The organism is Rhodococcus sp. NPDC055024 (assembly GCF_053608585.1).
This window is the reverse complement of record NZ_JBSGVT010000002.1, coordinates 322,684-437,136: the sequence shown is the minus strand read 5'-3', so window position 1 is coordinate 437,136 and position 114,453 is coordinate 322,684. Positions and strand designations below refer to the sequence as shown.

Sequence of the window (114,453 nt, the reverse complement as noted above, 5' to 3'; positions counted from 1 at the left end):
TACGGCATGTCAGACCTCCAGTTTCGGGCTGATCGTGTCCATCAGGGCATTGACGACGGGTGCGGGTATCCGCTCGTAGCCCAGTAACACCGCGCCGGACGCCGCGGTGCGTGCGGCGAGCTCACGCTGATAGACCAGCTCGAGCGCGACCAGCAGCGCTGCAGCGCCGGTGGGAATGGCTGCCGCGAGTTCGGTGATGTCCTCATGCCCGAGCAGACCGGACGCGCCGAGCATCTCGACGTTGATCTCGAAGCCGTTCGGCAACTCCTCGACTTCGATGAGGGTGAGTTCACCGTCCTCGGACTTGGAGATGACGATCAGATCGAGCAGCCGCACCAGGCCGGTATCCGTAAGGTCGGTGAGCGCGGAGAGCGCGGCCGGGTCGAGGTCCTGCCCAGGCAGACCGAGAAGATAGAAATCGACAGGGCCGAAACGCGCGGAACTCACGAGAGGACCTTCAGCTTCAGTGCGGCGAACTCGTCCTCGCTGATCGCTCCGGCTTCGAGCAGTGCTGCGGCTGCGGCGATCTCCTCGCTGGGGCTCTTCCCCGCGACCTCGCGGATATACGATTCGGCGGCCTTCTCGGCGTCGCGTGCGGCCTTGTTGCTGCGTTCCGTCATCCCTTCGCCGCGGGCGACGAGATAGACGAGCGCGGTGAGGATGGGCAGGAAGAGTAGGAAGAACACCCAGACGGCCTTCAACCAACCGCTGAGCTTGTGGTCGCGGAACAGGTCGGCGATGATCGCGAACAGCGCGAAGAGATATCCGATGAAGACGGTTGCCCACAGCATCCAGCCGAGGCTTTCCCAGAAGCTCATGTGTCGTATCCGTTTCGTGTCAGGCCTGCGCACCGGGATTCCGCCGACTAGCGCATTTCGGTTGATTCCGGCAATTCTCACTGGTTTCCGCAGGCTTCGATCGCGGTCTCATCCGAACCGGATGAGACCGGATCTCCACGGACACCGAACGTCTCGAGTATCTTCGACACATGATCGAAGCCGTGCGTGACGCACTCGCATCTGGTGAGGCGGAGCAGGCTCGACGCGTCCTGCGGAAAAACTGGCTTCGTTTGATTCTCGAATCTCACACCAGGGAACTCGAGCAACTCTGCCTTGCGCATCCCGATCCGCACGATCCGCACATCCTGCTGATACGGGCGTGCTGCCGCGATCTCAGCGGCGATCCGTACGGCGCGGAGTTTCTCCGCGGACAGGGTCTGCGGGTCGCGTCCGACGATTTTGTCGTCTGCTTCACCGACCTGCTGCTCGCTCCGGACACCTCGACCAAGGCCGTCATCGCCGATCGCGCTCGCCACGCGCTCGCCCAGTGTGAGCCCGAGGACGATTACCCGTCCGCGCTTTTCCTCCTCGGGTGGACCGAGATCAGGCTTCGTCGTGACCTTCCTCGTGCCATCGCGCTACTTCGCTCGGCAAGCGACGAGGCGCAGTTGCAGTCGCGCGCGGAGACGTTGCGTCTCGCACAATCCAACTTGGCTTTTGCGCTCACTCACGCAGGAGTATTCACCGAAGCCGAACAGATCCTCGACGGCCTGCATGCCCGAGAAGTCGCGTCCGACTGGGAACGCTTCGAAGGCGGTCTCCCACAGTCGAATCGAGGGTGCATCGCCTACTGGCGTGGTGACTTCGACGAGGCAATCGCTCAGTTCGACTCGATCATCGTGGAGGGCAGTCCCGGAACCAATTTCGAGGCGCTCGCCCGTCTGTACTTGGTGATGAGCCTGATCGCTCTGAACCGGGAAGACCGGTACCACAACGCCGCTCGTCTGCTGCGCGGCGTGAGCACTGCGGACAAGCACGGCATTCCTTGGGATACGCTGCGGCGCGTCACCACGGCCTGGCTCGCCCACGCTCAAGGACAGGACGAGCAAGCTCGCCGCATCGCAAGGCCCACGCTGACCAGAACAGGAGCTGCGGTCGCTCACGCGCTTCTCGCGGAGCTCTATCGAGTCATGGGGGACCCGGAACCGTCTGCGCAGGCGGTTCGGTTGGCAACCTCGGCCGCGCTGCCCCGATATGCGCTGGTGAGCACACTTGTCACGTCTGCCGCCCTGAGCTCCGTCTCCGGGCGTGGACCGCAGGCGCACGAGCAGTTGGATCGTGCGCTGGGGGAGGCAATCCCCGAGCGGATTCTCGCACCATTCCTCAGCGGCGATCCGGTAATCGTCGATCTCTTGAACGCGCACGCAACGCAGGGGTCGAGACATCACGAGTTCCTGCGCACGATTCTGGAAAAACGAAACCAACTTTCGTCCCAACTCACGGGGGTCCTGACGGAACGAGAGAAAGAGATTCTCACCTTTCTGCGGACCACGATGACTGCAGACGAGATCGCTGCGCACCTCGGCATCGCCTATCCCACTGTGAAGACTCACATTCGCTCGATCTACCGAAAATTAGGTGTGACCAAACGGCGTGCCGCTGTACAAGCAGCCGACAACCTAGACCGCGGGATCGGGCGCGATTCCGCGGCGCAGGCTGCGAACCGTCAGGTCCAAGGCCTGTAGTCGCGTCCCGGAACCGCGGTTCACGTAGTCCATCGACGTGTAGAGCAGTGACCACAGCAGGTTCTGCACCCAGTCCGAACCCATGTCGGGGTCGATGGAACCGTCGGAGTGTCCGCGCTCGATGGCGTCGGTGACTTCGTCGTCGTTCGAGGCGGACTCGGTAAACGAATCTTCTTGATACACGCCGGGAGTGAAGAACAGAACCGTCAAAAGGTCGGCCAGCTCGAAGTATTCATGGCACAGGCGAACCAGAGCCTCGGCTCCGGTACCCTCGCCGAGTCGAGCTGCTGCTGCGGCCTCTCCGACGGCGCGGGTGGCCTCGGCTGCGACGGCGTCGACCAGGTCTGACCGTTCGGGAAAGTAACGGTGCAAGGTGGTCCGGCCGACCTTCGCGGCTGCAGCGATCTCGCTGAGCGTCGCGGCAGGCTTGGATGCGAACACCGAAACAGCGGCATCGAGGATGGCCTTCCGTGTGCGTTCGCGGGTCGCGCTTTGTTCAGATGCGCTGTGGATCGTTGTCACGGATTCGAAGCGTAGTCCGCCCCCGTTTCGGTATCCAGTGTTTCCGTATCGGAATTCTCTTGCCCTTTATGGAACATTCGTGTTCCATAAATTCATGCTTGAATCGGATGCTCCCCAGCCTGCGCCGAAATGGAGCAATCTCCGCGTCCTCTCGGAGTTCGCTCGCCCGCACCTGCCGTCGCTTCTCCTCGGATTGGTACTGGCTCTGTGCGGTTCTGCGGCGACGCTGGCAACACCCATGGTCACCAAGTGGGTCCTCGACACCCTCGATACCGGCGCTTCGCTGCAAGGGCCGATCCTTACTCTGGTCGTCCTTTTGGTCGTCGGTGCGGTGCTCGGCTGCGCTCAGTGGATCGTCCTCGGAACTGCCGCCGAAAAGGTTGTCTTCGACGCCAGGTCTTCGCTGGTGAGACGATTCCTGGCAGCAACAGTGCCTTCGCTGCAATCGCGGTCGGTCGGTGAATTGGTCACCCGGGTCACCTCGGACACCTTGCTGCTGAGGGAGGCGGCGTCGTCGGCCGCGGTGAATATTCTGAACGCAGCCGCGTTGACCATCGGAACGATTGTTCTGATGGGCGTTCTGGATCTGCCGTTGTTGGGCGTGACCATGGTGGCAATCGTGTTCGCCTCCATACTCTTTGCCGTTCTGATGCCTCGGATTTCCGCAGCCGAAGCGCGGACCCAGGAATCGCTCGGTCAGCTCGGCGGCGTTCTCGAGGGTGGCTTGCGTGCGATCCGGACGGTCAAGGTTTCCCTCGCCGAGGATCGCGTCGGCGCTCTGGTGACGAACAATGCGTCCGATGCGAAAAAGCATGCGATCACCGCGGTGCGAGTATCGGCAACTGCCTGGACTGTCGCGTGGACCGCCATTCAAGGCTCGATCATCGCCATCTTGGGCTTTGGTGCCTGGCGAGTCGCCGACGGCGAAATGGCCGTCTCGACGCTCATCGCGTTTCTGCTTTACGCCTTCACCCTGATGGGGCCGGTGTCGGAGCTTGCGCAGAACGTGACCTCCGTTCAGTCGGGAATTGCGGCGGCTATCCGAATCCGCGAGATGCAGTCGTTGCCCACCGAGAAGTACGACGAGGTCGTGAACGTCGTCGAGAACACGAATGCTGCCGCGCCGCTCATCGAGTTGCGCGATGTCACTGTGAGCTACCACGGCTCGAACCAGCCGGCGTTGCGTGATGTCTCACTCGTCATTCCGGAGCGCGGGCACATGGCCATCGTCGGTCCGTCGGGTGCGGGTAAGACGACGTTGCTCTCGACGGTGTTGCGATTCGTCGAACCGAGATCGGGGGGGTTCTTCTGCGCGGAGTCGGTTACGACGCGCTCGATCACCGCGCTGTGCGCGAGAGTCTCGCGTACGTGGAGCAGGAGACACCGGTGGTACCCGGAACGATTCGGGAGAACGTCGTCTTCAGTCATCCCGACGCAACGGACGAAGAAGTGCAGGCTGTGTTGCGTTTGCTCCGGCTCGACGACGCGATCGAGGCCCTGCCAAACGGACTCGACACCGCTCTGACGGCCACCTCGCTGTCCGGCGGCCAACGTCAGCGAATCGCGATGGCGCGCGCAGTTCTGCGGCCGAGTGCGTTGCTTCTGCTCGACGAAGCCACTGCCCAGGTCGACACGCTCACCGAAGCCGCCATAGTCGACGCGATCAACGAACGTGCGCGCACCGGGACCGTGGTGACCATCGCTCACCGGCTCTCGACTGTGCGCGACGCTGACTGGATCGTGGTGATGGAGGACGGTCGGATCCGGAACATCGGCAACCATGACGAGCTCATGGACAAGGACGATCTGTACCGCGACATGGTGGTTGCCGGACGGCTCGATCAGGGCGAGGCAATGCTCGAAGATTGTTGACCCGACGCGTCGGCGTGTGCGAGAGTGCTCGTACCGAGCGATCGCTCGGTCGGGATGTTCTTTCGGAGGTGGCTGGTGGCAATCGATCTGACGTACGCGCCCGAGGTGGTGGCGCTGATCGAGAAGACGCGCGACTTCACGCGCAACGTAATGCTCCCCATCGAAGATGAACACGCCGGCGACATCGCCGTCGCGGGTGGCGATGCCATCCGTATCGAGATGCAGGCTGCGGCAAAAGAAGCCGGTGTCTTCGCGCCGCATGCGCCAATCGAGTACGGCGGACACGGGCTCAACATGAGTGATCGCGCACCGGTCTTCGAAGAAGCCGGCTACTCGCTCTTCGGGCCGACGGCGCTCAACATCGCTGCGCCGGACGAGGGCAATGTTCACATGCTTGCCCACGTCGCAAACGAAGCGCAGAAGCAGCAGTTCCTCGCGCCGCTCGCCAGCGGGGACATTCGGTCGGCATTCGCCATGACCGAACCCGCGCCAGGAGCCGGATCCGATCCCTCGGCCTTGAACACCCGCGCGGAGAAGGTTCCCGGCGGCTGGAAGATCAACGGCAAGAAATGGTTCATCACCGGCGCCGACGGTGCCGGATTCTTCATCATCATGGCGCGCACCTCCGGCGAGCCGGGGCAGCGCGGCGGCGCGACCATGTTCCTGGCGCCGACGGACACTGCAGGCCTTCACGTGGGTCGACACATCGACACCCTCGACAAGGCCATGATCGGCGGGCACTGCGAGGTCACGTTCGAGGATCTCTTCGTTCCCGACGGGGCAGTTCTCGGCGAGGTCGATCAGGGTTTCGCCTACGCGCAGGTTCGCCTAGGCCCCGCCCGCATGACGCACGTGATGCGCTGGCTCGGTGCGGCGCGCCGCGGTCACGACGTAGCCGTGGCCAGGGTTGCCGAACGCGAAGGCTTCGGCTCGAAACTCGGTGATCTCGGAATGATCCAGAAGATGGTCGCCGACAACGAGATCGACATCGCAGCCAGCCGCGCACTTCTTGTGCAGGCCTGCTTCGAACTCGATCAGGGCGGGCACGCAAGCAACGCGACGTCCATCGCCAAGACCTATGCGGCCGAGGCGATCTTCCGGATCGTCGACCGCTCCATCCAGATGTGTGGCGGGATGGGCGTGTCCGGCGATCTGCCGCTGGCGCGGTTGTCCCGCGAAGTGCGTCCCTTCCGCGTCTACGACGGCCCGTCCGAGGTTCATCGCTGGGCCATTGCGAAACGTGTTGTCGGAGCTGCGAAGCGGGCTGCGCGGGAGGAATCGAAGTGACGGACTTTCCAGGACTCGATCTGGCGGCGCTGCACAAATACCTGCAAGCCTCCGACGTCACTGTCAGCGGTGAGTTGCGAGCCGAACTGATCTCGGGCGGCAAGTCCAACCTCACCTACGGAATCTTCGACGACAACTCGAAGTGGATTCTGCGTCGTCCACCCACTGCCGGCCTCACTCCGTCGGCGCATGACGTCGCGCGCGAGTTCCGAATCACCTCGGCGTTACAGAACACTGCCGTACCCGTCGCTCCGACCGTCGTGCTGTGCGAGGACGCCTCGGTGATGGGTGCGTCGTTCACGGTGGTCGAATTCGTCACCGGCCAAGTGATCCGGACCAAAACCGAACTGGAAGCGGTTCCGGCGGAACAGGTCACGCAGTGCACTGACGAGTTGGTGCGCGTTCTGGCCGCCCTGCACGACGTCGACTACAACGCCGTGGGTCTCGGCGAACTCGGCCGACCTGATGGTTACGTAACCCGTCAGGTGAAGCTGTGGGCCGGTCAATGGTCACGCGTCAAGACCAAGGACTCGGCAGACGTGGACAGGTTGGCGTCGAGCCTCGCGGACATGATTCCGGCAGAATCCGCTTCGTCGATCGTGCACGGTGACTACCGAATCGACAACACGATTCTCGAAGCGAACGACGTCACCAAGGTTGCCGCAGTGGTGGACTGGGAACTGTCGACGCTGGGAGACCCGCTGGCCGACATCGCGATGATGTGCGTCTACCGGCACCCCGCGCTGGATCTGGTTCTGGGTGAGCCTGCTGCATGGACCAGTCCGTCGCTACCCTCCGTTGTCGATCTGGCGCAAAGGTATTCGACCGTGTCAGGTCGAGAACTGGCGCACTGGAACTTCTACATGGCGCTCGGGTTCTTCAAACTCGCCGTCGTGGCGCAAGGTATCGATCACCGATTCCGGGCAGGCGCCACCGTCGGCGGGGGTTTCGACAAGGCTGGATCTTCTGTGCCGGAACTGATCTCGGCCGGCCTCAACGCACTCCAAGGGAAATTCGAATGAGTCGATCAGCACTGGTCACCGGTGCCTCCAAGGGAATCGGGCTCGGCATCGCAACCCGACTGGCCTCGCAAGGGTACGGGCTGACCATCACCGCACGCGACGCCGAACGACTCGCCGTGGTCGCCGAAGAACTTACGCGTGCCGGGTCGCCGGACGTCGTAGTCTCGGCCGGCGACATGGCGGACGAGAACTTCGCCGCGGCACTCGTTGCCACACACGGCGAGCGATTCGGCTCCATGCGGGCACTCGTCCTCAACGCCGGAGTGGGAACCAGTGGGCGAGTAGCCGACTACCCCATGCGACGTTTCGACAAGACCGTCGCCGTCAATCTCCGGACGCCGTTCGCGCTCCTGCAAGCATCGCTGCCGCTCCTGCGCAATGCGGCAGACGCGGACCTCGCCGGCGGATCAAAGGTGATCGCCCTCGCCTCGATGGCCGGCGTGTATGCCGAGAGCGGTCTGGCGGTGTACGGAGCCACCAAAGCTGCACTGATTTCGATGGTGGAGGCTCTCAACGCCGAGGAATCCGGAAACGGCGTCAGTGCGACGGCCATCGCTCCCGGCTACGTCGACACGGACATGTCGGCGTGGACGCACGATCGGATCACACCCGACAAAATGATCAAGGTCGACGACATCGTCGAGTTGGTGGACGGTCTGCTCAAACTCTCGTCTCGAGCAGTAGTTCCGAAGGTAGTCATGACGCGGGCCGGAACCAACGGCTACTCGGCCTGAAAAATCAATCCAGCTTGGCTTCGCCTCGCTTGCGGAAGAAGTGAAAGCCGGGAACTCCGACAATCGCCTGCCGCAGGTCCTTGACTACTCCCAGGAGTTCGTGGATCTCGGGCGAGACGGAGTCCAGGGTTCCGAGGATGGGCAGCACCGCGGCCACCCGGTCGGTGAGCTCCGGCAGTTGGTCGATCAGCTTGATTGCGGCACTGACCTCCGCCTCGGAAAGGTCGTCGGCGAACCTTGCGGCCAGCGGCGCGAGCTGCAGGGCAATGGGCTCGTAGATCTCGAGGAGCTGTCCCGCGATGTCCGAGGTCTGCTCGACTGCTTCGACCAACGTCTCCGCTCGAACGGTCACGGCGGCGGCCCCGATGACGACGCGGTCGGCGTTGTCAGCGATCTGGTTGATGCGTGCCACCAACCTCTCGACGGAGAAGAGGAGCGCCTCGAGTCGAGTGGGCAGGGTGACCGCAAAAGCGACCGTGGACAGGGACCAGTGCACCACGTCGCCGACGGAGCGGACGACGGTGGAGCTTCCGGGCAAAACTAGAGCCATCCCTCGATACTGCCTGATGTGACGTCAAAGTACAGGTAAATCTCACATTCACGAGGCGCGCGGCGTCTTCGAGGTGTCGGTGCAAGCGCGGACAATCAATTCACCCGCTGCCTGCTGGACCGCGCAACCTGGAAGGATCGAGACATGACGGCAATCCGGACGCATACCGTGATCGACTCGCCGATCGGGGCGTTGACGCTGGTAGCGGCAGGTGAGAACCTCTGCGGGCTGTACATGGCGGAGCATCGTCACAAGCCGGACGAGTCCACATTCGGTGATCGTTCCCCGGCGGTCTTCGGTGAAGTCGAATCGCAGCTCACGGAGTACTTCGAGGGTGATCGCACGGAGTTCTCCGTGCCGCTGGCGCCCGTGGGTACAGAGTTTCAGAAGCGAGTGTGGGACGTCTTGCGAACGATCCCGTACGGCGAAACCTGGACCTACATGGAGCTCGCGCAAACTTTGGGTAACCCACTTGCCATCCGCGCTGCCGCTGCGGCAAACGGTAAGAATCCGATCAGCATCATCGTTCCCTGCCATCGCGTGGTCGGAAGCGACGGAAGCCTGACCGGTTTTGCCGGCGGCCTCGAACGCAAGCGCTTCCTCCTCGATCGAGAGCACGGCGGCGAATCGGATGTCCTCTTCTGATGCGCTCGACTCACAATTCGGTGATCGGGAACGTCTACCGATCGTGACACTGAAACCGTTCGAAGACGTCGTGACCGAATACGGTGCTGTGGTCCTTCGGGTCTGCCGTGCGGTCGTCGGTCCCGTCGACGCCGAGGACGCGTGGTCCGAGACGTTCATCGCAGCGATGCGGGCCTATCCGGATCTGAACCCGGACGCGAACATCGAAGCCTGGCTGGTGACCATCGCGCACCGCAAGGCTATCGACATCACCCGAGTGCGTGCCCGCGTGGCCGTTCCGACAGACGACGTTCCGGAATTGCCGACGCGAATCGGCGTACCGGGCACATGGGATCACGAACTGTGGGACGCACTCGAACAACTACCACTCAAACAACGTGCGGCAGTTGCCTATCACTTTCTGGGTGGGCTGCCGTACGCCGAGATCGCGGACATCCTCGGTAATACTCCGGCAGCCGCCAGACGTGCGGGTGCCGACGGTATCGCCACCTTACGAAGAACCTACTTGTCCGCCGCCGCTGCGGAAGGGAGTCACTCATGAATACCGACGCCGAAGTGTTCGAGGCACTTCCAGCCGTTGACGCCGACGCTCTGACCCGGCTTCGCGCGCGCCTGGCCACGGAGGCCTCCGAAGCCGAATTGATCGACGTGGCGTACCGAACCGTCGATTCACCTGTTGGAAAGCTACTGCTGGCGGCGACCGACGTGGGTTTGGTGCGGGTTGCTTTTGCCGTCGAAGGGCACGATCGGGTTTTGGAACGATTGTCCGACACTGTCAGCCCCCGAGTGCTTCATTATCCGCGGAGGCTCGACAACGTCGCTCGGGAGCTGGACGAGTACTTTGCCGGTGCGCGTAGGGAATTCGATCTGAACTTGGATTTTCAACTCGCGAAGGGGTTCCGACGCGAAGTGTTGCGCCATCTCCCCGAAATCGAATACGGCCACACCGCAAGCTATTCGGTGGTCGCAGCAGCGTCGGGTAGTCCACGTGCCGTGCGTGCCGTAGGGACGGCGTGTGCCAAGAATCCGTTGCCGTTGGTGGTCCCGTGCCACCGGGTGGTGCGCAGCGACGGCAGCCTCGGGCAGTACGCGGGTGGCCCCGAATTGAAAGCGATTCTGCTGGATCTGGAATCGAGCCGGTGAGCGAGGTGAAGCTGTACTTTCAGAAACCGTATGCGGTCGAACCGCTCACTGGCGCATTGCGGGCTCACTGTATCGCCGGCTTGGAGCGTCACGACGACGGTGTTCACACCAGGGTCATACCGTTGCCTTCCGGCCCGGCAGTCGTGTCGGTGTCGTGGAGTGATGACTACGTGGTGGTGGATGCTGCTGCACCGGAATCGGATTCCGAGGTACTCGAGGCGACCGTGCGTCGTTGGCTCGACCTCGACGCCGATCACACCGCTGTGGAGGCAGCGTTCGGCAGTGACGAGTTGTTGGCCCCACTCGTGGCGGCCCGTCCGGGATTGCGGGTACTCGGCTCGGTGGACGGGTTCGAGACCGCGGTGCTCACTGTTCTGGGACAACAAGTTTCGCTCGGCGCGGCGAGGACGTTCGGTGGACGCTTTGTCGGCGCATTCGGGGAGTCGGTTGGAGGTGAGTTTCTTGCCTTCCCTGATCCGGGCGCGGTTGCAGCGCAATCGCCGGAGAACATTCAGAAAGCCGTCGGATTGACCACGGCGCGCGCAAAAACGGTGCACACGTTGGCAACTGCCGCAGCGGACGGCCTCGACCTCACCTGGGATGCGGATCCCGTCCAATTTCGACAAGAGTTGTTGGCGCTACCGGGAATCGGACCGTGGACCGCTGACTATCTCACCGTTCGAATTCTTGGTGATCGCGACGCATTTGTACCCGACGATCTGGTATTGAAACGTGCGCTGGGGGTTTCGTCGGGCAAAGAGGCCGCAGCGTTGTCGGAGCGCTGGCGGCCCTGGCGTGCCTACGCACTCTTTCACCTGTGGACAAAAGAAGCGTTTCTGTAGTCGATCAGTCTTTTGCGCGGGCCAGTTCGGACGGCCACCAGATGCGTTTCCCGATGTCGTGCGAGAGCGCCGGAACCAGGACGCTGCGCACGATGATCGTATCGAGCAGCACGCCGAAGGCCACGGCAAATCCGATCTCGGCGAGGAAGACCAGTGGCAGGATTCCCAGTACGGCAAATGTTGCGGCCAAGACGATTCCGGCTGACGTGATCACACCGCCCGTCACGGCAAGTCCGCGCAGAACACCTGAGCGGGTGCCGAATTCTCCCGTCTCCTCCCGCACTCGGGTCATCAGGAAGATGTTGTAGTCGATACCCAGAGCGACCAGGAACACGAAGGCGAACAGCGGGAACGATTGATCCGCCCCGGCGAACCCGAATACGTGGGTGAAGAAGAATCCGCTCACGCCGAGTGTCGCCGCGAAGGAAAGCACCACGGTGACAATGAGAATCACCGGGATCAGCAGAGCGCGAAGCAAAGCGGCCAGGACCAGGAAGATCACCACCAGCACGATCGGGATGATCAGGTTTCTGTCGCGGACCGAGGCGGCCTGGACGTCGAGGGTGGTGGCCGTGCTGCCGCCGACAAGTGCGTCGGCGCCGGGCACGTCGTGCACCGCCGTCCGCAGTCGCTTGACGGTGTCGAGTGCCTGCGGTGAATCGTAGGAGTCGGCGAGGGTTGCGTTGATCATGCTTCGGCCGTCGATCGGTGCAACGGTGAAAGCTGCAGGGGCGCAACCCGCAGCAGCGGCTTGTGCGACGGCAGCGGGGTTGGTCTTGATCAGCTCGCTGACCTTCGCGACGTCCACCTGCGTGCAGACGGCGCCCGGATCCTGCGAGATACCTTCGACTCCGCTGGCTGCCTTGATGACGGCGTCGGCCTGGTCGGCGTTTGTGGTGATCACAGCCGGTGCGCCGGCTCCGGGATCGAACTTCGAGTCGTAGAGTTCTTGTCCGACAACGGCGTCGGGGCGGTTGGTGAAGCTTTCGGTGGATGTCAGGCCGTCGGTTTTGAGACTGCCGATCCCGGCTGCGAACAGGATGATCAACAAGACAGTGGCGCCGATCCACAGTGGACGGTCCTTGCTGCCGACGGCCTCGGCGATCTTGCCCCACATCCCGTGCGTCGTAAGGTCTGCGGCGTGATCGACCTTGGGCTTGCGCGGCCAGAAGACCCACCGTCCGGTGGCGGCCAGAGCGACAGGCATGAACGTCATCATCACCAGGTAGGTGCAGGCGATGCCGATGGCGGCGACGGGTCCGAGGCTCTTGTTGGAGTTGAGTTGAGAGAACGTCAGACACAGCAGACCGAGAATTACGGTGACAGCCGAAGCGGTGATGGCCGGCGCAGACTCGCGCCAGGCCTTGATCATCGCGTCGAAGCGGTTGGGATACGTGTGCAGTTCTTCGCGATAGCGAGAAATCAAGAGTAGGGCGTAGTCGGTACCGGCACCGATCACCAGGACAAAGAGGATGCCTTGGGATTGACCGGTCAACGTGAGTACTTCGGCCTTCGCGAGGAAGTAGATCACCATCGAGGACAAGCCGATTGCGAGAAGTGCGGAGAACAGCGGAAAGAACCACAGGACAGGCGACCGGTACACGACAAGCAGGATGAGGATCACGACCAGAAGTGCCGCACCCAGCAGCGCTCCGTCCAGACCGGCGAAGGCGTCGATGAAGGCAACGAGTAGCCCACCTGGTCCGGCGGGCAGTACCTCGACATCCCCGGCAGCCTGCTTCGCGGCGTCGATGACGTTCTGTTCGGTGGTCGCCAGAACATCTCCTGCCACGGCGGTGTCGCCTTCCTTGGCGACGAGTGGCACGAAGATCGACGCAGTTGTGCCGTCGGCGGAGTACTGGGTGGGCTGCATACCGTCGGCATCTACTCCGGAGACGCCGGAAATGGCGTCGTACGCCGAGTTGATTGCAGACTTGTCTGCCTCGGTGAGGGCCGAATCTCGATGGAACAGAACAAAACCAGGGATTGTCTCGACGGCAAGGAAGTTCGCGGATTGGTTGCTGACGATCGTCGATTCGGCGGAACTCGGGAGGTAGGAGGCGTTGTCGTTCTTTTGTATCTCGGCGAGTTTGCCTTGGAACGAACCACCGAAACCGCCTGCGACGAAGGCGAAGATCGCAAGGGCGATCACGGTGAAGATCGGCAGGCGACGGCGTTTTACCGCTCCGTGCTCGTTCCGTTCTGCGTCAGTTGTATCCAGCTTGGTCATGGTTCTCCTCGAACGCAGTCGACCAGCACCAACAAAGCAACGTTTTCCAGTAGAACACGCAATACGGGCGCGGTGGAACCACTTGGAGTGGAATTGACGACGCTACGAAGTGCCTTTGCCGTATGTCTCGCGGGCTGCGACGTCCATGGGGAAACGGACCACTGTGTCGCCGAACAGCAATCGAGTTGCCGAAGCAGCTGCGGCCAGCACGTGCGCGGTACCGGTTTCGGGGTTGCGGGTATGCACGACCACTTCGTCGTGCTGGAAGAAGACCAATTCGCCGTCCGGATCTTCGGCGAGGCGTCGCCTGAGGTCGGCCAGGAGGCACAGCGCCCACTCGGACGCGGTGGCCTGCACGACGAAGTTCCGCGTGAAACGACCGCGGGCATGAGCGTCGCCGTGGGAGTAGAAGTCGGGAGACGGTGGGGGACAAGCCCGGCCGAGCAGTGACCGAACCACCTCGCCGCGCTCGCCTGCCTTCGCAGCTTGCTCGACGTACTCGACGGCGACCGGGAATCGCTTCCGCAACAAGATGAGTAGTGCTTTGGCTTCACCCGCCGTCGCCCCGTACAGGACTCCGAGGATTGCGACCTTGGCTTTTGCGCGATCACCGCCGAAGGCTTCGGCACCGACAAGTGCGTACAGGTCGTCGTCCCCGGCGGCGGCCATCATGCGGCGGTCGCCGGACATGGCAGCCAGAATTCGGGGCTCGAGCTGACCGGCGTCGGCGACGACGAACAGGTGGCCCGGATCGGCGACGACGCTCGAGCGCATGGTCTTCGGAATCTGGAGGGCCCCGCCGCCTCGGCTCGCCCACCTGCCGGACACGACACCACCGGGAACGTAGATCGGACGGAATCGATCTCCCCGCACCCAACTGTCCATCCACTGCCAACCGTTGGTGCTGTACAGCTTGGCGAGTTCGCGGTGACGAAGGAGTAGCGGCACAGCCGGATGATCGATTTCCTGCAGAAACCACTTGCGCGTCGACGGCAGTTCGATGCCCTGACGCCCGAACGCCTCGGTGATCTCCACCGACGACGAAGGATTGACGGTGCGCCCGAATACCTCACTGATCTGGGCGGCAAGTTCCTGCATACGGGCGGGGAGGTCGTATCCGGTCGGGCGCGGCCCCAGCCGTTCTTCGAGGAGTTCGCGATGCTTCTGCGTCGAGAACGGAAGGCCCGTGTGCGTCATTTCGGCGGCGCTGAGAGCGCCGGCCGATTCTGCTGCGATCAACAAGTCCAGTCGAGCGTCCGCGCCGACGGTTGCGCGCTGCTCGGCGAATTCGGTGGCGACGGCGAGGGGATCGAGAACGGGGGCGGTGTCGAAGAGACCGAGGCGGTCGTCGTCGAACTCGTCGGCAGGTGGTGACGGTTTGCCGACGCGCATTCCGAGGATCGCGCGAGTCAGGGAGATGTCGTGGCACCGCTGAACCCGTACGCCTGCCCGCAGTAGCGGTGGGTACACGGTCGCCGTACTCGGCCACACCCACCGCGGGTGCTCGGCTTCCTCGATGGTGCGCACCGCTGCGATCAGGTCGGGGTATTCGACGGGATCGGCGAGCGGCGTTCCACCGGGATCGGTCCGTAGGACAGTCGCCGTCACAGCTCCCGTGGACGTCGTACTACCGGGGACCAGGACAACTCGCACAGCATCAGTGTGACGGCAAGGTCCGACACGAGAACGCTCGGCGCTGCTCAGGCGCCGACGAACCGGATGTACTGACCCGGGCGGGCTTGGCCGAGCCGGTCGATATCTGCGTCCGCGACCACTCCGACCACCGGATAACCGCCGGTGATGGGGTGGTCGGCGAGGAACACGACAGGTTGGCCGCTGGGTGGGACCTGGATCGATCCGAGTGCCACGCCTTCGGTGGGCAGTTCGGTGTCATCGGTGCGTCGAAGCAGTTCGTCGGCGCCGACGCGATCGAGGCGTGCCCCGATTCGGTCAGAGTCGGTCGAAACCGCCCATCGGCCCTGGACGAGTGTTTCGGGGTTGGTGAATCGATCTGCACGCGGACCGAATAGGACTCGAATGTCGAGAGTCTCGTTTGTCATCGGCGGCACCGGTGCGAGGTCGACGAGTGAGAACGCGGTCGGCGAAGGCCCGATCGGGAGAACAACGCCAGGCTCGAGAGGAGCCGGACCGATCCCGGACATCGTGTCGGTGCTGCGCGATCCCAGGATCTCGGGAACCACAATGCCGCCTCGGACGGTCAGATACGTCCGCAGCCCGCTCGGTGCGTAGTCCAGGCGGACGGTCTGACCAGCCCGCAGAGAGATCACGCTCGAATGCCCGACCGGAATGCCGTCGCGGTAGGCCTGTGCCGGCGCTCCGGTGAACGCGATCGTTGTCGCTTGGCGCGCCCGCATGCTCAGCCCACCCAGGAGGACCTCGATACCGGCCGCGCTCTCGTCGTTGCCGACGAGTCGATTGCCGAGTTTGAGCGATCGCCTGTCTGCCGCTCCGGAAACCCCGACACCCGAGCGAAGGTGCCCGATCCGTCCGAGGTCCTGGATCAGGCTCAGCGGCCCGATTTCGAGTATCTCCAGACCATTCATCGTTGATTCTCGTCCACGAAGCGCACGCGTCTTCCGGGCTGAACGGTAGCCGGTGGTGTGGCGTTCAGGTCCCACATCACGGCGTCGGTGCTTCCGATGATCTGCCAGCCACCGGGTGATGCCCGCGGGTAGACCGCGCTGTATCCAGCGGCCAGGGCGACGGAACCGGCAGGCACAGCGGTTCGTGATTGAATTCGACGCGGTACGTCGAGCCGAGTGTCGCCTGAAGTCAGGTAGGCGAAGCCGGGTGCGAATCCGATGAAGGCGCAACGCCACATCGCGCCGGTATGAGCCGTAACCACCTCGGATCGGGTCATTCCGAGTGACCGTGCGACGTCGTCGAGGTCGGGCCCGTCGTACCTGACGGAGATGGTGAGAAGGTCGGTCTCGGAATGCGCGTCCGCGATCGCAGCGGACTTGGACTGCTCCAGATAGTTCAAGCACTGCCGGACGTATGTGAGATCTGCCGTCGGGCTACAGGTGACCAGAACGGTGCGCGCTGCGGGGAGGAAGTCTTCGACCCCGACCGGGGTGCTTCGCGTCAGAGCTTCGGTGAACGTGAGCACGTCGGCTTCGGAATCGAGGTCGACTAGAAACGCACGTTCTCCGGCAGGAAGTATGCAAGTCACCGGGAGGGCTCCCTATCGATGCGAGCCCGCTCCACATCCGCTCGCATCGCCACGATGAAACTCGCGATGGTGGCTCGCTCGGTGGCCGTGTAATTGCCGATGGTGCTCACTGCCCGTGAAATGAGTGGGCCGAAGAAGCTCTCGCCGAGTGTGACCGCCGCTGGTGTGACCTGCAAGATCACTCGCCGTCGGTCCGCCGAATCGCGTTCCCGAGCTACGTGGCCCGCTTTGACCATCCGGTCGACGAGCGCGGTCACCGACGCCGAGTTGATGCCCAGTTGCGCGCCGAGCCAGCCTGGCGTCGCCGGTGTGTTCGAGCGCTCGGCGTCGAGAAGGCAGATCAGCGCGCGCACGTCGGTGGAGTGCATCGTGTTTTTGGACGCAAATCCGGAAACCGCCACGTTCAAGTCGACGGTCAGCGCGCGAAGCGAGTGCACGATCGCCATCGCTTCGTCTTCTGTGTCGCCGACGCTCATGGATATCTCCCAGCCCTGGTGTGTCGTCTCTCGATTGTCTACTATCTCGATAATCGAGAGAAATGGGGGTGGGGATGAACTTCAATCGCGCATACGACGCCGTACTGACCAAATGGCCGCAGAAACCGCTGGGTGTGGATCTCGCGGGGCGGTTCGGCAGCACACATGTGAACGTCTGTGGACGTGAAGACTCGCGGCCGTTGATCCTTCTGTCCGGGGGAGGCGCCACCTCGACGGTGTGGTTCGACAACGTTGGGGCGCTGTCGAAATCCCGGCGTGTTCTTGCCGTCGACACCCTGGGTGATGCCGGACTCAGCATTCCGAATGGTGATCGAATGAAGTCCGTCGACGATCTGATCGAGTGGATGGACTCGATAGTCGATTGCACCGGCGCTGACACCGTCGATGTGATCGGACATTCCTACGGCGCGACGATTGCGTTGTCCTTTGCGATGCATCGACCGAATCGTGTCGGGAAACTTGTTCTGCTCGACCCCAATTCGAGTTTCTCCGGCATGAAGGCGGGCTACCTTCTGCGTGCACTTCCGTTGTTGCTCAAGCCCTCGCGAGCACGCCGACGGCGACTGTTGGAGTGGGAGACAGGCGAGCTGAGCATCGACTCCGACTGGCTCTCACTTGCGGAATTGGGCACTTCGGATCTACCACGACCCAATCTGGTAGTGCCTCAACGTCCTTCGGAGCAGGACACGAGCGCTCTGGATGTCGAGTTGTTGGTGGTCCTCGCGCGGGACGGGCGCGTGCATGATGCGGCAACAGTGGCCAAGGTAGTACGTGAGCGTGTTCCCGCAGCGCGCGTCGAGGTGTTGGAAGATGCTTCACACCACAGCATTCCGATGGTTCCCGCCGATGAACTGAACCGGGTGCTCGTCGACTTCTTGGAGAGCTGACGGACGGTGGTTCAGGGCGCGACGATGCACCCCGGCCCGATCGGGGTGGCCGGATTGACGTTGACCGTTGCGACCGGCCCGCCCGCGGATGTCTGGTAGGCCATCAGAGAGTGCTCACCGGGCGCCGTCGGAGTCCACAGTGTGACGGCGTGGCCGAGCGCAACCGGCAAGGTGAAGTAGGGATTGACGGTGTCCCAGATCAATTCCTGCGGGAACATGGTCGACGCCCGGTTCATGTCGACTATCGAAACGTTCGGCTCGACCAACTCCGCTGTCCTGGCTACCACCAGATACGTGCAGCCGGCTCCGTACGGCGTTGTCGGGCCGCTGCTGAGGCCGGGAACGATCGTGACGTCGACGACCTCCGCGAACGCTGACGTCGCGGAACAGACAGCGGCGCTCGCGCAGAGGGCGGCGGCGATCGCGGTAGTGCGAGCAATTCGTGAAAGTGTCATACCAGCAGGTCGGTTTCATCTGGGTGGGCGTTACAGGCACACTGATCCGATGCGTGCACTTCATGTTCTTCTGGCCGGCTTCGGTTTCGTATCGGGGTTCCTGATTGTTGTTGTCTCCGTTCTGGTCGAGTGGGCGACCCTCGCCTACCGGACCGATTTCGCCTTTGTCGGAGGCTCCACCGTGTCGGTCGGTGTTTCCTACGAGGCGATCTACACCGCCGTCGCCACTCCGTTCGCGGGTGCCTTGTTGGGCTGGCTCGTGGCTCTCGTTGCGTCTCGGTTCGGTTGGAGTCTCTCTCGTCAGACCGCCACTCGGGCAAGCAAGTGATCAGGCAGCGGACCCTCACGCTGGTCCGTGGGTTATGAGGAAAGGCCCCGACCTCCATCGAGGTCAGGGCCTTCCTTCGCGTCGAACTACTTCTGCGCCGAGTTACTTCTTCGAGACGCGGATCAGCTTCTTGTTGACGAACTCGTCCATTCCCCACGGGCCGAGTTCGCGGCCAACTCCGGAGCGCTTGACTCCACCGAAGGGCAGGCCGGGCAACGTCGTACCGTGCTCGTTGACAAACGCCATCCCCACGTCGAGATCGGCAGCGACCGACCGCGCGGAATCAAGATCGCTGCTCCATACGGATCCGCTCAGTCCGTAGACCGACGAATTGGCAAGTTCCACAGCCTCGGTGGCCGACTTGACCTTGTAGACGACGCCGGCAGGTCCGAACAGTTCTTCGCTGTACGCCCGCATGTCCGGTGTCACGTCTGCGAGCAATGTCGGTTGAACGTAGGCGCCCGGGCCGTCGATCTTCTTTCCCCCGGTCAGCAGTGTGGCGCCCTTGGATACCGCGTCGTCGATCTGCTCGATCAGAGTGTCTGCCGCGCTCTGCGAAGAGAGCGGACCCAAGACTGTGGATTCGTCCAACGGGTCACCGGCAGTGACGGATTCGAAGGAGGTCGCCAACTTGCGGGTGAAGTCGTCGTAGAAATCTTCGGTGACGATGAAACGCTTGGCCGCATTGCACGCCTGGCCGGCATTGGACAGCCGCGCCTTGGTTGCTGACTTGACTGTGGCATCCAAGTCGTCGGAATCGAGGACGATGAACACGTCGGATCCGCCGAGTTCGAGAACTACCTTCTTGAGATTGCGTCCGGCAGTTTCCGCGACGCTGGTGCCTGCGCGTTCGCTGCCAGTCAGTGACACACCCTGAACGCGCGGATCGGCGATCATGTCCGCGATCTGCTCGTTGGTCGCGAAGACGTTGACATAGGCGTCGTCCGGCAATCCGGCTTGTCGCAGAATCTCTTCCATCAGCAACGCCGACTGCGGACAGTTCGATGCGTGCTTGAGAATGATCGTGTTGCCGAGCATCAGATTCGGTGCCGCGAACCGGGCGACCTGGTAGTACGGGAAGTTCCACGGCATGACGCCGATGAGAGCGCCGATCGGTCGCCGGTACACAACCGACTCCTCGGCCCCGGGAACGTCGAGTCGTTCTTCCTCGAGCAGTGCGGGACCGTGATCTGCGTACCACTGATAGATCGCGGCCGAGAGCTGCACTTCGCCCTTGGCCTCGCGGACCGGCTTACCCATCTCCAACGAGATCATTCGAGCCAGTTCGTCTGCGCGCTCTGTGTACAGTTCGGCGGTCTTGCTCAGGACTGCCGCACGCTGCTGAGGCGCACTGTTGCGCCAGGTCAAGTAGCCGCGATGCGTGTTCGCAAGTGCGGCTTCAACTCCGGCGTCATCCAAAGTATCGAATTCCCTGACGGTTTCACCTGTCGCGGGATTGACTGTTTTGTAATTAGCCATAGTTGTACAACGTGCGGAGGGGGCTCGAAGATTCCCGAAACGCGCAATCGAAATGAATCGGCTCAATAGGTTTCGATCAAATACCTGCTGGGTACCATGTCACGCCACCTTGGGGCGATGGGTGCGTTCGTAGCCCTTGCGGTCGTAGAAACGGGTGGTCACGATGCCGAGTACGACGCCGATCAGGAGACCCACCAACGTCATCCAGATGGCATGCAGCAGGCCGGCCTCACCGCGCGCACCGAAGAACAGGATCGACCGTGTGCCCATGTAAATCTGGTGCATCGGCTCGAACTGGGCCAGCCAGGCATACAACCTGGGGCTGGCTTCGAGGGGGATGGTGCCGCCGGACGAGGGCAGCGCGAGAATGACGAAGACGAACAGGTTGATCAACATGCCCAACGAGCCGAACGCGGCCATCACCGACATTGCCGTGATGCCGACCGCTGTGATGACCAACGCCCCGTACTCCCACAACGCAAGCCCGTGAGTGACCGGCATACCGAGGGCGCGACTGATCCATTGGAACAACGCGGAGACTATCCCGGACAGCACGATCATGAACGCCCATTTCACTAGCAGCGTCCGAAACCTGTTGATACCCACCACATCGTTCTGAACGAAGAGTGGACCGAATTCCGTGGGCGCATAACCGAGCATGCCGTCCACCAAGGAATTGACGACGGTTGCTCCGGTGAACCCGGCAAGTACCAACAGCAGCGCGAAATAGAATGCAACCAAACCGAATCCGGTGCCGTCGGGAAGCGGATCGTGAGCCACGGTGAGTACATTCACCGGATTCTCGAGCAGCAGGCGGCTCGCTCCGGAGATCTGGGTTCCGGTGCCTCCCGTCTCCAACTGCGCGGTGACAAGCGCGGTGAGCTGCTCGCCCATGTTCTTGTTGACCGATGCGAGCGCTGTAGTACCGATCGATTGGACCAGAGATGCGGAGACGGAACCGGCTCGAGGATTGGTGTAGATCGTGATGATCGGTTGTTCTACATCACCGGCGACGACGCTCGCCTCCGCCAGGATGATCGTCCTTTTCGTGAAATCACTGGGAATCACGATCGCCCCGTACAGCGTGCCGGAGTTCAGCCGTGATTGTGCTTCGGCGATGCCGATCTGTTGCAGGTCGATCTTCTGGTGGTCGATTCCGCTTTCGAGGCCGGCGACTATGTCGTTTCCGAAATTCTTGCGATCGGTGGGATCACCGCCCGGGAGGGTGTCACCTTCGTCTTGGTTGACCAGGGCGATCGGGAACTGGTCCAGATGTTTCTTGGGGTCGAGTATCCCGCCCATGTACAGCGCTGCCAGCGCGGACATCAAGAGGGTGACCACTATCAATGGTGTCAACCAGAATCGTGGTGTGTGCATGACGGTGCGGGCAGACGGCTCCGTGTTCTTGCTCATCGTCAGTCGACCGGCTTTCTTTCGCGCGGAGTTCCTCGGGCTGAGCGTAAACGCAAAGGTGCGCCGGGGCAGATCTTTCGGACGCCGACAGATGTTGCGCCAACAGAGATCGCCCCAATGGAGGACGCCCCCAACCCTCTGGAATTGGGGGCATCGCCAGCCGGTTCATCCTCAGTAGTTCGACGAACCGGTGACGACGGTACGGACCTGTTTCTGAAGAAACGCTGAACGTGACGTTCCTCGCTTCGGGGAAGAGACTTCGCCTAGATTTCAAACGGGCGCGGAGGTCCGTCCCGAAATCAAGATCGGAGCACAATATGAAAGCAGCCCGTTTCAGCAGGTTCGGAGGGCCCGAAGTCCTCGAGCTTGTCGACCTACCCGACCCGCACGCGGGGCCAGGCCAGATTCGGATCGCCGTCCGAGCGGCAGGTGTGAATGCCAGTGACTGGAAGAAGCGCCAGGGGCTGATGGATCAGGAGCTGCCGCAAACCCTGGGGTACGAAGCGGCGGGCGTCGTCGACGAGATCGGTGAGGGCGTCACAGATGTGAACCTCGGTGATCGTGTTTTCGGCTTCTGCACTGACGGTGCGGCACAGGCTGAACTTGCAGTGCTTGCGTATTTTGCGCCTATCCCGTTGTTTCACAACTTTATCGACGTCGCCGCGCTGCCCGCGGCGGTCGAGACGGCGACACGCGCGCTCGACCAACTCGGGGTGCAAAATGGCAGCACTCTGCTCGTGAACGGTGCCTCCGGCAACGTCGGTAGCGCTGCAGTCCAATTGGCTGTGATTCGCGGCGCCCGGGTGATCGGTACCGCAAGTCCATCCAATCACGAGTACCTACGGTCGCTCGGCGCCGAGCCGGTCACATATGGAGAGGGCCTCAGCGAGCGAGTTCGTGCACTCGTGCCAGACGGCGTCGATCTGGCGCTCGACGTGGCCGGAACCGGTGCGCTGCCGGTGCTCATCGAGTTGGCAGGCGACACAGATCATGTGGTTACGATCGCCGATTTCGACGGCGCACAGATGTACGGCGTGAGGTTCAGCCGCGGCGACAGCGGGCGGGCGATCCACGCTCTCGGTGATATCGGCGCGCTGATCGAATCCGGGCGCTTCAGCCTCCCCCCGACGAGAGCCTTTCCGCTCGACGAGATCGCGGAGGCACACCGAGTCGGAGAGAAAGGACATGTGCAGGGAAAGCTCGTCTTGGAAGTCGGCTGAATCGACCGAGTAGCTTGAATCGAGACTCTCGGCTACGACGGAGGTACGGATGACTGTTCGGATCGAGGAGCACACAGCGGGAGTTCGGTTGCTCACGATGGATCGCCAGGAGAGGCGCAACGCGCTCGACGCGAAGACGTACCGCGAACTCACGAACGCGATCCGGGATTCGGACGGCGACGATGCAGTGCGGGTTTCGGTGCTGACGGGTTCCGGTGGTGTGTTCACCAGTGGTAACGACATCGGAAGTTTTCAGGACACTGCCGGCGAGGACGGCGGTGAGGCCAAGGATCTGTTGATCGCACTTGTCACCGCACGTAAACCGATTGTCGCAGCGGTCGAAGGATTTGCAGTCGGGATCGGCACCACGATGTTGTTGCACTGCGACCTGGCGTTTGCCGGACGAGGTACGCGGTTCCGCTTGCCGTTCGTTCCGCTCGGACTCTCGCCCGAGGGTGGATCGAGCTATTTGTTGCCACAGATCGCGGGCCTCAAACGCGCGACCGAGCTGTTGATGCTCGGAGATATGTTCGACGCCGACGAGGCTGCCGAAGCCGGTCTGGTCAATCGCGTCGTGGAGGCCGGCGCAGCACTCGACGTGGCGCTGGACCGTGCAGTTCGCATTGCAGACTCCCCGGCTGAATCGGTAGCGCTCACGAAGATGCTGCTCCGTCGACCGCATCTCGACTCCCTGCTGGAAACCATCGACGTGGAGTCGGATCATTTCGCGAGACGGCGACGATCCGATGAAGCGCAAGAAGCATTCGCAGCTTTCATGAAGAAGAGGTGACCGATATGAATGGTGCACAGTCACTTATCCAGAGTCTGGTCGACTCGGGTGTCGAGGTGTGCTTCGGCAATCCCGGAACGTCCGAGATGCATTTTGTTGCCGCACTCGATTCCGTTCCCCGGATGCGCGCCGTACTCGGCCTGTTCGAGGGCGCTGTGACCGGTACCGCGGACGGCTACGCACGGATCGCCGGAAAGCCTGCCGCGACGCTGCTCCATCTCGGCCCCGGTATGGCGAACGGACTGGCGAACCTTCACAACGCGCGCCGCGCCCACACACCGATCGTGAACATCGTCGGGGACCACGCGACATATCATCACGGTTTCGACGCTCCTCTCGAATCGAACATCGACGCGCTGACCGAATGGCTGGAGGGGTGGAGTCGACGTTCCGAATCCACTGCGACCGTCGGTAGCGATGCGGCTGACGCCGTTGCCGCGTCAATGGATTCGCCCGGAAGGATCGCGACACTGGTCCTACCCGCTGACGTCTCGTGGGGCGAAGGTGGAGTGCTTGCGGAGCCTCGGGACATACCGGCGCGAGCGGAAGCTTCTGCATCACAGATCGACTCGGTGGTAGGCGCGCTCAATGCCGAGGGCCGCGCGACGCTACTGCTGGGCGGCGCAGCGTGTTCCGAAGCCGGACTGCGCGCCGCTTCCCGGATCGCCGTCGCGACGGGGGCGCAGATTCTGGTCGAGACCTTCCCAGCGAGGCTTCAACGGGGCGCCGGGCTACCGTCATTCGAGCGCTTGGGGTACTTCGCCGAGCACGCCACCGAACAACTTCGCGGAACAACTCAGCTGGTTCTGGCCGGCGCGGTTTCGCCGGTCTCGTTCTTTGCGTATCCCGGAAAACCGAGCGATCTGGCACCGGAGGGCGCTGCGGTGACAACGCTGGCGAGCGTCGGCGACGATGTTGCCGGTGCTCTGGAAGCAGTGGCAGAACTCGTGGCACCGGGAGTCGAACCTGTTCTGCAGGAAGCGAATCGGCCAGCACTGCCGAGCGGGCCTCTGGACGTTCGAAATTGGGCAGACGTTATCGGTGCCCTGCTGCCAGGCGATGCCATCATCTCCGACGAGGCTGCCACTTCCGGTTGGGCGATTCCGATCGCCCTCGCCGGAGCGCCGCGCCACGACGTGCTCACGCTCACCGGAGGGGCCATCGGCCAGGGAATTCCGGTTGCGACGGGCGCCGCGGTGGCAGCGCCGGAGCGACCGGTGATCAATCTCGAAGCCGACGGAAGCGCGATGTACACGATCACGGCGTTGTGGACGCAGGCGCGAGAGCAGTTGAACGTCACGACGATTCTGCTCAACAATCGCGCTTACGCCATTCTGCGTGGCGAGTTGCAACGCGTCGGCGCAGAAGGCGCCGGCGTCGTCGCACAGTCGATGTTGGATCTGTCGTCTCCGAACATGGATTACGTCAAGATCTCCGAGGGCCTGGGTGTGCCGGCGTCACGGGCGAGCACGGCGGAGGAGTTGGCGGAGCAGTTTGCCGCAGCGCTGGCGGAGCCCGGTCCGCATCTCATCGAGGTCATGCTGCCACCCCCGTCATGATTTCGCGTCGGTCATCGATCGTGCATTCAACTGGAGGTTTTCGGTGCTAGCCGCGATCGGTCTGTCTCTGCCTCTTGCCCTCGGTCTGCTTTTCGTCTCGATGCCCATGGCGGTGATCGTGCTCGTGATGGTTACCGCCGGAGCACATCGCGGGGCGGCATCTTTTCTCCTCGGGTGGGTGCTCGGTATATCGGCGGTCGTTGCAGCGACCATCGTGATCGCGGACTACTCGTTCGCGGAGTCGGAGTCGTCGCAGACTTCGGTGTGGTCGAGCGTCGTACGAATCGTGTTGGGCCTTGTTCTGTTCGGATTGGCGTACAAGCAGTGGCGAGCGCGACCGAGAGACGGAAGTGATCCGACAGTTCCGAAGTGGATGAAGAGCATCGACGGATTGACGCCGCGCAAGGCTTTCGCGTTGGCGTTCTTGTCCGCGGCGGTCAATCCCAAGAATGCTGCGCTGGCGGTATCCGGTGCGGCCACTATCGCGGTCGCCACGAATGTTGTTGCTCAACAGATTGTTGCGGCGGTCGTCTTCACGGTGATCGCCAGCGTCGGCATCGCGTCGCCGATCCTGGTGAAGGTGTTCTCCGGCAAACGAGCCGACGAGATCCTCGCATCCGCGAAGGCATGGATGACCGCCAACAACGCAGTGATGATGGCGGTCATCCTGGCGATCCTCGGTGCGACCGTGCTGGGCGAGGGGCTCAGTGGACTGCAATAAGTCGCCTACCATTGGCGGGTGACTGATTTCGACGACGACGCTGCTGGTTCCATTGCCTCCGCTGCTGTGGCTGTTCTGCGCGAGCAAGGCCCGCTGAGTCTCGAAGAGTGGGCGACCCATCTCGAGGAGTACGGAACTGCGACCGAGTTGGCCGATGTACTCGAGTACCTGTCCGAACCGATGCTCGGGTACCTGCCCAACGGAAAGTACTTCGCCCTCGACGCGGCCCTCGAAGGGCTCGTGTTCACTCACCGGCTCAGTGAGCTCGAGATTGCGTCCGACATCCTTGACGCGAGCCCCGACCTGGAACCGATCTTGGCATTCGGCGGTGGTCAGGACGGGGCGATCCGGGTGGCCCCGGCGGAAGAAGCAGCCCTGGAACGCGGAGCTGCTCCCTTCCGGAGTCGACGAGTTGTGGTTCTTCCGGTCGGAACCCTCGGCGAGTGTGCCGACGGCGATCTCGTCGGTCTTGCCGTCGAAGACGGAAGACTTGCTTTTCGCCTGGTGGAGATCGAGGACGAGCCCGATCTTGCTCCCGCCCTGGACGAGCTTTTCGAGGACGACGGAGTCGAGGCACTCGATTCCGTGTGCTGGCAACTCCTCCTCGCGGATCCGTCACTCTTCACGGTTCCCATTGCGCCGCTGGGCGAGTTCTTCGAGGCGGCAGGCTACGAACATGAGCGAGAATTGCTGGCGCGTCGGGGATTCGACTTCGACGCTTACGATCTGCAGATTCGGACAGCCTTGGTCGCCAGTACCTACGATCTGACCCACGACGAGGCAGTCTCTGCCGTCGCGTTTGTCGATCTGGCGGACCGCGGATACACCGACGCGGTCATCGCCGACTTCGATATCGCGGACTGGGCCCACCGTCATGTGAGCGCTGCCCCGGATTCTTTTGTCTCACTCGCAGATCCGGGTGCAGCGGTAGCAGTGTTCGATCTCGGATTTCGGAATCAGGATCCGGTGACCGATGCGATTCTCGAAGCGCTTGCGGCCGAACTGGCCGAGCGAGGGCCGAGGTCGGTGCGGGCGGCGGCTCATTGGCTGGCCGGTAAGGCCGTCGATCGGCTGGGACGCGTCCTCGAAGCGGAAGCGCACTACGAGAAGGCGCTACTTGCCGAATCTGGTTGGGGTCCTGCTTTGTTCGAACTGGCCCAGTTCGCGTCGGACCGCGGCGACGCGATCCGGGCACTGTCACTGCTCGGGCGGATCGACGGCGGAAGTGAAGAGAATCTCTACGCCGTACTGCAGGACTTCGTCCCAACCGATCACCCGGAACTCGGGCGAAACGACAAGTGCTGGTGTGGTTCCGGCCGCAAGTACAAGGTTTGCCACCTCGGAAAGGCGGATGAATCCGTCAAGGCGGACGGTCGGTGGTTGTACAAGAAGGCCTGTCTGTTTGCCTTTGCCTCCGAGTTCGTCGACACCGTGACCGGGCTCGACGATCTCGAAAACGAGAATCTCTCCGAGGACGAACTGCTCGCCACCACGATCTTCGACGGCTCGGCACTGGATGTGGCTCTGTTCGAGGGTGGGATCTTTGCCGACTTCCTGGCCAGACGCAGTGAACTCCTCCCGGAGGCGGAAGTAGTGACAGCTGCGCAGTGGCTCGGAACCAGGAGGTCGGTGTACGAGGTGGTCGAATCTTCCGACACCGGTGTCGTGCTGCTCGATCGTGGGTCCAAGGAGACCGTCACGGTTGCTCACTCGGTCGAAGGCAAGCCCGGTGATGTGATCAGTGCTCGGGTCCTGACGGCCCCCACTGGCGCGCTTGCGGTGGGCGTGGTGGTCATGGCTTCGCAATCGCAGGCCGCGAGGGTTCTCGAGGTTCTTGCTTCCGAGGATCTCGACGCCGACGAACTGGTGCGTGAGTCGCGTGGAGGCGCCGATCACTCGACCGATGACCGGTGACGATGTATCGAGTCGACCCCGTTAAAGTTGGATAGGTGAACGAACCGATGGATGCCAATGACTTGATCGCCGAAGCCGCGATGGAGTTGTTGCGTGAGCACGGCCCGCAGACAGTGGCGGACTGGGGCACCCTGTTGGCTGACGCCGGGCACGGTACAGCCGAGGACATGGCCGAATTCGTCGAGTACGTCGAGGACCCACTGCTCGGATACTTGAGTGAGGAGCGGTACGCCGCACTCGACACGTTGTTCGAGCATCGAGTGTTGACCCATCGCCTCACCGAAGCGGAGATCAAGTCCGGCGTTCTCGACGCCAATCCCGATCTGATGATGCTGCGAGTTTTCCTCGATCGTGACGACGACGAGATCCACGGCATCAGCGTCGTGCATCGCGGGATCGACGACGATCTGTTGGCTGATCGTGGGATCGAAGACCCGGAGTTCCCGCACGACGAAGGTTTTCTGCTCGACACCGACACCCTTGCCGAGTGCTCGGCAGGTGACTTGATCGGATTGTTCGTCGCTGACCGCGAGTTGACGCTCTGCACCATCCCCGAGGTACTGGATCCCGCACCCGGATTCGGCGAGAACCTGGCGACGGTCCTTGCCGACATCGGTGCGGACACCCTCGATGCCATTGTCTGGCAGTTGATGCTCGACGAGCCGTCGCTGTTCCGTCAGCCGACCGCCCCGCTGGGCGAGATGCTCGAGGCGGCAGGTTACGTTCGCGACGGTGATTACGTTGCGGTGGACGGTTTCGATTTCGAGGCATACCACCTGGCGAACCGGGCCAGGATGCTCGAGATTCGAGAGAACCTGCACTCTGAAGAAGCCGCGTCGGTGATCGCCTTCGTCGATGTGGTCATGGCCGCGAAAGCCGAAGGTGTCGAGGATGTCTCGGACTGGGCGCGCAAGCAGATCAAGGAGGATCCGCAGACCTTCGTCGGCATCGCCGAGCCGCCCGCGGCTGCGGCAGCATTGGAACTGTTGTCCGAACTCGATGACCATGATTCCGCATTGCATTCTGTTGCAACTGCTCTCGCGGAGAAGGGGCCGCGCCGAGTCAAGCCGGCAGCGCACTGGCTGGCGGGCAAAGCTTCGGACCGTCTCGGCAAGATCCTGGCCGCTGAGGCGTCGTACGAATCAGCGCACGATCTTGATCCCGACTGGACTCCGGCGATCTTCGATCTGGCGCTACTGGCGGCCGATCGCAGCGATGTGACGCGAGCGCTGGCTTTGCTGGGCCGGATCGAGGGTGGCGAGTCCGAAGTTCTGCATGAGGTTCTTCAGCGCTATGCGCCGGCCGAGCACCCCGAGCTCGGTCGAAATGACAAGTGCTGGTGCGGTTCCGGTCGAAAGTTCAAGGTTTGTCATCTCGGTAAGTCCGAAGTGACATTCGACGATCGGGCCAGCTGGCTCTACGTCAAGGCTCAGTTGTTCTCGCGCACACCGGAGTACTTCGACGCCGTATTCGATCTCGCGCTCATTCGTGCCGAGCAGTTCAACAGCGAAGAGGCACTGACGCTGGCCGTCGAAGGTGGTTTGGCCGTCGATGCTGCCTTGTTCGACGTCGGCATCTTCGAGGCGTTTGTCGAGCGCCGCGGAGAACTGCTGCCCTCCGACGAGCGGGAACTGGCCGACGAGTGGTTGAAAATTGCGCGCTCGGTGTACAAGGTTGCCTCGACGGAGCCGGGACAGTTGGTGACCCTCAGCGACGTCCGCAACGGTCATCTGGTGAAGGTCACGGACGAGTGGGGCTCGCTGAACCTCGAGCCAGGCACACTCGTGTGTGCTCGTGTTCTTCCGGCCGGGTCCACGATGCGCACCTTCGGTGGCATCGAACCGCTTGCGGTAGAAGACAAGAAAGAGCTGATCCAACTGATCGAGTCGCAGGACACCGAGCCGGGTCAGTTGGTGGAGTTCCTCAGCCGCGGCCTTGCCGGTGCGCCTTTCCGGTAGCGCGAACTACCAAAAAGGCGCACGGGGCCGGAGGCCCTAGGGCGTCACCTGAGCCAACATCATCTGCTCGAAACCCTCACCGTAAGGCGGGAGCATTCCCCACTCGCCGCGCGGATCATGCTGCGCTGCTTCGAATACCGTTCGCGCGTGACTGAACTCGAGGAAACCCTCGCGCCCGTGGTAGTGCCCGATACCCGAAGCCCCGACGCCGCCGAAGGGTGCGTCGCTCAGTCCGGGGTGAGACATCGCGTCGTTGATGGTGACGCCACCCGAGACGGTGCGTTCGAGTACGGACTCCTTCTCGTCCAGATCGGTTCCGAAGTAGTACAGCGCCAACGGCTTCGGACGTGAATTGATGTCCGCGACAACGCTGTCGAGTTCGTCGTACGGCAGGATCACGACGGCCGGCCCGAAGATCTCCTCCTTCATGATCAGTGCGTCGGTCGGAGGGTCGACCACAATTCGCAGTGGGCGACGACGAGTGTCAGCGGAGAGTTCTTCGTCGGGAACGGTGATGATTCGTGCTCCACGTTCTTCGGCGTCCTCGATGTACCCCTCGATGCGTGCAAGGTGACGATCGCTGACTATCGAGACCATGTTCTTGTTGTCGGCGATGGTGGGGAACAGTCCCGTGAACTGATCGGTGAATGCGCCGATGAACGCTTCCGTGTTCTCGCGTGGGACGTAGATCAGATCGGGAGAGACGCAGAGTTGACCGGCGTTGGTCGACTTCGCGATAGCCAAACGCGAAGCAGCAGAGGTGATATCGGCACTGCGGCTCAAGACGCTCGGTGACTTGCCGCCGAGTTCGAGGGTGACCGGAACCAGGTTCTTCGCAGCATTGGCCATGACCAGCTTGCCGACGGTCGTGCTGCCGGTGAAGACGAGGTGGTCGAAAGGCAGGGACGTCAGCAGATCAGCGACTTCCGGGCCGCCGGTCACCACCGCGACCTCCACAGGGTCGAGCGTTCGACGCGCCGCCTCGGCCAGGACGGCCGCAGTGTTGGGCACGATCTCCGACGGTTTGAGAACCGCGCGATTTCCCGCTCCCAGAGTGCACGCGAGGGGGCTCAGGAGAGTGAAGAGTGGTGCGTTCCAGGTTCCGATGATGCCGATCGAGCCCTTGGGTTGGTACGACACGTACGCCGTGGCACCGAGTTGGTCCTGCATCGCTCCGGTCGCTCTCGGTGAGCGAATCATCCACTCTTCGAGAGAATCACGAACGTGCTTGAGTGAAACCATCGATCCCAGAACGTCATTCATCACCGAGTAGGCCGGAATTCGACCGCCGAAGTCTTCGTTGATCGCTTCGGTCAAATCCTTGTGGTTTGCGACCAGGAGTTCGACGACGCGTTGGATGCGCTCGCGTCGTGTCTGCGCGGACGGAAGCCCGGCGGCGCGAGTTGCTTCCTGCTGGGCGCGCAGTATCTGTTCGAGATCGGTGGTGACGGCGACATCGGTGCTCATGGGCACTCCTCGTAGTGGCGAAGTATTGACCGGACCGTATCGACGCGGCGCGAGCGGATGCCCTTTTCGTCTCGTTGACCGGGACGGATTCGATTGGTAGAGAGAACACATGTCGCAGACACAGGTAGAAAACACTGCAGTGAAGATTTCCGTCGAGGAATCGGTGGGACTCGGTTTCCTGACGCTCGATCGGCCGGCGCGCCGCAATCCGCTCTCGGCGGAGACCATGCGCGAGGTGACGGCTGCCCTTCTCGAGTTGGCTGCGGACGAGCGCGTACGGGTTGTCGTCGTGCGCGCTGAAGGCCCGGTGTTCTCCGCGGGCCACGATCTGACGGAGATGATCGGGAGAACCCTCGAGGACGAGCGGGCGATCTTCGACGGCTGTACCGAGATGATGGAGACCGTGCAGCGGATTCCGCAGCCGGTGATTGCCGCAGTCCAGGGCCCGGCTATCGCGGCGGGCTGCCAGTTGGCCGCGTCGTGTGATCTGGTCGTTGCAGCGTCGAACGCTGTTTTCGGTACTCCCGGCGTCAAGATCGGACTGTTCTGCTCGACGCCGATGGTTGCTCTGAGCAGGGCGGTAGGGCGCAAGCGGTCGATGCAGATGTTGCTGACCGGTCAGACGATCGACGCCGAGACCGCTGCGGATTGGGGTCTGGTGAACTTTGTCGTCCCGCCCGAAGACCTTGACCGGGAGGTGCGCGAACTGGCCGCCAAGATCACGACGGCCAGCCCCTTGACGGTGAAGATCGGCAAGCAGGCGTTCTATCACCAGATCGATCTGCCGCAAGCGCAGGCGTACGAGGCGATGGCGGAAACGATGGCAACCAACGCCGTGACCTGCGACGCTCAAGAAGGTATGCAAGCCTTCGTGGACAAGCGAAAGCCCGAATGGCGCAATAAGTAACGATCGCTCTTCCGGTTTAGTTGGACGTCCTATAACCTGGGGCGCATGAGCCTGGATCCACGCACCAACACCGTCGACGGAGTGCTTCGGCGCTCGGCAGCCAAGTACCCCGACCGCGTAGCCGTCGTCTTCGAGGATCGCACCCGCACGTACCGCGAACTCGACGACGCGGTCACCCGGGTCGCGGCCTATCTGCTCGGTCTGGGTCTCGAACACGGCGACCGCGTCGCGGCATACGGAACCAATTCCGACGCCTATGCAATCGGATTCCTTGCTTGTGCGCGAGCAGGTTTGGTGCATGTTCCGGTCAATTACGCACTCAAGGGGGACGAACTCCGGTACCTCGTGGCGCAGTCGGGCGCCCGCGCGGTGTTGGTGGATCCGGCATTGGCGCCGACGCTCGACTCGGTCCGCTCCGACCTTGATCTCGACCACGTGATCGCGCTGCGGGATGCAGAACTGTCGGTCGTCACGATCGGTGAGGCAGGCGAGGTACCGGTCTTCGAACCGCGTGCGACGTCGACGGTTCTGGCGCAGCTGCTCTATACCTCGGGTACCACCTCGAAGCCCAAGGGCGCCATGATGTCTCACGGTGCGCTGGTTCACGAGTACGTGTCCTCGGTGATCGCGCTGGGGCTCGACAAGAGTGACAACCCGTTGATCTGCATGCCGATGTACCACTCCGCGGGCATGCACGTCTTCATGCTGCCGTACCTGTCCGTGGGCGCAACGGTCAGTCTGATGCAGGCGCCGGACATCCCGGAAATCCTGCGCCGTGTCGAAGCCGAAAAGATCGGATCGCTGTTCCTGGCTCCGACCGTGTGGGTACCGCTGGCCAACCATCCTGACCTCGAGACCCGCGATCTGTCCTCGCTGAAGAAGGCGCAGTACGGCGCCTCGATCATGCCGGTCACCGTGCTCAATCGCCTGCGTGAGCGTTACCCGGACATCGGCTTCTACAACTGCTTCGGCCAGTCCGAAATCGGTCCACTGGCAACAGTTCTCCAGCCCAGCGAGCATGCCGATCGTCCGTCTTCCTGCGGTCGCGCGGTGTTCTTCGTCGAAACCCGCGTGGTCGACGCCGACGGAAATGACGTCGCCGACGGTGAGTCCGGTGAGGTTCTCTACCGCTCGCCGCAGCTGTGCAACGGCTACTGGGAGAACCCGGAAGCCACCGCCGAGGCCTTCCGTGACGGCTGGTTCCATTCGGGCGATCTGGTCGTGCGGGACGACGAAGGTTTCATCACGGTCGTCGACCGGATCAAGGACGTCATCAACACCGGCGGCATCCTGGTGGCGTCGCGCGAGGTCGAAGATGCGGTGTACACGCACCCCGCAGTGGCAGAAGTTGCCGTGATCGGTACGCCCGACGAGAAGTGGATCGAGGCCGTCACCGCGATCGTCGTGCTCAAGGCCGGCAACGACGAGTTGACGCCCGAGGCGTTGATTGCCCACGTCAAGGAACGGATCGCTCCGTTCAAGGTGCCCAAGCACGTCCGTTTCGTGGCCGAACTCCCGCGCAATCAGAGCGGCAAGCTACTGAAGCGGGAACTGCGCACCGTCTGAGACTTGCTATAGGTTCTGCCTTACCTTCGGTTCGTTTTCAGGTCTTTGACTCCGATTGCCTCACGGTATTGACTTCGGAGGACGGCATGGACTTCGGAAACAGCAAGGTGAGTGGTGGGAATGCAGGTCGATGCAGATGACTTCGCAGATATCTTGGCGACTGCGCGGGAGTTCATCCGAAAGGAAGTCGTTCCGCGTGAGCAGGAGATAGCCGACACCGACGCCATTCCTGAGGACATACGCAAGAAAGCCGCAGCCATCGGGCTCTTCGGCTACGCGATCCCTCAGGAATGGGGTGGGCTCGGACTCGACCTCACCCAAGACGTCGAATTGGCAATGGAATTCGGCTACACGTCCCTGGCGCTGCGCTCGATGTTCGGTACCAACAACGGAATTGCCGGGCAGGTATTGGTCGGCTTCGGTACCGACGAGCAGAAGGCTCAGTGGCTCGAGCGCATCGCCTCCGGTGACGTCGTGGCTTCGTTCGCTCTGACCGAACCGGGCGCGGGCTCCAACCCGGCCGGCCTTCGGACCAAGGCAGTTCTGGACGGATCCGACTGGGTCATCGACGGCAACAAGCGGTTCATCACCAATGCTCCACTGGCGCAGCTGTTCGTGGTGTTCGCACGCACCCGCCCGGCGGATTCCGATGGTCCGGGAATCGCAGTGTTCCTGGTTCCGGCCGACACGCCGGGCGTCACGGTCGGCCCCAAGGACAAGAAGATGGGTCAGGAAGGTGCTTGGACCTCCGAGGTCACCTTCGACAACGTCCGGGTTCCCGAGTCGGCCCTCGTCGGTGGCGACCAGGACACCGGATACCGCGCTGCGATGACGTCTCTCGCACGTGGACGAGTCCATATCGCGGCGCTCTCGGTAGGAGCAGCACAGCGAGCGCTCGACGAATCTGTCGCGTTCTCCGTGGTCACGGAACAGGGCGGTACCGCTATCGGCGACTTCCAACTGGTTCAAGCGATGCTGGCCGACCAGCAGGCCGGTGTCATGGCCGGGCGTGCGATGGTGCGTGAGGTAGCCGCGCGTTACGTGAGCGGTGAGGATCGACGTCTCGGCCCCTCGGCGGCAAAGCTTTTCTGCACCGAGATGGTGGGCAAGGTCGCGGATCTCGCCGTGCAGATCCACGGTGGCAACGGGTACATGCGCGGTGTGCCGGTCGAACGCATCTACCGTGAAGTTCGCCTGTTGCGCCTGTACGAGGGAACCAGCGAAATCCAGCGACTGATTCTCGGCGGTGGGCTCGTGGCGCAAGCGAAAAAGCAAAACCAGCGCTGACACCTTTTTACCTGACGAGCTTTTAACCTCACGAACGGAGTGGACATGGGATTGTTGGACGGCAAGGTCGCAGTGGTGACGGGCGGAGCACAGGGGATCGGGCTCGAAATTGCGCGCACCTTCATCAAGGAAGGCGCGACCGTCGTCATCGGCGACATCAACGAAGGCGTGGGAACGGCTGCGGTCGCCGAACTCGGCGGAGAGTCGGTCGCCCGTTTCGCTTCCTGCGACGTTCGGGACTCGGGACAGGTCGAGGCAATGCTCGATCTGGCTGAAAGCGCTTTCGGCCCAGTCGATGTCATGGTCAACAACGCCGGCATGACTCGCGATGCCACGATGCGGAAGATGACCGAGCAGGACTTCGACGACGTGATCGCCGTTCACCTCAAGGGAGCGTGGAACGGGACACGCGCTGCCGCCGCCCGCATGCGTGAGCGCGAAACCGGCGCAATCGTGAACATCTCGTCGATCTCCGGCAAGGTCGGCATGCTCGGGCAGACCAACTACTCCGCCGCCAAGGCCGGCATCGTCGGTCTGACGAAGGCCGCGGCAAAAGAGGTCGCGTTCAAGAACGTTCGCGTCAACGCCGTTCAGCCCGGACTGGTCCGCACGGCAATGACCGAGGCGATGCCCGAACGGATCTGGAACGAGAAGCTGGCCGAGATTCCGATGGGGCGCGCAGCCGAGCCTTTGGAAGTTGCTTCGGTTGTACTGTTCCTCGCGAGCGACCTCTCGAGCTACATGACGGGTACGGTTCTCGAGATCACCGGCGGCCGCCACATCTGATCCGTCCTGTTCGAGTGCAAGAATTCAGAGTGCAAAACTTCTGGGTGTAAAACTTCTGGGGTGACTACTGACATGGGACAGCCGAACTCGGACCTTCCGCTCGACGGAATCACCGTAGTTGCACTCGAACAGGCGGTGGCGGCACCGCTCGCCACCCGACATCTCGCGGACATGGGTGCGCGGGTGATCAAGATAGAACGCGTTGGCGAGGGTGACTTTGCGCGTCACTACGACCAAGCGGTTCACGGTCAGGCATCACACTTCGTGTGGCTCAACCGTTCCAAGGAATCCATCGCCGTCGACGTGAAATCGGAATCCGGCCGGCAGATCGTTCTCGACCTTGTCGCGCGAGCCGACGTGTTCCTGCAGAACCTGGCTCCTGACGCTGCCGCGAGACTGGGGTTCGGCGCGGAAGAACTGCGCGAGAAATTCCCACGGCTCATCGTGATCGACATGTCCGGCTACGGCAGCGCCGGCCCACGGCGCGAGCGCAAGGCCTACGACATGTTGGTCCAAGCCGAGACCGGAATGATCTCCGTGACAGGCACGCCGGAAACGGCCACCAAGACCGGCATCCCGGTCTCGGACATCGCGGCAGGAATGTACGCGCTGACTTCGATTCTGAGCGCCCTGTTCCGTAGAGAGCGAACGGGCAAGGGAGCGCTCGTCGAGGTCTCGATGTTCGATTCGACCGTCGAGTGGCTGGGTCATCCGATGTACATGAAAATGTATGCGGACAAGCAGATTCCGCGCGTCGGTCTCGGCCACGCGGCCATCGTTCCCTACGATTCGTATCCGACTGCCGACGGCGAGATCCTGATCGGCGTCCAGAACGATCGTGGATGGCGGGCACTGATGGTGGACGTGTTCGAGCGCGAGGATCTGGTCGATCATCCGCGGTACCGCACCAATATCGTGCGCGTCGAAAACCGCGGTGAGGTAGACGAATTGGTGGGTTCTCTGACTCATCTGTACTCGACGGCAGATCTGGATCAGCGCCTGGCCGCCGCTGGTGTTCCGGCTGCGGCACTCAACGACATGGCCGGTCTGCTGGAACATCCGCAGCTGGAGAAGCGCGCCAGGTGGCGGTCCGTGGGCACCGAACACGGTCCGATCGATGCCGTGTTGCCTCCGATGACGTACTCGGATGTCGAAATGCGCATGGGTGATGTTCCAGCTCTCGGCCAGCAGACGGATTCTCTGATGGCCGAGTTGGGGCGTACCGACGATCAGATCACGAATCTCCGACGAGACGGATCGATCGGTTGACGCTCCCTAGCGTCGAAGGTTCTCGAACACCGCTGCAATCCCTTGTCCGCCGCCGATGCACATGGTCTCGATCCCGTACCGTCCCTGGCGCCGGTCGAGTTCGCGCAGCAGATTTGCAAGGATCCGCCCACCGGTTGCGCCGACAGGATGTCCGAGCGAGATGCCGGAACCGTTGACGTTGAACCGTTCCTCGATGTCCTGGGCGCTCAATCCCCAGGCCTTGGCGCACGCGAGAACCTGGGCCGCGAAGGCCTCGTTGACTTCGATGAGGTCGATGTCGTCGAGTGACAGGTCGACCCGGGAGAGTGCCTTCGCCACGGCAGGAACCGGGCCGATGCCCATCCGGTTCGGCTCCACACCGGCCACACCCCAGCTGACCAGTTTCGCGAACGGTCGCAGGCCCAGCCGTTCGGCGTTGGCAGCAGTAGTGACGATGGCGGCTGCGCCGGCGTCGTTCTGGCCGCACGCATTACCGGCGGTGACCGTGGCTTCGGGATCGACGCGACCTCGAATGGGGCGCAGTGCAGCGAGATCGGCCAACTGAATCCCTCGGCGCGGATGCTCGTCGCGAGTGACCACCGTCTGCTCACCACGGCGTCCGGGCACCGAAACGGGAATGGTCTCGTCGTCGAAATACCCGCTGTCCTGGGCATGAACTGCCCGCTCGTGTGATCGGACCGCGTAACGGTCCTGCTCGTCGCGAGTGATCGAGTACTCCCGACGCAAGTTCTCGGCGGTCTCGATCATTCCGCCCTCGACCGGGAAGTTGACTCCGCCGGAGTTCGTGCGCGGTTTGGCCAGTCGGTCGTGGAACTCGACGGAAGGGCGCTTTGTGCCCCAACGCATGTCGGTGGAGTAGAACTCGGTTCCGCTCATGCTCTCGGCGCCGCCGGCGATGACCAGGTCGCTCATCCCGGTCTGTACTTGCATCGCGGCGTAGATGATCGCTTGCAAACCTGAACCGCAACGGCGATCGAGTTGTATTCCGGGAACGGACACGTCGAGACCGGCGTCGAGTGCCGCGATTCGCCCGATGGCCGCAGCCTCTCCGTTGGCGTAACCCTGACCGAAGATGACGTCGTCGACATCTGTGGACGCAATGCCGGTTCGTTCGACGAGGCCACGCACAACAGTGCCGGCGAGAGTGGTGACGGGAACGTCCTTGAATACTCCGCCGAATCCGCCTACCGGGGTGCGAACGGGTTCACAGATGACTGCGTCGTGCATGGAATGCGCCTGTCTCGAGGAGAGGTGGGGAATGCGTCGCGTGAAGGGACCGATCGAAGGGCCACCGCGACCTGGCCACTCGAATATCCAGCACGCGCGGCGGGATTGTCAACAGTGGGAACGACCTGTTCGGACATAGTTTCCGCCATACGGTTCGTATGTGAAATCGACTTTGACACATATACCGTTCAAGGATTGAATGGACGCACGACCTCTGCTGAGCACGGCTCGCCGCTGGTTGAAAGTTCCTGTAGTCGAATCTGTTTCGTCGACAGGAGAGTGCGAAGTACCGACTGACAGGTGGAACAGTGACTCGTTTGGCGCAGACGGCGGGATTGACCGAAACCCAGACCGACATCGTCGGGGCGGTACGAGAGTTCGTCGATCGCGTCGTCATCCCCGCGGCGCAGGAACTCGAACACTCGGATACGTATCCGACCGACATCGTCAAGCAGATGAAGGACATGGGTCTGTTCGGACTGACCATCGACCCCGAGTACGGGGGAATCGGCGAATCACTGCTTACCTATGCGCTGTGCGTCGAAGAGTTGGCCCGCGGATGGATGAGCGTGTCCGGTGTCATCAACACGCATTTCATCGTGGCTCACATGATTTCCGCGCACGGGACGCCGGAACAGAAGGCGAAGTACCTGCCGCGTCTGGCGTCCGGAGAGCTCACCGGCGCATTCTCCATGTCCGAACCTGCATTGGGTTCGGACGTTGCCGCGATCACCACCAGGGCGCGGCGCACCGAATCGGGCGACTACGTCGTCAACGGCCAGAAGATGTGGCTGACCAACGGTGGTTCGTCGACGCTGGTTGCAGTCCTGGTCAAGACGGACGAGGGCGCGGAGAAGCCGCACAACAATCTGACGACGATATTGATCGAGAAGCCCGCAGGTTTCGGTGAGGTACTCCCGGGCCTGACCATTCCGGGCAAGCTCGAGAAGATGGGCTACAAGGGAATCGACACCACGGAGATGATCTTCGACGGTTTCGAGATCGCAGCCGAAGAGGTTCTCGGTGGCACCCCCGGTTTGGGATTTCGGCACATGATGGACGGCGTCGAGATCGGCCGGGTCAACGTCGCCGCTCGCGCTTGCGGAATCGCCCAGCGCGCTTTCGAACTGGCTGTCACCTACGCCAAGCAACGCGAGACTTTCGGCAAGCCGATCGCCGAGCATCAGGCCATCGCGTTCCGGATCGCCGAGATGGGCACCAAAGTCGAAGCGGCCCATCTGATGATGGTCAACGCTGCCAGGCTCAAGGACTCGGGTGAGCGCAACGACGTCGCCGCAGGCATGGCGAAGTACCTGGCGAGTGAATTCTGCTCGGAGGTCACGCAGGACAGCTTCCGTATCCACGGTGGGTACGGCTACTCCAAGGAATACGAGATCGAGCGGTTGATGCGCGAGGCGCCGTTCCTTCTGATCGGTGAAGGCACCAGCGACATCCAGAAGCAGATCATCAGCAAGGGCCTGCTTCGCACGTACAACTGAGCCGAGAAGCGGCACCGCGAATATGCGCGGTGCCGCTTTGTCGTGTCGGGTCAGCGGTTGAAGGCCAGGGTTGTCACCGGTGACCGGTTGCCGTATGCGTCAACGGCTTCGACGCGGGCTTCGTATGCGGTGCCCGCTGCGGCATCGGGAATCGGAATGTCGAGGCTGTTCGGCCGCGGCATGAAGTAGAAGTCCGAGAGCACCTTCGACGAGACCACCTTCGCTCCGGTGGCCGTGTCCGTGACCTCGACGGCGTAGTGGTGCACCATCTGATCGTCCTTGGCCTGCGCGATCCTCAATGCGGTCGCACCGTTTTCGCCGGTCGTCACCGAGAGCGGGGTGGTCGTGGTGAATTCCGGTGCGTGCGTGTTCCGTGCGCCCGAGGTGTAGCGGAAGTTGTCCTTGATCTGCTGGTTGGTCGAACCGTCGAGCTCGACCGTCCACCCCGAACCGCTCAGAGTGCCGGCGCTCGAGTACGGCGGCTGCCAACTCGCCGACCATGCGCCGCCGGCGTAGATGTCGTGCTTGTCTGCCGCCATGTTGATGCGGTTGATCTCCGTGCGGTCTTGGTAGACCTCGACGAAGAGTGCTTGGGCCGTAGGTGATTCGAATCGGTTGGCGAGACCGGATTCGGTCACCATCTGATAGCCGTGATCGATTTCGATGTACGACATCGAACCGTCGTTGACCGACGTGAAGTCACGCTGATGGATCGACCGATCGTCGTTGTTGTTCAGATGCGAGTGTCCGGAGAAGAAGATTGCCTGTGGGAAGGCGCTCAAGTCCTCTGTCAGTCGTGGATTCGACGCTTGCTGGCCGTCCATGGCCGTGTTGCTGGCAGGTCGGTGGCCCTGTACGAGAATCGGTTTGGTCAGGTTCGCCGAGTCCGAGGTGATTTCGGTCAGGCGGGACTTCAGCCAATTGCGTTGTGCTGAATCATTGTTGTATGTCTCGGTGTTCACTGTGAAGAGATGGACACCGCTGACGTCGGATTCGTAGTATCCGCCACCGGAATCCGGGAACCACTCTGTCGGGTATCCCGCTCTGATCGCCGCGAGACTTGCATCGTGGTTGCCGTTGGAGATCAGCAGTTGGGTGTCGTTCATACCCTTCCTGGCGAGGTTTGCCTGGAAGATTTCTGCGACGATCTTGTGATCGGGGCCCTTGCCGTCTCCGTTGTCGTTGATCATGTCGCCGTTGGACAGGATTGCGTCTGGTTTCGGGAAGATGGAACCGATTGTGTCGAAGAAGCTTTCGTACTTCTTGTCGTTGTTCGCGTGATCGCCGACGTGGACGTCGGACATCACGACGACCTGAGCCAGCGGCTTTTCCGAGGTCTTGATCAGGTAGCCGAACGAGACCGCCGCGCTCGCGTGATCGCCGCGGAAAGCGGCGACAGTGACGTTGGTGTCCTGTGCGATCTGCAACGGATGTCCCGGCGTGGCAGCTTGGCTGTCGGTGGTGGGTGTCGTTCCGTCCACGGTGTAGCGGACGGTGGCGCCGCGCTCGGCGGTGAAGGTCAGGTCGACGGGGTGCTCGTACCGTCCGCCGGGGACGCTGACGCCGGGCGCTGCGGGCGGCGTGTTGTTCTCACCCGAAGAGCTGCCCCATTCGAAGGACGAACTGCCCCAGCCGGGTTCGGCTTGGGGTTCGGCGGGGGCGATGCCGGGAACGGCGAGAGCCGCGGTCACGGCTGCTATCGCGATGGTCGTACGTCTCACGAGGATTCCTTGTCTTCGACGCGGTGGTTCAGACCTATCCGTAATTGGTCTGGACCAATTACGGTAGGTGGTGCCGGGTAGAAGAAGGTGTGTCCTGAATGTCCGATTAATGAAGCGTGTGTGAACACCCTGCAGTGCTTGCTACCGGTATACCTGGCTTCGTTTATGGCAAAGTCGACGGCGTGGACCTACGTCAGATCGAGTACTTCCTTGCCGTTGCCGGTGGGGAGTCTCTGTCGACGGCAGCGCAGAATCTGTCGGTCACCAAGCCGTCGCTGTCGCAGGGGATTCGTGGTCTCGAGCGCGAACTCGGAGTCGAACTGTTCCACCGTGTCGGTCGCGGTTTGGTTCTGACGGCAGCAGGTCGGGCGTTGGTAGGGCCGGCCAGGCAGATGATGCGCAGTAGTGCGGCCGCGTTCAATGTCGCGATCGGTACGGCCGACGAGCCTCGTGGGCGCCTCGACATCTTTTCCGCGGCACATGGTCTCGAAGGCCCGATCGCACGCATCGTGGCGAACTTTCGTAAGCAGTGGCCTGGTGTCACCGTACGTGTCGGTGAACTACCGCAGCGTGCGACAACCGAACAGGTCCTGGCAGACGGCGCGTGCGAGGTGGTCTTCAGCTATTGGCCCCCGGACATGTCGGCGCTGTCGACAAAAGTGATCGGGGTGAACGAGTACTGGCTGGCAGTGCCGTCGGGGGTACACCCGGATGTGTGGCCCAACGGAGTGAAACCCGCTGTAGGAGAGCCGGTGTCATTGACGGAACTGCCCGATCTTCCGGTGGTGGGCGTGCTCAAACACTCGCGGGCGCGGCTCGCCATCGAGTCGTCCCTGCAGGCTGCCGGTGCCACGACTCGAATGTCGACGGAGCTGGCGCAGCGGGAGACCGTCGGCGCGTTCGTCTTTGCGGGTTTGGGTATGGCGTTCATGGAGCGTTCGCTGGCTGAGAGATCGGTCGCGTCCGGCGCGGAGATATTTCCGGTGGAGCCGGCGATCTCGCTGAATTACGGCGTCGAATTCGATCCGGAGACGCTCTCCCCGTTGGGCAGGCTGTTCGTAGACGGCTTGTGACGTGTCGAGAGTTTCTCGATGTACGCGGACCCGGCCGGCGAGAGCGGCCCGTCGCGGTAGACCAAGATCGTCTGCCGGGTGATCGGTGGGAACAGCGAGCGAACCTCAGCTGCCGGGGAGTCTTGTTCGGCGATCGATCTGGGAAGCAGTGCGGCGCCTACGCCTTGGCCGACCATCTCCCGGACGGCAAGGCGATCAGGTACTTCCACCACGACGTTGGTGAGTTCCAGGTCGTCGTCGACCGAATGCCCGCGCCTGGCTGCAGAGGCCTCGACCACCATCGGCAAGCGCGCAACCACAGCGCGTGGAACCGGGTCGGGTAGTTCTGTGGCCAGGTGAACGGGGACAGACAAGACCGTTTCCTGGGTACTCACGGAGATTTCTCGAAGCCCGTCGGAGACACCGGCACCCGGGTGGGCTTCGAGAAACCCGAGTTCACACGCGCCTGCTCTGACCAGTGCTCGCACGTCCTGTGCGTTCGCGACGGCGTTCGTGGAGAACCGAATTCCGGGTGCCGTCAGATGGAGGCGTCCGGCGACCTCGGCCACCGGGTCGATGGCCAGATCGGACTGGACAGCTAGGGCGAGTTCCCCGGCACGCAAGGTGGTTACCGCAGCCACCGCGGCTTCGGCCCGGGCAACGTCGGACAGCAACGCACGTGCAGACTCGGCGACTGCCAGTCCGACTGTGGTGGGAGTCAAACCGCGAGTGGTGCGCTCGAAGAGTGTGGCTCCGAGTGCTCGTTCGAGGTTGCGTACGGCCTGCGACAGTGACGGTTGCGAGATACGCAGGACGTCCGCGGCCGCAGTGACGCTGCCGTGGTCGACGACGGCGACGAGATACTGCGCGCTGCGTATGTCCATCCCGGGTGCCTGCATCTGACGAATTCTCCCAGATGACGGTGCCCTGGCTGCGGTGACTTGCTGCGACCTGCAGACATAGGTCTGAGCTATGGCTCTGTGCGCCTTCTCGTCTTTGTGGCGCAGGCCATAGCGATGGTCGACTGTTCCAGTACCACTGACCGCGGTTCGCGCTCGGTGAGTACCTGGAACACAGGAGCGTGATGTGTGCGAGCTTCACCTACCCAACCGGATACGCCACTCGGCGTCGACACGGCCGTTCGATCCGGCGATCACGTGCGGCGACCGAGCTTTGACGTGGGCCGAGCTGGACGGCGAGACCAGTGCCTTGGCGAGTGCGTTGGCAGAAGTAACCGCGACGGGCGCTCGTGTCGGCGCGCTACTGCGGATGGGTCTCGAAGGCGCGGAAACCTTCATCGCGTGTGCGAAGGCAGGCGCTGTGTTCATTCCGTTGAACTGGCGGCTCAACCCACGCGAACTCGTCGACATCGCCGAGGACGCAGAACTCGACGTCTTGATCGTCGACGACGAGTTCGCAGTGGGCGCGGCAGCGATTTCCACAGCGTTGCCGCACATCGCGGTCATCACCGTGGGAGCCGCAGGGGGTCTGCCGGATTCGCGAACCTGGGCGGAGTTCGTGGCGTCCGGGACGGGCGTCGACCCCGGACTTGGGCACGAGCCAGACGCAGCGGTTCTGCAGCTGTACACGTCCGGGACCACCGGCCGGCCCAAGGGAGTCGTGGCCACGCATCGGAATCTGTACAACGAACCCGCGGGGTTCGACGTGTACGAATTCGGTTCGAATGCAGTGGCACTCGACGCGCTGCCCCTCTTTCACATCGCCGGTGCAGGCTGGATGAGTACGTGCCTGTCCGCCGGAGTGCCTTTGGTGCTGCTCGGAGACATGGCGCCGGCTCGGGTCGCTGATGCCATCGCGACTCACCACGTCACCCACGCATTTCTGGTGCCTGCGGTCATTCAGACGCTGGTAGATCTGCCTACCCTCGACAGGTTTGATCTCTCCAGCTTGCAGGTGGTCGCGTACGGGGCGTCGCCGATCACGCCGGCACTCCTCGCCCACGCGATGAACGTGTTGAACTGCAAATTCGTTCAGCGATACGGGATGACCGAGACAACGGGTTCGGTATCCGTCCTTCGCGCCTACGACCATCATGTGAGTGGGCCGCGATCGGACTTGCTCCGCTCTGCAGGAAAACCGATGATCGGCGTCGAGATCTCCATTCGAGACGTCACGACTGGAGCAGAATTGCCGCCCAACAAATCCGGTGAGATCGTCGCGCGCAGTAGAAACAACACTCGCGGGTACTGGCGACGTGAACGTGAGACCGCCGAATTGTTCACCCACGACGGTTTTCTCCGAACGGGCGATGCCGGTCATCTGGACGACGAGGGCTATCTGTTCGTCACCGATCGTCTCAAGGACATGATCATCACCGGCGGCGAGAACGTTTATCCGATCGAGGTGGAATCCATTCTGGCCGAGCACCCTTCGGTTGCCGAGGTCGCGGTTGTCGGGGTTCCCGACACGCGCTGGGGTGAATCCGTGACCGCAGTCGTCAAACTGGTCGACGGTGCCGCGGTGCCCAGCGTCGAGGAGTTGATTGCTTTCAGCACAGCGAAGTTGGCGTCGTACAAGAAGCCTCGCCAGATCCATTTCGTGGACTCTCTACCTCGCAATGCGAGCGGAAAACTGCTCAAGTCGAGCCTGCGGACCATGCTGAACGCGAGCGGAGAAGCATCATGATCGTGACCGAAGACGTCGGCGTCGCACAACGTGAGGCGTGGGCGAACAAAGTCCTTCCACCGGTGGAGCAGGTACGGGACGGATTGTGGTCGATCCCTGTTCCCATGCCGGACAACCCTTTGCGCTACGTGCTCGTCTACGCGCTCGCCCTCGACGACGGACTAGCCCTCATCGACGTCGGTTGGGATCACGAACAGTCGTGGCAGGCTCTGGTCGACGGCATAGGGTCGATCGGATACCACGTTTCCGAAGTGCGGTATGCGGCAATCACACACCTGCATCCCGATCACTTCGGCCTGGCGCCGCGCCTTCGGCAGGTCAGCGGTGCAACGTTGGCGATGCACGTGGCCGACGCGACGCTTCTCGGATACCACGGCCCCGAGCAGACTCGCAACGACATCAGTGGTTGGAACTTGCAGTTGTCCGAACTCGGCGCGCCGGCGGAAGTGCTCGATGCCTCTCGGGTCGACCTGGTGCGGTTCGCTGAGCACGAATCCATCGACGTTGTTCTGGGCGATGGGGATTCACTCGACCTACCAGGATGGAATCTTCGCGCCCAGTGGACGCCCGGCCACACCCCGGGACATCTCTGCTTCGTGGAAGAGGACCGGGGGTTGTTGTTCAGCGGCGATCACATGTTGCCGAGGATCAGCCCGAACATCTCCACGATTCCCGGTGAACTCGAGAACCCGCTCCATCGTTATCTGCTCTCGCTCGAGGCGACGACAACCCTGGGTGAATGCGAAGTCCTTCCGGCACACGAATATCGATTCCGGGGGATCGCTGATCGTGCACGTCAATTGATGGGGCACCACGAGGAAAGATTGGCGGAAATTGTGGAGGCGGTGCAGGCCGAGCCCGAGTCCACGGCCTGGGACCTCTCGCGCACGATTTCCTGGTCTCGCCCGTTCGATCAGATGTCGCCGCGGCTACTTCGCCTGGCAGTCCGCGAAACACATGCTCATCTTGTTGTTTTGGCCAAGCGGGAGATCGTGACACCGTCCGGCGGCACGCCCGTGCGATGGAGCCTCCGCGCTCAGTGACCTTTCAAAAATTCTCATCACGGAAGTAGGAACCGAACATGAGCGTCGTGCTCACCGACTTCGCCGACGGCATTGCCGTCATCACACTCAATCGTCCCGAGGCCAAGAACGCGGTCAACCTGGAACTCGCGAAGGCCTTGGCGGCCGCGATCGACGAGTTCGAGGAACGGTCCGATCTCACCATCGGAATTCTGACCGGGGCTGGTGGAACCTTCTGCGCAGGTATGGATCTCAAGGGATTCGCACGCGGCGAGCGACCATCGCTGCCCGGTCGTGGGTTCGCCGGTTTGACCGAAGCTCCGCCGTCGAAGCCGCTGATCGCAGCCGTCGAGGGTTGGGCACTCGCCGGCGGTTGTGAACTGGCGTTGGCAGCGGATCTGATCGTGGCATCCTCCGACGCGAAATTCGGCTTACCCGAAGTGAAGCGGGGGCTTGCCGCGGCCGCCGGTGGCCTTCTGCGTCTGCCCAAGATTCTCCCGTATCAGCTCGCCATGGAGATCGCTATCACGGGTGACCCACTCAGTGCCGCCGTGGCGCATCATCACGGCCTGGTCAATCGACTCGCCGAACCGGGACAGGCTCTGGCTGTCGCACGCGAGCTGGCGGCACGAGTAGCGGCAAACGGTCCGCTGGCTGTGCGCGCGACGAAGCAGGTGCTGGCAATGTCCGCCAAGTACACCGATCCGGATGCCTTTGTCGCGCAACGCGAATTCATCGATCCGGTCTTCGCATCTCGGGATGCCAAGGAAGGTGCCACCGCATTCGCCGAGAAGCGCTCTCCCGTGTGGAGTGGTTCATGAGTGCCGAAACCGTCGAGCGCGAGGCCGTAAGCATCGAACGCACGGGCGCTGTCGCAACGATCGTTCTCGATCGACCGCATCGCCGCAACGCGCTCGATCTTGACGCCTGGATCGCGCTCCGTGAAGCGGTCCTCGAACTTCAGGAGGACTCGCAGATTCGCTCGGTGATCCTGACTGGCGCGGGTGGCACCTTCTGCGCGGGTTCCGATCTGGACAAACGCGGCTCGTCGCATCCGCTCGATCGGATGCGCGTCATCAACGCAACGGCAGCTGCCCTGGGTGAGTTTCCCAAGCCTCTGGTGGCAAAGGTCGACGGGTTTGCCGTCGGAGCCGGATGGAACATGGCGTTACTCTGCGACTTCGTCGTGGCAGCCAAAGGCGCGAAGTTCAGCCAGATCTTTGCCAAACGCGGGTTGTCGGTCGACTTCGGGGGTTCGTGGATCCTGCCGAGACTGGTCGGACTCCAGCAAGCCAAGCGACTGGTGATGCTCGCCGAGACGATCGACGCTCAGGAAGCCTACGAACTCGGATTGGTGACCTATCTGGTCGAACCGGCCCAACTGGACGAACACGCGTCGACACTGGCGCTACGGCTCGCCGACGGTCCGCCTGCTGCATTGAGTCAGTCTGCGGCCATGCTCGAACATCACACCTCGCTCTCGTTGCGGGAAGCACTCGACAACGAGGCAAGGGCACAAGCCGTCAATTTCGCGACGGACGCTACCGACGCGGTTCGTGCCTTCGTGGAAAAGCGGGATCCGATCTTCACCGGAGAGTGGGCGGTACCAGGGGCAACTCGCGTGGAGTGAGCGACAGATCGCTGGTCGTATGATGAGTGAGTGGACCTGCACTTTGTCACCTACTTCGTCGCTGTTGTCGACCACGGTGGGATAACGAAGGCCGCTCAGGCTCTCTACATTTCGCAGCCATCACTTTCACAGGCAATTCGTACGCTCGAGCGTCGACTCGGCGCCACGCTGTTCGACCGGACGGGTAGACGGTTGGTTCTCACCGATGCCGGACGAACTTTCGATCTCGCGGCCAGGCGAATACTTGCCGACGTCGAGCGCGCGAAGGCCAAGGTGACCGCCGTTCGCGAACTCGAGTTCGGCCGCGTGGACGTCGTCTCGTACTCGGCGTTCTCGATCGATCCGATGGTCGAGTTGGTCCGTCGATTCCGGGCCAACTTCCCGAAGATCGTCGTGCGCGTTCTCGACACGTACGGCCCGGCCGGGGTGGACAACGCGTTGCGGCGCGGATCGGCCGAGGTCGGTGTCACCGATCTGAGTATCGGGTACGAAGGATTGGTCACGGCTCCGATCGTCACTCAGGAGTTGGTGCTCGCCACGCACGCGTCGTTGTCCGGCCGCTTGGTGGCGCCGTTGATCGATCCGGTTCCTCGAGCGCTACTGCACACTTTGCCTCTCGTCGTCGACCTCGGTGACCAATCGAACCAGTTTCGTGGTTTGCTCAGCGAAGGCGCCGAGAACGTCGTCGTGGATTGTGTCCATCCGGTCACGACGTGGGACCTGGTCCGTCGCGGAATCGGCGCCACCGTTGTTCCGAGAAAGGTTGCACAACAGCAGATGTCCGATGTGTGTGCCTTCTCGTTCGATCCGCCGCTTCGGCGCGACGTCGGCATCGTCTACCGCTCGGGCGAGCAATCGCCGGCCGCTGCAGCGCTCATCGCGACGGCTGCCGAGATGGCCGCGACGTACTCTTCATCCTCTGGGAAGGACTGAGCGGTGGAATTTCGACAGATGGAGTACTTCCTCGCGGTGGTCGAGAACAAGGGAATCAACGGCGCTGCAGCCGCTTTGGGTGTTGCTCAGCCGACGGTGTCCCAGGCGTTGCGCGGGTTGGAACGTGAACTGGGAGTGAGGCTTTTCCACCGGATCGGGCGCGGAATGGTGCTCAGTGCAGCCGGTCGCAGCTTGGTCGGCCCGAGTCGACAGGTTCTGCGAGACGTTGCAGCCGCGGCGGAACAATTGACGGCATCCGACGGTGCGATTGTCGGTCGACTCGACATCATGGCTTTTCCTGCTCTGACCTCCGGGACGATCGTCGATCTGATCGCGGAGTTCTGTCGACGGTATCCGCAAGCGCGAGTCAGATTTTCGGAACTCGAGCGGGAGGACAATCTGGAAAGTCTCATCCGGGACGGTCACTGCGAATTCGCGGTGGCACATCTGCCGCTCGAGGCCGGCGAAGGGCTCGAGATCGTAGAATTGGGGGAGCAGGAGTACCGCCTGGTCTATCCGGCGGGAACTGACCTACCCGAGGGGCCGGTACGCCTTTCGGAAATGCCGGACATTCCCATGGTGTTCGTTCCTCGCGGGGCGGCGATGGGTGACGCGATCGAAGATTCGATCCGAAAGGCCGGTACGAGAACGGAACTCGCAGTGGTCACGGAGCAGCGGGAGTCGCGGCTACCGATGGTCATCGCTGGGCTCGGCGGTTCGTTGGTCGAGCGCTCGGTGGCGAAATCGATGCCAGGTCAGGTGGTGGAGCGAGCCTGCGAGCCGAGATTCCTTCGTGCGTACGGTCTCGCCTTCGACCCCTCGACTTTGTCGCCGGTGGGACAGGCATTCGTGAGCTTGGTCCACGAATACCTGTCCGACGAATACCTGTCCGACGACTATCTGTCGCAGCCCTAGCGTCGGCAGATGCGCTCGCGGGCCGCCTCGTACTCGGATGCGAGACGCTCGACCACTGCATGCGTCGGAAGAACTGCGTCGACCGAACCGATTCCCTGGCCCGCGCCCCAGATGTCGCGCCAGGCCTTGGTGTCGGTATCGGTGGTCGCGAAACTCATTGCGGAAGGATCGGATTCGGCCAAGTTTTCCGGGTCCAAACCGGCAGCAACGATGCTGCCACGCAGGTAGTTCCCGTGTACGCCGGTGAACAGATTGGAGTACACGATGTCCGAAGCGCCGGAGTCGACGATCATCTCCTTGTACGCCGGATCGGCGTTGGCCTCTTCCGTAGCGATGAAAGCCGAACCGACATAAGCCAGGTCGGCACCGGCCGCGAGTGCAGCAAGAATCGAATCACCGTGAGCGATCGCACCCGACAGCAGTAGCGGACCGGCGAACCACTCACGAATCTCCCGAATCAGGGCGAACGGCGACTGTCTGCCGGCATGTCCGCCTGCCCCGGCGGCGACCGCGATCAGCCCGTCCGCGCCTTTCTCGATCGCCTTGCGTGCAAAGCGGTTGTCGATGACGTCGTGGAGAACGATTCCGCCGTACGCATGAACCGCATCGTTGATGTCCGTGCGTGCACCGAGCGAGGTGATGACGATCGGGGCCTCGAACTCGGCGATGGTGGCAAGGTCCTCTTCCAGGCGGTTGTTGGACCGATGGACGATGAGGTTGACCGCAAATGGTGCGGAGGGCTTCTCCGGGTGCTCGCGATCATGCTCCTCGCGCGCCACCGTGATCAGCTTGAGCCAATCCCGAAGTGCTGACTGCGGACGAGCATTCAGAGCCGGGAAAGACCCGATGATCCCGGACGTGCACTGCGCGATGACGAGGTCGGGCGTCGAGATGATGAACATCGGTGACGCGAGAACTGGTACCCGCAGTTGCGACGTCAGATCTGCGAAGGTTGTCATTTGGAACCTGCCTTGTCGACCGACTCGAGAAGCCTCGACCGGAGATCGGTTTTGAGGACCTTGCCGGCAGCGGAAGTCGGGAGTAGCTCTACCTCGACGACATCGCGAATCTTTTTGTACGGCAGCACTTGCTCGGCGACAAACGCCTTGATCTGCTCGGCGTCGAACTCGGCGCCCGGAATCATCACCACGAAGGCGACGGGTTCTTGACCGTTGCTCCCCACTTCGCGGCCGACGACCGCGGCTGTCGAGATTGCAGGATGCGAGACCAGAATCTCTTCGAGTTCACGCGGATAGACGTTGTACCCCTTGTAGATGAGCATGTCCTTGGCCCGGTCACAGATGAAGAGGTATCCGTCCGAGTCCACGTACGCGATGTCGCCCGTGTCCAACCAGCCGTCGACGAACTGTTCTGCGGTGGTTTCCGGATGTCCGAGATAGCCGTCGGTGACCTGAGGTCCACGTACCCACAGTTCGCCGCGTTCGTTCTCGCCCAGAACGGTCTTCCGGTCGAGTTGATCGCGAATCTGTATCTCGGTGTCGAAGATCGGGAGGCCGACGCTGCTCTGACGGTATTGCGAGCCGTTGATCAGCGGTGCGGCCGTGACCACACAAGTGGCCTCCGTCAGTCCGTATCCCTCGACGACCAGCGCTTTGGGAAATGCGCGGCGGAGCGCAGCGAGCGTGACGCTGTCGATCGGGGCGGCGCCGGAGGACACGACACACACGCTGTCGGTGTTACGCACCGTAGCGTCGGGATGAACCGACAGGGCGTGCCACATGGCGGGAGACCCGGTGAGGTAGGTGGCCCCTTGCTTTTCGATCAGCTCGAGCATCCGGCCGGGTTCGAACCGGCCGGCAAATACCTGAGTGAGCCCGGAAATCAACAGGAACGACGTGTTGAGCAACGAATGTGCGTGGAAGAGAGGTGAGACCACGATGGTCGCACCGGTTCCCGGCGTCGGACCGAGCACGTCGAGGCCGTCGATGCGTCGTGGCGTGACCAGACCGTCGGCACCTGCCTCCAACTCGTGTCCGGTTCTCCAACCACACATCTGCGTGATGTTGCCGACGACGTTACGGTGAAGAACGCGAACACCTTTGGACACCCCGGTGGTTCCGCCCGTGAACGCGATGTGTGCGATGTCGTCGCTACGGACGGTGGCAGGGGTGAATTCGGTGGGTAGGTCCGCGATGAAGGCGTCGAACGCGACGGCCGACTCCGGTGCGTCGAGCGCGCCCTCGGTGTCCTGGACCATCACGATCGTACGTACGGTGGTTCCTGCAGAAGCGGCCAGAAGGACGTGCAGCTGCGAACTCTGAGTGACCGCAGCAACGGCGGACGTCTCTTCGATCTGCTTGCGTAGGCCGAGCTCTGGTTGCAGCGGATTGACCAACGTAACGGTCGCTCCGGCTTGCAGGCAGCCGTAGTAGGCCTGGAGGAACTCGACGCAGTTCCCGAGGTGCATCAACACCACGTCGCCGACGCCCACTCCGGCTTGCCGCAATGCACCGGCGAATTGTGCACTGCGCTGGCCGAGTTCGCGGAATGTGCACGTGCGCTCGCCGTCCACGACGGCGAGGCGATCACCGTACAGTGACGCCATGCTGGGTGCCCAGTACGCCATCGTGGTATCCGGGTAGTGCATGTTGTGGCGCAGTTGTGGATTGGCGATCACGCTGGCGCCCGTCACCGGGGAGCCATCCGGATAGCGCCGTCGAGCCTGATGGTTTCGCCGTTGAGATAGCCGTTCTCGAGCATGGAGACGGCCAGCTGACCGAACTCGTCGGGTCGACCCAACCGTGAAGGGTTGGGAACCGAGGCTTCGAGGGCCGTGCGCACGTCTTCACGCAGGCGCGCCAGCAGGGGAGTGTCCATGATGCCAGGAGCGATGGTGTTGACGCGGATTCCGCGGCTGGCGAGATCGCGAGCAGCGGTGACCGTCATACCGACGATGCCGGCTTTGGATGCCGTGTAATTGATCTGACCGATCTGACCTTCGAATGCCGCGACCGACGCCGTCATGACGATGGCACCTCGCTCACCGTCCACGGCGTCGAGTTCGGCCATCCTCTCGGCGCCGAGTCGGAGTGCGTTGAACGAACCGACCAGATTCAGTTTGACGACGAACTCGAAATCCTCGACCGATCCGGCTTTTCCGTCCTTGTCGAGAATGCGCATGCGACGCCCGGCGCCCGCGCAGTGGACGACGCCACGCAGTCCGCCGCGCTCGTGCGCCGCGTCGAGTGCTTCCGCGAATTGTTCGCTGTCGGTGACGTCGGCCGCGGCGAATTGTGCGGCAGCTCCGAGATCGGCCGCCACCTGCTTACCGTCGGAAGAAGGCAGATCGATCAACGTGACCTGCGCCCCGGCGTCGAGCAGTCGTCGAGCGGTGGCCAGGCCGAGACCTGAAGCGCCGCCGGTGATCGCGGTGGAAAGTCCCTCGAGTTTCATGAATCAATTCTTCTTTCCTGCTGGATGACGTGTGGCCCGAAAGCGTTGTCGGGTCAGATCAATTCGAGAATGGTCGCATTGGCCATGCCGCCGGCCTCACACATCGACTGGAGTCCGTAGCGAATTCCCTGATCACGCATGTGATGTGCCAGGCGAGTCATCAAGATCGCGCCCGATCCGCCGAGTGGGTGCCCGACCGCGATCGCGCCGCCGAGCGGATTCACACGATCTACTGCCGCGCCGGTTTCGGCCTGCCAGGCAAGCGGGACGGGCGCGAATGCCTCGTTGATTTCGAAGGCGCCGATGTCGTCGATGGACAAGCCGGAGCGATCCAATGCCTTTGCGGTGGCGGCAATCGGACCGGTGAGCATGATGACCGGGTCATCGGCCGCGACCACTGCGGTGTGGATACGGACGAGAGGCTTCCACCCGCGTGCCCGGGCGTACTCACTGGTCGTGACGAGTGTGGCGCCCGCTCCGTCGGAAATCTGAGAAGAGTTGCCGGCGTGGATGACTCCGTCGGCGTCGAAGGCCGGGGGCAGCTTCGCGAGCGACTCCAGACTTCCGCCTCGCCGAATGCCTTCGTCTTGGGACAAGCCGGCGATCGGAGCGATCTGCCCGGTGAACGCACCTGCATCGGTGGCGGTGGCCGCGAGTTCGTGTGAGCGAAGTGCGTATTCGTCCAGAGCCGTTCGTGTGAGCGCCCATTTCCGGGCCATCATCTCGGCGCCGGTTCCCTGGCTGAAACTGTCCACCCCGAAGCGTTCGAGTACCGAAGCGGGGAAGTGCTCACCGTTCTTGCTGGCGGTCCCCATCGGTACTCGCGACATCGATTCGACGCCTCCGGCTACGACCACGTCGTTCTGGCCGGAGATGACGGTGGCCGCAGCGAAGGACACTGCCTGCTGGCTCGATCCACAGGCTCGGGTCAGCGTGACACCGGGAACGCTGTCAGGCCAGCCGGCGGCGAGTGCCGCCGTGCGGGCGATGCTTCCGGCCTGCTCGCCGACCTGACTGACGCATCCCCAGATCACGTCGTCGACCGTCGCCGCGTCGAGTCCGGTCCGTTCAGCGAGCGCACGCAGTACGTGTGCGGACAGCTCGGCCGGATGGATCTCCGAGAGGGCGCGGCCGCGACGGCCGATCGGTGTACGTACTGCGTCGACGATGACGGCATCTCGCATGTATCTCTCCTGCTGTTCGTGCCCGGTGTTGCGACTGTGCGGTTGGGGCGTTACTCGAGTCGATCACGAGCGGGACGACCCGGCAATGTCTTTCGGTGAATGGCTGTGTTAGCGAATGGCTATACGTGGAGTACTCAGCCGCGGATGAGCTTGCGGTCGCGTTCGGGGTTGGCGAAGACGAGGACCAGAACCGCGGCGACGACTCCGATGATGCCGATTGCCTGGAAGGACTGGGCGTAGCCGTCGGCCGGTGTTGCAGCGTTGTCCACGATGACTCCCGTTGCGTAGGGAGCAATCAGGCCGCCGATCGACATGATGGCGAGGAAGAATCCCATCGTTCCGGCAGTCTGCTGCGGCGGGCACAGTTCGGAGATCGCAGCGTTGATGAGCGGGAAGGTGATTGCCGAGAATCCGTAGCCGATCGAGACCATGGCGACGGCGACGATGGGAGTGGAGATCTGAGGCAGGAACAGGAGGATCGATCCGCAGATCAGAACGCCGACACAGGGGACGATGACACGAACCGTGCGAGAGGTGTAGCCGCGGCCGATCAACTTGTCCGTGACCGAACCGGAGGTGATCATGAGAACCAGACCGACGATCGAGGGCAGCGCGAACATCGAACCGGCTTGCATCGCACTGTATCCGAGGCCGACCTCGAAGTACGACGGCAGCCAGGTGAGAACCACGGTGGTCAGCGCGTAGATGGTGGCGATGAGGAAGCAGCAGCTGACGAAGGTGCGGGAGAGCAGGATCTTGCGCCAAGGAACATTGGGCTCGGTGACTGCCTTCGTTGCTGTCCCGGCTGCCTCGCTTGCTTCTGTATCTGCATTCTTGGTCGCCTTGACGGCCTTGCTCGTGTACGGGCCCTCGGACCAACCGGCCAGCCAGCAACCCATCCACACGAGTCCGAGGACGGAGAGCGAGAGAACCGCTGCACGCCAGCCGTAATGAACGGCGATGAAGGTCAGTACCGGTGCGAGGGCGATCTTTGCGACAGAGGCGGATCCGGCGAGCATTGCGCCGGGAAGGCCGCGCTTGGCCGGCGGGTGCCACGAGTACGCGGCGGTGTGCATTAGTGCCGAGCTGGGACCCTCGGCGAATCCGAGGAGCATGCGCGAGACGATCAACATCGCGAGGCTGGCGCCGAGAACGAGGGGAAGCATGACCACGGACCAGATGGCGGCCAGGATCAACAGCGCCCAACGCAGGGTCAGGTACTTGTTGAGCGGTCCGGCGAGGAATCCACCGATGCAGAACATCAGGAAGAAGAGCGAGCCGACCATGCCGATTTGCGACGACTTCAGTCCGAGCTCACGAGCGAGGGGCTGAGCGATGATTCCGAGGACTGCCTTGTCCGCGTAGTTGACGATGTAGAGGAAGACGACGAGCCCGGTCATCGTCCACGCACGCTTGCGGGTACCGAAGACAGGGACTGCTGACGAATCTGGCGTTGCTGTTGCTTCGGGCTGGACGTCGTTACGCTGTGGCGCGATGGGGGTCACGTGGCGTCCCTTCGAGACTGGTGGGCGGATGCGATCGTGCTCGAAGCGCGGCCTCGAAGCGATCGATGGTGTTGTATTTGCCGGCTGACCCATTCAACGTGTTCTGGATCACTTTGAGCAATGTCGCGTCGATGATCGGAACGATAGCGGTTGCCTATGTATCGCAGGTCAGGCCATATTGGTACGCCCTATCGGAGCCATAGTCGATGAGTGTTGGATCGGATGCGGAACAGTGAGGCAAGGTGAGAAAAAGGATCACCCTGTTCCCTCGACCGACTGGAGTTCATACATGCAGCGCACCGTGTTCAACGAGGATCACGAGGCATTCCGGGCCACCGTCCGCGATTTCATCGCGAAGGAAGTCACCCCCGTCCACGAGAAGTGGGAAGAGGACGGTTACCCGCCCCGTGACTTCTACCGGCGCCTGGGAGAGCTGGGCGTACTCGGAATTCAGGTGCCGGAGGAATACGGCGGAGGCGGCGAGAAGTCGCTCAAGTTCAACGTCGTCGTCGCCGAGGAAGTTGCTGCCGCCGGGGCGTCCTTCGGCTCGCAGTCGGTGCATACCAACCTGATCCTGCCCTACCTGCTCGAGTACGCGAACGACGAGCAGAAGAGCCGCTGGTTGCCGGGCTTCGCTTCGGGAGATCTGATGTTCGCGATTGCGATGACCGAACCGGGGACGGGTTCGGATCTGGCGAACATCGCGACGACGGCCAAGCTGTCCGAAGACGGTACGCATTACGTTGTCAATGGTTCGAAGACGTTCATCACCGGCGGGGTACTTGCCGATCGGGTCCTGGTTGTGTGCCGCACCGCGCCCAGCACGGCGGAGAACCGACGCACTGGTTTGTCGATTCTGGTGATCGATACGTCGTCACCCGGATACTCGGTGGGGCGCAAGATCAACAAGATCGGTCTCAAGACCTCCGACACTGCGGAGCTTTCGTTTGTCGACGTACAGGTGCCCGTCGAGGACCGACTCGGAGAAGAAGGTGACGGGTTCAGCTATCTGACTCACAACCTGGCTCAGGAGCGGTTGACCATCGCGTTCGGAGCAGCGGCCACCGCGAGCGCCGCGCTTCGCTTTGCGATCGACTACGTCAAGGACCGCAAGGTGTTCGGTAAACCCGTCGCGGCATTCCAGAACACCAAATTCGTTCTGGCCGAATGTGCTACCGAGGTCGATGCCATCCAGCTGGTGTCCGACAACGCACTCGAATGCCATGACCGCGGCACGCTGACGATTCCCGACGCAGCGAAGGCGAAACTGTTCTGCACCGAGGCGGCAGGTCGAGTAATCGACAAGTGCCTTCAACTGCACGGCGGATACGGCTACATCACCGAGTACCCCATCGCACGTCTTTACGCAGACACACGCGTCACGCGAATCTACGGTGGCACAAGCGAAGTCATGAAGACCATCATCGCGAAGGATCTTGGTCTCTGAATTGCAAGCTACGAACTTTCGGCCTCGGAACGATGTTCCGAGGCCGAAAGTATTTTCGTGGGTGGGTCAGTTCGCCGGAACCCCGACGACTCCGTCCGCGATCAGCGTCGAGGCGTGATCGGCGTTGGTTCCGAGGATGTCGGCGAGAACCGCGATCGAGTCGCCGCCGACCTCGGAGGCGGGTCCGGTGCCCAGGTGCGCGCCGTCGAACGAGGCGGGGTTGGCGGCAGCCAGATAGCGTCCGATTCGAGGTTGATCGAGTGCGGAGAACATCGGGTTGTTCGCGAGTTCACCCGATTTTACAACCTCTTCGAAACTGCGGTACCTCTCGAACAGAACTGACGATGTGTCCAGCGCTGCAGCGATCTCGGCGCCGCTGTGTTCCCGGAACCAGTGTGAGAACAGGGCAGTCAGCACCTCTCGATGACGGTAGCGGTCCGCTTCGGTGGAGAAGTCCGCTCCGAGTGCGGTTTCGACGGCGTCGACAGCCGCCGTGGTGCCGGTGACCGACGCAAGGTCGCGGAAATGGCGCGTAGTGAGGGCGACGATCATGAACCGTTCGTCGTCACTGGAGACGAAATCGATTCCGTACGTGCCGTAGACGGCGTTGCCACCGGACTCACGACTGCGGCCGTTCACCTGCACTTCGGTGAGGTAGCCGAGAGTTCCTGCGGTGGCCAACGCGACGTCTTCGAGCGGGAGCGTGATCCGAGATCCATGTCCGGTCGAGTCACGTTGGCGCACTGCGGCAGTGATCGACAGGGCGGCGTAGAGCCCGCATGCGACGTCCCAAGCGGGTAAGGCGTGATTGACAACTCCGGCGTAGTCCGCGGGGCCGGTGATCTGTGGAAATCCCAACGCGGCGTTGACCGTGTAGTCGACTCCGGGGCTGCCGTCGCGGCGCCCGAGGATCTCGAGAGTGATGACGTCGCTGCGCAACTGGGCCAGGGAGTCGTGGCTCATCCAGTTGCGGCCGCCGGCATTGGTGACCAGGATTCCGCCGCCAGGTCCTGGAGCCGTGACCAGTTGGCGAATCAGTTCCTGGCCGCGCTCGGCACGCATGTCCACCGAGAGTGAGCGTTTGCCCTTGTTGAGCCCGGTCCAGTAGATGCTTTCACCCTCGGCCGTCACCGGCCATCGGTTGTAGTCGGAGGCTCCTCCGATCGGATCGATCCGGATCACGTCGGCACCGAGTTGTGAGAGAGTCAGCCCGCACAGGGGTGCGGCGACAAAGCTCGAGACCTCGACGATGCGAAGCCCGGACAGCGGGCCGGGGGTCTGAGTCATCTGTGTTCCTCCGGGGTAGAAGAGTGTGCGGTCATGCCATCAACACGGTGAAACGCCAGTCGAGGACCGGAGTTTGTGTTGCAGAAGCATTGTGGGAGAAGACGAGCGAACGCAAGTGCACTGCGGTTCCGTGTTCGAGGGGCGACGAACCTTCGACGTGCAGTTCGCTCGAGAGGGTATCGCCCTCGTGAACGGGTCCGGCGTGATCGCACGAGTGCCACCCCAGCACTGTCACCACGTTCGGCAGTGCGCGAGTTGCCTGGGCGAGAGCAATCCCGATGGTGTGGCCGCCGTAGACGAGGCGACCGTGAGTGCCGACGCGCTCGTCGTGGTGCGTTGCTGCGATGTTCAAGCTCAGGCGGGCAAGTTCGGGGGCGCTCGAGACGACGTCGCCGCTGCTACGGAACACGGAGCCCACCAAACCTGATTCGAAGTGCTTGCCGGGCACCCACTCTCGATATGTGTCGAGGTCCCAGCCACTTGGTGAGACGTACGGAGCCGGTTCGAGCGGACCGATCGCACCGAGGTCGTCGGCGTGGCGGGTTCTCGTCTCGATCGGGTCGGGGCTCAGCGGGAGCATGGCGCAGCGGTAGAAGTCGAGGACCGTGTTGCCGTTCTGGTCAGCGGACGTCATCCGTAGCGCCGCAAGTCCGGTGGCGGCGCGTCCCGGCTTGGCCGAGTTCTCTCGTAGACCGACCACTTCGGTCCGTGTGTACAGGGTGTCGCCGAGCACGGGGAAGCGATGGAATCGCAGTCCACGGTAGAAGAGGTTCGCCTTGACGTGGTGAGTGACCACGGTGGACTGACCGATGGCAATGTCGGTGACCAGTCCTGGATTCGCCACTGGTGCAGTAGAACCCGTGACGCTCGACGACAAGTGTGCGTCGAGGGGCAGGCGCATGCGGTCGCCGAGAATTGCCTGATGGGCGGCGGCGAGTCCACTGGTCAACGTCACCGCGGGGGCTTCGTCGAAGATCTGTCCGTGGGTCAGCTCGTCGAAGTACGGTCCTCCTACGTAGTGCTCGCTCATACGGTGACTCCTTCGGCTCGGGCGAGCGTACGACGCGCTGCCACGGCCACAGCTTCGTCGAGCATCTGACCGTCGAGTTGGGCGGCGCCCGAACCCAGGGTCTCGGCTTCTTCGAGTGCGGTCAATACCCGCCGGGCCTCACTGACTGTGTCCTCCGAAGGGGTGAATGCGCCAGTGGCCGAGTCGATCTGCGCCGGATGGATGACCCATTTGCCGTCGAATCCGAGAGCGCTGGTCCAGTGCGCAGCGCGCCGAAAGGCGTCGTCGTCGGCGATGCCGAGAAAGGGCCCGTCGATTGCTGCGACGCCGGCCGCACGGCAGGCGATCAGGATTCTGTCCTGGACGGCAAGCCAGTGTTCCGGCAGCGCCGAGCGCGAGCGACCCAGTGCTGCACCGAGATCGGCGTATCCGATGATCGCGCCCTGGAGGCGAGGAGTCGCGCGGGCGATGGAGTCGGCATTCTGGACGCCTAGCGGAGTTTCGATCAGCGCTTGCAAGGTGGTGTGGTGCCCGCCTGCAGTCGCGAGGATCTGTTCGGCCTCGAGCAGTTCGTCGGACGACTCGACCTTCGGGACGATCACGCTGGTCAGCGATTCTCCGAGGGCGCCGCAGGCGATCAGGTCGTCGCGGGCCCACGGCGTTGCCAGGCCGTTGATCCTCACCGAAATGGTGCGCGTCGCACCGAACTCCTGCACCAGCGCGGTGACGAGGGCTCGCGCCAGGTCCTTGTTTGCCGAAGTGACGGCATCCTCGAGGTCGAGAATCACCTCGTCTGCGCTCGATGCGATGGCTTTGCGCGCCTTGCGCTCGTCCGAACCCGGTGCGACCAGAGACGCGCGGCGTCTGGTCGAGCGGTAGTGGTTCTCGTCCATGTGTGTCGATTACCTCGATCTGGGGTTCAAATGTACGGCCAGTTGTGAAAGTGATGAGCTGCCGTGAACGGCGTTGATGTGCACCGAACTGCCTCGATGCTGGCAGTTGCTGCGTATCCATGTCAAGGAGCGGTATTGACATTGCGCGAACAATATCGAAATATGGCCGTACAAACTTTTTTCAAGTCGAGGCGGATTCATGCTCAAGCTCAACGACGAAGAGACATTCCTGATCGAAACCGTGCGCCGGTTCGTCGACCGAGAGGTCAAGCCCACAGTTCAGGAGGTGGAGCACGCGAACGAGTATCCCGAGAAGTGGATCGATCAGATGAAGCAGATCGGGATCTACGGTCTCGCGATTCCCGAGGAGTACGGCGGATCGCCGGTGTCCATGCCCTGTTATGCGCAGGTGACGCAGGAACTGTCGCGAGGGTGGATGTCCCTGGCGGGAGCGATGGGCGGTCATACGGTGGTCGCGAAGCTCATCTCACTGTTCGGTACCGAAGAGCAGAAGGTGAAATACCTGCCGCGAATGGCAACCGGTGAGATCCGGGCAACCATGGCACTCACCGAGCCTGGCGGTGGCTCCGATCTGCAGGCCATGACGACCAACGCCAAGAGCGACGGCACAGATCTGGTCGTCAACGGGGCCAAGACGTGGATCACCAATGCCCGCCGGTCCGGCGTGATCGCCTTGCTGTGCAAGACCGATCCGAGTGCAAGCCCTCGGCATGCGGGCATCTCGATCGTTCTCGTCGAGCACGGCGAAGGACTGACGGTCTCCCGCGATCTCCCGAAGCTCGGGTACAAGGGCGTCGAGAGTTGTGAATTGTCCTTCGACAACTACCGAATCTCCGAGTCGGCCATTCTCGGTGGCACTCCTGGCAAGGGATTCGGGCAGATGATGAAGGGGCTCGAGACCGGCCGTATCCAGGTGGCATGCCGTGCGCTGGGCGTCGCCACGGCTGCACTCGAGGATTCGCTTGCCTACGCGCAGCAGCGCGAGAGCTTCGGGCAGCCGATCTGGAAGCACCAGTCGATCGGGAACTATCTCGCCGACATGGCAACCAAGTTGACTGCGGCACGGCAGCTGACCTGGCACGCGGCGCAAATGTACGACAGCGGCGAGCGGTGCGACATGGAGGCAGGCATGGCCAAGCTGTACGCCTCCGAGGTGGCAATGGAAATCGCGTTGTCCGCCGTCCGCATCCACGGTGGTTACGGCTACTCGACGGAGTACGACGTCGAACGGTATTTCCGTGATGCGCCGCTGATGATCGTCGGTGAGGGAACCAACGAAATTCAGCGCAACGTGATCGTTTCGCAGTTGGTTGCCCGCGGCGGTCTGTGACGGCCCGGTGAGCAAGTAGGATCATGTCGCTATGAGCGGTAAGGAAAGAGAGTCGGAGCCGGCGTACCAACGCCTCTCTCGTGAGCTTCGTCAGCAGATCTCTGCCGGTACCTACCGCGACGGCATTCAACTGCCCACCGAATCCGAACTGGCGCAGCATCATGGCGTGAGCCGGCAGACGGTCCGCCGAGCCTTTCACGACCTCGTTGCCGAGGGCATCGTGTACCGGGTACCCGGGCGCGGAACGTTCGTGACCGAGAACAGTGGCCGCTATCTCCGTCATCTCGGGTCCATCGAAGATCTCATGAACCTTTCGCGGGACACGACGATGGAAGTAGTCTCACCGCTGCAACGGCGCGTGGACATCGAGGCTGCCAGTCGGCTTCGGCTCGACACCGACGTCGTGTACACCGTGGTCTTTCGGCGGATACACGAAGGGGTTCCGTTCGTTCAGACGACGGCGCATCTGCCGGAGGCGATAGCTCGTCAGATCATCGACCTACCCGCAATGGCCGCCGGTGCGGTGAGCGCAAATACCGTGATCGGCTTGCTGGAACCGCTGATCGACAGTCCGATTGTCGAAGCAGCACAATCGATCACGGTGTCGCCGGCGACGGCGGACGTGGCCAGGGACGTCGATTGCGAGATCGGGCACGCCATGCTGCGGGTGGATCGGTTGTACTCCAACGCGCAGGGCGTCGCCAACGAGCTGTCGGTGAGTTACTTCTTGCCGGAGCAGTACACGTATCGGGTGACACTGCGCCGGGGCGCACATTAACACTGCGCCGGGGCGCACATTAGAACTGCGCCGGGCGTTGTTGCTTTCCTTTGCTGTTCAACACTTTTCAGGAGAGAACTATGCGAATTTTCAACGGAATCGACGAAGTAGAGACGGCTGTCGGTGAGCACTTGGGCTACAGCGCGTGGTTCCCGGTCACACAGGATCGGATCGACAAGTTCGCCGACGCCACCGAGGATCATCAGTGGATTCACGTGGATCCCGAGCGCGCAGCGCAGGGCCCTTACGGCGGCACCATTGCCCACGGCTATCTGACCCTGTCGTTGTTGCCGGTGCTGGGCGCCCAGGTGATGCGCGTCGACGGAATTTCCATGACCGTGAACTACGGCAGCAACAAGGTGCGATTCCCCGAACCGGTCAAGGTCGGTTCGTCGGTGCGAGCGGGCGCGGAGATTCTTTCCTTCGAGCGCACGGCGAAGGGCGCGACGATTGTCGTGCGGTACACGATCGACATCGAAGGAGCGGGCAAACCTGCGCTGGTGGCAGACACCGTGCGCCTGCTGGTTGCCTGAGCCCTTTTCCATTATTCCAGAACGAGATTCGAGGTCAGTTGTGAAACGAGCAGCATTGGTCGCGCCGGTCCGAACCGCGGTGGGCCGCTTCGGAGGGGCACTTCGAGACGTGCCGGCGGAAAGTTTGGCTGCCACCGTGGTCAAGGAGACTGTGCGTCGTAGTGGAATCGATCCGTCTCGCATCGACGACGTCGCGATGGGGCAGTCGTATGCCAATTCGGAGGCGCCGTGCATCGGTAGGTGGGCGGCGCTCGAGGCCGGGTTGCCCATTTCGGTGGCCGGCTTCCAAACGGATCGACGATGCGGAACGGGCCTGCAAGCCATCGTCACTGCGGCCATGATGGTCCAGACGGGTGCTGCCGACGTGGTTCTGGCGGGCGGTGTCGAATCGATGAGCGGGATCGAGCACTACACCACCGGAGCGCGGTGGGGCACCAAAGCCGGTGGGCTGCAACTGTTCGACCGCCTCGATCGTGGTCGCGAGCGCTCGCAACCCGAGTGGCGTTTCGGCCTGATCAGCGGAATGATCGAAACGGCCGAGAACGTCGCGACACGCTGCGGGATCAGTCGGGAAGAGTCGGACGCGTTTGCCGTCGACAGTCACCGAAAAGCAACACTGGCAAGAGATTCCGGCCGGTTCGACGCCGAAATCGTCACCGTCGAACTGAAGGATCGAAAAGGGAACGTCACACAGTTCCGTGCTGACGAAGGGATCCGTTCGGACACCTCACTCGAAACTGTGGCACGGCTGCGTGCGGTAACCGAGGGTGGCGTCGTGACCGCCGGTAACGCCAGCCAACAGAATGACGCTGCCGCAGCGATGTTGGTGGTCGCCGAGGATCGTCTGGACGAACTGGGGCTGGAGCCCATCGGGTTCCTCGACAGCTGGGCCGCGGCCGGTTGTGAACCGGCGCTAATGGGTCTCGGGCCGGTCGCCGCCGTCTCGAAACTGTTTGCCCGGACGGGTGCAGGCTTCGCCGACTTCGAGCTGGTCGAACTCAACGAAGCGTTTGCGTGCCAGGTTCTCGGTGTCGTGAAGGAATGGGGTTTCGAGGACCTCGATCGCCTGAACGTCAACGGTTCCGGCATCTCGCTCGGGCACCCGGTGGGAGCGACGGGTGCGCGTATGGCGACGACGGCCCTTCACGAACTCAGCCGTCGCGGCGGCGGAAAAGCGCTGTTGACCATGTGCATCGGCGGTGGCCAGGGCATGGCGGCCGTGGTGGAGTCTGCCTGACCAGGTCGCGCTTCTGGGTACACTTGCGGCGGGGGATCGGAAGTTCTACGGAGGCAGTCGGTTGACGAATGCAGGTGCAGCAGACACCAGCGGCGCGCTGAGCATCGAGGATGTTCGTCGCGCCAGGGCTGCACTCGAGGGTTTGGACGTCACCAGTTGGTCCGGTCGCTTCGAACTGCTCTCCGACGCCAACCGTCTGCGTCTGCTGCTCTGCCTTCACCACGCACCGGGTATCTGCGTCACGGATCTGTCCGTGGCGCTGGGGATGAGCGGCACAGCCGTCTCACATGCGCTGCGACTGCTGCGTAGCCAGGGATGGGTGAGCGCGACGCGCGACGGCCGATCGATGCGATACCAACTGGCAGACGACACCGTTCACCAGTTACTGCATTCGATCGGCGCCACGCATTTTCACGAGGAGTTACACACCCCCGGGCACACGCACGGCTGAGCGGCTCTAAGGAGTCGCGAAGAACTTCTCGACGGCCGGTGCAGCGTTCGGGTTTCCGTTGGTGATTCCTGCGCCGACTCCGGCAACCGTGCCGATGACTCCACCGACAATGCAGCCGGCGATGAAGTTCGGGAAGATCGACAGGCAGCCGATTCCGACGCCTAGGTTGGCCCCGATCAGCGTCGACTGCAGGCCACCGTTGTTCCAGCCGGTATTGACCTCGTTGGCCATGGTGTCGAACGCGGCCTGCTTCGGATCGTTACCGGGGAAGAGCATCAACGCCGCCTGGCTGTTCGACTCGGCGGTCGGGGTGAACAGGGGTTGGGACGGATCGAAGCCCGCATTCGGGGGCGCTGCGACGGCAGTGCCGGCTCCGGCGCCGACAGCGGCGACAACGAGAACGGACATCGTGAGAGTTCGGGACAGTTTCATGGGGACGGCCAATCTGTCTGTGTGGAACCGGTCGTGAATGGTGGCGGTGCAGTTCGTCAGCCTGAACTCCACCGTCAGGATCGATCGTGCGGACCTCCTCGGGCACAACGGGACCCGTCGTCTCCGCGCGACGGGCCGTGTTTGGTGGCTACCCGACTCCGGGTGCCCTGAAACCGCCTAGTCTCATTCGTTTTTCGACAAGCGAGCGCGCAGTTCTTCGACCTCGGCAGTAAGGCGATCGACCTCGGCTTGCAAGGGTTGGCGTGCGAGAGCGAGCGATTCGTCCATGCGTTCCTTGTCGAAGCGAGGCGTGATGTTTCGACTGCAGTTCCAGTCGAACGCTTCGACGTCGATGACGATGGAGCGCTGAGCTTTTGCCGTCATGGTGCCGCCGGGAACCTGCAAGAGTTGTTGCAGCAGTTCGGGGTCCTGTTCCGCTTCGATCACCTGCGCGCGCCCGTAGATCTTCAATCTCGTCCGTGTCGGGTAGTCGATGACGAACAGCGAGATGCGATTGTTCTCTTCCAGATTGCCGAGTGTCACGAATTGCTGATTGCCGGGCAGATCGGCGAATCCGATTCGATTCGGACCCAACACATGCAGGAATCCGCGCGGGCCGCCGCGATGTTGGACGTACGGCCAACCGTCGGGCGTCACCGTGGACATGAAGAAGGAATCCACGGATTTCACGAATCCCTGAGCGCGGAAATCGAATTCCATCGGGCCTTCGTCGGGCTGATCGAGTTTCGAACCGTAGACGGTGAAGCTACCGGTCGACCGCTGACGCTCCACCGCAGCGGGTGAGAAGGCGATGTGTGCGTATCGGGTCGACATTTTTATCTCCTGGTGCTCAGTGCCAGCGGTGGTCGGCAACGGCAGTTCGCGGACCGAACTTGGGTTTGACTGCTTGACCGCTGACCTGCAGCAGTCGTACAGCGCGGTATCGATGCGGTTGGAGGGGAGCGAGGTACTGCACCATCTGGGCGTCGTCGATCGGTTCACCCAGCAGCGACCACCCGACGACCGCGGCGAGGTGATAGTCACCGATCGAGAGTGCGTCGGAATCGCCGAAGGCACGCTGCGCCACTTCGGCGGCAGTCCAGATCCCGACGCCGGGGACCGCTCGCAATCGTTTGGTCGCTTCCGCCCTGGAGAACGTGGATGCCTGCTCGAGGCGGTCGGCGACGCGAGCGCACTGAACGATCGTCTTGGACCTTGCGGGATCGACGTTCGCGCGGTGGAACTCCCACGACGGCATTCGACGCCATTGGTCCGCGGTGAGTGGAACGCGCATTCCGTCGGGCGCGGGGCCGGGTGGGCGCTCACCGAACTTGGTCAACAGGCGGCGCCACGCGGCAAACGCGTCGATGCCGTGAACTCGTTGCTCGAGGATCGCTGGTACGAGAGCTTCCATGACGCGGCCGGTGCGGCCGATACGCAGATGAGGGAAGCGCCGATGGGCTTCGGCGAGCTTGGGATGTTCGGGAGCAAAATCTTCGGCTTCGTCGTCGAGACCGAGCAGCGCTTCGGCGCCTTCCAGTAATTCCGTGGCACCGGGACCCCACGCCTGCACGCGGACCGTGTGCCGATCCGACTGCGTGATGCGGTAGGTCACAGGACCCGAAAGTTGACGGGAAACTCGCCAGATCGCTCCGTCGGCGGACCGCCGATGTGCGGGGTCGCCGGGTCCGCGCTGATGCGGGCTGAGCGTCAGCGCGGCATCGAGTGGTCGCTGAGAAGTCACCGTGACTTCGTCGGCCGGAGATAGCGGCGTCATCGAGGTCAGCGTATCGCCACCGTCCATCCTCCGTTAAGGCGTGTGTCGGTGGCGCAACGTATTGTCCGAGCCATGATCATCGTGAGCACCGACGGATCCTGTCTGCGAAACCCCGGTGGGGCTATCGGCTGGGCGTGGGTCAATCACGAGGGTCCGAGCATGTCCGGCGGAGAAGCGTCCGGCACCAACCAGATTGCCGAGTTGCGTGCCCTCTTCGAGGCCGTCGTCGCGCATCCGGGTGGGGATCCTCTGCTCATCGAATCCGACTCGCAGTACGCCATCAAGTGCGCGTCGGAATGGCTGCCGAGTTGGAAGCGCAAGGGATGGAAGACCGCGAGCGGTGGGGCGGTCAAGAATCTGGAACTGGTGCAGAGCATCGACCGAGCCATCACCGACCGTGTCGGACCGGTGCGCTTTCGCTGGGTGCGCGGGCATGTCGGCAACCACTACAACGAGATGGCCGACAAGTTGGCCGGCGAAGCCGCACGCGCCATCGTCTCGGGGGACATCGCGTCGGTCCCGCTTGCGGCGCCGGTGAAGAAGGAACCGACCGTCGTGAACTCCTCGTACAAAGAGAAGTCCACGACGGCCGAAGAACCGGCAGATCTGTTCACACTTTTCTGAGCGGTTCAGAAACCGTCGGCAACCTGAACCAGCGCCCGGCCCGTGTACTTGCCCTCGCGTACCTGATCGATCACCGAGACGACGTCGCGGACGGCAACGAGGTTCGTGATTTCCTTCAGATGACGTGGCGCAAGGTCGGAGCCCAGACGTGCCCACAGTGCACGACGGGGTTCGATCGGCATCAGTACCGAGTCCATACCTAGCAGTGAGACTCCGCGGAGAATGAATGGCAGCACGGTCGTAGGCAGCGCGGCGCCACCGGTCAATCCGCTGGCAGCGACAACACCGCCGTAATTGATCGTGCTCAGTACGTGGGCGAGGGTCTTTCCACCGACGCAGTCGACGGCCGCGGCCCACTGGGATTTTCCGAGCGGACGGGGCTTGGCGTCGGGATCCTCGGGGAGCCGGCCGATCACCGAAGACGCACCGAGAGACGTCAGAAGATCTGCCGCACCGGGCTTGCCACTGGAGGCGACCACGTCGAAGCCTGCGCTTGCCAGAAGGTCGACGCTGATGGTGCCGACTCCGCCGCTCGCGCCCGTCACCAGTACCGGACCGTCGGCGGGCTTCACTCCGCCGGCCAGAATGGCTTGGACACTCATGGCGGCGGTGAATCCAGCCGTGCCGATTGCAGCAGCGTCGGCAGTGGAGATGCCGTCGAGCTTCACGATCCACTCGGCAGGCAGCCTGGCGATCTCCGCGTAGCCGCCGTTGCGGGCAGTCCCGATCTCGTACCCGTGGGCCACCACCTTGTCGCCGGGGGCGAACGCGTCGGACTCGGAGGCAATGACCTCGCCGGCAACGTCGATACCGGGGACGATCGGGTAGTCGCGAACCACCCCGCCCTTCGGGGTGACCGCGAGGGCGTCTTTGTAGTTGACGCTCGAATATTCGACACGAATGGTGACCTCACCTGCAGGGAGGAAGGATTCGTCGACGGTTTCGGGGGCGAAGTCGATGGAGCCGTCGCTGTCGCGGGCGACCCAGGCGTTGAAAGTAGTCATAAGTCGAACATAAAGGCCTTCGGCCCTGTGCGCCTTTTTGGTAGTCCGCACTACCAAAAGGCGCACAGGGGCGGAGCCCCTAGATCAAGCTGCCCTCATGCACCGCTCGATCGAAAGCCGGCAGCGGACCGCCCGCGCGCAGGGTCGTCGCCAACGCAGGATCGGCGAGATGGAGACGGCCGATCGCGATCAGATCGAACTCACCACTGCCGATGCGCTCCTCGAGTTGCGGGATGTTGTCCACGACAGGTGCGACGCCTTCGATGCGACTGTCGCGCAGTGACTTTCCGATCCCGACGCTACCGACGGCCATCGTGACGGCACCGGTCAGCTTCTTTGCCCAACCGGCCAGTGAGAGGTCGCTGCCTTCGAAGGCCGGGACGTCGAAACGCCTGATGCTGGCGTCGAGGACGTCCACTCCGGCGTCGACCAGCGCACCCAGGATGACACCCAACTCCTCGGGAGTTTCCGCGATCTTCGCGGTGAAATCCTGCTGCTTGTGCTGCGAGAAACGGTAGATGATCGGCAGATCCGGGCCGATTGCCGCGCGGATTGCAGCGACGACGGCGGCCGGGAACTTGGTACGACGCTCCAGGTCGCCGCCCCACGCGTCATTGCGCTGGTTGGTGCCCTCCCAGAAGAAGGAATCGAGGAGGTAGCCGTGACCGCCGTGGATCGCGATACCGTCGAAGCCGAGTTCGACAGCGTGCTTCGCGCTGCGGACATAGGCGTCGATGACGTCTTGGATGTCCTGCTCGGTCATCGCCTCGGTGCTAGCCTGCGCGCGCTCGACGTAGGCAGCGGAGTACGAGGTGACGCCGAGCGGGCCCCATTCACCGGAGGGGCGCATCGGCTTGAGTGACGGGTCCATCTGCGTCATCGCGCCCCACAGCGGTCCGACGTGCCAGAGCTGAGGCACGATCTTGCCGCCCGCAGCGTGCACGTCGTCGACGACCTTGCGCCATCCAGCCTGCGCAGCGGAGGTGTGGAGGTTGGGGACGTTGGCGTGATCGACAGCAGTCTCGTGATCGATCGCGACGCCTTCGGTGACGATCAACCCGGTGCCGCCCTCAGCGCGTCGGCGGTAGTAGTCGGCAACGTCGCGGCCGGGCACGCCCTCGATGGAGTACGTGCGCGTCATCGGCGACATGACTATTCGGTTGGACAGTTCGAGCGAACGGATGCGGAGCGGTTGGAACAGCGGGTTGGTCACTTCGTCACAGCGCTTTCATGAATCGGAAGAATCCGGGGTCCTGGTCGACACGGAGCCTGGTGAGGGTTCGGTAGCTGATCAGCCACTTGCCGTCTTCTTTGCGGTATTCCTCGTGGTAGTGGCCGTAGCCGTGCAGATGCAGCTCTTTCTCGCCGTCGTTCCACCACAACATGTCCTCCATCGCCCAGATACCAGTTGCGGTGGTGGGCGAGGTGAGCACAATTTCGGGGGTGTGTGCGTGGTGCGCTGTGGTGAGGGGGATGTCGCCGTCGAGCATGTTCCGAATTGCTGCGGTGAGCTTGTCGATTCCCACTACCTGGTTCGAGGTGTCACCGGTCTTGGGTTGCTTGTCTGTCGGGAGTCCGCCCCACGTCTCGCTGACGACGTCTGAGGTGTGCAGGGTTGGGTAGACGTGCCACTGCTTGGTGTCCATACAGCGTAGGCGCGCGGCGAAGACACGCTTGATTTCCTCGATGGCGAGCAGTTCCTCGACGGCACTGATCGACTCCACTTCGGACTCGGTCTGAGACATTCAACCTCCAACAGTGATCGGCAATATGGGTTCACATTCGGGTGCTCGGGTCAGGCCGTCAACGACCTGTCCCGGTGAGCGCGACGGCACTCGGTATGGTCGAGCGAACGAAAGGGGTGTCAGACGTGTGTACCGAAGAGGTCCCATCGACCGGACCGGAAGAGATTGCCGAGGTTCGGGCTTTCTGGCGCGATTTGGGTGTTCCGGGTGTGATCGACGTCCATACCCATTTCATGCCGAAGAGCGTCATGGACAAGGTGTGGGGCTACTTCGATTCCGCGGGACCGATGATCGGTCGACCATGGCCCATCGCCTACCGACTTGCCGAGGAGGAACGGGTACACCGTCTCCGCGAGTTCGGCGTCCGGGCTTTCACGTCGATGATCTACCCCCACAAGCACGCGATGGCCGAATGGCTCAACCAGTGGGCCGTCGAATTTGCCGCGCAAACACCTGATTGCCTGCACACGGCCACGTTCTATCCCGAGGAGTCGGCGGCGTCGTACGTAGGGAAGGCGTTGGAGTCCGGGGCGCGAATCTTCAAGTCCCACATCCAGGTCGGCAACTACGATCCGAACGATCCTCTGCTCGACAAGGTCTGGGGTCAGCTCGAGGACTCCGAGACGCCCATCGTGATTCACTGTGGTTCGGGACCGGCTCCGGGGGAGTACACGGGGCCCGATCGCATCGCTTCGCTGCTGGCACGGTACCCGCGCCTGCCGTTGATCGTCGCGCACATGGGGATGCCCGAGTACAGCGAATTCCTCGATCTTGCAGAGGCTTACGGCAACGTCCGCCTGGATACGACCATGGCGTTCACCGACTTCACGGAAGAGCAGTGCGCCTTCCCGAAGGCCGATGTTTCTCGGCTCGTCGACATGCAGGACCGGATTCTGTTCGGTAGCGACTTCCCGAACATCCCGTACCCGTATCTCGCCGCCTTGCAAGCGGTTACGCGCTTCGATCTCGGTGACGAGTGGTTGCGAGCCGTTGTGCACGACAACGCTGCCAAGCTCTTCTCGGTGAGCTGAGCCCACCGAGAAGAACTGAATTTGGGCGAAGGTGGTTTGACTTCCGCTTGGGTCATCTCGGTTTCAGCAATCGTGAGTCCATCAGTATCAGACGCCCGGCGTCGACAACAATTATCTCGCTATTTGCTGTAAATGCAAGATCGGCCATCATATGGAGGTTTGGAACAGATACTTCAATAGTTGATTCATCATCTTGTGGGATAAGGATGATCGTAGGGTCCGTCCTCGCGAAAGAGTTACCTAGATAAGATATTGCGGCGAGTGTTCCCTTTTTGTCGATGGCCATATTTCCAATGAAACTGCCACGCGTAAGGTAGGGTTGGGAGTCGTCAATGTTGGATCCCGCCGAAATCCGAACAATGGTTCCCTCGAGTTCGTTCGAGATGGAAGCGAAGAGGTCTTGCCCTTCGTTGAATACTGCACCTGATTCGACAGTTGAATCAGGGTATTTTGTGTCCATGCGAATTAGATTTTGAGTCAGGTCGGTTGGACGATACGTCGCTGACGTCGATTCGGCCGGTATCTTAAATATGCCTCTGGCAGGTCCGTATGTCATATAGATATTTCCGAGGGGGTCGACTCCGAGGTATACGCTATTTCCGTCCCAGCCCCAATTGGGGAAAGAAATCGTTCGAAACGGTACTGTCTCTCCTTCTTGATATGTTCGTATTTCGAATCCATATCGACCGTCTGTTGATAGAACGGATAAGTTATTTTCATTGTCTACCGCCAAGTCGCGAAGAATTTTTTGCGATGGTGTCGAAGGGTCGACCGAAATCAGTCGATGCCAGTCCTTTCCTTTAGAACTTGCCGTGAAGATATTTCCGGTTTCGTCGCCGACAAAAATATTTCCAAATGGGTCGACAGTAACCGCTGTGATGTAACTGTCGGCCCCGGGGATGTTCAGTTCATATTGAAGTATGCAGCTGATTGTGGAATGTGCGCTGAGAAGATGTACAGCAGGGTCTCCGCTGCGCGGTGAACTAATCTCAATACTGTCGGTTGATGAATCATCTTCCAAGCATTGTTTTACACGTTCTGGTCGAGCATTGGGATATGCGCTCAATGCCAGTGCGACGGTGCCTGTGACGTAGGGTGCAGCCATTGATGTGCCCGCGTCGGAACGATAGGTGGACTCGCATACTCTCTGAAACCATGTTGATAGGTTGATTTTACACCTTGAAACCGTGCTGAGAACTTGGTCTTCAGCAGGACCGTCTACCGTACCTCCCGGTGCAACAATGGTGACCGCCTCGCCGAAATTGGAGTATGGCGCCCAATCGGAATCACGGGTGGTAGCGCCGACACTGACAACTCGATCAGCTACGGTAGGGTCCGGATCTGCAGCGAGCGCTGCGGGGAAGTGGTTGACGGCATCAGCGCATTCGTTTCCTGCGGAGGCGACCCATAGCGTGTCCGGTGAATCTCGGACTATCGATGCAAGGCTTCTCCTGATCTCATCGCGACCTCTCCGGTCGCCAAAGGCATCGGCTGCGCAATCGTAGTCGTCAGGGCCGGAGAAGTACTCAAATGGTGCAAAACCCCAGCTTATGTTAACGACTTTTGCGCCTGCCTTCGCCGCGGAAGTCATGTTACGAACAAGATAATTGAGAGGCATAATGCCGTTGGTCGGGGTGGCCGAGAAATCTCGTAAATCGCACCGCTGTGCGGCGCCGGTGATCCCAACACCGTTGTTTCCCGTGGCGCAGGCGATCCCCGCCACATGAGTGGAGTGGTCTTCAGTCTTGCCTGAGTAAGAATTCATCGGTGACCGAGACATGTTCGTGGAAAGGTCCTCGTGTCGACTATATATAGGACCAGCGTCGATTATTCCGACTATGACATTGGGGTCTCCACCATTCCCTAGGAGATCCCACGCTCGAGAGGCTTGGATTTGTCGAAGCCCCCAGTTTGCTTCGTTATCGCTGACCCACTCCAGATTCGGAGCATCGCCGACGGGTTTGTTCATCGGATCGTTAGGTACGGAATCCAGTTTGGCTATGTAGTTGCTTGTTACCTGGATGACGCCCGGGTGAGATTCGATCGAGGGTTTCAATGATTCTATATAATCTGGAGTTCTATCTTGGAAGCGAATTTCGTAGATTCCAAGACTCGGATCGGCGCCGTAAATCACCGACCCGGTCGATGATGCCACCTCTCTGATTACGGTATCGGGATTGTTTGCCGGATCGACCCAAACTACCAGTTCATCGCTGATCTGTGGATAGTCCTGAAAGGTAATTATTCTCTCTATCGATGGGGGTGTGAAGTCCGAAGGAATATGGAATGCGTCTGCGAAATCTGTTTCCACTGTAATTGTCAACGGTGGACCGATCTGGCCGCGTGCATCCGCGAGTTGCACCGCGCCGCTGTAGGAATCGTGTGAGCTAGCGGGCATAGATATCAAGAGGGGAAACTCCACGGTCCCTGCATCTGACTCCACCCCGGCAGCGGCGTCGATCAGGGCAATATCGGAAAGCGTTCCACTTAAATTCGCGGCGAGCGCACCAGTTGGGGAGCCTTGGGGATTCCAAGTCAGCCCGATCGAACGGGTCGAGCCCTCAGGGATCGTAAAATGGAGAGAATCAGTCGCCCACTCTCCAGCTGCGGGCTGCCCAGGATCGGGCGTAGAAGTCGTTGTCGTTGTCGGGGTTTGCGTAGACGAGTTTCCATTACCGGCAGAACCGGAGAGGGAGCCTGTATTCGGCTGACATCCCGCAGCTAGAAGGATGAGGGCGGGGGCGATCGTCCCGACTATCGCCCTGTTTGAGTAGCCCACACGGCTAATCATGCGGTCGCGATGCAGGATTGATGGCGGTGAGGGGCACCCAGCGTATCCAACATCCCGTTGGGGTCTGGCCAATCCACCAGATGTTCTGGTCTCCGTGAATCGTCCACGAATCTCGGAATCGCGCACATAGCGGTTACAGTCCTCCCGTAGTTTACGGGAATCCTTGCATTCTCTGGAGAAAATTCATGTCGTCCGTTCGAATGAATCTTCGGGCTTGTCAATCTGCTGGATCAACACTTTGGGCTATCCGATCGATAGGATCGCAACCGAGAAAGACGGGTTGATCACCGAAATATGTCTACGCCCTTGGGTTTGAGCCCAACGAGACTCAGCGCAGTTTGATGCTGCCGCCGTCGGCCATCAGCGTCTGACCTGTCATGTACTTGGAGTCCTCGCTCGCCAGGAACACCACGACGGGAGCGATGTCGGTTTCGGGATCACCGATGCGTCCGAGAGGTACCTTGGCGACGGATGCGGCTGCGCGCTCGGGGAAGGCCTCCTGCCACTTGACGACGCCTTCGGTGGCGGCGAACGGGCAGACAACATTAACCCGAATGCCTTCTGGTGCCCACTCGTTGGCGACTACGCGAGTCAAGCCGCGCACAGCTTCCTTGGCCGCCGCGTAGGACGTCTGGGTGGGCATTCCGTCCAGGCCGGAGCCCGACGCGAAGTTGACGACCGAACCCTTGGTCTTCGCGAGTTCGTCGTGGCACGCCTGCATGAGGTGGACGACAGGGTAGAAGCCGGTGTTGAAGGACAGGTCGAACATGTCCTGTGTGGTTTCGAGCAACGGGGCCTGCCGGGACGCGTGAGCGTTGTTCACCAGGATGTCGAGCTTTCCGAAAGCCTCGAGCGCGGCGTCACGGATCTGCTCGGCCGAACCGGCGGCAGCGAGGTCGACGTTCAGGAACTTGCCGGCCCCGGCCAGTTCCTCCTCGAGCGCCTGGCCCTGCTCGTCGTTGATGTCGACGAACAGGACCTTCGCGCCTTCACGAGCGAAGACTCGGGTGATGGCACGACCGATTCCGCCGGCGCCGCCGGTGACGATCGCTACCTTGCCGTTCAACCTCATGAAAACGCTCCTCTTCGTAGGTGCTTCTTAAACTGTCGCGGTCTCGTCGACTGCAAGGGCAATCTTTTCGAGGCCGGCGATGCTGTAGGCAGCGTAGGTCTCGTACGGTCCGCGGCCTGAGAAGTAGGACGAGAGCTGGCCACCGAGCTCTTCGACGGTGAACGCGGATCCGGCTGCGTCGAAACGATTCTCGACCTTGGGTGCTTCCATCAACGCCACCATCTTGCCGTAGACGACGAAAACCTGTCCGTTGATCTCGTCGGAATCGGGGGATGCGAGGTAGCTGACCAGGGTCGCGACGCGCTCGGGTGCCAGCGGATCGAGACCACTTACGCCGGTGTTGTTCTCGCCGAAGGCTTCTGCTGTCATCGCGGTGCGGGCGCGGGGGCAGATCGCGTTGGTGCGGACGCCGTAGCGGGAGAGGCCTGATGCGCTCGAGAGCGTCAGAGCGGTGATACCGGCCTTGGCTGCCGAGTAGTTGGGCTGTCCGGCGCTGCCGAAGAGGAAGGCCTCGGAAGAGGTGTTGATGATGCGGCCGTAGACCGGTGCGTCGGCTGCCTTGCTGGCTGCGCGCCAGTGGACTGCGGCTGCGTGCGAGGTGGCGGCGTGACCCTTGAGGTGCACGCGGATGACGTCGTCCCAGTCGGATTCGGTCAGGTTGAAGATCATCTTGTCGCGCAGGATGCCTGCGTTGTTGACGAGGATGTCGAAGGATCCGAAGTTCTTGACAGCTTCTTCGATGATGCGCCCGCCGAGCGACCAGTCGGAGACGTCGCCCGTGATGGCGAGTGCCTGTCCACCTGCGGCCTTGATCTCGTCGACCACGTCGTTGGCCGCTGCACCCATGTCGTTGACGATGACGGCTGCGCCGGCGGCGGCGAGTCCGAGTGCCTCGGCGCGACCCAGCCCGGCACCGGCGCCGGTGACGGCGGCAACTTTGCCTTCCAAGCTCAGTGATTGCGTCATGTCGTGCTCCTTCGATCCGGTCTGGCGGTAGGTTCAGCAAAATTAGTATTCATTCTAATTTGAAGTCGAGAGTTCGGTTGCCGTTCCGAAAAAATCATCCGAATAAAATCAGAATTAGTTCTAGTTTTGAACACAATCCTGGCCATCTGAGGGACAGTCTCACTCAGCGGGAGCGGTGATCTGGGTCACGAGCGGGGCATGCCACCTTGGGGCGACGCGGCGATCCCACCGCGTACGCGTTTGCGTCACCACCGATCCTGCCCGGAGTCACCATGGTTTTCGACACTCAGAATTTCGCCCATCCGACACCGTCGTCGGAGATCCTCACGGCGGGGTCGGCATTCGCGACTTCTGGTGGCGCGACGGGCGAATCTGCTCGGTTCTTGGCCGCATTCGTCGGTTCCAGGGTCGGGTAGTTCTCACCGAAAACGCAGTACGGTCGGCCCCGAATTCACCGGGCCGGACATCAAGGAAGGCACCAGCAGTGTCACTGAATTTGGCAGATCTGTACGAGGGCATCTCGGATCTGATTCCGGACCGCACGGCGCTTGTGTGCGATGGCCGTCGTCGCACATACGTCGAGCTGGACGAGGGCTCGAATCGCATCGCCCGCCACCTGGCGAGTGTCGGTGTCGGGCCGGGCGATCACGTTGCTCTGCACATGCGCAACAGCATCGAGTTCGTCGAAAGTTTGCTCGGGTGCCTCAAGATCCGCGCGGTCCCGATCAACGTCAACTATCGCTACGTCGACGCCGAACTGACCTACCTGTACAACGATTCGCAGTCGGTAGCGCTGATCGTGGACGAGGAGTTCGTTCCCGTCGTAGAGACGGTTCTCCCGGCCGTGTCGGGCATCAAGCACGTCGTTGTCGTCGGCGAGTCGGCGGTCCGCGACATCGAAGGCGTCGACGTCGTTCGATATGCCGACGCTGCAGCGGAGCAACCCGCTACTCGAGACTTCGCGCCTCGCAGCAACGACGACCTGTTTGTCATCTACACCGGCGGCACGACGGGAATGCCCAAGGGCGTCATGTGGCGTCATGAAGACTTCTACTTCGCGGCGCTCACCGGCGGAAACCCGTTCGGTCCGCCGCATACGACTGCCGAAGCTCTGTTCGCCGCGGTGCCGAACGTTCCCGCGATGAACATGCTCAGCACCGCACCCCTGATGCACGGCGCGGCGTCGTACTCGCTGTTCACCGGATTCTTCATGGGTGCCAACGCAATTCTCATGGCGCGGTTCGACGCGAAGGCGACGCTGCAGCTCGCCGGGAGTGAGAAGGCCGTCTCCATCACTGTCGTCGGAGATGCGATGGCTCGTCCGCTCGCAGACGAACTGGCTTCGAACGCAGCAGATTACGACCTCAGTACAGTCGGAATGATTTCGTCGGGCGGAGCGTTGTTCTCGCTCTCACTGCGCGAGCAGCTCAAGTCCATACTTCCGAACCTGGTGATTCGCGACGGATTCGGCTCCTCCGAGTCGGGCGTCGACGGCAATCTCGAGATCGGCGAAGACGGCCTGATGCGCATCGCCGCTCGCGACGAGACCCGCGTCGTGGACGAACGGATGCGGCCGCTCGAGCCGGGATCTGCCGAGACCGGGTACATCGCTCGCAGTGGTCACGTGCCGGTCGGCTACTTCAATGATCCGGTCAAGACCGCGGCTACGTTCCCGGTGATCGACGGAGTGCGGATGTCGGTACTCGGCGACGTCGGGCGTGTGGAAGCCGACGGCTCGATCGTCCTGCTGGGACGGGGTTCTCAGTGCATCAACACCGGCGGGGAGAAGGTGTACCCGGAAGAGGTCGAGCAGGCACTCAAGAGTCACCCGGCCGTGCTCGACGCTCTGGTCGCGGGTATTCCGGATGCGAAGTTCGGTGAGCGCGTCGCTGCGGTCATCACGACCCGCGAAGGCTTCGACGTCCCGGACGCTGCCGAGATCGGTGAGCATTGCGCGTCGCAAGTTGCTCGGTACAAGGTGCCGCGCACTGTTGTCAGTGTGCCGTCGATCAGGCGTTCACCCAGCGGAAAGGCCGACTATCGCTGGGCAAAGGCCACTCTCGCCGAGCAAGCCTCCTAGTCCGGCCGGAGTCATTCAGCGCGTTTGTGAGGGACGCGTTGGGTGGCTCTGGCGCTCTAGCCTGTCACCGTCAGAACCAGCAGAGCGACGTTGAGCGCAACGATCATGCCCGCCGCAACCCATGCCGCGACGGTCGTGAGCGGGGCATTGCGCGCGTCGCCCATGAGTTCGGGGTCCGAGGTCATACGCACCAGTGGGATGATCGCGAAGGGGATGCACAGGCTCAAGACCACCTGGCTGAGTACGAGTGCGAGAGTCGGATCGACGCCGAGTGCGAGAACGATCAGCGCCGGGATCAGAGTGACGATTCGGCGTGTGATCACCGGAATGCGAATGGCCAGAAGACCATGCATGATCTCGGCGCCGGCCGCGCACCCCACGGAGGTCGATGCGAGTCCGGATGCGAGGAGTCCGATCGCGAAGACGACGGCAACACCCGGGCCGAGCGAATTCTCGATCGCGGCATGCGCGCCGTCGATGGTGTCGGTGCCGGGTACTCCGCGCAGCGCGGACGCCGCCAGGAGCAGCATGCCGATGTTCACGCCACCGGCGATGATCAACGCGACGACAACATCCCAACGCGTGACCTTGAGTAGTCGCTGCAATCGTGGCCCAGGTTTGATGTGGCCGTGGCGATCTCGTGCCAATGCGGAGTGAAGGTAGATCGCGTGGGGCATGACCGTGGCGCCGAGCATACTGGCGGCGAGCAGTACGGTCTCGGTTCCTTCGAAGCGGGGGACCAGTCCGGCGACGGCTTCGCTGCCGGATACGTCGGTGAAGGCGAGCCCGGTCAGGAAGCCGATCGTGATGATGGCCAGCAATCCCATGACCACGAACTCGAAAGTGCGCTGCCCGCGCCGACTTTGGATTGTCAGGATCACCATCGACACGCATCCGGTGATCAGTCCGCCGAGGAAGAGCGGGACGTTGAAGAGCAGGTTGAGTGCGATGGCGCCGCCGATGACCTCTGCCACGTCGGTTGCGATCGCCATCATCTCGGCCTGGAGCCAGAACGCGCGACGGTTGTTCTTACGCAGGCGCTGACCCAGCATTTCGGGCAGGGATCGGCCGGAGACCAGTCCGAGCTTCGCGGACAGGTACTGCACCAGGACGGCCATCGCGTTGGCGAGTACCAGCACCCAGATGAGGAGGTAGCCGTACTTCGCGCCGGCGGTGAGGTTGGCGGCGACGTTGCCCGGATCGACGTACGCGATGGCCGCGACGAACGCCGGACCGAGCAGGGCGATGGATCTCCCCGTAGGTCGTCGGCGCGGAGTCGTCGGTTCTTGCGTGCTGGTGCTCATCGGTCTCCTGGTCGCACGTACTCGGACCTGCCGGTTCGAATATGTGAACTATAGAGTTCGGGGAGCCAAACTTTCAACCGCTGTGCGCGGTTAGTGACCGCAGAGACTCTCTAACCGCGCACAGGGGTCAGGCTGTGACTCCGGCAGCCAGCAGGGCGCGAGCCTCGGGTCGGCCGTCGAGGAGAGCGTTGGTGCGCAACTCGACCTTCCACTCGCTGTCTGTCTTGATCAGCTCCCAACGGTTTGCGGTGATGCGGAGGACCTTGAATCCAGTCGGGTTCTCGGGATCCTTGATGACCAACTGTGAATGGCAGGTAGCGACGGCCTTGTTGCCGTCGATGCGGATGTGCGCGGGCGTCATCATGTGCGCCGCGCCGTTCATGATCCAGTTCTGGTGAGAGGCGCTGTGAACCATGGCCCGCAGTTCGCCGCGGCCGTGCATCGCGCCGGTGTCGACGTCGTAGACACCGTCCTCGAGCCACAGGTTCGCAACCTCGTCGGCTGATCCGCTGTCGACGGCGGGGCTGTACGTGGTCAGCAGTTCGGTGATCGCGAGCTTGTCCTCGAGCAATTCCACTCGGGCGAGCAGGGATTCGATCAGGGCGGTCGAGTCAGTCATCGGTACGTCCTTTGCATTGGATTATCGGCGAATCAGGAAGTGGTGAAAGAGAAGCCCTCGGCGAGGGCGATTCGGTGAAGTTCTTCGAGTTGTTCGCAGTAGTGTTCGGCGCTTCGAGCGCCGACCGAGCAACTGGCTATGGTCGCCCCGGCGTCGCGGACGCGAGTCAGGGCGCGAAGCGTGGACTCGGGATCGCCGAGGGGATCGAGCGGAGCGCCGGCGGGGAGGACGACGTCGAATCCGTCGGGGAGCGTCGTGGCGCCCAGCATTTCCTTCAGTTCGGAGAATCTCAGCCCGAACGGGACCCATCCGTCGCCGTGTGTGGTGGCCCGGCGCAACGATCTCTTGGTCCGGCCGCCGATCCAAAGGGGCACACGTTTCTGGACGGCATGAGGTTCGACGACAAATCCGGAGTAGTCGTAGAACTCGCCGTGATACTCCGGAGTCGGCGTCGACAGCGATGCCCGAAGGGCGGCCAAAGCGTCGTCGGCACGCGCTCCTCGATCGGTGAATGGAGCATTTACGAGATCGAATTCTTGTTTCAGAGTTCCCACTCCGAGTCCGAGTATCAGGCGTCCGTTGCTGACGCGATCCAGCGTTCCGTAGCGCTTGGCGATCTCGAGGGGGTGGTGATAGCCCAGCACCAGCACCTGCGTCGCCAGCAGGATTCGTGACGTACGTGCGGCGAGAAAACCGAGGGTGGCGAGCGGATCCCAATAGGTTCCGCCACGTTCGGTGGCGATCTCTTCTGGAACCGCCACGTGTTCACTGCAGGTCAGATGGTGGAAACCGAGTCGATCCGCCGCGGCAGCAATTGTGGCAATCTCACCGATGTCAGCGCTCGCCTCCCACTCCGAACGTGTGCTCGGGTGCTGAATCAGGACCGGCGTGACGATTCCCAGGTGCATCGGGCGTTTATAGCCCTCCCGCACACGCGGCGGCAGGTGAATTACCGCTGATCGGGATCGAAAAGGTTGATTCACTTTCCAGAAACTGTGACCTGGGTTATAGTCGGTAGAATCAATTCCAGTTTTCGGGAGGCGTCCATGACCATCGTTGACATGAACGACACACTGTCCACCGTCCAGACCGCCGCCGGGCTACCCAAGAAGGATCTGCCGCCGTCGATGGTCGAGCGGATGACACTGATTCTCGACGCCTTCGACGGCCGCGCCGCACGGCTGACGCTGGAAGAGGTCGCGTGCCGCACTCAGTTGCCGCGGTCCACCGTCCACCGCATTCTCGATCAGCTCGTCAAACTGGACTGGGTTGATCACGCGTCGTTCGGCTACTGTCTCGGGCGCCGTGCACTCGGCCTCGGTGGTGGCGACGGCGGCCACAGCCAGATCCGCGAAGCCGCAGCGCCGCTTCTGCACGAGTTGCACCTGCAGACCGGCATGGTTGTTCATCTGTCGGTGCTCGACGGGCGCGAGAGTGTCTACCTCGACAAGGTCGGCGGGCGGTTCGCCGCGGCGCTGCCGTCCCGCGTCGGCGGCCGAGTACTCGCCCATTCGACGGCCGGAGGCAAGGCGATGCTGGCGTGGATCGACCCCGAGCGTGTCGACGCTCTGTTCGGGTCGGCTCTTCCCCGCTGCACCGAGAACACGATCACCGACGTCGCGGTGCTCCATCAGGAACTGAACCGGATCCGTCAGCGTCGGGGACTGGCCTTCGAGCGCGGTGAGTCGGCGCGTGGGGTCGCTTGTGTGGCGTCGGCAATTCGCGGACACGAGGGTCCTGTCGGCAGCATCGCGTTGTGTGGGGACATGCGGACCGCTCAGCTCGAGCGAGTTGCTCCGCTGGTCGTCGACGCGGCTCGCGAGGTCTCCCGCACGCTGTACCCCGAACTGGGCGCTCCCCGCCGTGGCCGCAAAACCCCTCCTGTTCCGACCAATACGTTCTCCGCGGAGACGATGGATCGCCTGCTGGCAGCGTCGTCCGACCACTGGATCTGACGTATTTTGATCGACTTGTCTCGCTGATCGGGACGAGTCATAGCAGCTCAGCGGTACTGATGGCACCGTTCGGACCATGACGACTGAACTGAGCTACGAGGGAACCCTGAAGGAACTGCAGACCGATCTCGGTGTGCTCCGGTACCACGAAGCCGGCGACGGCCCGCCGCTCCTGCTGCTGCACGGATCGGGCCCTGGAGTCACCGGTTGGCGTAACTACCGCGGCGTTCTCGCGGACTTCGCGGAGCACTTCCACTGCTACGTTCTCGAGTTTCCCGGATTCGGCGTCAGCGATCCCGGCCCCGACCATCCGATGATGATGGCGCAGGCATCGGTCGGCATGTTCCTCGATGGCCTGGGCCTCGGACCGGTCCACATGATCGGTAACTCCATGGGCGGCATCGTCGCCACCAAGGTTGCGATCGACGAGCCCCATCGGGTCAGCAAGCTCGTCACCATCGGCGGCATGGGCAAGAACACCTTCTCTCCCGGCCCCGGTGAAGGCATCAAACTCCTCATGGAGTTCACCGACAATCCCACCCGCGAAGCTCTGGTCCGTTGGTTGCATTCGATGGTCTTCGACCGTGCCGTTGTCACCGAGCAGCTCATCGAAGAGCGTTGGGCCCTCGCCACCGAGCCGACGACGCTCGAGATCGCCCGCCGTATGTACAGCAGCAAGGCCATGGCAGCTATGGGCGCGGCTGCTGCTGCGTCGACCGCCGTGCCGTACTGGGCGCAGTTGAACAAGATCAAGGCGCCGACGCTGTTGACCTGGGGACGCGACGACCGCGTCAGCCCCGTGGACATGGCGATCCTGCCGATGCGCGACATCCCCAACGGCGAAGTTCACATCTTCCCCAACTGCGGACACTGGACGATGATCGAGGCCCGCGACGCTTGGGTTGCGTCCGTTCTGGCATTCCTTACCCGGCCCGAAGGCAAGTAACGGGCTTCGCCCCCCGTGCGCCTTTTTGGTAGCCCCCACTACCAAAAAGGCGCACAGGGGTGCTCCCACTCACCGGGAAGCGTTTCTGCACTTCGGCGGGCTCCCTGCCACCGTTTCATCAACAGATTTTCATTCTGCCTAGGCGCTCGCCGGGTACCGAAACCAGAAAGCCGGAAGATCATGGGTCAGGTTCTAGACAACATTTCACAGTTCGCCGACGAGATCCGCGCCGACGGAGTCGAGGGCGACAAGCTGATGCGCTTGACGGACGGCAGCGCGAAGCGACTGCGCGACTCCGGCGTCATCCGGATGTTCCAGCCGAAGGAGTTCGGCGGCCTCGAGGCGCATCCGCGTGAATTCGCCGAGACGGCAATGGCTATCGGCGCGATGGACGGTGCCACCGGCTGGGTCAGCGGCATCGTCGGTGTTCATCCGTGGGAGCTTGCGTTCTTCGACCGCAAGGCTCAGGAAGAGGTCTGGGGAACCGATCCCGATACGTGGATGGCGTCGCCGTACGCGCCGATGGGTGTCGCGCGGCCGGTCGAGGGCGGGTACATCCTCAACGGCCGCTGGTCGTTCTCCTCGGGAACCGATCACTGTGACTGGATCATGATCGGTGCGATGGTCGGTGACGAATCCGGCAAGCCGCTGATGCCGCCGAAGCACCTGCACGTGCTGTTGCCGCGCTCCGATTACGACATCGACCAGGACAGCTGGAACGTCGTGGGCCTGCGCGGAACCGGTTCGAAGGATCTGATCGTCAAGGACGCGTTCCTGCCCACCTACCGCACGATCGACGCCGGAAAGGTGTACGACGGAACGGCGTGGAAGGAAGCGGGTCGTACGGAGACGTTGTACAAGTTCCCGTTCTCGTGCATCTTCCCGCTCGGTATCACCTCGTCGTTGATCGGTATCGCCGAAGGTGCGTTGGCGTGCAACATGGCGGCGCAGCGTGAGCGGGTGACGGTCAGTGGTGTTCCGATCAAGGAAGATCCGTATGTGCTCTTCGCGATCGGTGAGGCGGCTGCCGAGATCGCTGCTTCTCGGGCTGCGATCTTGGAGACGGTGGATCGTTTCTGGGACATGACCGAGAAGGGGCAGGAAGTTTCGTTCGAGCTTCGTGCGATCGGTCGGCGTACGCAGACTGCTGCGGCGTGGCGTGCGGTGCGGGCGGTGGACGAGATATTTGCTCGTTCCGGTGGTGGCGCTTTGCAGTTGAACACTCCGATGCAGCGGTTCTGGCGTGATGCTCATGCCGGTCTGGCGCATGCGATTCACGTGCCCGGTTCCATTTTCCATTCGTCGACGCTCTCGCAGCTCGGTGGCGAGCCGCAGGGCATCCACCGCTCGATGATCTAGTCCCACACACATTCTCGAAGCAAGGACGGTTAGGCATGACTGAAATTCGGGGCTTGGGATATCTCAGGATCCAAACGCAGGACGTGGCTCGCTGGCGCGAGCTCGTGGTCGACGGACTCGGCCTCGCGGTCGGTAGTGGCCCGGAAGCCGACGGCCTCTACTTGCGCCTGGACGAGCGTCGTGCGCGACTGATCGTCCTGCCCGGCGAGACGGACAAGGCTCTCGCAGTGGGCTGGGAAGTGCGAGATCAGTTCGCGCTCCAGCGTGTTCGTGAAGCGGTCGAGAAGGCCGGAGTCGAGGTCGAAGTTCTCTCCGAGGTCGACGCCAGCTACCGCGATGCCGAGCAGGTCATCGCATTCGACGATCCCAACGGCAACCGCGTCGAGGTGTTCTTCGGACCGGTGCTCGACCACAGCCCGTTGGTGACCCCGCACGGCGGCCGTTTTGTCACCGGCGATCAGGGCCTCGGCCATGTGGTGCTTCCGGTTACGCGTTTCGACGAGGCATACACCTTCTACACCGAGGTGCTCGGATTCCTCCCGCGCGGTTCCATCCGTCTCGGTGGAATCGACGCGCCGCCGCCGGCCCGTCGAGTCCGTTTCATGGGTGTCAATCAGCGTCACCACAGCCTTGCGCTGTGCCCGGCGCCGCCCGTGGACGAGCCCGGTCTCGTGCACTTGATGATGGAAGCCGAGACTCTCGACGCTGTGGGTCAGGCTCTCGATCGTGTTGCCAAGCTGGGCTTCTCGATCTCCTCGACGTTGGGTCGCCATACGAACGACAAGATGGTGTCGTTCTACGTGCGTGCACCGGGTGGCTGGGATCTGGAGTTCGGGTGCGAGGGCATGCTCGTCGACGAAGCCTTCTACACCGCTGAGGAAATCACAGCGGACAGCTACTGGGGCCACGACTGGTCCGACAGTGAACCGCTGGCTGCGTTCACTCCCAAGAGCTAGCTCTTACGCAACGAAAAAGCTCGGCCCCAATGCATAACGGGGCCGAGCTTTTTCGTGTGTTCGATCAGGAAGCTGCTGCTGCCAAACCGATTTCGAGGTCGGCGAGAATGTCGTCGATCCCTTCGATGCCAACCGCGAGGCGGACGAGCCCCGGGGTGACGCCCGAAGCGAGCTGCTCTTCGGGGGTGAGCTGCGAGTGCGTCGTCGACGCGGGGTGGATGACGAGTGAGCGAACGTCACCGATGTTGGCGACGTGGCTGTGCAGTGTCAGAGCATTGACGAACTTCTTGCCCGCATCGACACCACCGGCAAGCTCGAATGCGACGATTGCGCCGGTGCCCTTGGGCGCCAGCTGCTTTCCGCGCTCGTGCCACGGCGAGGAGGGCAATCCGGCGTAGGCGACCGAGGTGACCTCGGCGCGGCCGTCGAGGAACTCGGCAACCTTCTGTGCGTTGGACACGTGGCGCTCGATGCGCAGGCTCAAGGTCTCGATGCCCTGCGAGATGAGGAAGGCATTGAACGGCGCGATCGCCGAACCGAGGTCACGGAGAAGTTGGACGCGTGCCTTGAGCGCGTAGGCGGGCGCACCCAGGTCGGCGAAGGTGACGCCGTGGTAGCTGGGATCCGGGGTGGTGAAGTTGGTGTGGCGTCCCTGGGTCCAGTCGAAGGTGCCACCGTCGACGATGACGCCGGCGATCGCGGTGCCGTGTCCGCCAAGGTATTTGGTGGCGGAGTGAACGACGATGTCAGCGCCGTGCTTCAGCGGCTGAATGAGGTAGGGCGTTGCGACGGTGTTGTCCACGATCAGCGGGATGCCGTTCTCGTGGGCGACCGCACTGATACCGGGAATGTCGAACACGTCGTTCTTGGGGTTGGAGATGGTTTCGCCGTAGAACGCCTTGGTGTTCGGACGGATGGCCGCACGCCAGTGCTCGAGATTGTCTGGGTCTTCGACGAAGTCGACGGTGATACCCAGCTTGGGCAGCGTGTAGTGGAAGAGGTTGTACGTGCCGCCGTACAGACGAGGGCTGGAGACGATGTGGTCGCCGGCCTCGGCAATGTTGAGGATCGCGAAGGTCTCGGCGGCCTGACCGGACGCAACCAGTAGAGCTGCGACTCCACCTTCGAGGGCGGCGATGCGCTGCTCGACGGCATCCTGCGTCGGGTTCATGATGCGGGTGTAGATGTTGCCCGGCTCGGCGAGGCCGAAGAGCGCTGCCGCGTGGTCGGTGTTGTCGAAGACGTAGCTGGTGGTCTGGTAGATCGGCAGTGCCCGAGCGTTGGTGGCGCTGTCCGGGCCCTGTCCGGCGTGGACCTGCTTGGTTTCGAACGACCAATCGGCGGTCGGATCGGTGTCGACGGGGGTGTTCTCGCTCATGAATTCATACTCCGTGGTGAAGGGTGGGTTGATGCGGGTCAGGCGGTTTCGACGACTGTATGCACTGGGACGGGATTGCGGGTGAGATCGAGTACGGGGCAGTGGGCGTCGACCGTCTCCTGCAGCTCCAGGTAGCGCTCGCGAGTTTCCGGACCGGTCAGGGTGACGACCACGCGGACCTCGGAGAATCCCGGACGGACCGCGTCGTCGAAGCCGAAGAATCCACGAACGTCGAGATCGCCTTCGGCTCTGGCCGAGATGTCGTCGAGCGCGATACCGAGTTTGTCGGCCCAGACGCGGTAGGTGACCACCTGGCAGGACAGAAGAGAAGCGAGGTAGTACTCGACTGGATTGGCTGCGGTGTTCTCGCCGCCGAGGGCCGGTGGCTCGTCGACCTCGACGCTGTACTTACCGAGAGAAATGGTGCTGGCAACGGCGTCGTGCGCCTGGGCGGAAGCCTTGAAGACGACGTGCGCTTTGCTCGCGTCCTTGTCGATGGCGTCGGCGTTGGCTGCTACGACGGAACTAAGGTGGGAGATGGAAGCGGTGGTCATGACAGAAATGTCCCCTGATCTGGGCGTACATACGAGTATCGACGCGAGCGGCGCTCACGTCGTAGGTCCGATCAGAAGATCGGACACCCGGAGGTACAGACATGCGCAAAGTCGACGTGGCGTCGCCGCGTCAGCAGCGTGCCTGTCTCGTATGCGCCAGTTCCCGTCACAGGAGAGACTGTAACCGGTTCACACCCTTTCCGACCAGATGTATAGGAAATCTGTCTCGGATCGTGGTCCGTCATGTAGGCGAGAGTCCGCTCCACCGGGGTGTCCGACGACCCGCAAAAGCGTCGAGTCCTTCGGCGATGTCCGGTGAACGCAACACTGCTTCCTTGGCATCGTCGGTGACGTTCCATCCGACGGCATCGGCTTCGGCGTAGAGAGCGTCGATCGCCTTCAGGGTCAAGCTCACCGAGGTGGGGGAGGACTCGCAGATCTCGGCCGCCATCACCAACGCCTCGTCGAGTGCCTTGCCTGGCGCAGTGACCACGTTGACGACGCCGAGGTCCCTGGCCCGTTCGGGATCGAGTGTGCGGCCGGTGATCAGGAGTTCGCGGGCGATGTTGATCGGAAGTGCCCGAGGTGCCCGAAAGAGTGCACCGGACGTTGCAACCAAACCACGCTTGGTTTCGGGAAGGCCGAATTGTGCTGTGGCGGAGGCGACGATGAGATCGCAGGCCAAAGCGATTTCGAAACCTCCACCCAGTGCGTATCCCTCGACGGCAGCAATCAGAGGCTTGTTCCGCTGACGCCGGATCACGCCGTACTCACCGCCGCGGGGCATGCGAAGGTCGGCTCGTTCGCGGATATCGGTTCCGGCGCAAAAGATGTTGGGGGTTCCGGTGATGATGCCGACCCACAGGGACGGGTCGTCGTCGAGGAGGTTCAGTGCGTCTTCGATTCCCTCGGCAGTTTCGCGATTGATCGCGTTACGACGTTCTTCGCGTTCGATCCTGACGATGAGGACGCGGTCGTGGCGTTCGGTGGAAACAGTCGACATAATTGGACTGTAGTCCATTTATCGAAGGGGTGGTGCGTTACCTGACGGTGCGGACATTGGACACATTCCGGACTGTGGCGAAGACTGTGTGCTGAGGCGGAGAAAGGCAGGTCGACGTGATTTCCAAACGAGAACAGAACAAGCGCGATACCAACGACAGGTTGCTCTCGGCTGCTCGAATTCTGTTCTCGGCACAGGGTTTCGCCAGCACGACTGTCGACGACATCGCCGAGCGCGCCGAGGTGTCGCGAGCCACCTTCTTCAATTACTTCCAGGGCAAGGACTCGGTTCTCGAAGCGCTGCACAGTGATCATCTCGATCAGCTTGCGGCACTGGTGGATCAGCTCATGGATTCGCCGATGCCGACCGCTGATCGGATCTCCAGGATCTTTCAGGACTTTGCGCAACAGGCGATCATGCATCCGCGCTATCTGCGCATGGTGACTGCGGAACTCGAGCGCGACTTCGCCTCCTCCGGAGCGGGGGCGGCCCACGATCATCGGTTCCACGTGGAACTTCTGCGGATCGTCACTGCCGGGATCGAAGCCGGCGAAGTGCGATCGGACTACCCGCCGCTGTTTCTCGCGCAGATGATCGGCGGTACGTACGGCGCGTTGGTTCGCTTCTGGCGGCAAGACGCCGACTACGACGTGGTCGGCGAATTCGATCGCGGAGCCAGGTACGTCGCGGAAGGCATCGCTGCTCGCTGATTCAGGGAGTGGGCACTACCAGGGGCAGCATCTGCTGGACGCTCTCCGAAAGATAGTTCGCAGCAGTCTGATCGCCGGACAGATGACGCAGCAGACTCTGCTGGAACAGGCCGTCGAAAATCGCGTACATCGCCGGCGAGGTGACCGAGGGCTCCACGTCGAGAAGCTCGGCATAACGAGAAACGATGCGCCAGATCATGTTTTCGAGACTCTCGTCGATCGCGGCGACGTCGGCTCGGAAGGACTCCTCGAACATCGACTGCGCGCGCAGGTCGTACCAGAGGCGGTGCATCGTCGGTTCGTCGATCATGGTCTCGGCGAGTAGTGCCCCGAAACCGGCTTTCAGTTCCTCCGGCGTCCGGGCGGTGGCGACGATGCCGTCGTAGCGGGTGACGCAGCGCGCCTTGTAGTGGCGGACGCAGTGGGTGATCAGGTCGACCTTGTCGCTGAAGTAGTAGTGCAGGACTCCGTGTGAGAACTCCGAATTCTGGGCGATTTCGCGCAGACTGGTGCGCGCGTAGCCCAGTTCGGCCAGCGTTTGCAGTGCGGCCTCGGCCAATTGATCGCGCCGCTCGGAGAATTTGTCGACCTGACGACGTGACACCTTGTCGGCGTTGGACCGCTTATCTGTGTTCGACCGCTTATCCGAAGCGATAGGTGCAGCCTTTTTCCCTGCCTCACTAGGCTTCTCGACTGTCGTGGTCACGATGGCACGTCCTGTTCCCTGCGATTTCCACAGCGGCACGATCGCCGCGTCCGAATCAGTGTAACCCCTGGTCTTTGACGAGCGTGTAACAAAATCTTGACAGTCGTCAAGATTTCTCTTGACACTCGTCCAAAGTTGAATACTCTGTGACTCACACCACTTGGCAGCGTCGCTGTGAACGGTGGCATCGCGAGAGTCGTTTCAGTCATGGAGGCAGTCGAAAATGAGCGTGTTTGATCTCGAGGGACGAAAAGCACTGGTCACAGGTGGTGCCAAGGGGCTCGGAGCCGGAATGGCTGAGGCGTTGGCGAAGGCGGGAGCGTCGGTGATGATCGGCGACGTTCTCGAAGACGAGGGTCGCGCCACCGCGGAAGCCGTCGGTTCGGGCGGAGTCAAGACCGGCTTCGTGAAGCTGGACGTCACCGACGACGCCAACTGGGAAGAAGCAGTTGCTGCAACCGCGGAGACTTTGGGCGGCTTCGACATCCTCGTCAACAACGCCGGCATCGAGATTTCCTCGCTGGTGGTGGACCTCGATCCGGGCGACATCCGCCGCATGTGTGAGGTCAACATCCTCGGAACGGCGCTCGGAACCAAACACGGGCTGCGCAGCATGCGTCCGGGTGGCGTCGCCGGAACCGGCGGATCCATCATCAACATTTCGTCGGTGGCAGCAACCATTCCATTTCCCGGCATCAGTGGTTACTCCGCGACCAAGTCCGCGGTCGACCGCTTCACCAGGGTTGCAGCGGCCGAGTCGGGAAAGCTCGGCTACGGAGTCCGCGTCAACTGCATCTACCCGGGTCTTGTTGCCACGGAGATGGGTCTCGGGCTTGCAGCGGACATGGAGAAGCTCGGCCTCTGGCCCAGTGCCGAAGCAGCCGTCGGCGACGTCATCGGCCTCACCCCGCTCGGCCGTCTCGGCGAAGTGAACGACATGGCAGACGCCGTGGTGTTCTTGTCCTCCGACGCCGCACGATTCATCACCGGTATCGGCCTCCCCGTCGACGGCGGCATGGGCATGTAACGCGCCCCCCAATTCGTACGTACACCCTCCTCTCGTCCCCTTCTCACGTCTCCGAAAGGTTCCACGAACATGTCCGAAAAGAAGCCAGTCATCGTCTATGGCGTCTCCGGGTACACCGGCCGTCTGGTGTGTGAATACCTGCGCGAGTTCAACATCCCGTTCATCGCGGCCGGCCGCGACGCCGCTCGCATTCAAGAGGTTCTCGACAAGATCCCCGGTTTGGACACCGTCGATCACGAGGTCGTCGAGGTCGAGCACACGGTCGAGGCGCTCACCGAACTGTTCACCGGTGCACAGGTTGTCAGCAACATGGTCGGCCCGTTCATCAAGCTCGGCGGCACCGTCGTCGAGGCCGCCTTGAATGCCGGTTGCCACTACATGGACACCACCGGTGAGCAGGACTGGGTACTCGATGTCCAGGAGAAGTTCAGCGACAAGTACCAGGAGAAGGGCCTGCTCCTCTCGCCCGGCATCGCTCAGATGTACACGACCGGTGAGATCGCGGCCAACATCGCATTGGAAACGCCGGGCCTCGACACACTCGACATTCTGGTGCTGTGGAAGGGATTTCCCACCTACGCGTCCACTCAGACGATCTTCACCATCCTCAAGGCGAACTGGTACTACCTCGAGCAGAACAAGTACGTGCAGTGGGCGCCCGGCCAAACTTTCGACGTCGTCGTTCCCGGCCAGCACGAAACCGCGCTGGCATTGCCGTGGGGCGGAACGTGTCACCCGGTGTGGTTCAAGAACGATCCTCGGGTTTCCAACGTCAAGGCTGCCGGCGGTGTGTTCGACCGCACCGTGATGGAAGGCGTTGTCGCGACTCAGAAGATCGTGGAAGAGCAGATCAAGACCCTGCCCGCCGACGAGCAGGAAGCCGCCTTGGCCGAGATCGCAGGTTCGGTGCAGGCCGGCATGCCACCGCGTGAGAACCCACGCATCAACACCTCGATGGACTCCGTCTACGCGTCCGGCCCGCTCGGTCGCTCACACGTCGTGATCCACGGCAACTGCAACTACAAGCAGACCGGACTCCTGCACGCATACGCAGCGCACTCGTTGCTTCAGCAGGCGCCCAAGCGCACCGGACTCGCCTCGGCCTGCCAGGCATTCGGGCATCGCGAACTGCTCGGCGCGCTCCGCAGTTTCGGGCTGGCACTGGAACCGGAAGTAACCATCAACACCTAGTCCACGCCCTCGTCATCACGTTCACGGCTCCCGGCGTACATCGCGCCGGGAGCCCCGCCCTGGAGGCTCCCCATGCGTTTGACCGACTATCTCGACAAGGGAGCCTCTCTTGGTTCCACCGCACCGTGTTTGACGATGGGGGAGCGCACGCTCTCCTACGGCGAGGTGCAACAGTTCAGCCGTCGCTTCGCAGCTTCGCTAGCGGCATCGGGCATCGCGCCGGGCGAGAAGGTCGCGATTCTGTCCGGCAATGATCCGATCTCGTTCTCGTGCGTATTCGGAATAAGCCGGGCCGGCGGCGTCTGGTGTCCGATCAATCCTCGCAATGAAGCTGCGGAAAACCGAGATCTGTTGGATCTGTTCGATTGTCGCGCTCTCTTCTTCCAGAAGTCGTACGCCCCGCTGGTCGACCAGATCAAGGATGCGCTTCCCCAGTTGGTGACGCTCGTCTGCATCGACGGCGAATGGGATTCGGCTCAGTCTCTCGAAAGCTGGCTCGGGGAAGAAGAACTCGACGTCGTTGCGCCCGACGACGTCACCATGCTGGTCGGCACCGGTGGTACGACGGGTCGGCCCAAGGGTGTGATGCTGACCGGGCACAACATCGAGACGATGACGGCCATCACCTTGATGAGCTATCCGTTCGAAGGACGACCGGTGTATCTGGCGCTGGCGCCGCTGACTCATGCCGCCGGCGTACTGTGCTTCCCGATCATGGCCCTCGGCGGCGAAGTGGTGATCATGCCGAAGCCCGACCTCGGGTACTTCCTCGCGAATGTTCAGAAGCACAGGGTGACTCACACCTTCCTGCCGCCGACGCTCATCTACATGCTGCTCGAGCACGAGGACCTCGCGGCAACGGATCTTAGCCCGCTGCAGTGTTTCTGGTACGGCGCGGCACCGATCTCCCCGACCAGGCTCGAGGAGGCGATCGACAAGATCGGCCCGGTCATGGCTCAGCTGTTCGGGCAAAGCGAAGCCCCCATGATGATCTCGACGATGTCACCGAAGGAGCACTTCGGCTCCGACGGCACTGTCGCAACGTCACGACTTTCCTCGGCGGGTCGACCGTCACCTCTGGTCACCGTGGGGATCATGGACGACAAAGGCACACTGCTCGGACGTGGCGAGCGTGGTGAGGTGGTGATTCGCAGTTCGTTGGTGATGGCGGGCTATTACAAGAACCCCGACGCAACCGCGGAAGCGTCAGCCCACGGCTGGCATCACACCGGCGACATCGGGTACCTGGACGAGGACAATTTCCTGTTCATCGTCGATCGCGCCAAGGACATGATCATCACGGGCGGTTTCAACGTCTACTCGGTCGAGGTCGAGCAGGCGCTCATGGCGTACCCGGGGATTCAGGACTGCGGAGTGATCGGGTTGCCGGATGACAAGTGGGGAGAACGTGTTGTGGCAGTGGTGCAGCCACACCTCGGCGCCGAAATCGACGGCGCCGAGGTAATGGCTTTCGTGAAGGCTCGCATCGGGAGTGTGAAGACTCCGAAGCAAGTCATCGTCTGGGACGATCTACCTCGCTCCAAGGTCGGCAAAGTTCTCAAGAACGAGATCAAGAGCGAACTGACGGGCTGAGATCACGACTCGCACAACACGTCTTCTGCCGGCAGTGAGCCGTCGAGCAGATACGAGTTGACTGCGGCGTTAGCGCAAGTGTTCGCATAGCTGGGGAACACCGCATGAGTACGACCCGGAACTGTCACCAGCCGTGAGCCTTTCATGGCTTCATGCATACCAAGTCCTTCCTCGTACGTCGTGCGGGTGTCTCCGGTTGCCTGGATCTGCAATGCCGGAACATTGCTGTCGATGTCGATCCGCTTCGGGGGCTCACTGCGCCAGAACGCGCAGGGCATGATCGTGTTGTGGGTGCCGGCAAAGATCGGCTGATCATCCCGGTGCTCCTCCAACTGGTTGCGATACCACTGGGGATCGCTCGGCATCGACACGTCGCCGCAGACGATGGCGATTGTTCCGGCATAGTCGGGGCCGGTGCCCAGTTCGGTCTGGAACCACGCCTGCATCAGACCTGTCAGCTGGGGATGGATGCTCTCGACGGTCTTGCCGGACGCGAGATCACGCAACTGAACCAATACCTGTGCGAATGCCTCACTTTCCTTCTCGGTGTCCCCGGTTCCGTTGACGTACAACAGGAATGGAAGGACGTGATCGTCGACGGCGTAGTCACCGATCCGAATCGGAGTGGTGGCTGCGTCCGAGATCAGCTTCTCGATGAGGGCGCGAACTTCGGCGGGCGTCGATCCGAGCGCATAGGTGGAGTTGCGTTCCGCTGCCCACTGCGAGAATCCGTCGATCGCCTTCTCGTTGGCCGGGCCCATGTCCTGGAACATCTCGTATCCGTACTTCTTCGGGTCCGGTGCACTGTCGAGAACCACACGATCGATCCTGTCGGGGAACATTTGAGCGTAGGTCGCACCAAGATAGGTGCCGTACGACCACCCGAAGTACGACGCCTTCTCCTGGTCGAGGGCGCCGCGAATCACGTCGAGATCGCGGGCGATATTCTGAGTATTGATGTGCGGCAGATAGTCCGGGTACTTGTCCCAGCATTTGTCAGCGGCCTCACGTGCGAGCGCGACACTCTCGTTCCACCCTTCGTCCGTGGTACCCGGTGAACGCATCCATGACATCTGCTCGACGCCGCAGTCGATCGGCGTGCTCTTGCCGAGTCCCCGGGTGTCCATGCCGATGACGTCGTACGCCGCCGCGACCTCCGGTGTCATGCCCGCATTCAGAATCTCGGGCAAGCCCAGACCGCGGCCACCCGGGCCGCCAGGGTTGGTGAGCAGGATCCCGCGTCGCTGCGCTGGGTCGGTTGACGCGACCCGAGAGATCGCCACTTCGATTGTCTTCCCGTGAGGGGCAGAATAGTCCAAAGGCACTGTGACCATGGCGCAGTCACTTGCCGTTGACGTTCCGGTGTCTGTGGCGCATGGTCCCCATTCGACATCCTGGTCGTAGAACGCGCTGAGATTTGGTTGTGGATCTGTTTGCGGGGCAGTAGGTTCCGAACATGCAGCCAAGGCGGGTACGGCGAGTGCGGCAGCGGCGACTGTGAAAGCCAGCCATTTTCGCGGTCGAGGCATGCGTGTTCTGGGCATGATGGATCCAGTCATTGTCGTGTCCTTGTGTCGAGCCCGATTCGGGCAGCGTTGATCACCCCACTTCGAATGTGGGGGTTTATGAGGGGTTTCAGGGTCGAGATTGGCGGGCGGCGAACTCGGCCGCCACTGCCTTCGCGAATCTTTCCTGGGTGGCGGTTCGTCGATCCGCTTGGTGTTCGCGCAGTACCGCTACCAGACGAGTGGGTGAAGCACTCTCCGGTGCAGCCTGTTCAGGTAGCACGCTCTCGGTGAAGTCGCAGAACTGAATGGCAAGGGCCGCAATCGTGTCCGCGTCCGCCGGGGCGTCGGCGAGGGCGTCCATGCGAGTGATCAATTCGATTGCCTGCTCGCGGTTCGGCTCGGCCAACGCTCGGTGATGTGCGCTCAGGAGTGAATCGCAGACCTCGGGATCGCCCCCGGAGACCGTGAGCGCGAGGATCAGAAGTTCGCGCTCGTTGTCGATCCATGCTGTCGGCGCACCGGCCACGACGTACTGTGCGAGCACTTCGGAAAATGCATCGGGTAGTTCGGGATCGGCGTTGCGTCGTAGTGACTCGATGTGGGCACGTTGAACAGCGATCTGTTCGGCTTTGGTTGCCAATTCCTTGTCGAGGGCGTCGAGCGCGGACCGAGTGTCGTGAGCATCGCCGTCCAGGAGTTCGGCGATCTTGGCGACGGGGATCCCCAGATCGCGCAGACGACGGATCCGGCTCAGTCGTGCCAGGTCCACCGCCCGGTACATGCGGTAGCCGTTGGGTTGGCGTTGTGGTTCCTCGAGAAGCCCGTTCGAGTGGTAGTAGCGCACGGATCTGACTGTCGTGCCGGCCAAATTGGCCAGCTCGCCGATGGTCATCATCGTTCTGCCCTCCCGTGATCGAAGCGGTTTCCGTCTGTGGAAACCATTCTCCAACCCTGACGCGGCGTCAGGGTCAAGGTTCGAATGAAGAACGTGATCGTTGACACGTTAAGGACATAACCTTAACCTGGATTCTGTCCGTTACGACATCGTCGATTTCGAGGAAGTGCCCTGATGGCTACCCTTTTTCCTGCGGCAACTATCTTTCCGATTCCCACCGATCCGCTTGCGGCCTACGGTCCTCTCGTTGCTCGCCGGAATCCCGAGTCGGTTACCCCGGCGCCGTACGAACACTTTGTGGTCAAGGCGGTCACTCCGACGATCGGAGCGGAAATCTCCGGTATTCGACTCAGTGAGGACCTGTCCGATTCCGTGATTGCGGAACTTCGCCGGGCCCTCCTCGAATGGAAAGTCCTCTTCTTCCGAGATCAGGACCTCGACCGAGCGGATCATCGAGCTTTTGCCGAGCGTTGGGGCGATCTCGAGCAGCATCCGTTCTTCAAGTACACGCAACCCGGGCAGACGGACGTCGATGTCACGACACTGGCCAAGGATGCGATGGTCGGCGGAGTCGAGAACAACTGGCACAACGACGTCACGTGGCACGAGTTTCCGTCGTTCGCAGCAGTGCTTCGTGCAGTCGAGGTGCCCGAGGTAGGTGGTGACACGTTGTGGGCGGATACTGCAGCCGCCTACGACCTACTCCCGGAAGGCATCAAGAAGCGTATCGACCCACTTGTTGCAGAACATGATTGGATCAATTCGTTCGGTAGGTCGATGCCGGCGGATGCGGTCGAGATGTTGCGTCCGAAGTTCCCCGCTGTGCAACATCCGGTGGTTCGGGTCATTTCCGAAAGCGGCAGGCGGGTGTTGTTCGTCAACATGACATTCACTCAACGGATCCTCGGTGTGTCAGAAGAGGAGTCGAACGAACTCCTCACGATGTTGTACCGCCACGTCAACCGTCCGGAGTTTCAAGTCCGTCTCAAGTGGGAGCCGAATACCGTTGCCTTCTGGGATAATCGGACGTGCCAGCACTATGCTGCCAGCGACTACTTCCCCGCGAGACGCGTGATGGACCGAATCTCGATAGTCGGCGACAAGCCCGTAGGGGTCGTGTGAGTCGACTCTGGTGAGTTTCCTTATCGTCAGGCTCGAGTTTCTGTGACATCCATGCGGAGGTACTCGGTGATGCGGAGCAGTCTCGGGGGTTGGGATACGTCTGAGGAAAGTGCTTGAAATGCTTCGTCTTTCGCGACGAGACGCGGGGCGCTTAGGTTCACCTCCGTCTCGTCGACCGACAGTCGCGCGCTTCCCGCTTTCAGGACATTCTGTACCCAGTCCGAGTCCGATCCGTACACCAGAATGAAGACGTAGCCACCGTCGACCGGATAGGCGTCGAGAGGCGTGCGATACGTTGCGCCGGACGTGCGCCCGACGTGCGTCAGCACCGGCCACTTCCCGCTCGAGATTGCACGAGGATTGAACACTCGCTTGTTGACGTGTCCCCACCATTTCGGCATCGGCATTGTGATCTCCCTTCGCGAGAGCCTTACGGGCGTAAGGCAGGCTTACAGTTGTAAGGATGACTTACGCCTGTAAGGTTGTCAACGTATTCGTTCCTCGGAGGGGGTCTGTGTGTCACGAGAACAGCGGCAGCCGCTGAACAGAGCTCGCGTGCTCGAGGGTGCGATCCGCGTTGCCGACGCGGGTGGCGTCGAGGCCATCACGATGCGACGGGTGGCCCAGGAACTGGGCATCGAGGCGATGTCGCTCTATCACCACGTGCCGAACAAGGACGCGATTCTGGACGGCGTCGTCGACGCGGTGTTCGAGGCGATCGACCTACCCGACAGCGAGTGTGCGGATTGGCGAGATGCAATTCGTGGACGCGCGTCTTCCGCTCGCCGAGTCCTGTCGCAGCACCGTTGGGCTCTCGGTCTGCTGGATTCGCGGCGCAACCCTGGCCCGGCGACGCTGCGTCACCTCGACGCTGTGCTCGGAGTTCTCCGGAAGGCCGGGTTCACGGTGCCGATGGCCGCTCACGGAGTCTCGCTGATCGACAGCTACATCGGCGGATATGTTCTCCAGGAGGCGAATCTACCGATCGGCGGGCCCGGCGGCGTCGAAGAAGTTGCGAGTGACATCCTCGAGCGCCTTCCGGCTGACGAGTTGCCCTTCCTTCACGAGATGATCGTCGATCACGGTCTGAGTCCGGCTTACGACCACACGAGTGAGTTCGCCTACGGCCTCGATCTCATCCTCGATGCGCTGGAGGCGCGTCGAGGATCGGCGACACCGGTCCTCGAATAGCGACGATTCGTGTCCAGTTGCTCACTCCTACTGAGGTGACGCACGGTGTGTGCACGCGGATGAGCTGCAGTGTCCCTATTGACAGGTGGCTGTATATACAGGACTATACATTCATTAAAAGTGACCCAAGGCACATTGCGTAGATGATGTGATGCACGCCCGCGGTGGCCGAGTCCTTCGATCGATGGAGTTCTGATGACTGAACGTCTTCCTGCGGAAGACCAGACGGGAGACAACAGTGTCCTGCTCGACGGGAGGGGGCTCTCGGTTCATCGGGTGAATGAAATTGCTCGAGAGCCGGCCTTTATCAGACCTGCCGACGCCGCACTCGAGCTCACTCAGCGGTCATGGGAGACCGCGGTTCGGGTTTCCTCTCGTCAGGCGGTGTACGGGCGTACCACCGGGGTAGGCGGGAATCGCGAAACATCCGTCTCCGACGGTGTGCAGCAGGATCTGAGGCTTCTGAGAAGTCACGCGACGGGATCGGGCCCCAGGCTCCCCGACCGGGTGGTGCGCGCCGCGATCGTCATCCGCACCAATCAGATCCTCAACGGCGGCTCAGGTATGCATCCCGACATCATCGGCGGTTTGGTTGCTGCTGTTGCTTCGCAGAACCTGCCGACAGTGCACGCACGCGGCGCGATCGGAACGGGTGACCTGAGTGCCTTCTCCGAAATCGCAATGGGGCTGATCGGTGAGAGCCCGCTTCGCGACGGACGCAGCGGAGTCAGTTGGACTCCGCACCACGGTGATGCACTTCCGTTCATCTCCACCAACGCGATGACGGTGGCGATCGCCGGCGACACCAGTATCGAAGTTGCGGGGTGGCTTCAGCACTGCTTGATTGTCAGCGTCCTTTCCGTGCTCGCGTCTCGGAGTTCTGTCGAACCGTTTGCTGCACAGGTGCAGTCGGCAAGAATGCACTTCGGTCAAGCGGAAGTCGCAGAGCGGGTTCGCGATCTGCTGGCACCACACGACATCACACCTGTGAGGGTTCAGGACTCGTTCGGGTTTCGCGCCCTACCGCAAATCTTGGGTGCCACCTGGCAAGCGGTGCATCGACTGCAGAACACGCTGACCATCGAGATGAATTCGTCTTCGGAGAATCCGCTGGTGTCGGTCGAAGACGACATGGTGTTCCACAACGGGAATTTCCACGCGATGCCGATCGCCCTCGCAGTAGACGAGGCGAAGTTGGCGGTCGCCAGTGCAGCCCTGCTCTCGCAATGTAGGCTCGCCAACCTCTCCGATCCTGCAGTCACCGGCCTGCGCGCGTTCCTTGCCGACGGTCCCGAAGGCAGCAGTGGAACCATGCTTCTCGAATACACGACTTCTGCTGCTATCGCCGAGATCCGCTCGTCGGCAGCCCCGGGGTCTTTGGGCCACACGGTAATTTCGCGCGGTACCGAGGACCATGCAAGTTTCGCATCCCAAGCTGCAACTCAATTGGCGGACATCCTCGGCCAATCTCGATTGGTGCTGGCGTGCGAACTGATCTCCGCTGTTCGCGCACTTTCGCAACAGCAGCGTGAGTTGGATCCGGCGACCGAGCTCGGCGCATACCTTGCGCGTGCGCGATTGGTGCTGGATGCGAGGACCGAAGATCGTTCGCTCAGTGCAGATCTGAGTGCCGGTGTGAACTTTCTTTCTCAGCCGATCGGCCCGTAAGCAGGTGGACTGAATTACAAGTAGGTGTGTGCTCGAACAGAACTCGACCATTTCTCCTGGGTGCGTCCGGACTCAGGTCGACACGAAAGTAGTTCGTAGATGATCAAATTCGACAAAGTCACCAAGGCGTATCCAGACGGAACGATTGCCGTCGATGCTCTCGATCTGGAGTGTCCGACGGGAAAGATCACCGCATTGGTGGGTCCTTCCGGCTGTGGTAAGACGACTTCACTTCGCATGATCAACAGGCTGATCGAACCCACATCGGGGGCGATTTCGCTCGACGGTGAGTCCACGGCGGGAATGGATCCGGCTCTTCTGCGTCGACGTATCGGGTACGTGATTCAGCACGCAGGTCTCTTTCCCCATCGCACCATCGTCGACAACATTGCGACGATGCCTCGCTTGCTAGGGGCGAGCAAGAAGGAATCACGAACTCGCGCTATGGAACTGCTCGAAACGGTTGGTCTGACAACCAACTTTGCCGACCGCTATCCGTGGCAGCTCTCCGGTGGACAACAACAGCGAGTCGGTGTCGCGCGAGCGTTGGCCGCGGACCCGTCATTCATGCTGATGGACGAACCGTTCAGCGCCGTGGATCCGGTCGTCCGTGGCCAACTGCAAGACGAGTTTCTCCGCCTGCAAAAGGAGATAGGAAAAACGATCATCATCGTCACCCACGACATCGACGAAGCCCTGAAACTCGGGGACCAAGTGGTGGTTCTGCGTACCGGAGGCATTCTTGCGCAGGCGGCCACACCCCTCGAGTTGCTGACTCAACCTGCCGACGAATTTGTTGCCGATTTCGTCGGGCGGGATCGTGGGTACCGATCGTTGGGATTCACGACTTTGGACGGCGAGCTGCCGACAGTTTCAGAACCCGTCGCACATCTGGGCGATTCCGCTGCGGCGGCCCGCGCACTCACAGGCGATACGTGGCTCTTGGTAGTGGACCCCGCGAACAAGCCGCTCGGGTGGGTGAAGCCGGACGCACTCACGGATCGAATTCGCCCGGACGACTTGAATCTCAGTGGAACACTTGCAGATTCCAAGGGCACGATGCGCGCTTTGCTGGACGCGGCGCTGTCAGCGCCGAGCAAGCGTGGCGTTGTTGTGGACGATGCCGGGCGGCTGGTGGGAACCGTCACCGCGCACGCTGCGGTGGAAGCCATCGAAGCCGCCGACCTGGCCGAGGCGGGGAGGGCACTCCGATGAACTTCGAATGGCTCGGACGCCAGTCCGATCGGATCATGGACCTGGTGGGTTGGCACATTCTTCTGTCGTTGATTCCCTTGGTGATCGGCTTGGTGGTCGCGTTGCCGATCGGCTGGGTCGCCTATCGCAGTCGCCGATTGCATCCCTACGTGGTGGGCACGGCTGGATTGCTCTACACGATCCCTTCGCTCGCGCTGTTCGTCCTCCTGCCTCCGATTCTCGGTACCAAGATTCTCGATCCGATGAACATCATCGTGGCGCTCACTGTGTACACCGTTGCCCTGCTCGTACGGGTAGTGGCCGATGCGCTCGATTCGGTTCCGCCGGAAACGGTTCTGGCGGCAACGGCGATGGGCTACCGGCCATACCAGACGCTGTTGAAAGTGCAGTTGCCGGTTGGAGTTCCGGTGATCTGCGCGGGTTTGCGCGTAGCAGTCGTCTCGAACGTCAGTCTTGTCTCACTCGGCGCACTTCTGGGGATCCCGCAGATTGGTTCGTTGTTCACTCAGGGATTTCAGTTGCGCTTCTACACGCCCATCATCGCGGGTATCGCTCTGTGCCTGGTGCTGGCGTTGATCCTTGATCTCCTCATCATGTTGGCGAATCGGTTGCTGACGCCGTGGACCCCGAAAGTGACTACATCATGATCAACTACCTTCTCGACGGATCCCACTGGACCGGGCCGGACGGCATCCCCACCCTTCTCGTGCAACATCTGATGTATACATTCGCTGCGCTGGCGGTGGCTGCGGTCATCGCGATCCCGCTCGGTCTCTACATCGGACACACCGGACGGGGATCCGTTGTGGTTGCTGGACTGGCAAACTCGCTGCGAGCGCTGCCGACCATCGGTCTGCTGATCCTGCTGGTTCTCATCATCGCGCCCTCCTTTCCGAACAAACTCGCGTACCTGATTCCCAGTCTCATCGTCCTGGTACTTCTCGCGATCCCTCCCATTCTCACCAATACGTATGCTGGTGTGCGAGCGGTCGATCAGGCTGCAGTCGACGCCGCGCGTGGGATGGGATTTCGGTCGATGCGGATCTTGACCGAGGTTGAAATTCCGTGCGCCCTGCCACTCATGTTGTCCGGCATCAGAAGTGCTGTTCTTCAGATCGTCTCCACTGCGACTGTCGCCGCGTACATCTCGTTGGGTGGACTCGGCCGGTTGCTGATCGACGGAAAGGCCCAGAGCGACTACGGCCAGATGGCGGCTGGAGCCGTATTGGTATCGCTGATCGCCCTGGTCTTCGATCTCGGAATCGGTGCACTGACCGCGCGAGTCGTTTCGCCCGGCATCACCAGGCGCGATCGGAAGAAGAAGACAGAGAAGACCGCCGCCCCATCACAGCGCACTGCTGTGCCTGCGCCCGCACCGATCTGAGGACATTCGAGATGAAGAAGGTATTGATCGCCGCGTTGGTCGGTGTGACAGCGGTTGCGTTGTCCGGCTGCGGAATCGGCAAGGACCCCTTGGCTGCGGACGGCGGTGGTAGTGCTGAGGGCGCCATAGTGATCGGATCCGCCGACTTTCCCGAGAGTCAACTGATTGCGACCATTTACGCCGAAGCGCTTCGTGCCAACGGTATCGACGTTACCGAGAAGTTGAACATCGGTAGTCGAGAACTCTACGTACCGGCATTGCGCGACGGTTCCATCGATCTGATTCCCGAGTATTCCGGCGCCTTGTTGCAATATCTGGACAGCAAGACAACGGCGACGGCGTCAGATGAAGTGTCCGCTGAAATCGATGCAAAATTACCCAAGGGCCTGGTAGCTCTCGAGCCGTCACCCGCAGAGGACAAGGACGTACTTGCCGTCAAACAGGAGACAGCGGACAAGTATTCGCTGGAGACCATCGAGGATCTGGTGCAGTATGCCGACGAGTTGACACTCGGCGGACCCCCGGAATGGAAGACGCGTGAAAACGGCGTTGCGGGGTTGAAGACCAAATACGGCCTGACTTTCCGGGAGTTCCTGGCGCTCGATGCAGGTGGGCCCCTGACGCTCAACGCGCTTCTGAGCGGGCAGATACAGGTAGCCGATGTCTTCAGTACCGATCCCGCGATGCGCTCGGAGAACTTGGTCGCGCTCGAGGACACGAAGCACCTCTTTCTCGCCGAGAACATCACGCCGATCATCAACGAATTGAAGGCTCGCGATGACGTCCGCTCCGTGCTCGCGGGGGTTTCGGCGGCGCTGACCACCGAGGACCTCATCGAGATGAACCAGCGCGTCGCTGATCTCGACGACATGAGTGACATCGCTCAGGACTGGTTGCAGGAGAACTCCCTGGTGCCATGATCGAAGGCCCGGTGTTGTTCTCGTCGTCGGTCGAACAGACGATATCGATAGGACGCGGGCCGGGGTAACGTCGCGAAGTCAGGCGTGCCTCGGCCTCGCGGGGAGCCGTTCAGACCAAGGATTTCCACATGCCGAGAAGCCGACCGCGCACACCCGTTGGACGAGTTCGGAACGACGCACCCACTACAACCAGGGTTGTAGTGGCCGGCGTGTGCCTGGTGTTCTCGCTCGGTGCCTGTTCATCCGACAGTCGCGACAGCACAGACGAAACGTCATCGCCGGCGTCTGAACCGAGCACTGTTGTTTCGAGTAGCCTCGTGAGTGTATCGGCGGTGGCAGAAGCAAGTTCAGAGAAATTCGGTCCGCTCACGCTCGGTATGACACAAGCAGAAGTATTGTCGTCCTTGGGAGATCAAGCCGGAGCGGTTGCTCAATTCTCGAGTTGCACGGTGGTCCCGTTCACGATGTCTGGTGGCACCGGACGGGCAATTCTCACCAGCGCGGGCGTCACCGTCATCGAATCACCGCCGGGAACGCTGACCGACCGCGGCGTTGGTGACGGCTCCACCGTCGCTCAGATCGAATCGGCTTACGGCAACGATCATTCGACAAGGATGATTCAGACTGAGTCAGGCCAATCGATCTTTGTCACCACCGGTGATCCGAGTCAAGTCGGCAATGGCGACCCAGGAGGATTGATCGGCTTTTCGATTCACGACGGCACGGTCGGGCCTCCCGTGGTCGGTGGCGTCCCCGGCTTCGAGTACTGCTCGGGCAATTCGTCGACTTTGCCTTCACAATTGCCGACGGCGTCCACATCCGAGGAGTGCGGAACAATCACGTACCCCCAGACAGGCGCCATCGCCTCCATCGACAATCTGCAAGGCGGCATCAATTGTGAGGTGGCAATGGATGTCGCCGAAAGGTACCTGAACGACACGTCGCTCAGCCATGCCGGAAACACCTGGTCAGCGGAGTTCGACGGTTGGCTGTGCAGTGTCTTGACTGCAACCGCCAGCGAGGTCGAAGGACATAGTTTGGAGTGCTCGGACAGAACTCGTGGAATCAGTTTTCAGGCAGCCCCGTAGATTTGTTGGAGGCACGCCGAGGCTAGCGCTGAATCGGCACGTGCTTCGTGACTATCCGGTGGATCAGGCGAGCAGCCGTTCGGGCAGTGCGATTGTCGACGTCGAGGCTCGGGTTCAGTTCGGCGACATCGAGAACCGCGAGCTTGCCACTGGACGTGACTCGATCACAGACGTACTGGATGGTTTCGAGGCTGACTCCGTAGGCCGCAGGTGCGCTGACGCCCGGCGCCACGGCAGCAGGGAGGACGTCGAGGTCGATGGTCAGGTAGACCAGATCGACGTCGTCGAGGAAGCCTGCGAGGAACTGATCCACGACGCCTCGACCGATCGCTCCGCATTCGTCGTCGAGCAGATAGCGAACGCCAAGGCGGTGAGCAGTGTCGAACAATGCAGTGGTGTTGCTCGGCTGGCTGATTCCGATCACGCTGTACTGATGCGACGTGCCTGCCGCTGCTTCGTCCTCGGCGATCTGACGGAAGGGCGTGCCTGAGCTGGGTATCGGGTCACCCCGCAGGTCGAAGTGTGCGTCGAGATTGAGGATTCCGAGTTTGGCTCCGGCGGTCCGCATCTCGGATCCTGCGACGCCGAGGTACGTGCCGTAGGCGATCTCGTGTCCTCCCCCGAGAACGACAGGGAAGTGTCCCGAATCGAGCGCAGCGCTGACGGCGTTCCCGAGCGAGGCCTGACCGGCCTCGAGCTCTTCACCCGACACGGCAACGGTTCCCGCGTCCTGAATCTGCAGAGCTTCGGCCAGCGCCATGGAGGCCAACCCCGCTCGCAAAGCGTCCGGGCCGTCTGCGGCACCGCGCCGTCCCTTGTTGCGCCGGACGCCTTCGTCGCTGGAGAAACCGATCAGAACGCAGTCGCCGGGCGCCTGGTCCACCGAATACGGTTGCACGGCATGGTGCCAACGCAAATGCTCGGCAGTGGTGCCGTCGGAGCGCCCCGTCCACGGCGTGGGTTCGATGTCGACTGCGATCTGATGTGCCACGACGGCCTCCCGGTGAGTGTATTTCAGTAGCTTGTGGCGAGTGCGCCGTTTTTCCAGACCTCGCGCACCAGCGGCACGCCCGGGCGGTAGGCGAGGTGCAGGTACGACGGTGCATCGAGCGCGATGGCGTCGGCACGTGTTCCGAGAGAAAGGGTTCCGACGTCGGAGCGCTGCAACGCCCGGGCGCCTCCTGCAGTGGCTGCCCAGACTGCCTCAGCGGGTGTCATGTGCATGTCTCGCACCGCAATTGCTATGCAGAACGGGAGGCTGGTGGTGTAGCAGGTGCCGGGGTTGCAGTCGGCACCGAGAGCTACGGTGACGCCGGCGTCCAGCAGGGCGCGGGCGTCGGGGTACTTGTTGCGGGTGGAGAAGTCGGCACCTGGCAACAGTGTTGCGACGGTGGAACTCTGAGCCAGGGCATCGATGTCCGCGGCGGTGACGTACGTGACGTGATCGACGGATGCGGCACCCATCTCGACGGCAAGCTGGACTCCTGGTCCTTCGCCGAGTTGGTTTCCGTGGACGCGGGGGATCAGTCCGGCGGCGACGCCTGCGCTCAGGACTGCGTGTGCCTGTTCGCGATTGAACGCACCGCGCTCGCAGAAGACGTCGATCCATTTCGCGTGTGGCGCACAGGCCGGGATCATCTCGTCGCACGCCATGGCGACGTAATCATCGGCGCGACCGGCATATTCGGGTGGTGGAACGTGGGCCGCCAGCAGTGTGACCTCGTCGGTGAACTGCCCGGCGATCATCGCGCTGCGTAGTTCGCTCTCGGTGTTCTGCCCGTACCCGGTCTTGCATTCGACGGTTGTGCTGCCCGAGCGCAGGGATTCGTCGAGTAGGCGTCGAACATTGGCCTGTAATTGTTCGTCGGTGGCCGAGCGTGTCGCTTCGATGGTGTTGCGGATGCCGCCGGCAGCGTACTTTTCGCCCGCCATCCGAGCTGCGAATTCCTCGGCCCTCTCGCCACCGAACACCAAGTGCGAGTGGCTCTCCACGAAGCCGGGCAGGAGTGCCCGGCCGCCGATATCCTGACCGATATCGGCAGCCGGGGCGTCGGCGGAATCGCCGACCCAAGCAACAACGCCGTCGTCGAAGACGATTGCCGCGTCGTGTCGTACGCCGAGCGTGCCCTCACCCAGAGTCGGGTCATTGGTGACGAGGGTTCCGATGTTGGTCAGAACTGTGGTTCGAGAACCATTCGTAGTCAATGTAATTCCTAACTCAGGGTGAGGTGGTGGAGCTGGTTCAGTTCTCGGTCATCGGGATACGGACGCCGCGGGTGGCTGCGGTGTCGATGGCGTGGTCGTATCCTGCATCGGCATGCCGGATGACGCCCATACCGGGGTCGTTGGTGAGAACTGCTTCGAGCTTCTTGGCTGCGAGTTCGGTGCCGTCGGCGATGCACACCTGTCCTGCGTGGATGGAGCGTCCCATACCGACGCCGCCACCCTGGTGAAGTGAAACCCATGAAGCGCCGGATGCGGTGTTGACCAGGGCGTTGAGCAGCGGCCAGTCGGCGATCGCGTCGGACCCGTCGATCATCGATTCGGTTTCGCGGTACGGCGAGGCGACCGATCCGGAGTCGAGGTGATCGCGGCCGATGGCGATCGGTGCGGACAGCTCGCCCGAGGCGACCATCTCGTTGAACTTGAGACCCGCGAGGTGACGCTCACCGTATCCGAGCCAGCAGATGCGAGCCGGAAGGCCCTCGAAGGCAACCTTTTCGCCTGCCATGGTGATCCAGCGGCGCAGGTGCTCGTTCTCGGGGAAGAGTTCGAGGATGGCCTTGTCGGTGGCCTCGATGTCCTTGGGATCACCGGAGAGGGCTGCCCAGCGGAAGGGGCCGAGGCCTTCTTCGAAGAGAGGACGGATGTAGGCGGGAACGAATCCGGGGAAGTCGAAAGCGCGGTCGTAGCCGGCCTTGCGAGCCTCGTCGCGGATGGAGTTGCCGTAGTCGAACACCTCGGCGCCGGCATCCATGAATCCGACCATGGCCTTGACGTGTGCGGCCATCGCGTTGCGGGAATCTTCGGTGAACTTCTGCGGATCCTTCTCCGACATGGTCTTCATGTCGGAGAAGTCGATGCCGATCGGCAGGTAGGCGAGGGGATCGTGCGCCGAGGTCTGGTCGGTCACGATGTCGATGGGGGCCTTCATCTCCAGCAGCGCCGGGAAGACCTCTGCCGCATTGCCTTCGAGGCCGATGGAGAGTGGCTTCTTCGCATCGCGTGCCGCGGTCGCCAATTCGAGCGCGTGCTCGATACTGTCGGCCTTGGTGTCGAGATACTTGTGGGCGATACGACGGTCGATGCGGGTGATGTCGCAGTCGACGCAGATCGCGACGCCGTCGTTCATTGTGACGGCGAGAGGCTGAGCGCCGCCCATGCCGCCGAGACCCGCAGTGAGGGTGATCGTTCCGGCGAGCGATCCGTTGTAGCGCTTCTTCGCGATGGCGCCGAAGGTCTCGTACGTACCCTGCAGGATTCCCTGGGTGCCGATGTAAATCCAAGAGCCTGCGGTCATCTGGCCGTACATGGTCAGGCCGAGGTCTTCGAGACGGCGGAACTCTTCCCAGTTCGCCCAGTCACCGACCAGGTTGGAGTTGGCGATCAGCACTCGCGGTGCCCACTCGTTGGTGCGGAAAACACCGACCGGCTTGCCTGACTGGACGAGCATGGTCTCGTCGTTCTTCAGCGTCTTCAGCGTGGCGACCATGGCGTCGAAGGCAGCCCAACTACGTGCTGCGCGACCGGTTCCGCCGTAGACGACGAGGCTGTCCGGGTGCTCGGCAACATCGGGGTCGAGGTTGTTCATGAGCATGCGCAGGGCGCCCTCTTGCTGCCAACCGAGCGTGGTGAGCTCGGGGCCGCGGGGAGCACGGACGGGGCGCGGCTCGTGGCCGGGGGTGCTGATTTCCATTGTGTTCTCCTAGCTTGCTGAAGTTCGAGCTGTTCGAAAAGTGGTGGGGGATCAGATGCGAGAGTCGGTCATCGCGGTGTGATCGGGGTAGATCATCGACGCAGGCGGATTGCTCGTGCGCTTGGCGAGTGGGTAGTAGATCAGGCCGGTGAATACGATTCCGACGATCCAGGAGATGTCGGCGCCGCCGAGCATGTCCGTGACGGGGCCGGTGTACAGCTTCTGTGCGAGGAACGGGATCTGGGCGAGAACGCCGGCGGCGTAGCAGGCCAGCGCGGTGAAGTTCCATGCGCCGTATCGACCGTTGACGTCGTACAGCGCCGGAATGTCGATGCGCTCCTTGGAGATCAGGTAGTAGTCGATCAGGTTGATCGCACTCCACGGCGTGAACACCATGAGCAGCACCAGGACGAAGTTCTTGAAGTTGTCCAGGAAGTCGGCGCTGGCGGCGATCGCGATTAGTACCGAGATCGCGGTGAAACCGAGGATGTAGAGGGTGCGCGCGGTGCTCGAGATTCGTGACTGTCCGTTGAAGGCTGTGACGGTGGTCAGAATCGACATGAATCCGCCGTAGGCGTTGAGCACGTTCACTGTCAGCTTGCCGACCAGGATGACGAAGTAGATCAGGAAGGCGATGGCGGCCGGCCCGGCCAGGTCTCCCATGAAGCCGACCTGGTTACCCAGGAACGCATCGCCGGCGCAGGCCGCGACGAGGACGCCGAAGGTCATGGACCACTGCGATCCGATGACGCTGCCGAGGAACGTCGACCAGAAGGTAGTGCTCTCGGAGGTGCTGCGCGGCAGGTAACGCGAGTAATCGGCGACGTACGGGCCGAAGGTGAGCTGCCAACCGGCACCCAACGAGATCGCGAGCAGGAAGGTGACGATGTCGAAGCCCTTGATGCCGACGTACGAGGCGACGTCGTACTCGAGGAACAGTCGAACGGCCAGGTAGGAGAATCCGACGATGCCGACGACGGTCGCGACCTTGCCGACGATGTGGATGAGCTTGTAGCCGGTGACCGCGACGAATGCGGTGAGGAGACCGAAGACGACGATGCCGACGGTGGGGCTGTCGATGTGCAGGATCTTGTTGACGGCTTGTCCGGCCAACACGGTGCCCGTGGCAGCGAAGCCGAGGTACATCAAAATGACGAGAACGAGCGGGACGACGGCTCCCTTGACGCCGAACTGTGCGCGACTCGAGATCATCTGGGGGAGGCCCATGCGTGGACCCTGTGCCGAGTGCAGCGCCATGACAGCGCCACCGAAGATATTGCCGATCAGAAGTCCGACGATCGCCCAGATGGCGTCGGCGCCGAATACGACGGCGAGGGCACCGTCGACGATTGCAGTGATCTGCATGTTGGCGCCGAACCAGAGAGTGAACTGGCTGCGCGGGGTGCCGTGTCGTTCTGCATCCGGGACGACGTCGATAGTGCGTCGTTCCGGAGTGAGGATGACCTCGGCCGGTCCATCGTGAGTCATAGGCCTGTCTTTCTGCTGCGAGCCCGTCGAGCGACGGAATCGACGTCGGGGTATTGCCCACCTTCTTCGTGCTTTGTGCCTGTTGCTCGGCGCTCTGTGCGCTGGGTCACTGTCACTGCGGATAAATGTATATGCCTGTATATACAGGCGTCAATACCCGCGGCCCGTTTTCACGTAAATGCTGTGTAACACCACTCGGGAATCAGAAACCCTTACCCGGGTTGAGGATTCCGAGCGGATCGAACGCGGCCTTGATCGATCGGTGCAGTTGCATGCTGTCCTCGCCGATCTCGAGAGAGAGCCACCGGCGCTTCAGAACGCCGACGCCGTGCTCGCCCGTCAGGGTTCCGCCGAGTTCGAGAGCGCGCCGGAAGACCTCGTCCGCGGCGGTCCACACGGCGTCGGGGACCGAGCCGTCGGCAGTGCGGTCGAAGACGAAGGTCGGATGGACGTTGCCGTCACCGGCGTGCGCGACCGTCATGATCTTCACCGAGTGCTCGGCCGCCGCCCGGTCGATACTTTCGAGCATGTCGGGCAGTTTCGACCGCGGAACCCCGACGTCTTCCACGAGGCATTGCCCGAGTCGTTCGGACGCGGGGTAGGCGAGCCGGCGGATCTCGAGTAGCTGCGCGGCTTCCGCTGCGTCCTGGGAGACGGCGACAAAATCTGCGCCGGCCTGCTCGAAGTGTTTCTCCATCGCCGCTGCTGCTGCGTCGGCGTCGACCCCGTCGGCCTGTGCGATCAGCATCGAGGCAGTGTTGTCTTCCAATCCGATCCGTTTCCAGTCGTCGACTGCGCGCAGAGTCGCGCGATCGATCAGCTCCAACAGGCTCGGCCCGATCCCGTCACGAACGACAGCGGCAACGGCGTCCGCTGCGGAGCGGAGAGAATCGAAACTGCCGACGACGGTGACCGGTGCTCTCTTGGGCTTGGGCTGCAACTTGAGGGTGGCGCTCGTGACGACTCCGAGAGTTCCTTCCGAGCCGACGAGAAGACTGGTCAAGTCGTATCCCGCAACACCTTTGACAGTCCTTCGGCCCGTCCGTACGATCCGACCGTCGGCTAACACCACCTCGAGACCCAAGACAGAATCGCGGGTGACGCCGTACTTCACACATCGAAGTCCGCCGGCGTTGGTGGCGATGTTTCCACCGATCGTGGAGATCTCGAAACTGCTCGGATCGGGGGCGTACATCAGCCCGTACTCGTCTACCGCTCGACTGATGTCGGCGTTGATCACCCCGGCTTCCACGACAGCGAGCTGATCGTCCGGATTGACCTCGAGAATCGAGCGCATGCGAGTGGTCGAGATGACCAGGCAGCCCTCGACGGCTGTCGACCCGCCCGCCAAACCGGTTCCCGCGCCGCGAGTTACCACCGGGACCCGGTGAGCAGTAGCCCATTTCAGAGCCTCCGAGATGTCGGCCGCAGTTCCGGCGAGCATGACGGCCGCCGGCTGGCCGGGTTCGGCGAGATGGGCCTCGTCGCGACGGTACGAGTCCATTACCGACGGGTCGGTGATCAGGCGACTCGAACCGATCGACCGAGCGAGTTCGTGGACGGACATTCTTTTCTCCAGTCGGTCAAAGGTTGTGTGCGAGTGTGTCCACAGCGGCGATCACGGCGTCTTCTGCTGCCCGCTCGCCGACGGTGACCCGCACTCCCTCGCCGGGGAACATCCGGACCGAGACACCTTGCGCGACGCAGGCCGCTTCGAGTGCAGACGCTCTCTCGCCGAGAGGGATCCACACGAAGTTGGCGCCGCTCGGGACGGTCTCGACGCCGCGCAGAGTCAATTGCTCACGTAGGTGAGCGCGACCCGCAGTCACCGTTTCGACTATCGAATCGGTGTGCGCCGGATCGGTCAAGGCCGCGCAGGCCGCGGCCTCGGCAACTGCGCTGAGTCCGAAGGGCGGTGCAGCGCTGCGAAGATCGGCTGCGATCGCCGATTTGGTGACGGCATAGCCGGCACGAAGTCCGGCCAATCCGTAAGCCTTGGAGAAGGTTCGGAAGACGACGATGTTGGGAAAGGTTCGAAGCAGATCGACGCCGTCGACGTCGCTGGTCGCGAACTCCCGGTAGGCCTCGTCCAGGAGGATGAGGACGTCACCCGGGATCGCGCGGGCGAACGCGACGAACTCGGCGGTCGAGAACTCGCTACCGGTCGGATTGTTAGGGTTGCAGACGAGTACCGCGCGGGTCTGCGGGGTCACGGCTGCCGCCATTGCACTCAGATCGTGCCGATGTTCGGAATCGAGTGCGACGGGGACACCGCTCGCCCCGGCGATTCCGATCAGTATCGGGTACGCCTCGTAGCTGCGCCACGGGTAGACGACCTCGGTGCCCGGACCCGTGTACGCAGTCAATACCTGCTGGAGCAGTGCCAACGACCCGGCGCCGACCAATACCTGGTCGTCGCCGACGCCCAGGCGATCGCTCAACCGGGCGATCAGCGTGTCGCCGAACAACGACGGGTACAAGTGTGATTGTGACGCAGCGAGATTGACGGCGTCGAGAATTGCGGCCGAGGGTGCAACCGTCGACTCGTTGCTCGACGCCCGCCACCGAACCTGCTCGAGGCCGGCTGCTTTGGAGTATCGCGGAAGTGCTTCGATCTCGGGTCGAGGGCGAGGCCTCAGCGCTCCGGACGCGGTCATGCCAGGGCACCGATCGCGTTCTCCGCGGCGGCAACGAGTGCGCCGGATGCGGCCAAGTCCACTGCCGCCTCGATCTCGGGCGACAGGAAGCGATCGGTACCCGGTCCCTGCACCTTCTCGCGCAGGGTTCGGAGTACTGCTCCGGTGGCGGGGGAGGGCTCGAGTGGGGAGCGCAAATCGATTCCTCGTGCTGCAGTGAGTATCTCGATCGCAAGTACTCGGGTGAGACCGTCGATGGACCGGCGGAGCTTGCGCGCACCCGACCATCCCATGGAGACGTGATCTTCCTGCATGGCCGAGGAGGGAATCGAATCGACACTGGCGGGGCTCGCGAGTCGCTTGAGTTCGGACACGATGGCAGCTTGTGTGTACTGCGCGATCATCAGTCCGCTGTCCACTCCGGGATCGTCGGCGAGGAAGGGGGTCAGGCCGTGATTGCGTGCTACGTCGAGGAATCGGTCGGTGCGGCGTTCGCTGATACCGGCGACGTCCGCGGTCACGATGGCGAGGAAGTCCAAGACGTAAGCCACGGGAGCTCCGTGGAAGTTGCCGTTCGAACGAACCCTTCCGTCGAGGGTGACGACGGGATTGTCGACAGCACTGGCCAATTCGCGTCCGGCGACGAGGCGGGCGTGATCGACGGTGTCGCGTGCGCCGCCGGCTACCTGCGGGGCACAGCGAAGTGAATACGCATCCTGAACTCGGGTGCAGTCAGGGCCCGCGTGGCTGGCGACGATCGGGGAGTCGGCAAGCAGGCGCACCATGTTCGAGGCCGCCGCGCCCTGCCCGGGGTGGGGACGAAGAGCCTGAAGATCGGCGGCGAATACCTGATCGGTGCCGAGCAGACCTTCGACGCTCATCGCGGCCGCGATGTCGGCCAACTTGAGCAGATGATCGAGATCGGTGATCGCGAGGGCCAGTTGGCCGAGCATCCCGTCGGTGCCGTTGATCAGTGCGAGGCCTTCCTTCTCGGCCAGAACCACCGGTTCGAGGCCATGGGCAGCCAATGCCGTTGCCGCATCGGTGAGTTCACCGTCCGCGGTGCGGACGGAACCTTCTCCGATGATCGCCATCGCCACGTGCGCCAGTGGCGCGAGATCTCCCGAGCATCCGAGGCTGCCGTATTCGTGGACCACCGGGGTGATGCCTGCAGTGAGTAGGTCGGCGTAGGCCTGCGCGACCACGGGGCGCACTCCGGTGCGTCCCGTGGCGAGCGTCGACAGACGCAGGAGCATCAAAGCCCGAATCACTTCGCGTTCGACTTCCGGGCCCGAACCTGCCGCGTGTGAGCGGATCAGGCTGCGCTGCAACTGCGTCCGCAGATGCGCTGGGATGTGGCGGGTGGCAAGTGCGCCGAATCCCGTGGAAACTCCGTAGACCGGCGTGGGGTCTGCAGCCAGGGCCTCGATGCGTGCGCGACTTTCGGCGATCGCGGCCAGTGAGTCCGCGGTCAATGCGGCGCCGTGACCGTTGCGCGCGACGTCGACGACGTCGGCGATGGTGACAGCGCCGATTCCGACCTCGATGGTTCGGGTGGCTGTCCGGGTGGCAGGGGTGGCGTTCATGGGACTCCAATGATGATGCGATGGCTGTCTAATAAAGTCTTGTATACGAGACTCTAGTCTGGAATATGAGACGAAAACAAGACCCGAGAAGGCCGGAACGGAGAAATTTGTTACATGTCGGCGGGCGGAGTCTCCACCATTCGATCGCCGAGGTCGGCGGAGAACTCGGCGCTGACCGTGCGTACTCGGTCGGCGATCAGTGCACTCTCCTC

General features: G+C 62.3%; 108 protein-coding genes and 1 pseudogene (2 of these 109 cut by a window edge). 57 read left to right on the top strand and 52 right to left on the bottom strand.

Features of this window, described 5'->3' with window-relative positions; all coding sequences use genetic code 11:
* The 3 genes in view from ACWF6P_RS08525 to ACWF6P_RS08515 are tightly spaced (at most 1 nt apart) and all read right to left on the bottom strand, a layout consistent with a single transcriptional unit that may run on beyond the window.
* Positions 1–8, bottom strand: the 5' portion of a protein-coding gene (locus tag ACWF6P_RS08525; RefSeq protein WP_452620724.1) for an SHOCT domain-containing protein. 301 nt of this gene lie to the left of the window's left edge; only the first 8 of its 309 coding nucleotides appear in the window; its start codon is at positions 6–8; its stop codon lies off the left edge, out of view.
* 1 nt (position 9) lies between these two features.
* The gene (locus ACWF6P_RS08520) at positions 10–447 is read right to left on the bottom strand and encodes a DUF6325 family protein (protein WP_452620723.1); all 438 of its coding nucleotides are present in this window, start codon (positions 445–447) and stop codon (positions 10–12) included.
* The gene (locus ACWF6P_RS08515) at positions 444–818 is read right to left on the bottom strand and encodes a PLDc N-terminal domain-containing protein (RefSeq protein ID WP_030537228.1); all 375 of its coding nucleotides are present in this window, start codon (positions 816–818) and stop codon (positions 444–446) included. Before ACWF6P_RS08515 ends, ACWF6P_RS08520 begins: the two co-directional genes overlap by 4 nt.
* A gap of 170 nt (positions 819–988) precedes the next feature.
* Between ACWF6P_RS08515 and ACWF6P_RS08510 the strand changes: the two genes are divergently transcribed.
* A complete protein-coding gene (locus ACWF6P_RS08510; protein ID WP_452620722.1) occupies positions 989–2,524 on the top strand; it encodes a LuxR C-terminal-related transcriptional regulator in 1,536 nt (511 codons plus the stop codon).
* Here the strand turns inward: ACWF6P_RS08510 and ACWF6P_RS08505 are convergent.
* Positions 2,459–3,046 (bottom strand): TetR/AcrR family transcriptional regulator, encoded by a 588-nt coding sequence (locus tag ACWF6P_RS08505; protein WP_452620721.1) that lies wholly within the window; start codon positions 3,044–3,046, stop codon positions 2,459–2,461. The two genes, ACWF6P_RS08510 and ACWF6P_RS08505, sit on opposite strands and share 66 nt — an antisense overlap.
* On the opposite strand from ACWF6P_RS08505, the pseudogene ACWF6P_RS08500 reads away from it, so the two are divergent.
* The 5 genes and pseudogenes from ACWF6P_RS08500 to ACWF6P_RS08480 form a co-directional block, all read left to right on the top strand.
* Positions 2,985–4,316 (top strand): annotated as a pseudogene (locus ACWF6P_RS08500) (ABC transporter transmembrane domain-containing protein); the annotation flags it as partial. The gene ACWF6P_RS08505 and the pseudogene ACWF6P_RS08500 sit on opposite strands and share 62 nt — an antisense overlap.
* 77 nt (positions 4,317–4,393) lie before the next feature.
* Positions 4,394–4,918 carry an ATP-binding cassette domain-containing protein gene (locus ACWF6P_RS08495; protein ID WP_452620720.1) on the top strand — a complete coding sequence of 175 codons (525 nt, stop codon included), beginning with the start codon at positions 4,394–4,396 and terminating at the stop codon, positions 4,916–4,918.
* 75 nt (positions 4,919–4,993) lie between these two features.
* A complete protein-coding gene (locus tag ACWF6P_RS08490) occupies positions 4,994–6,205 on the top strand; it encodes an acyl-CoA dehydrogenase family protein (RefSeq protein WP_452620719.1) in 1,212 nt (403 codons plus the stop codon).
* Entirely contained in the window at positions 6,202–7,227 is a 1,026-nt protein-coding gene (locus ACWF6P_RS08485) for a phosphotransferase family protein (protein WP_452620718.1), read from the top strand. Before ACWF6P_RS08490 ends, ACWF6P_RS08485 begins: the two co-directional genes overlap by 4 nt.
* Entirely contained in the window at positions 7,224–7,961 is a 738-nt protein-coding gene (locus tag ACWF6P_RS08480; RefSeq protein WP_452620717.1) for an SDR family NAD(P)-dependent oxidoreductase, read from the top strand. Before ACWF6P_RS08485 ends, ACWF6P_RS08480 begins: the two co-directional genes overlap by 4 nt.
* A 4-nt stretch (positions 7,962–7,965) precedes the next feature.
* On the opposite strand, the gene ACWF6P_RS08475 is transcribed toward ACWF6P_RS08480, so the two are convergent.
* Complete coding sequence (locus tag ACWF6P_RS08475; RefSeq protein ID WP_007729604.1) at positions 7,966–8,511, bottom strand: hypothetical protein; 546 nt, start codon at positions 8,509–8,511, stop codon at positions 7,966–7,968.
* A gap of 144 nt (positions 8,512–8,655) precedes the next feature.
* Between ACWF6P_RS08475 and ACWF6P_RS08470 the strand changes: the two genes are divergently transcribed.
* Genes ACWF6P_RS08470 through ACWF6P_RS08455 form a run of 4 tightly spaced genes read left to right on the top strand, consistent with a single transcriptional unit; the run spans position 8,656 to position 11,141 of the window.
* Entirely contained in the window at positions 8,656–9,156 is a 501-nt protein-coding gene (locus ACWF6P_RS08470; protein ID WP_378446906.1) for a methylated-DNA--[protein]-cysteine S-methyltransferase, read from the top strand.
* Positions 9,143–9,697, top strand: a complete 555-nt coding sequence (locus ACWF6P_RS08465; RefSeq protein ID WP_378628832.1) for an RNA polymerase sigma factor — start codon at positions 9,143–9,145, stop codon at positions 9,695–9,697. Before ACWF6P_RS08470 ends, ACWF6P_RS08465 begins: the two co-directional genes overlap by 14 nt.
* Positions 9,694–10,299, top strand: a complete 606-nt coding sequence (locus ACWF6P_RS08460) for a methylated-DNA--[protein]-cysteine S-methyltransferase (RefSeq protein WP_452620716.1) — start codon at positions 9,694–9,696, stop codon at positions 10,297–10,299. Before ACWF6P_RS08465 ends, ACWF6P_RS08460 begins: the two co-directional genes overlap by 4 nt.
* Positions 10,296–11,141 carry a DNA-3-methyladenine glycosylase family protein gene (locus tag ACWF6P_RS08455; RefSeq protein ID WP_452620715.1) on the top strand — a complete coding sequence of 282 codons (846 nt, stop codon included), beginning with the start codon at positions 10,296–10,298 and terminating at the stop codon, positions 11,139–11,141. Before ACWF6P_RS08460 ends, ACWF6P_RS08455 begins: the two co-directional genes overlap by 4 nt.
* 4 nt (positions 11,142–11,145) lie before the next feature.
* Here the strand turns inward: ACWF6P_RS08455 and ACWF6P_RS08450 are convergent, their stop codons facing one another.
* From ACWF6P_RS08450 to ACWF6P_RS08430, 5 genes are all read right to left on the bottom strand, one after another.
* A complete protein-coding gene (locus tag ACWF6P_RS08450) occupies positions 11,146–13,371 on the bottom strand; it encodes an MMPL family transporter (protein WP_452620714.1) in 2,226 nt (741 codons plus the stop codon).
* A 102-nt stretch (positions 13,372–13,473) separates the two neighbouring features.
* Positions 13,474–15,024: a bifunctional 3'-5' exonuclease/DNA polymerase gene (locus tag ACWF6P_RS08445; protein WP_378531322.1), complete on the bottom strand. Its 1,551-nt coding sequence runs from the start codon at positions 15,022–15,024 to the stop codon at positions 13,474–13,476.
* Positions 15,025–15,071: 47 nt separating this feature from the next.
* Positions 15,072–15,935, bottom strand: coding sequence for a 5-oxoprolinase subunit C family protein (locus tag ACWF6P_RS08440; RefSeq protein ID WP_452620713.1), 864 nt, complete (start codon positions 15,933–15,935; stop codon positions 15,072–15,074).
* The gene (locus ACWF6P_RS08435) at positions 15,932–16,564 is read right to left on the bottom strand and encodes a 5-oxoprolinase subunit B family protein (RefSeq protein ID WP_452620712.1); all 633 of its coding nucleotides are present in this window, start codon (positions 16,562–16,564) and stop codon (positions 15,932–15,934) included. The genes ACWF6P_RS08440 and ACWF6P_RS08435 overlap by 4 nt, the downstream gene beginning before the upstream one ends.
* On the bottom strand, positions 16,561–17,040 hold the full coding sequence (locus ACWF6P_RS08430) for a MarR family winged helix-turn-helix transcriptional regulator (RefSeq protein WP_378531328.1): 480 nt from the start codon (positions 17,038–17,040) through the stop codon (positions 16,561–16,563). Before ACWF6P_RS08430 ends, ACWF6P_RS08435 begins: the two co-directional genes overlap by 4 nt.
* Before the next feature lie 74 nt (positions 17,041–17,114).
* Here ACWF6P_RS08430 and ACWF6P_RS08425 point away from each other — a divergent pair, with 74 nt between their 5' ends.
* Entirely contained in the window at positions 17,115–17,948 is an 834-nt protein-coding gene (locus ACWF6P_RS08425; protein WP_452620711.1) for an alpha/beta fold hydrolase, read from the top strand.
* Between the two features lie 11 nt (positions 17,949–17,959).
* Here the strand turns inward: ACWF6P_RS08425 and ACWF6P_RS08420 are convergent, their stop codons facing one another.
* A complete protein-coding gene (locus ACWF6P_RS08420; RefSeq protein ID WP_452620709.1) occupies positions 17,960–18,403 on the bottom strand; it encodes a hypothetical protein in 444 nt (147 codons plus the stop codon).
* A gap of 49 nt (positions 18,404–18,452) precedes the next feature.
* Between ACWF6P_RS08420 and ACWF6P_RS08415 the strand changes: the two genes are divergently transcribed.
* Complete coding sequence (locus ACWF6P_RS08415) at positions 18,453–18,731, top strand: hypothetical protein (RefSeq protein WP_452620708.1); 279 nt, start codon at positions 18,453–18,455, stop codon at positions 18,729–18,731.
* A 102-nt stretch (positions 18,732–18,833) separates the two neighbouring features.
* On the opposite strand, the gene ACWF6P_RS08410 is transcribed toward ACWF6P_RS08415, so the two are convergent.
* Positions 18,834–20,210 (bottom strand): NAD-dependent succinate-semialdehyde dehydrogenase, encoded by a 1,377-nt coding sequence (locus ACWF6P_RS08410; protein WP_317552114.1) that lies wholly within the window; start codon positions 20,208–20,210, stop codon positions 18,834–18,836.
* A 99-nt stretch (positions 20,211–20,309) separates the two neighbouring features.
* Entirely contained in the window at positions 20,310–21,623 is a 1,314-nt protein-coding gene (locus tag ACWF6P_RS08405; RefSeq protein WP_452620707.1) for a YhgE/Pip domain-containing protein, read from the bottom strand.
* A gap of 317 nt (positions 21,624–21,940) precedes the next feature.
* Here ACWF6P_RS08405 and ACWF6P_RS08400 point away from each other — a divergent pair, with 317 nt between their 5' ends.
* The 6 genes from ACWF6P_RS08400 to ACWF6P_RS08375 all read left to right on the top strand — a co-directional run bounded on the left by ACWF6P_RS08400 (position 21,941) and on the right by ACWF6P_RS08375 (position 29,785).
* Positions 21,941–22,843 (top strand): NADP-dependent oxidoreductase, encoded by a 903-nt coding sequence (locus tag ACWF6P_RS08400; protein ID WP_452620706.1) that lies wholly within the window; start codon positions 21,941–21,943, stop codon positions 22,841–22,843.
* A 49-nt stretch (positions 22,844–22,892) separates the two neighbouring features.
* On the top strand, positions 22,893–23,633 hold the full coding sequence (locus tag ACWF6P_RS08395; protein ID WP_452620705.1) for an enoyl-CoA hydratase/isomerase family protein: 741 nt from the start codon (positions 22,893–22,895) through the stop codon (positions 23,631–23,633).
* A gap of 5 nt (positions 23,634–23,638) precedes the next feature.
* Positions 23,639–25,192: an acetolactate synthase large subunit gene (locus ACWF6P_RS08390; protein ID WP_452620704.1), complete on the top strand. Its 1,554-nt coding sequence runs from the start codon at positions 23,639–23,641 to the stop codon at positions 25,190–25,192.
* Positions 25,193–25,235: 43 nt separating this feature from the next.
* Positions 25,236–25,913: a GAP family protein gene (locus tag ACWF6P_RS08385; protein WP_452620703.1), complete on the top strand. Its 678-nt coding sequence runs from the start codon at positions 25,236–25,238 to the stop codon at positions 25,911–25,913.
* 504 nt (positions 25,914–26,417) lie between these two features.
* Positions 26,418–27,827, top strand: a complete 1,410-nt coding sequence (locus ACWF6P_RS08380) for an SEC-C metal-binding domain-containing protein (RefSeq protein ID WP_452620789.1) — start codon at positions 26,418–26,420, stop codon at positions 27,825–27,827.
* Between the two features lie 35 nt (positions 27,828–27,862).
* On the top strand, positions 27,863–29,785 hold the full coding sequence (locus ACWF6P_RS08375; protein WP_452620702.1) for an SEC-C metal-binding domain-containing protein: 1,923 nt from the start codon (positions 27,863–27,865) through the stop codon (positions 29,783–29,785).
* A 36-nt stretch (positions 29,786–29,821) separates the two neighbouring features.
* On the opposite strand, the gene ACWF6P_RS08370 is transcribed toward ACWF6P_RS08375, so the two are convergent.
* Complete coding sequence (locus tag ACWF6P_RS08370) at positions 29,822–31,252, bottom strand: coniferyl aldehyde dehydrogenase (RefSeq protein WP_452620701.1); 1,431 nt, start codon at positions 31,250–31,252, stop codon at positions 29,822–29,824.
* Between the two features lie 109 nt (positions 31,253–31,361).
* Here ACWF6P_RS08370 and ACWF6P_RS08365 point away from each other — a divergent pair, with 109 nt between their 5' ends.
* From ACWF6P_RS08365 to ACWF6P_RS08345, 5 genes are all read left to right on the top strand, one after another.
* Positions 31,362–32,159: an enoyl-CoA hydratase gene (locus ACWF6P_RS08365; RefSeq protein WP_378531354.1), complete on the top strand. Its 798-nt coding sequence runs from the start codon at positions 31,362–31,364 to the stop codon at positions 32,157–32,159.
* A gap of 45 nt (positions 32,160–32,204) precedes the next feature.
* Positions 32,205–33,725 (top strand): acyl-CoA synthetase, encoded by a 1,521-nt coding sequence (locus ACWF6P_RS08360; protein WP_452620700.1) that lies wholly within the window; start codon positions 32,205–32,207, stop codon positions 33,723–33,725.
* A 120-nt stretch (positions 33,726–33,845) separates the two neighbouring features.
* Positions 33,846–35,012 (top strand): acyl-CoA dehydrogenase family protein, encoded by a 1,167-nt coding sequence (locus ACWF6P_RS08355; protein WP_007729538.1) that lies wholly within the window; start codon positions 33,846–33,848, stop codon positions 35,010–35,012.
* A 45-nt stretch (positions 35,013–35,057) separates the two neighbouring features.
* A complete protein-coding gene (gene fabG, locus ACWF6P_RS08350; RefSeq protein ID WP_452620699.1) occupies positions 35,058–35,798 on the top strand; it encodes a 3-oxoacyl-ACP reductase FabG in 741 nt (246 codons plus the stop codon).
* A gap of 72 nt (positions 35,799–35,870) precedes the next feature.
* Entirely contained in the window at positions 35,871–37,067 is a 1,197-nt protein-coding gene (locus tag ACWF6P_RS08345) for a CaiB/BaiF CoA transferase family protein (protein ID WP_452620788.1), read from the top strand.
* A gap of 6 nt (positions 37,068–37,073) precedes the next feature.
* Here ACWF6P_RS08345 and ACWF6P_RS08340 read toward each other — a convergent pair whose 3' ends face one another.
* Positions 37,074–38,294, bottom strand: coding sequence for an acetyl-CoA C-acetyltransferase (locus ACWF6P_RS08340; RefSeq protein WP_452620698.1), 1,221 nt, complete (start codon positions 38,292–38,294; stop codon positions 37,074–37,076).
* Positions 38,295–38,602: 308 nt separating this feature from the next.
* On the opposite strand from ACWF6P_RS08340, the gene ACWF6P_RS08335 reads away from it, so the two are divergent.
* A complete protein-coding gene (locus ACWF6P_RS08335) occupies positions 38,603–39,793 on the top strand; it encodes an acyl-CoA dehydrogenase family protein (protein WP_378446882.1) in 1,191 nt (396 codons plus the stop codon).
* Positions 39,794–39,843: 50 nt separating this feature from the next.
* On the opposite strand, the gene ACWF6P_RS08330 is transcribed toward ACWF6P_RS08335, so the two are convergent.
* Positions 39,844–41,514, bottom strand: coding sequence for a chitobiase/beta-hexosaminidase C-terminal domain-containing protein (locus tag ACWF6P_RS08330; protein ID WP_452620697.1), 1,671 nt, complete (start codon positions 41,512–41,514; stop codon positions 39,844–39,846).
* Between the two features lie 182 nt (positions 41,515–41,696).
* On the opposite strand from ACWF6P_RS08330, the gene ACWF6P_RS08325 reads away from it, so the two are divergent.
* Positions 41,697–42,587: a LysR family transcriptional regulator gene (locus ACWF6P_RS08325; protein WP_452620696.1), complete on the top strand. Its 891-nt coding sequence runs from the start codon at positions 41,697–41,699 to the stop codon at positions 42,585–42,587.
* Here the strand turns inward: ACWF6P_RS08325 and ACWF6P_RS08320 are convergent.
* Complete coding sequence (locus ACWF6P_RS08320; protein ID WP_452620695.1) at positions 42,521–43,450, bottom strand: LysR family transcriptional regulator; 930 nt, start codon at positions 43,448–43,450, stop codon at positions 42,521–42,523. The two genes, ACWF6P_RS08325 and ACWF6P_RS08320, sit on opposite strands and share 67 nt — an antisense overlap.
* A 202-nt stretch (positions 43,451–43,652) precedes the next feature.
* Here ACWF6P_RS08320 and ACWF6P_RS08315 point away from each other — a divergent pair, with 202 nt between their 5' ends.
* From ACWF6P_RS08315 to ACWF6P_RS08290, 6 genes are read left to right on the top strand one after another with little or no spacing between them, the layout of a single operon-like run.
* Entirely contained in the window at positions 43,653–45,212 is a 1,560-nt protein-coding gene (locus ACWF6P_RS08315) for an AMP-binding protein (RefSeq protein WP_452620694.1), read from the top strand.
* Complete coding sequence (locus ACWF6P_RS08310) at positions 45,209–46,255, top strand: MBL fold metallo-hydrolase (protein ID WP_452620693.1); 1,047 nt, start codon at positions 45,209–45,211, stop codon at positions 46,253–46,255. The genes ACWF6P_RS08315 and ACWF6P_RS08310 overlap by 4 nt, the downstream gene beginning before the upstream one ends.
* A 38-nt stretch (positions 46,256–46,293) precedes the next feature.
* The gene (locus tag ACWF6P_RS08305; protein ID WP_283302961.1) at positions 46,294–47,055 is read left to right on the top strand and encodes a crotonase/enoyl-CoA hydratase family protein; all 762 of its coding nucleotides are present in this window, start codon (positions 46,294–46,296) and stop codon (positions 47,053–47,055) included.
* The gene (locus tag ACWF6P_RS08300) at positions 47,052–47,864 is read left to right on the top strand and encodes an enoyl-CoA hydratase/isomerase family protein (protein ID WP_452620692.1); all 813 of its coding nucleotides are present in this window, start codon (positions 47,052–47,054) and stop codon (positions 47,862–47,864) included. Before ACWF6P_RS08305 ends, ACWF6P_RS08300 begins: the two co-directional genes overlap by 4 nt.
* Positions 47,865–47,894: 30 nt before the next feature.
* On the top strand, positions 47,895–48,797 hold the full coding sequence (locus ACWF6P_RS08295; RefSeq protein ID WP_378531376.1) for a LysR family transcriptional regulator: 903 nt from the start codon (positions 47,895–47,897) through the stop codon (positions 48,795–48,797).
* 3 nt (positions 48,798–48,800) lie between these two features.
* Entirely contained in the window at positions 48,801–49,712 is a 912-nt protein-coding gene (locus ACWF6P_RS08290) for a LysR family transcriptional regulator (protein ID WP_378647225.1), read from the top strand.
* Here ACWF6P_RS08290 and ACWF6P_RS08285 read toward each other — a convergent pair.
* From ACWF6P_RS08285 to ACWF6P_RS08265, 5 genes are all read right to left on the bottom strand, one after another.
* Positions 49,709–50,671, bottom strand: coding sequence for an NAD(P)H-dependent flavin oxidoreductase (locus ACWF6P_RS08285; protein WP_452620691.1), 963 nt, complete (start codon positions 50,669–50,671; stop codon positions 49,709–49,711). The two genes, ACWF6P_RS08290 and ACWF6P_RS08285, sit on opposite strands and share 4 nt — an antisense overlap.
* Positions 50,668–52,320 carry a class I adenylate-forming enzyme family protein gene (locus tag ACWF6P_RS08280; protein WP_452620787.1) on the bottom strand — a complete coding sequence of 551 codons (1,653 nt, stop codon included), beginning with the start codon at positions 52,318–52,320 and terminating at the stop codon, positions 50,668–50,670. The genes ACWF6P_RS08285 and ACWF6P_RS08280 overlap by 4 nt, the downstream gene beginning before the upstream one ends.
* Positions 52,321–52,361: 41 nt before the next feature.
* Positions 52,362–53,126: an SDR family NAD(P)-dependent oxidoreductase gene (locus ACWF6P_RS08275; protein WP_378446871.1), complete on the bottom strand. Its 765-nt coding sequence runs from the start codon at positions 53,124–53,126 to the stop codon at positions 52,362–52,364.
* A gap of 53 nt (positions 53,127–53,179) precedes the next feature.
* On the bottom strand, positions 53,180–54,310 hold the full coding sequence (locus tag ACWF6P_RS08270; RefSeq protein WP_378531386.1) for a thiolase family protein: 1,131 nt from the start codon (positions 54,308–54,310) through the stop codon (positions 53,180–53,182).
* A gap of 134 nt (positions 54,311–54,444) precedes the next feature.
* Positions 54,445–55,908, bottom strand: a complete 1,464-nt coding sequence (locus ACWF6P_RS08265) for an MFS transporter (protein ID WP_378446870.1) — start codon at positions 55,906–55,908, stop codon at positions 54,445–54,447.
* 196 nt (positions 55,909–56,104) lie between these two features.
* Between ACWF6P_RS08265 and ACWF6P_RS08260 the strand changes: the two genes are divergently transcribed.
* A complete protein-coding gene (locus tag ACWF6P_RS08260; RefSeq protein ID WP_378647211.1) occupies positions 56,105–57,262 on the top strand; it encodes an acyl-CoA dehydrogenase family protein in 1,158 nt (385 codons plus the stop codon).
* Between the two features lie 66 nt (positions 57,263–57,328).
* On the opposite strand, the gene ACWF6P_RS08255 is transcribed toward ACWF6P_RS08260, so the two are convergent.
* Genes ACWF6P_RS08255 through ACWF6P_RS08245 form a run of 3 tightly spaced genes read right to left on the bottom strand, consistent with a single transcriptional unit; the run spans position 57,329 to position 60,451 of the window.
* A complete protein-coding gene (locus ACWF6P_RS08255; RefSeq protein ID WP_452620690.1) occupies positions 57,329–58,549 on the bottom strand; it encodes a CoA transferase in 1,221 nt (406 codons plus the stop codon).
* 31 nt (positions 58,550–58,580) lie between these two features.
* A complete protein-coding gene (locus ACWF6P_RS08250) occupies positions 58,581–59,579 on the bottom strand; it encodes a MaoC family dehydratase (protein ID WP_452620689.1) in 999 nt (332 codons plus the stop codon).
* Positions 59,576–60,451 carry an HpcH/HpaI aldolase/citrate lyase family protein gene (locus ACWF6P_RS08245; protein WP_452620688.1) on the bottom strand — a complete coding sequence of 292 codons (876 nt, stop codon included), beginning with the start codon at positions 60,449–60,451 and terminating at the stop codon, positions 59,576–59,578. The genes ACWF6P_RS08250 and ACWF6P_RS08245 overlap by 4 nt, the downstream gene beginning before the upstream one ends.
* 199 nt (positions 60,452–60,650) lie before the next feature.
* Between ACWF6P_RS08245 and ACWF6P_RS08240 the strand changes: the two genes are divergently transcribed.
* From ACWF6P_RS08240 to ACWF6P_RS08220, 5 genes are all read left to right on the top strand, one after another.
* Positions 60,651–61,802, top strand: a complete 1,152-nt coding sequence (locus tag ACWF6P_RS08240; RefSeq protein ID WP_003940468.1) for an acyl-CoA dehydrogenase family protein — start codon at positions 60,651–60,653, stop codon at positions 61,800–61,802.
* A 31-nt stretch (positions 61,803–61,833) separates the two neighbouring features.
* Complete coding sequence (locus tag ACWF6P_RS08235; RefSeq protein ID WP_452620687.1) at positions 61,834–62,580, top strand: GntR family transcriptional regulator; 747 nt, start codon at positions 61,834–61,836, stop codon at positions 62,578–62,580.
* An 80-nt stretch (positions 62,581–62,660) separates the two neighbouring features.
* Positions 62,661–63,113 carry a MaoC family dehydratase gene (locus ACWF6P_RS08230; RefSeq protein ID WP_378531399.1) on the top strand — a complete coding sequence of 151 codons (453 nt, stop codon included), beginning with the start codon at positions 62,661–62,663 and terminating at the stop codon, positions 63,111–63,113.
* A 40-nt stretch (positions 63,114–63,153) separates the two neighbouring features.
* On the top strand, positions 63,154–64,350 hold the full coding sequence (locus tag ACWF6P_RS08225; protein WP_452620686.1) for an acetyl-CoA C-acetyltransferase: 1,197 nt from the start codon (positions 63,154–63,156) through the stop codon (positions 64,348–64,350).
* A 61-nt stretch (positions 64,351–64,411) separates the two neighbouring features.
* The gene (locus tag ACWF6P_RS08220; protein WP_452620685.1) at positions 64,412–64,801 is read left to right on the top strand and encodes an ArsR/SmtB family transcription factor; all 390 of its coding nucleotides are present in this window, start codon (positions 64,412–64,414) and stop codon (positions 64,799–64,801) included.
* A gap of 6 nt (positions 64,802–64,807) precedes the next feature.
* Here the strand turns inward: ACWF6P_RS08220 and ACWF6P_RS08215 are convergent, their stop codons facing one another.
* From ACWF6P_RS08215 to ACWF6P_RS08205, 3 genes are all read right to left on the bottom strand, one after another.
* Entirely contained in the window at positions 64,808–65,305 is a 498-nt protein-coding gene (locus tag ACWF6P_RS08215) for a hypothetical protein (RefSeq protein WP_378531404.1), read from the bottom strand.
* 111 nt (positions 65,306–65,416) lie between these two features.
* Positions 65,417–66,067, bottom strand: coding sequence for a pyridoxamine 5'-phosphate oxidase family protein (locus ACWF6P_RS08210; RefSeq protein ID WP_378446861.1), 651 nt, complete (start codon positions 66,065–66,067; stop codon positions 65,417–65,419).
* A 16-nt stretch (positions 66,068–66,083) separates the two neighbouring features.
* On the bottom strand, positions 66,084–67,037 hold the full coding sequence (locus ACWF6P_RS08205) for a DNA-3-methyladenine glycosylase family protein (protein ID WP_452620684.1): 954 nt from the start codon (positions 67,035–67,037) through the stop codon (positions 66,084–66,086).
* A 45-nt stretch (positions 67,038–67,082) separates the two neighbouring features.
* Between ACWF6P_RS08205 and ACWF6P_RS08200 the strand changes: the two genes are divergently transcribed.
* Entirely contained in the window at positions 67,083–67,634 is a 552-nt protein-coding gene (locus ACWF6P_RS08200; protein WP_317552080.1) for a ribonuclease H family protein, read from the top strand.
* 5 nt (positions 67,635–67,639) lie between these two features.
* On the opposite strand, the gene ACWF6P_RS08195 is transcribed toward ACWF6P_RS08200, so the two are convergent.
* The 3 genes from ACWF6P_RS08195 to ACWF6P_RS08185 all read right to left on the bottom strand — a co-directional run bounded on the left by ACWF6P_RS08195 (position 67,640) and on the right by ACWF6P_RS08185 (position 70,383).
* Complete coding sequence (locus tag ACWF6P_RS08195; protein WP_452620683.1) at positions 67,640–68,638, bottom strand: acrylyl-CoA reductase family protein; 999 nt, start codon at positions 68,636–68,638, stop codon at positions 67,640–67,642.
* 79 nt (positions 68,639–68,717) lie between these two features.
* Complete coding sequence (locus ACWF6P_RS08190) at positions 68,718–69,851, bottom strand: oxidoreductase (RefSeq protein WP_452620682.1); 1,134 nt, start codon at positions 69,849–69,851, stop codon at positions 68,718–68,720.
* 4 nt (positions 69,852–69,855) lie between these two features.
* Positions 69,856–70,383 carry a nuclear transport factor 2 family protein gene (locus ACWF6P_RS08185; protein ID WP_378446857.1) on the bottom strand — a complete coding sequence of 176 codons (528 nt, stop codon included), beginning with the start codon at positions 70,381–70,383 and terminating at the stop codon, positions 69,856–69,858.
* Positions 70,384–70,508: 125 nt separating this feature from the next.
* Between ACWF6P_RS08185 and ACWF6P_RS08180 the strand changes: the two genes are divergently transcribed.
* Entirely contained in the window at positions 70,509–71,414 is a 906-nt protein-coding gene (locus tag ACWF6P_RS08180; protein ID WP_452620681.1) for an amidohydrolase family protein, read from the top strand.
* A 52-nt stretch (positions 71,415–71,466) separates the two neighbouring features.
* On the opposite strand, the gene ACWF6P_RS08175 is transcribed toward ACWF6P_RS08180, so the two are convergent.
* From ACWF6P_RS08175 to ACWF6P_RS08165, 3 genes are all read right to left on the bottom strand, one after another.
* Positions 71,467–74,193 carry a S8 family serine peptidase gene (locus ACWF6P_RS08175; RefSeq protein ID WP_452620680.1) on the bottom strand — a complete coding sequence of 909 codons (2,727 nt, stop codon included), beginning with the start codon at positions 74,191–74,193 and terminating at the stop codon, positions 71,467–71,469.
* Between the two features lie 340 nt (positions 74,194–74,533).
* On the bottom strand, positions 74,534–75,277 hold the full coding sequence (locus tag ACWF6P_RS08170; RefSeq protein ID WP_283302923.1) for an SDR family NAD(P)-dependent oxidoreductase: 744 nt from the start codon (positions 75,275–75,277) through the stop codon (positions 74,534–74,536).
* Between the two features lie 27 nt (positions 75,278–75,304).
* Complete coding sequence (locus ACWF6P_RS08165; RefSeq protein ID WP_378446855.1) at positions 75,305–76,243, bottom strand: 3-oxoacyl-ACP reductase; 939 nt, start codon at positions 76,241–76,243, stop codon at positions 75,305–75,307.
* A 272-nt stretch (positions 76,244–76,515) separates the two neighbouring features.
* On the opposite strand from ACWF6P_RS08165, the gene ACWF6P_RS08160 reads away from it, so the two are divergent.
* The gene (locus ACWF6P_RS08160; RefSeq protein ID WP_452620679.1) at positions 76,516–76,659 is read left to right on the top strand and encodes a hypothetical protein; all 144 of its coding nucleotides are present in this window, start codon (positions 76,516–76,518) and stop codon (positions 76,657–76,659) included.
* Positions 76,660–76,727: 68 nt separating this feature from the next.
* On the top strand, positions 76,728–78,323 hold the full coding sequence (locus tag ACWF6P_RS08155; RefSeq protein WP_452620678.1) for an acyl-CoA synthetase: 1,596 nt from the start codon (positions 76,728–76,730) through the stop codon (positions 78,321–78,323).
* A 56-nt stretch (positions 78,324–78,379) separates the two neighbouring features.
* Here ACWF6P_RS08155 and ACWF6P_RS08150 read toward each other — a convergent pair whose 3' ends face one another.
* The 3 genes from ACWF6P_RS08150 to ACWF6P_RS08140 all read right to left on the bottom strand — a co-directional run bounded on the left by ACWF6P_RS08150 (position 78,380) and on the right by ACWF6P_RS08140 (position 81,154).
* Positions 78,380–79,627 (bottom strand): Nramp family divalent metal transporter, encoded by a 1,248-nt coding sequence (locus tag ACWF6P_RS08150; protein ID WP_452620677.1) that lies wholly within the window; start codon positions 79,625–79,627, stop codon positions 78,380–78,382.
* A gap of 127 nt (positions 79,628–79,754) precedes the next feature.
* Positions 79,755–80,246, bottom strand: a complete 492-nt coding sequence (locus ACWF6P_RS08145) for a nuclear transport factor 2 family protein (protein WP_452620676.1) — start codon at positions 80,244–80,246, stop codon at positions 79,755–79,757.
* 32 nt (positions 80,247–80,278) lie between these two features.
* Positions 80,279–81,154 (bottom strand): TIGR03619 family F420-dependent LLM class oxidoreductase, encoded by an 876-nt coding sequence (locus ACWF6P_RS08140; RefSeq protein WP_452620675.1) that lies wholly within the window; start codon positions 81,152–81,154, stop codon positions 80,279–80,281.
* 138 nt (positions 81,155–81,292) lie between these two features.
* On the opposite strand from ACWF6P_RS08140, the gene ACWF6P_RS08135 reads away from it, so the two are divergent.
* The 4 genes from ACWF6P_RS08135 (at position 81,293) to bphC (ending at position 85,462) form a co-directional block, all read left to right on the top strand.
* Positions 81,293–82,201: an IclR family transcriptional regulator gene (locus ACWF6P_RS08135; RefSeq protein WP_378446850.1), complete on the top strand. Its 909-nt coding sequence runs from the start codon at positions 81,293–81,295 to the stop codon at positions 82,199–82,201.
* Between the two features lie 76 nt (positions 82,202–82,277).
* Complete coding sequence (locus ACWF6P_RS08130; RefSeq protein WP_019745379.1) at positions 82,278–83,147, top strand: alpha/beta fold hydrolase; 870 nt, start codon at positions 82,278–82,280, stop codon at positions 83,145–83,147.
* Positions 83,148–83,327: 180 nt separating this feature from the next.
* A complete protein-coding gene (locus tag ACWF6P_RS08125) occupies positions 83,328–84,506 on the top strand; it encodes an acyl-CoA dehydrogenase family protein (protein ID WP_211917771.1) in 1,179 nt (392 codons plus the stop codon).
* A 35-nt stretch (positions 84,507–84,541) separates the two neighbouring features.
* Positions 84,542–85,462 (top strand): biphenyl-2,3-diol 1,2-dioxygenase, encoded by a 921-nt coding sequence (gene bphC / locus ACWF6P_RS08120; RefSeq protein ID WP_007732786.1) that lies wholly within the window; start codon positions 84,542–84,544, stop codon positions 85,460–85,462.
* Between the two features lie 64 nt (positions 85,463–85,526).
* Here the strand turns inward: bphC and ACWF6P_RS08115 are convergent, their stop codons facing one another.
* From ACWF6P_RS08115 to ACWF6P_RS08105, 3 genes are all read right to left on the bottom strand, one after another.
* Entirely contained in the window at positions 85,527–86,840 is a 1,314-nt protein-coding gene (locus ACWF6P_RS08115; RefSeq protein WP_452620674.1) for a bifunctional o-acetylhomoserine/o-acetylserine sulfhydrylase, read from the bottom strand.
* A gap of 38 nt (positions 86,841–86,878) precedes the next feature.
* A complete protein-coding gene (locus ACWF6P_RS08110) occupies positions 86,879–87,394 on the bottom strand; it encodes an OsmC family protein (RefSeq protein ID WP_007732784.1) in 516 nt (171 codons plus the stop codon).
* Positions 87,395–87,635: 241 nt separating this feature from the next.
* Positions 87,636–88,397: an enoyl-CoA hydratase-related protein gene (locus ACWF6P_RS08105; protein WP_378446847.1), complete on the bottom strand. Its 762-nt coding sequence runs from the start codon at positions 88,395–88,397 to the stop codon at positions 87,636–87,638.
* Between the two features lie 116 nt (positions 88,398–88,513).
* Between ACWF6P_RS08105 and ACWF6P_RS08100 the strand changes: the two genes are divergently transcribed.
* A complete protein-coding gene (locus tag ACWF6P_RS08100) occupies positions 88,514–89,107 on the top strand; it encodes a TetR/AcrR family transcriptional regulator (protein ID WP_452620673.1) in 594 nt (197 codons plus the stop codon).
* Position 89,108: 1 nt separating this feature from the next.
* Here ACWF6P_RS08100 and ACWF6P_RS08095 read toward each other — a convergent pair whose 3' ends face one another.
* Positions 89,109–89,762, bottom strand: a complete 654-nt coding sequence (locus ACWF6P_RS08095; RefSeq protein ID WP_452620786.1) for a TetR/AcrR family transcriptional regulator — start codon at positions 89,760–89,762, stop codon at positions 89,109–89,111.
* Positions 89,763–90,036: 274 nt separating this feature from the next.
* On the opposite strand from ACWF6P_RS08095, the gene ACWF6P_RS08090 reads away from it, so the two are divergent.
* From ACWF6P_RS08090 to ACWF6P_RS08080, 3 genes are all read left to right on the top strand, one after another.
* The gene (locus ACWF6P_RS08090; protein WP_019745372.1) at positions 90,037–90,840 is read left to right on the top strand and encodes an SDR family NAD(P)-dependent oxidoreductase; all 804 of its coding nucleotides are present in this window, start codon (positions 90,037–90,039) and stop codon (positions 90,838–90,840) included.
* Between the two features lie 69 nt (positions 90,841–90,909).
* On the top strand, positions 90,910–92,031 hold the full coding sequence (locus ACWF6P_RS08085; protein WP_378446845.1) for a DUF5938 domain-containing protein: 1,122 nt from the start codon (positions 90,910–90,912) through the stop codon (positions 92,029–92,031).
* Between the two features lie 72 nt (positions 92,032–92,103).
* Positions 92,104–93,624, top strand: a complete 1,521-nt coding sequence (locus ACWF6P_RS08080; RefSeq protein ID WP_378446844.1) for an AMP-binding protein — start codon at positions 92,104–92,106, stop codon at positions 93,622–93,624.
* Between the two features lie 2 nt (positions 93,625–93,626).
* Here ACWF6P_RS08080 and ACWF6P_RS08075 read toward each other — a convergent pair whose 3' ends face one another.
* Together ACWF6P_RS08075 and ACWF6P_RS08070 are read right to left on the bottom strand one after the other, a co-directional pair.
* Positions 93,627–94,907: an alpha/beta hydrolase gene (locus tag ACWF6P_RS08075; RefSeq protein ID WP_452620672.1), complete on the bottom strand. Its 1,281-nt coding sequence runs from the start codon at positions 94,905–94,907 to the stop codon at positions 93,627–93,629.
* A 352-nt stretch (positions 94,908–95,259) separates the two neighbouring features.
* Entirely contained in the window at positions 95,260–96,027 is a 768-nt protein-coding gene (locus ACWF6P_RS08070) for a MerR family transcriptional regulator (RefSeq protein ID WP_378446830.1), read from the bottom strand.
* A 174-nt stretch (positions 96,028–96,201) separates the two neighbouring features.
* Between ACWF6P_RS08070 and ACWF6P_RS08065 the strand changes: the two genes are divergently transcribed.
* Complete coding sequence (locus tag ACWF6P_RS08065) at positions 96,202–97,149, top strand: TauD/TfdA dioxygenase family protein (protein ID WP_452620671.1); 948 nt, start codon at positions 96,202–96,204, stop codon at positions 97,147–97,149.
* A gap of 26 nt (positions 97,150–97,175) precedes the next feature.
* On the opposite strand, the gene ACWF6P_RS08060 is transcribed toward ACWF6P_RS08065, so the two are convergent.
* Positions 97,176–97,556 (bottom strand): nitroreductase family deazaflavin-dependent oxidoreductase, encoded by a 381-nt coding sequence (locus tag ACWF6P_RS08060; protein ID WP_452620670.1) that lies wholly within the window; start codon positions 97,554–97,556, stop codon positions 97,176–97,178.
* A gap of 109 nt (positions 97,557–97,665) precedes the next feature.
* On the opposite strand from ACWF6P_RS08060, the gene ACWF6P_RS08055 reads away from it, so the two are divergent.
* The 7 genes from ACWF6P_RS08055 (at position 97,666) to ACWF6P_RS08025 (ending at position 104,615) form a co-directional block, all read left to right on the top strand.
* Positions 97,666–98,340, top strand: a complete 675-nt coding sequence (locus ACWF6P_RS08055) for a TetR/AcrR family transcriptional regulator (protein WP_452620669.1) — start codon at positions 97,666–97,668, stop codon at positions 98,338–98,340.
* A gap of 195 nt (positions 98,341–98,535) precedes the next feature.
* A complete protein-coding gene (locus tag ACWF6P_RS08050; RefSeq protein WP_452620668.1) occupies positions 98,536–100,008 on the top strand; it encodes an aromatic amino acid ammonia-lyase in 1,473 nt (490 codons plus the stop codon).
* 99 nt (positions 100,009–100,107) lie between these two features.
* Positions 100,108–101,223, top strand: a complete 1,116-nt coding sequence (locus ACWF6P_RS08045) for an ABC transporter ATP-binding protein (protein ID WP_452620667.1) — start codon at positions 100,108–100,110, stop codon at positions 101,221–101,223.
* A complete protein-coding gene (locus ACWF6P_RS08040; protein WP_378446824.1) occupies positions 101,220–101,870 on the top strand; it encodes an ABC transporter permease in 651 nt (216 codons plus the stop codon). Before ACWF6P_RS08045 ends, ACWF6P_RS08040 begins: the two co-directional genes overlap by 4 nt.
* Positions 101,867–102,607 (top strand): ABC transporter permease, encoded by a 741-nt coding sequence (locus tag ACWF6P_RS08035; RefSeq protein WP_378446970.1) that lies wholly within the window; start codon positions 101,867–101,869, stop codon positions 102,605–102,607. Before ACWF6P_RS08040 ends, ACWF6P_RS08035 begins: the two co-directional genes overlap by 4 nt.
* Before the next feature lie 11 nt (positions 102,608–102,618).
* Positions 102,619–103,527 carry an ABC transporter substrate-binding protein gene (locus ACWF6P_RS08030; protein WP_378446823.1) on the top strand — a complete coding sequence of 303 codons (909 nt, stop codon included), beginning with the start codon at positions 102,619–102,621 and terminating at the stop codon, positions 103,525–103,527.
* 377 nt (positions 103,528–103,904) lie between these two features.
* Positions 103,905–104,615: a hypothetical protein gene (locus tag ACWF6P_RS08025; RefSeq protein WP_452620666.1), complete on the top strand. Its 711-nt coding sequence runs from the start codon at positions 103,905–103,907 to the stop codon at positions 104,613–104,615.
* Positions 104,616–104,637: 22 nt separating this feature from the next.
* On the opposite strand, the gene hutG is transcribed toward ACWF6P_RS08025, so the two are convergent.
* The 8 genes from hutG to ACWF6P_RS07985 all read right to left on the bottom strand — a co-directional run.
* A complete protein-coding gene (gene hutG / locus ACWF6P_RS08020) occupies positions 104,638–105,606 on the bottom strand; it encodes a formimidoylglutamase (protein ID WP_452620665.1) in 969 nt (322 codons plus the stop codon).
* A gap of 23 nt (positions 105,607–105,629) precedes the next feature.
* The gene (gene hutI / locus ACWF6P_RS08015; protein ID WP_452620664.1) at positions 105,630–106,820 is read right to left on the bottom strand and encodes an imidazolonepropionase; all 1,191 of its coding nucleotides are present in this window, start codon (positions 106,818–106,820) and stop codon (positions 105,630–105,632) included.
* Between the two features lie 37 nt (positions 106,821–106,857).
* Complete coding sequence (gene hutU, locus ACWF6P_RS08010; protein ID WP_452620663.1) at positions 106,858–108,531, bottom strand: urocanate hydratase; 1,674 nt, start codon at positions 108,529–108,531, stop codon at positions 106,858–106,860.
* Positions 108,532–108,582: 51 nt separating this feature from the next.
* A complete protein-coding gene (locus tag ACWF6P_RS08005; protein WP_452620662.1) occupies positions 108,583–110,019 on the bottom strand; it encodes a purine-cytosine permease family protein in 1,437 nt (478 codons plus the stop codon).
* A 202-nt stretch (positions 110,020–110,221) separates the two neighbouring features.
* The gene (locus ACWF6P_RS08000; RefSeq protein WP_452620661.1) at positions 110,222–111,586 is read right to left on the bottom strand and encodes an FAD-binding oxidoreductase; all 1,365 of its coding nucleotides are present in this window, start codon (positions 111,584–111,586) and stop codon (positions 110,222–110,224) included.
* A gap of 16 nt (positions 111,587–111,602) precedes the next feature.
* On the bottom strand, positions 111,603–112,676 hold the full coding sequence (locus ACWF6P_RS07995) for a histidinol-phosphate transaminase (protein ID WP_452620660.1): 1,074 nt from the start codon (positions 112,674–112,676) through the stop codon (positions 111,603–111,605).
* Positions 112,673–114,241, bottom strand: coding sequence for a histidine ammonia-lyase (gene hutH, locus ACWF6P_RS07990; protein WP_452620659.1), 1,569 nt, complete (start codon positions 114,239–114,241; stop codon positions 112,673–112,675). The genes ACWF6P_RS07995 and hutH overlap by 4 nt, the downstream gene beginning before the upstream one ends.
* Before the next feature lie 110 nt (positions 114,242–114,351).
* A protein-coding gene (locus ACWF6P_RS07985) for an IclR family transcriptional regulator (RefSeq protein ID WP_452620658.1) crosses the window boundary here: on the bottom strand, positions 114,352–114,453 show its final stretch. Its footprint extends 690 nt past the window's final position; the window shows 102 of its 792 coding nt (coding positions 691–792); its start codon lies off the right edge, out of view; the stop codon is at positions 114,352–114,354.

Coding starts and splice junctions, on each gene's coding strand:
- ACWF6P_RS08515 (WP_030537228.1), bottom strand. CDS start 818: ATGAGCTTCTGGGAAAGCCTCGGCTGGATGCTGTGGGCAACCGTCTTC.
- ACWF6P_RS08510 (WP_452620722.1), top strand. CDS start 989: ATGATCGAAGCCGTGCGTGACGCACTCGCATCTGGTGAGGCGGAGCAG.
- ACWF6P_RS08480 (WP_452620717.1), top strand. CDS start 7,224: ATGAGTCGATCAGCACTGGTCACCGGTGCCTCCAAGGGAATCGGGCTC.
- ACWF6P_RS08475 (WP_007729604.1), bottom strand. CDS start 8,511: ATGGCTCTAGTTTTGCCCGGAAGCTCCACCGTCGTCCGCTCCGTCGGC.
- ACWF6P_RS08470 (WP_378446906.1), top strand. CDS start 8,656: ATGACGGCAATCCGGACGCATACCGTGATCGACTCGCCGATCGGGGCG.
- ACWF6P_RS08465 (WP_378628832.1), top strand. CDS start 9,143: ATGTCCTCTTCTGATGCGCTCGACTCACAATTCGGTGATCGGGAACGT.
- ACWF6P_RS08460 (WP_452620716.1), top strand. CDS start 9,694: ATGAATACCGACGCCGAAGTGTTCGAGGCACTTCCAGCCGTTGACGCC.
- ACWF6P_RS08450 (WP_452620714.1), bottom strand. CDS start 13,371: ATGACCAAGCTGGATACAACTGACGCAGAACGGAACGAGCACGGAGCG.
- ACWF6P_RS08440 (WP_452620713.1), bottom strand. CDS start 15,935: ATGAATGGTCTGGAGATACTCGAAATCGGGCCGCTGAGCCTGATCCAG.
- ACWF6P_RS08430 (WP_378531328.1), bottom strand. CDS start 17,040: ATGAGCGTCGGCGACACAGAAGACGAAGCGATGGCGATCGTGCACTCG.
- ACWF6P_RS08425 (WP_452620711.1), top strand. CDS start 17,115: ATGAACTTCAATCGCGCATACGACGCCGTACTGACCAAATGGCCGCAG.
- ACWF6P_RS08420 (WP_452620709.1), bottom strand. CDS start 18,403: ATGACACTTTCACGAATTGCTCGCACTACCGCGATCGCCGCCGCCCTC.
- ACWF6P_RS08415 (WP_452620708.1), top strand. CDS start 18,453: ATGCGTGCACTTCATGTTCTTCTGGCCGGCTTCGGTTTCGTATCGGGG.
- ACWF6P_RS08410 (WP_317552114.1), bottom strand. CDS start 20,210: ATGGCTAATTACAAAACAGTCAATCCCGCGACAGGTGAAACCGTCAGG.
- ACWF6P_RS08405 (WP_452620707.1), bottom strand. CDS start 21,623: ATGAGCAAGAACACGGAGCCGTCTGCCCGCACCGTCATGCACACACCA.
- ACWF6P_RS08400 (WP_452620706.1), top strand. CDS start 21,941: ATGAAAGCAGCCCGTTTCAGCAGGTTCGGAGGGCCCGAAGTCCTCGAG.
- ACWF6P_RS08395 (WP_452620705.1), top strand. CDS start 22,893: ATGACTGTTCGGATCGAGGAGCACACAGCGGGAGTTCGGTTGCTCACG.
- ACWF6P_RS08390 (WP_452620704.1), top strand. CDS start 23,639: ATGAATGGTGCACAGTCACTTATCCAGAGTCTGGTCGACTCGGGTGTC.
- ACWF6P_RS08370 (WP_452620701.1), bottom strand. CDS start 31,252: ATGAGCACCGATGTCGCCGTCACCACCGATCTCGAACAGATACTGCGC.
- ACWF6P_RS08365 (WP_378531354.1), top strand. CDS start 31,362: ATGTCGCAGACACAGGTAGAAAACACTGCAGTGAAGATTTCCGTCGAG.
- ACWF6P_RS08360 (WP_452620700.1), top strand. CDS start 32,205: ATGAGCCTGGATCCACGCACCAACACCGTCGACGGAGTGCTTCGGCGC.
- ACWF6P_RS08355 (WP_007729538.1), top strand. CDS start 33,846: ATGCAGGTCGATGCAGATGACTTCGCAGATATCTTGGCGACTGCGCGG.
- fabG (WP_452620699.1), top strand. CDS start 35,058: ATGGGATTGTTGGACGGCAAGGTCGCAGTGGTGACGGGCGGAGCACAG.
- ACWF6P_RS08345 (WP_452620788.1), top strand. CDS start 35,871: ATGGGACAGCCGAACTCGGACCTTCCGCTCGACGGAATCACCGTAGTT.
- ACWF6P_RS08340 (WP_452620698.1), bottom strand. CDS start 38,294: ATGCACGACGCAGTCATCTGTGAACCCGTTCGCACCCCGGTAGGCGGA.
- ACWF6P_RS08320 (WP_452620695.1), bottom strand. CDS start 43,450: ATGGACATACGCAGCGCGCAGTATCTCGTCGCCGTCGTCGACCACGGC.
- ACWF6P_RS08310 (WP_452620693.1), top strand. CDS start 45,209: ATGATCGTGACCGAAGACGTCGGCGTCGCACAACGTGAGGCGTGGGCG.
- ACWF6P_RS08305 (WP_283302961.1), top strand. CDS start 46,294: ATGAGCGTCGTGCTCACCGACTTCGCCGACGGCATTGCCGTCATCACA.
- ACWF6P_RS08300 (WP_452620692.1), top strand. CDS start 47,052: ATGAGTGCCGAAACCGTCGAGCGCGAGGCCGTAAGCATCGAACGCACG.
- ACWF6P_RS08285 (WP_452620691.1), bottom strand. CDS start 50,671: ATGACAACCTTCGCAGATCTGACGTCGCAACTGCGGGTACCAGTTCTC.
- ACWF6P_RS08280 (WP_452620787.1), bottom strand. CDS start 52,320: ATGCACTACCCGGATACCACGATGGCGTACTGGGCACCCAGCATGGCG.
- ACWF6P_RS08275 (WP_378446871.1), bottom strand. CDS start 53,126: ATGAAACTCGAGGGACTTTCCACCGCGATCACCGGCGGCGCTTCAGGT.
- ACWF6P_RS08270 (WP_378531386.1), bottom strand. CDS start 54,310: ATGCGAGATGCCGTCATCGTCGACGCAGTACGTACACCGATCGGCCGT.
- ACWF6P_RS08265 (WP_378446870.1), bottom strand. CDS start 55,908: ATGGGTCAGCCGGCAAATACAACACCATCGATCGCTTCGAGGCCGCGC.
- ACWF6P_RS08260 (WP_378647211.1), top strand. CDS start 56,105: ATGCAGCGCACCGTGTTCAACGAGGATCACGAGGCATTCCGGGCCACC.
- ACWF6P_RS08255 (WP_452620690.1), bottom strand. CDS start 58,549: ATGACTCAGACCCCCGGCCCGCTGTCCGGGCTTCGCATCGTCGAGGTC.
- ACWF6P_RS08250 (WP_452620689.1), bottom strand. CDS start 59,579: ATGAGCGAGCACTACGTAGGAGGACCGTACTTCGACGAGCTGACCCAC.
- ACWF6P_RS08245 (WP_452620688.1), bottom strand. CDS start 60,451: ATGGACGAGAACCACTACCGCTCGACCAGACGCCGCGCGTCTCTGGTC.
- ACWF6P_RS08240 (WP_003940468.1), top strand. CDS start 60,651: ATGCTCAAGCTCAACGACGAAGAGACATTCCTGATCGAAACCGTGCGC.
- ACWF6P_RS08235 (WP_452620687.1), top strand. CDS start 61,834: ATGAGCGGTAAGGAAAGAGAGTCGGAGCCGGCGTACCAACGCCTCTCT.
- ACWF6P_RS08230 (WP_378531399.1), top strand. CDS start 62,661: ATGCGAATTTTCAACGGAATCGACGAAGTAGAGACGGCTGTCGGTGAG.
- ACWF6P_RS08210 (WP_378446861.1), bottom strand. CDS start 66,067: ATGTCGACCCGATACGCACACATCGCCTTCTCACCCGCTGCGGTGGAG.
- ACWF6P_RS08205 (WP_452620684.1), bottom strand. CDS start 67,037: ATGGACGGTGGCGATACGCTGACCTCGATGACGCCGCTATCTCCGGCC.
- ACWF6P_RS08200 (WP_317552080.1), top strand. CDS start 67,083: ATGATCATCGTGAGCACCGACGGATCCTGTCTGCGAAACCCCGGTGGG.
- ACWF6P_RS08195 (WP_452620683.1), bottom strand. CDS start 68,638: ATGACTACTTTCAACGCCTGGGTCGCCCGCGACAGCGACGGCTCCATC.
- ACWF6P_RS08185 (WP_378446857.1), bottom strand. CDS start 70,383: ATGTCTCAGACCGAGTCCGAAGTGGAGTCGATCAGTGCCGTCGAGGAA.
- ACWF6P_RS08170 (WP_283302923.1), bottom strand. CDS start 75,277: ATGAGGTTGAACGGCAAGGTAGCGATCGTCACCGGCGGCGCCGGCGGA.
- ACWF6P_RS08165 (WP_378446855.1), bottom strand. CDS start 76,243: ATGACGCAATCACTGAGCTTGGAAGGCAAAGTTGCCGCCGTCACCGGC.
- ACWF6P_RS08160 (WP_452620679.1), top strand. CDS start 76,516: ATGGTTTTCGACACTCAGAATTTCGCCCATCCGACACCGTCGTCGGAG.
- ACWF6P_RS08150 (WP_452620677.1), bottom strand. CDS start 79,627: ATGAGCACCAGCACGCAAGAACCGACGACTCCGCGCCGACGACCTACG.
- ACWF6P_RS08145 (WP_452620676.1), bottom strand. CDS start 80,246: ATGACTGACTCGACCGCCCTGATCGAATCCCTGCTCGCCCGAGTGGAA.
- ACWF6P_RS08140 (WP_452620675.1), bottom strand. CDS start 81,154: ATGCACCTGGGAATCGTCACGCCGGTCCTGATTCAGCACCCGAGCACA.
- ACWF6P_RS08135 (WP_378446850.1), top strand. CDS start 81,293: ATGACCATCGTTGACATGAACGACACACTGTCCACCGTCCAGACCGCC.
- ACWF6P_RS08130 (WP_019745379.1), top strand. CDS start 82,278: ATGACGACTGAACTGAGCTACGAGGGAACCCTGAAGGAACTGCAGACC.
- ACWF6P_RS08125 (WP_211917771.1), top strand. CDS start 83,328: ATGGGTCAGGTTCTAGACAACATTTCACAGTTCGCCGACGAGATCCGC.
- bphC (WP_007732786.1), top strand. CDS start 84,542: ATGACTGAAATTCGGGGCTTGGGATATCTCAGGATCCAAACGCAGGAC.
- ACWF6P_RS08115 (WP_452620674.1), bottom strand. CDS start 86,840: ATGAGCGAGAACACCCCCGTCGACACCGATCCGACCGCCGATTGGTCG.
- ACWF6P_RS08110 (WP_007732784.1), bottom strand. CDS start 87,394: ATGACCACCGCTTCCATCTCCCACCTTAGTTCCGTCGTAGCAGCCAAC.
- ACWF6P_RS08105 (WP_378446847.1), bottom strand. CDS start 88,397: ATGTCGACTGTTTCCACCGAACGCCACGACCGCGTCCTCATCGTCAGG.
- ACWF6P_RS08090 (WP_019745372.1), top strand. CDS start 90,037: ATGAGCGTGTTTGATCTCGAGGGACGAAAAGCACTGGTCACAGGTGGT.
- ACWF6P_RS08085 (WP_378446845.1), top strand. CDS start 90,910: ATGTCCGAAAAGAAGCCAGTCATCGTCTATGGCGTCTCCGGGTACACC.
- ACWF6P_RS08080 (WP_378446844.1), top strand. CDS start 92,104: ATGCGTTTGACCGACTATCTCGACAAGGGAGCCTCTCTTGGTTCCACC.
- ACWF6P_RS08070 (WP_378446830.1), bottom strand. CDS start 96,027: ATGATGACCATCGGCGAGCTGGCCAATTTGGCCGGCACGACAGTCAGA.
- ACWF6P_RS08065 (WP_452620671.1), top strand. CDS start 96,202: ATGGCTACCCTTTTTCCTGCGGCAACTATCTTTCCGATTCCCACCGAT.
- ACWF6P_RS08060 (WP_452620670.1), bottom strand. CDS start 97,556: ATGCCGATGCCGAAATGGTGGGGACACGTCAACAAGCGAGTGTTCAAT.
- ACWF6P_RS08050 (WP_452620668.1), top strand. CDS start 98,536: ATGACTGAACGTCTTCCTGCGGAAGACCAGACGGGAGACAACAGTGTC.
- ACWF6P_RS08045 (WP_452620667.1), top strand. CDS start 100,108: ATGATCAAATTCGACAAAGTCACCAAGGCGTATCCAGACGGAACGATT.
- ACWF6P_RS08040 (WP_378446824.1), top strand. CDS start 101,220: ATGAACTTCGAATGGCTCGGACGCCAGTCCGATCGGATCATGGACCTG.
- ACWF6P_RS08035 (WP_378446970.1), top strand. CDS start 101,867: ATGATCAACTACCTTCTCGACGGATCCCACTGGACCGGGCCGGACGGC.
- ACWF6P_RS08030 (WP_378446823.1), top strand. CDS start 102,619: ATGAAGAAGGTATTGATCGCCGCGTTGGTCGGTGTGACAGCGGTTGCG.
- ACWF6P_RS08025 (WP_452620666.1), top strand. CDS start 103,905: ATGACACAAGCAGAAGTATTGTCGTCCTTGGGAGATCAAGCCGGAGCG.
- hutU (WP_452620663.1), bottom strand. CDS start 108,531: ATGGAAATCAGCACCCCCGGCCACGAGCCGCGCCCCGTCCGTGCTCCC.
- ACWF6P_RS08005 (WP_452620662.1), bottom strand. CDS start 110,019: ATGACTCACGATGGACCGGCCGAGGTCATCCTCACTCCGGAACGACGC.
- ACWF6P_RS08000 (WP_452620661.1), bottom strand. CDS start 111,586: ATGTCCGTCCACGAACTCGCTCGGTCGATCGGTTCGAGTCGCCTGATC.
- ACWF6P_RS07995 (WP_452620660.1), bottom strand. CDS start 112,676: ATGACCGCGTCCGGAGCGCTGAGGCCTCGCCCTCGACCCGAGATCGAA.
- hutH (WP_452620659.1), bottom strand. CDS start 114,241: ATGAACGCCACCCCTGCCACCCGGACAGCCACCCGAACCATCGAGGTC.